Annotated in this window: 94 protein-coding genes and 1 tRNA gene (1 of these 95 running past the window's edge); 43 read left to right on the top strand and 52 right to left on the bottom strand. The window is 50.4% G+C overall.

All coding sequences use genetic code 11. The annotated features are described in order from the left end of the window. From bioA to ABDW72_RS08665, 7 genes are all read right to left on the bottom strand, one after another. Window positions 1–70 carry the 5' portion of an adenosylmethionine--8-amino-7-oxononanoate transaminase gene (gene bioA, locus ABDW72_RS08695; RefSeq protein ID WP_347158153.1) on the bottom strand. Its footprint begins 1,247 nt before the window's first position, so the window shows 70 of its 1,317 coding nt (coding positions 1–70); its start codon is at window positions 68–70; its stop codon lies beyond the left edge, outside the window. A gap of 148 nt (window positions 71–218) precedes the next feature. After that, on the bottom strand, window positions 219–836 hold the full coding sequence (bioD, locus tag ABDW72_RS08690) for a dethiobiotin synthase (protein WP_347158152.1): 618 nt from the start codon (window positions 834–836) through the stop codon (window positions 219–221). Next, a complete protein-coding gene (locus ABDW72_RS08685; protein ID WP_347158151.1) occupies window positions 833–1,948 on the bottom strand; it encodes an aminotransferase class I/II-fold pyridoxal phosphate-dependent enzyme in 1,116 nt (371 codons plus the stop codon). The genes bioD and ABDW72_RS08685 overlap by 4 nt, the downstream gene beginning before the upstream one ends. Before the next feature lie 95 nt (window positions 1,949–2,043). Beyond that, window positions 2,044–3,042 carry a biotin synthase BioB gene (gene bioB / locus ABDW72_RS08680; RefSeq protein ID WP_347158150.1) on the bottom strand — a complete coding sequence of 333 codons (999 nt, stop codon included), beginning with the start codon at window positions 3,040–3,042 and terminating at the stop codon, window positions 2,044–2,046. 1,024 nt (window positions 3,043–4,066) lie between these two features. Beyond that, on the bottom strand, window positions 4,067–5,770 hold the full coding sequence (locus tag ABDW72_RS08675) for a sodium:solute symporter family protein (protein WP_347158149.1): 1,704 nt from the start codon (window positions 5,768–5,770) through the stop codon (window positions 4,067–4,069). After that, a complete protein-coding gene (locus ABDW72_RS08670; protein ID WP_347158148.1) occupies window positions 5,767–5,916 on the bottom strand; it encodes a hypothetical protein in 150 nt (49 codons plus the stop codon). The genes ABDW72_RS08675 and ABDW72_RS08670 overlap by 4 nt, the downstream gene beginning before the upstream one ends. Before the next feature lie 194 nt (window positions 5,917–6,110). Beyond that, a complete protein-coding gene (locus ABDW72_RS08665; protein WP_347158147.1) occupies window positions 6,111–8,639 on the bottom strand; it encodes a PIG-L family deacetylase in 2,529 nt (842 codons plus the stop codon). Between the two features lie 397 nt (window positions 8,640–9,036). On the opposite strand from ABDW72_RS08665, the gene ABDW72_RS08660 reads away from it, so the two are divergent. The 6 genes from ABDW72_RS08660 (at window position 9,037) to ABDW72_RS08635 (ending at window position 12,662) form a co-directional block, all read left to right on the top strand. Next, entirely contained in the window at window positions 9,037–9,732 is a 696-nt protein-coding gene (locus ABDW72_RS08660) for a hypothetical protein (protein ID WP_347158146.1), read from the top strand. A 192-nt stretch (window positions 9,733–9,924) separates the two neighbouring features. Further along, the gene (locus ABDW72_RS08655) at window positions 9,925–10,584 is read left to right on the top strand and encodes a DUF2461 domain-containing protein (RefSeq protein ID WP_347158145.1); all 660 of its coding nucleotides are present in this window, start codon (window positions 9,925–9,927) and stop codon (window positions 10,582–10,584) included. A 44-nt stretch (window positions 10,585–10,628) separates the two neighbouring features. Further along, on the top strand, window positions 10,629–10,970 hold the full coding sequence (locus tag ABDW72_RS08650) for a DUF3221 domain-containing protein (protein WP_347158144.1): 342 nt from the start codon (window positions 10,629–10,631) through the stop codon (window positions 10,968–10,970). A 3-nt stretch (window positions 10,971–10,973) separates the two neighbouring features. Then, a complete protein-coding gene (locus tag ABDW72_RS08645; RefSeq protein WP_347158143.1) occupies window positions 10,974–11,324 on the top strand; it encodes a Rieske (2Fe-2S) protein in 351 nt (116 codons plus the stop codon). Between the two features lie 128 nt (window positions 11,325–11,452). Further along, the gene (locus ABDW72_RS08640) at window positions 11,453–11,965 is read left to right on the top strand and encodes a hypothetical protein (protein WP_347158142.1); all 513 of its coding nucleotides are present in this window, start codon (window positions 11,453–11,455) and stop codon (window positions 11,963–11,965) included. 244 nt (window positions 11,966–12,209) lie between these two features. Continuing rightward, on the top strand, window positions 12,210–12,662 hold the full coding sequence (locus ABDW72_RS08635; protein WP_347158141.1) for a hypothetical protein: 453 nt from the start codon (window positions 12,210–12,212) through the stop codon (window positions 12,660–12,662). Window positions 12,663–12,668: 6 nt separating this feature from the next. On the opposite strand, the gene ABDW72_RS08630 is transcribed toward ABDW72_RS08635, so the two are convergent. Further along, window positions 12,669–12,887, bottom strand: coding sequence for a hypothetical protein (locus ABDW72_RS08630; RefSeq protein ID WP_347158140.1), 219 nt, complete (start codon window positions 12,885–12,887; stop codon window positions 12,669–12,671). 407 nt (window positions 12,888–13,294) lie between these two features. On the opposite strand from ABDW72_RS08630, the gene ABDW72_RS08625 reads away from it, so the two are divergent. The 7 genes from ABDW72_RS08625 (at window position 13,295) to ABDW72_RS08600 (ending at window position 17,680) form a co-directional block, all read left to right on the top strand. After that, window positions 13,295–13,858, top strand: coding sequence for a vitamin K epoxide reductase family protein (locus ABDW72_RS08625; protein ID WP_347158139.1), 564 nt, complete (start codon window positions 13,295–13,297; stop codon window positions 13,856–13,858). Window positions 13,859–13,860: 2 nt separating this feature from the next. After that, window positions 13,861–14,247 carry an SPW repeat protein gene (locus ABDW72_RS08620; RefSeq protein ID WP_347158138.1) on the top strand — a complete coding sequence of 129 codons (387 nt, stop codon included), beginning with the start codon at window positions 13,861–13,863 and terminating at the stop codon, window positions 14,245–14,247. 452 nt (window positions 14,248–14,699) lie between these two features. Next, window positions 14,700–14,951, top strand: coding sequence for a hypothetical protein (locus ABDW72_RS20425; RefSeq protein WP_488168637.1), 252 nt, complete (start codon window positions 14,700–14,702; stop codon window positions 14,949–14,951). Beyond that, the gene (locus ABDW72_RS08615) at window positions 14,836–15,321 is read left to right on the top strand and encodes a hypothetical protein (RefSeq protein WP_347158137.1); all 486 of its coding nucleotides are present in this window, start codon (window positions 14,836–14,838) and stop codon (window positions 15,319–15,321) included. Before ABDW72_RS20425 ends, ABDW72_RS08615 begins: the two co-directional genes overlap by 116 nt. A gap of 314 nt (window positions 15,322–15,635) precedes the next feature. Next, the gene (locus ABDW72_RS08610; RefSeq protein WP_347158136.1) at window positions 15,636–16,289 is read left to right on the top strand and encodes an alpha/beta hydrolase; all 654 of its coding nucleotides are present in this window, start codon (window positions 15,636–15,638) and stop codon (window positions 16,287–16,289) included. After that, window positions 16,286–16,537 (top strand): hypothetical protein, encoded by a 252-nt coding sequence (locus ABDW72_RS08605; RefSeq protein ID WP_347158135.1) that lies wholly within the window; start codon window positions 16,286–16,288, stop codon window positions 16,535–16,537. The genes ABDW72_RS08610 and ABDW72_RS08605 overlap by 4 nt, the downstream gene beginning before the upstream one ends. A gap of 3 nt (window positions 16,538–16,540) precedes the next feature. After that, complete coding sequence (locus ABDW72_RS08600; RefSeq protein WP_347158134.1) at window positions 16,541–17,680, top strand: NAD(P)/FAD-dependent oxidoreductase; 1,140 nt, start codon at window positions 16,541–16,543, stop codon at window positions 17,678–17,680. An 82-nt stretch (window positions 17,681–17,762) separates the two neighbouring features. Here the strand turns inward: ABDW72_RS08600 and ABDW72_RS08595 are convergent, their stop codons facing one another. From ABDW72_RS08595 to thpR, 8 genes are all read right to left on the bottom strand, one after another. Next, entirely contained in the window at window positions 17,763–17,978 is a 216-nt protein-coding gene (locus ABDW72_RS08595; RefSeq protein ID WP_347158133.1) for a hypothetical protein, read from the bottom strand. Between the two features lie 486 nt (window positions 17,979–18,464). Beyond that, entirely contained in the window at window positions 18,465–20,132 is a 1,668-nt protein-coding gene (locus ABDW72_RS08590) for a dipeptidyl-peptidase 3 family protein (RefSeq protein WP_347158132.1), read from the bottom strand. A gap of 668 nt (window positions 20,133–20,800) precedes the next feature. Then, the gene (locus ABDW72_RS08585) at window positions 20,801–21,820 is read right to left on the bottom strand and encodes an MBL fold metallo-hydrolase (protein ID WP_347158131.1); all 1,020 of its coding nucleotides are present in this window, start codon (window positions 21,818–21,820) and stop codon (window positions 20,801–20,803) included. A 157-nt stretch (window positions 21,821–21,977) separates the two neighbouring features. Next, complete coding sequence (locus ABDW72_RS08580; protein WP_347158130.1) at window positions 21,978–22,643, bottom strand: hypothetical protein; 666 nt, start codon at window positions 22,641–22,643, stop codon at window positions 21,978–21,980. Window positions 22,644–22,746: 103 nt separating this feature from the next. Further along, the gene (locus ABDW72_RS08575) at window positions 22,747–24,585 is read right to left on the bottom strand and encodes a M61 family metallopeptidase (protein ID WP_347158129.1); all 1,839 of its coding nucleotides are present in this window, start codon (window positions 24,583–24,585) and stop codon (window positions 22,747–22,749) included. A 648-nt stretch (window positions 24,586–25,233) separates the two neighbouring features. Then, window positions 25,234–25,890: a class I SAM-dependent methyltransferase gene (locus ABDW72_RS08570; protein WP_347158128.1), complete on the bottom strand. Its 657-nt coding sequence runs from the start codon at window positions 25,888–25,890 to the stop codon at window positions 25,234–25,236. Window positions 25,891–25,924: 34 nt separating this feature from the next. Beyond that, window positions 25,925–26,416 (bottom strand): CinA family protein, encoded by a 492-nt coding sequence (locus ABDW72_RS08565; protein ID WP_347158127.1) that lies wholly within the window; start codon window positions 26,414–26,416, stop codon window positions 25,925–25,927. A 61-nt stretch (window positions 26,417–26,477) separates the two neighbouring features. After that, complete coding sequence (gene thpR, locus ABDW72_RS08560) at window positions 26,478–27,023, bottom strand: RNA 2',3'-cyclic phosphodiesterase (protein WP_347158126.1); 546 nt, start codon at window positions 27,021–27,023, stop codon at window positions 26,478–26,480. 76 nt (window positions 27,024–27,099) lie between these two features. Between thpR and ABDW72_RS08555 the strand changes: the two genes are divergently transcribed. Both ABDW72_RS08555 and ABDW72_RS08550 read left to right on the top strand, forming a co-directional pair. After that, a complete protein-coding gene (locus tag ABDW72_RS08555; RefSeq protein ID WP_347158125.1) occupies window positions 27,100–27,819 on the top strand; it encodes a phosphatase PAP2 family protein in 720 nt (239 codons plus the stop codon). Window positions 27,820–27,926: 107 nt separating this feature from the next. Beyond that, window positions 27,927–28,008: transfer RNA gene (locus tag ABDW72_RS08550), tRNA-Leu, on the top strand. Between the two features lie 225 nt (window positions 28,009–28,233). Here the strand turns inward: ABDW72_RS08550 and ABDW72_RS08545 are convergent. The 3 genes from ABDW72_RS08545 to ABDW72_RS08535 are packed head-to-tail and all read right to left on the bottom strand — an operon-like array spanning window position 28,234 to window position 31,268. Then, window positions 28,234–29,871, bottom strand: a complete 1,638-nt coding sequence (locus tag ABDW72_RS08545; protein WP_347158124.1) for a phospholipid carrier-dependent glycosyltransferase — start codon at window positions 29,869–29,871, stop codon at window positions 28,234–28,236. Then, complete coding sequence (locus ABDW72_RS08540) at window positions 29,855–30,535, bottom strand: lipid-A-disaccharide synthase N-terminal domain-containing protein (protein WP_347158123.1); 681 nt, start codon at window positions 30,533–30,535, stop codon at window positions 29,855–29,857. The genes ABDW72_RS08545 and ABDW72_RS08540 overlap by 17 nt, the downstream gene beginning before the upstream one ends. Then, window positions 30,522–31,268: a glycosyltransferase gene (locus ABDW72_RS08535; RefSeq protein WP_347158122.1), complete on the bottom strand. Its 747-nt coding sequence runs from the start codon at window positions 31,266–31,268 to the stop codon at window positions 30,522–30,524. The genes ABDW72_RS08540 and ABDW72_RS08535 overlap by 14 nt, the downstream gene beginning before the upstream one ends. Before the next feature lie 526 nt (window positions 31,269–31,794). On the opposite strand from ABDW72_RS08535, the gene ABDW72_RS08530 reads away from it, so the two are divergent. Next, a complete protein-coding gene (locus tag ABDW72_RS08530; RefSeq protein ID WP_347158121.1) occupies window positions 31,795–32,385 on the top strand; it encodes a histidine phosphatase family protein in 591 nt (196 codons plus the stop codon). 139 nt (window positions 32,386–32,524) lie between these two features. Here ABDW72_RS08530 and ABDW72_RS08525 read toward each other — a convergent pair whose 3' ends face one another. Further along, window positions 32,525–33,058, bottom strand: a complete 534-nt coding sequence (locus ABDW72_RS08525) for a DUF421 domain-containing protein (RefSeq protein WP_347158120.1) — start codon at window positions 33,056–33,058, stop codon at window positions 32,525–32,527. Window positions 33,059–33,064: 6 nt separating this feature from the next. Beyond that, window positions 33,065–34,066 carry an ion channel gene (locus ABDW72_RS08520; protein ID WP_347158119.1) on the bottom strand — a complete coding sequence of 334 codons (1,002 nt, stop codon included), beginning with the start codon at window positions 34,064–34,066 and terminating at the stop codon, window positions 33,065–33,067. 245 nt (window positions 34,067–34,311) lie between these two features. Here ABDW72_RS08520 and ABDW72_RS08515 point away from each other — a divergent pair, with 245 nt between their 5' ends. Beyond that, window positions 34,312–35,595, top strand: a complete 1,284-nt coding sequence (locus ABDW72_RS08515; protein ID WP_347158118.1) for a DUF389 domain-containing protein — start codon at window positions 34,312–34,314, stop codon at window positions 35,593–35,595. Here ABDW72_RS08515 and ABDW72_RS08510 read toward each other — a convergent pair. From ABDW72_RS08510 to ABDW72_RS08470, 9 genes are all read right to left on the bottom strand, one after another. Continuing rightward, window positions 35,587–36,018: an RDD family protein gene (locus tag ABDW72_RS08510; protein ID WP_347158117.1), complete on the bottom strand. Its 432-nt coding sequence runs from the start codon at window positions 36,016–36,018 to the stop codon at window positions 35,587–35,589. The genes ABDW72_RS08515 and ABDW72_RS08510 overlap by 9 nt on opposite strands. 72 nt (window positions 36,019–36,090) lie before the next feature. After that, window positions 36,091–36,588 (bottom strand): methylated-DNA--[protein]-cysteine S-methyltransferase, encoded by a 498-nt coding sequence (locus ABDW72_RS08505; protein ID WP_347158116.1) that lies wholly within the window; start codon window positions 36,586–36,588, stop codon window positions 36,091–36,093. A gap of 113 nt (window positions 36,589–36,701) precedes the next feature. Continuing rightward, window positions 36,702–37,154, bottom strand: coding sequence for an RDD family protein (locus tag ABDW72_RS08500; protein ID WP_347158115.1), 453 nt, complete (start codon window positions 37,152–37,154; stop codon window positions 36,702–36,704). Window positions 37,155–37,269: 115 nt separating this feature from the next. Beyond that, complete coding sequence (locus tag ABDW72_RS08495; RefSeq protein WP_347158114.1) at window positions 37,270–38,265, bottom strand: c-type cytochrome; 996 nt, start codon at window positions 38,263–38,265, stop codon at window positions 37,270–37,272. Between the two features lie 208 nt (window positions 38,266–38,473). After that, window positions 38,474–40,129 carry a M16 family metallopeptidase gene (locus ABDW72_RS08490; protein ID WP_347158113.1) on the bottom strand — a complete coding sequence of 552 codons (1,656 nt, stop codon included), beginning with the start codon at window positions 40,127–40,129 and terminating at the stop codon, window positions 38,474–38,476. 44 nt (window positions 40,130–40,173) lie between these two features. Then, window positions 40,174–41,529: a M16 family metallopeptidase gene (locus ABDW72_RS08485; RefSeq protein ID WP_347158112.1), complete on the bottom strand. Its 1,356-nt coding sequence runs from the start codon at window positions 41,527–41,529 to the stop codon at window positions 40,174–40,176. Between the two features lie 333 nt (window positions 41,530–41,862). After that, window positions 41,863–42,213 (bottom strand): ArsR/SmtB family transcription factor, encoded by a 351-nt coding sequence (locus ABDW72_RS08480; protein WP_347158111.1) that lies wholly within the window; start codon window positions 42,211–42,213, stop codon window positions 41,863–41,865. A 127-nt stretch (window positions 42,214–42,340) separates the two neighbouring features. Then, a complete protein-coding gene (locus tag ABDW72_RS08475) occupies window positions 42,341–42,757 on the bottom strand; it encodes a catalase-related domain-containing protein (RefSeq protein WP_347158110.1) in 417 nt (138 codons plus the stop codon). A 274-nt stretch (window positions 42,758–43,031) separates the two neighbouring features. Then, the gene (locus tag ABDW72_RS08470) at window positions 43,032–44,168 is read right to left on the bottom strand and encodes a BamA/TamA family outer membrane protein (protein WP_347158109.1); all 1,137 of its coding nucleotides are present in this window, start codon (window positions 44,166–44,168) and stop codon (window positions 43,032–43,034) included. A 233-nt stretch (window positions 44,169–44,401) separates the two neighbouring features. Here ABDW72_RS08470 and ABDW72_RS08465 point away from each other — a divergent pair, with 233 nt between their 5' ends. Together ABDW72_RS08465 and ABDW72_RS08460 are read left to right on the top strand one after the other, a co-directional pair. Beyond that, a complete protein-coding gene (locus tag ABDW72_RS08465) occupies window positions 44,402–47,425 on the top strand; it encodes an amidohydrolase family protein (RefSeq protein WP_347158108.1) in 3,024 nt (1,007 codons plus the stop codon). Window positions 47,426–47,570: 145 nt separating this feature from the next. Next, the gene (locus ABDW72_RS08460) at window positions 47,571–48,926 is read left to right on the top strand and encodes an amidohydrolase family protein (RefSeq protein ID WP_347158107.1); all 1,356 of its coding nucleotides are present in this window, start codon (window positions 47,571–47,573) and stop codon (window positions 48,924–48,926) included. 659 nt (window positions 48,927–49,585) lie between these two features. Here the strand turns inward: ABDW72_RS08460 and ABDW72_RS08455 are convergent. Continuing rightward, on the bottom strand, window positions 49,586–51,388 hold the full coding sequence (locus ABDW72_RS08455; RefSeq protein WP_347158106.1) for a M61 family metallopeptidase: 1,803 nt from the start codon (window positions 51,386–51,388) through the stop codon (window positions 49,586–49,588). Window positions 51,389–51,679: 291 nt separating this feature from the next. On the opposite strand from ABDW72_RS08455, the gene ABDW72_RS08450 reads away from it, so the two are divergent. Then, entirely contained in the window at window positions 51,680–52,651 is a 972-nt protein-coding gene (locus ABDW72_RS08450; RefSeq protein WP_347158105.1) for a hypothetical protein, read from the top strand. 124 nt (window positions 52,652–52,775) lie between these two features. Then, complete coding sequence (locus tag ABDW72_RS08445; RefSeq protein ID WP_347158104.1) at window positions 52,776–53,255, top strand: META domain-containing protein; 480 nt, start codon at window positions 52,776–52,778, stop codon at window positions 53,253–53,255. Window positions 53,256–53,382: 127 nt separating this feature from the next. Here the strand turns inward: ABDW72_RS08445 and ABDW72_RS08440 are convergent, their stop codons facing one another. After that, window positions 53,383–53,787: a helix-turn-helix domain-containing protein gene (locus tag ABDW72_RS08440; protein WP_347158103.1), complete on the bottom strand. Its 405-nt coding sequence runs from the start codon at window positions 53,785–53,787 to the stop codon at window positions 53,383–53,385. A gap of 195 nt (window positions 53,788–53,982) precedes the next feature. Beyond that, window positions 53,983–55,569 carry a M28 family peptidase gene (locus ABDW72_RS08435; protein ID WP_347158102.1) on the bottom strand — a complete coding sequence of 529 codons (1,587 nt, stop codon included), beginning with the start codon at window positions 55,567–55,569 and terminating at the stop codon, window positions 53,983–53,985. Between the two features lie 281 nt (window positions 55,570–55,850). Here ABDW72_RS08435 and ABDW72_RS08430 point away from each other — a divergent pair, with 281 nt between their 5' ends. After that, window positions 55,851–56,387 (top strand): YceI family protein, encoded by a 537-nt coding sequence (locus ABDW72_RS08430; RefSeq protein WP_347158101.1) that lies wholly within the window; start codon window positions 55,851–55,853, stop codon window positions 56,385–56,387. A gap of 82 nt (window positions 56,388–56,469) precedes the next feature. After that, entirely contained in the window at window positions 56,470–57,180 is a 711-nt protein-coding gene (locus ABDW72_RS08425; protein WP_347158100.1) for a pirin family protein, read from the top strand. An 18-nt stretch (window positions 57,181–57,198) separates the two neighbouring features. Here the strand turns inward: ABDW72_RS08425 and ABDW72_RS08420 are convergent, their stop codons facing one another. Beyond that, window positions 57,199–58,077 (bottom strand): helix-turn-helix domain-containing protein, encoded by an 879-nt coding sequence (locus ABDW72_RS08420; protein WP_347158099.1) that lies wholly within the window; start codon window positions 58,075–58,077, stop codon window positions 57,199–57,201. A 62-nt stretch (window positions 58,078–58,139) separates the two neighbouring features. Further along, entirely contained in the window at window positions 58,140–58,523 is a 384-nt protein-coding gene (locus tag ABDW72_RS08415) for a DUF983 domain-containing protein (protein ID WP_347158098.1), read from the bottom strand. 207 nt (window positions 58,524–58,730) lie between these two features. Here ABDW72_RS08415 and ABDW72_RS08410 point away from each other — a divergent pair, with 207 nt between their 5' ends. Further along, window positions 58,731–59,741 (top strand): endonuclease/exonuclease/phosphatase family protein, encoded by a 1,011-nt coding sequence (locus ABDW72_RS08410; protein WP_347158097.1) that lies wholly within the window; start codon window positions 58,731–58,733, stop codon window positions 59,739–59,741. Window positions 59,742–59,770: 29 nt separating this feature from the next. Here the strand turns inward: ABDW72_RS08410 and ABDW72_RS08405 are convergent, their stop codons facing one another. Next, entirely contained in the window at window positions 59,771–60,853 is a 1,083-nt protein-coding gene (locus ABDW72_RS08405) for an AI-2E family transporter (protein WP_347158096.1), read from the bottom strand. A 226-nt stretch (window positions 60,854–61,079) separates the two neighbouring features. On the opposite strand from ABDW72_RS08405, the gene ABDW72_RS08400 reads away from it, so the two are divergent. Continuing rightward, the gene (locus ABDW72_RS08400) at window positions 61,080–62,579 is read left to right on the top strand and encodes a gluconokinase (protein WP_347158095.1); all 1,500 of its coding nucleotides are present in this window, start codon (window positions 61,080–61,082) and stop codon (window positions 62,577–62,579) included. Between the two features lie 91 nt (window positions 62,580–62,670). After that, window positions 62,671–63,987, top strand: coding sequence for a gluconate:H+ symporter (locus ABDW72_RS08395; RefSeq protein WP_347158094.1), 1,317 nt, complete (start codon window positions 62,671–62,673; stop codon window positions 63,985–63,987). A 255-nt stretch (window positions 63,988–64,242) separates the two neighbouring features. Here ABDW72_RS08395 and ABDW72_RS08390 read toward each other — a convergent pair whose 3' ends face one another. After that, window positions 64,243–66,198 carry a T9SS type A sorting domain-containing protein gene (locus ABDW72_RS08390; protein WP_347158093.1) on the bottom strand — a complete coding sequence of 652 codons (1,956 nt, stop codon included), beginning with the start codon at window positions 66,196–66,198 and terminating at the stop codon, window positions 64,243–64,245. Window positions 66,199–67,684: 1,486 nt separating this feature from the next. After that, window positions 67,685–67,951, bottom strand: a complete 267-nt coding sequence (locus ABDW72_RS08385; protein WP_347158092.1) for a GNAT family N-acetyltransferase — start codon at window positions 67,949–67,951, stop codon at window positions 67,685–67,687. Between the two features lie 314 nt (window positions 67,952–68,265). On the opposite strand from ABDW72_RS08385, the gene ABDW72_RS08380 reads away from it, so the two are divergent. The 4 genes from ABDW72_RS08380 to ABDW72_RS08365 all read left to right on the top strand — a co-directional run bounded on the left by ABDW72_RS08380 (window position 68,266) and on the right by ABDW72_RS08365 (window position 72,697). Next, window positions 68,266–69,498 (top strand): Bcr/CflA family multidrug efflux MFS transporter, encoded by a 1,233-nt coding sequence (locus ABDW72_RS08380; protein WP_347158091.1) that lies wholly within the window; start codon window positions 68,266–68,268, stop codon window positions 69,496–69,498. Window positions 69,499–70,020: 522 nt separating this feature from the next. Then, entirely contained in the window at window positions 70,021–70,458 is a 438-nt protein-coding gene (locus ABDW72_RS08375; RefSeq protein ID WP_347158090.1) for a hypothetical protein, read from the top strand. Window positions 70,459–70,870: 412 nt separating this feature from the next. Further along, window positions 70,871–71,671: an ATP-grasp fold amidoligase family protein gene (locus tag ABDW72_RS08370; RefSeq protein WP_347158089.1), complete on the top strand. Its 801-nt coding sequence runs from the start codon at window positions 70,871–70,873 to the stop codon at window positions 71,669–71,671. 240 nt (window positions 71,672–71,911) lie between these two features. Continuing rightward, on the top strand, window positions 71,912–72,697 hold the full coding sequence (locus tag ABDW72_RS08365) for an NIPSNAP family protein (RefSeq protein WP_347158088.1): 786 nt from the start codon (window positions 71,912–71,914) through the stop codon (window positions 72,695–72,697). An 84-nt stretch (window positions 72,698–72,781) separates the two neighbouring features. On the opposite strand, the gene ABDW72_RS08360 is transcribed toward ABDW72_RS08365, so the two are convergent. After that, on the bottom strand, window positions 72,782–73,633 hold the full coding sequence (locus tag ABDW72_RS08360; RefSeq protein ID WP_347158087.1) for a sugar phosphate isomerase/epimerase family protein: 852 nt from the start codon (window positions 73,631–73,633) through the stop codon (window positions 72,782–72,784). Between the two features lie 41 nt (window positions 73,634–73,674). Next, the gene (locus ABDW72_RS08355; protein ID WP_347158086.1) at window positions 73,675–75,204 is read right to left on the bottom strand and encodes a TolB family protein; all 1,530 of its coding nucleotides are present in this window, start codon (window positions 75,202–75,204) and stop codon (window positions 73,675–73,677) included. A 680-nt stretch (window positions 75,205–75,884) separates the two neighbouring features. Between ABDW72_RS08355 and ABDW72_RS08350 the strand changes: the two genes are divergently transcribed. Then, window positions 75,885–76,421, top strand: a complete 537-nt coding sequence (locus ABDW72_RS08350; protein ID WP_347158085.1) for a gluconate 2-dehydrogenase subunit 3 family protein — start codon at window positions 75,885–75,887, stop codon at window positions 76,419–76,421. A 4-nt stretch (window positions 76,422–76,425) separates the two neighbouring features. Then, window positions 76,426–78,138, top strand: coding sequence for a GMC oxidoreductase (locus ABDW72_RS08345; protein WP_347158084.1), 1,713 nt, complete (start codon window positions 76,426–76,428; stop codon window positions 78,136–78,138). Between the two features lie 94 nt (window positions 78,139–78,232). Here the strand turns inward: ABDW72_RS08345 and ABDW72_RS08340 are convergent, their stop codons facing one another. From ABDW72_RS08340 to ABDW72_RS08325, 4 genes are all read right to left on the bottom strand, one after another. After that, the gene (locus ABDW72_RS08340) at window positions 78,233–78,481 is read right to left on the bottom strand and encodes a DUF3820 family protein (RefSeq protein ID WP_347158083.1); all 249 of its coding nucleotides are present in this window, start codon (window positions 78,479–78,481) and stop codon (window positions 78,233–78,235) included. Between the two features lie 191 nt (window positions 78,482–78,672). Continuing rightward, window positions 78,673–79,122: a GNAT family N-acetyltransferase gene (locus ABDW72_RS08335; RefSeq protein ID WP_347158082.1), complete on the bottom strand. Its 450-nt coding sequence runs from the start codon at window positions 79,120–79,122 to the stop codon at window positions 78,673–78,675. Between the two features lie 131 nt (window positions 79,123–79,253). Continuing rightward, window positions 79,254–80,225: an aldo/keto reductase gene (locus ABDW72_RS08330; protein WP_347158081.1), complete on the bottom strand. Its 972-nt coding sequence runs from the start codon at window positions 80,223–80,225 to the stop codon at window positions 79,254–79,256. A 163-nt stretch (window positions 80,226–80,388) separates the two neighbouring features. Further along, the gene (locus ABDW72_RS08325; RefSeq protein WP_347158080.1) at window positions 80,389–80,574 is read right to left on the bottom strand and encodes a CsbD family protein; all 186 of its coding nucleotides are present in this window, start codon (window positions 80,572–80,574) and stop codon (window positions 80,389–80,391) included. Window positions 80,575–81,229: 655 nt separating this feature from the next. On the opposite strand from ABDW72_RS08325, the gene ABDW72_RS08320 reads away from it, so the two are divergent. Then, window positions 81,230–83,107, top strand: a complete 1,878-nt coding sequence (locus ABDW72_RS08320) for a CBM35 domain-containing protein (RefSeq protein ID WP_347158079.1) — start codon at window positions 81,230–81,232, stop codon at window positions 83,105–83,107. A gap of 164 nt (window positions 83,108–83,271) precedes the next feature. On the opposite strand, the gene ABDW72_RS08315 is transcribed toward ABDW72_RS08320, so the two are convergent. Both ABDW72_RS08315 and ABDW72_RS08310 read right to left on the bottom strand, forming a co-directional pair. Next, the gene (locus ABDW72_RS08315) at window positions 83,272–84,501 is read right to left on the bottom strand and encodes an MFS transporter (protein ID WP_347158078.1); all 1,230 of its coding nucleotides are present in this window, start codon (window positions 84,499–84,501) and stop codon (window positions 83,272–83,274) included. 299 nt (window positions 84,502–84,800) lie between these two features. Beyond that, the gene (locus tag ABDW72_RS08310) at window positions 84,801–85,295 is read right to left on the bottom strand and encodes a DUF4168 domain-containing protein (protein ID WP_347158077.1); all 495 of its coding nucleotides are present in this window, start codon (window positions 85,293–85,295) and stop codon (window positions 84,801–84,803) included. A gap of 440 nt (window positions 85,296–85,735) precedes the next feature. Between ABDW72_RS08310 and ABDW72_RS08305 the strand changes: the two genes are divergently transcribed. Further along, a complete protein-coding gene (locus tag ABDW72_RS08305; RefSeq protein WP_347158076.1) occupies window positions 85,736–88,282 on the top strand; it encodes a PAS domain S-box protein in 2,547 nt (848 codons plus the stop codon). A 128-nt stretch (window positions 88,283–88,410) separates the two neighbouring features. Here ABDW72_RS08305 and ABDW72_RS08300 read toward each other — a convergent pair whose 3' ends face one another. After that, a complete protein-coding gene (locus tag ABDW72_RS08300; RefSeq protein WP_347158075.1) occupies window positions 88,411–92,226 on the bottom strand; it encodes a T9SS type A sorting domain-containing protein in 3,816 nt (1,271 codons plus the stop codon). 809 nt (window positions 92,227–93,035) lie between these two features. On the opposite strand from ABDW72_RS08300, the gene ABDW72_RS08295 reads away from it, so the two are divergent. Continuing rightward, entirely contained in the window at window positions 93,036–93,950 is a 915-nt protein-coding gene (locus ABDW72_RS08295; protein WP_347158074.1) for a YihY/virulence factor BrkB family protein, read from the top strand. A 214-nt stretch (window positions 93,951–94,164) separates the two neighbouring features. Here ABDW72_RS08295 and ABDW72_RS08290 read toward each other — a convergent pair whose 3' ends face one another. The 5 genes from ABDW72_RS08290 to ABDW72_RS08270 form a co-directional block, all read right to left on the bottom strand. Then, window positions 94,165–96,459, bottom strand: a complete 2,295-nt coding sequence (locus ABDW72_RS08290; protein WP_347158073.1) for a malectin domain-containing carbohydrate-binding protein — start codon at window positions 96,457–96,459, stop codon at window positions 94,165–94,167. 173 nt (window positions 96,460–96,632) lie between these two features. Further along, window positions 96,633–98,774 carry a glucuronyl esterase domain-containing protein gene (locus tag ABDW72_RS08285; RefSeq protein WP_347158072.1) on the bottom strand — a complete coding sequence of 714 codons (2,142 nt, stop codon included), beginning with the start codon at window positions 98,772–98,774 and terminating at the stop codon, window positions 96,633–96,635. A 347-nt stretch (window positions 98,775–99,121) separates the two neighbouring features. Next, a complete protein-coding gene (locus ABDW72_RS08280; protein WP_347158071.1) occupies window positions 99,122–100,468 on the bottom strand; it encodes an alpha-L-fucosidase in 1,347 nt (448 codons plus the stop codon). Between the two features lie 131 nt (window positions 100,469–100,599). Beyond that, window positions 100,600–101,346 carry a LytR/AlgR family response regulator transcription factor gene (locus ABDW72_RS08275; protein ID WP_347158369.1) on the bottom strand — a complete coding sequence of 249 codons (747 nt, stop codon included), beginning with the start codon at window positions 101,344–101,346 and terminating at the stop codon, window positions 100,600–100,602. After that, entirely contained in the window at window positions 101,346–102,407 is a 1,062-nt protein-coding gene (locus ABDW72_RS08270) for a sensor histidine kinase (RefSeq protein ID WP_347158070.1), read from the bottom strand. The genes ABDW72_RS08275 and ABDW72_RS08270 overlap by 1 nt, the downstream gene beginning before the upstream one ends. Window positions 102,408–102,674: 267 nt before the next feature. Between ABDW72_RS08270 and ABDW72_RS08265 the strand changes: the two genes are divergently transcribed. From ABDW72_RS08265 to ABDW72_RS08230, 8 genes are all read left to right on the top strand, one after another. Next, on the top strand, window positions 102,675–105,659 hold the full coding sequence (locus ABDW72_RS08265; RefSeq protein ID WP_347158069.1) for a TonB-dependent receptor: 2,985 nt from the start codon (window positions 102,675–102,677) through the stop codon (window positions 105,657–105,659). Window positions 105,660–105,835: 176 nt separating this feature from the next. Then, entirely contained in the window at window positions 105,836–108,178 is a 2,343-nt protein-coding gene (locus tag ABDW72_RS08260; protein WP_347158068.1) for a glycoside hydrolase family 3 C-terminal domain-containing protein, read from the top strand. A gap of 454 nt (window positions 108,179–108,632) precedes the next feature. Continuing rightward, a complete protein-coding gene (locus ABDW72_RS08255) occupies window positions 108,633–109,808 on the top strand; it encodes a hypothetical protein (protein WP_347158067.1) in 1,176 nt (391 codons plus the stop codon). A gap of 270 nt (window positions 109,809–110,078) precedes the next feature. After that, the gene (locus tag ABDW72_RS08250; protein WP_347158066.1) at window positions 110,079–110,477 is read left to right on the top strand and encodes a (R)-mandelonitrile lyase; all 399 of its coding nucleotides are present in this window, start codon (window positions 110,079–110,081) and stop codon (window positions 110,475–110,477) included. A 167-nt stretch (window positions 110,478–110,644) separates the two neighbouring features. Continuing rightward, a complete protein-coding gene (locus ABDW72_RS08245; RefSeq protein WP_347158065.1) occupies window positions 110,645–111,544 on the top strand; it encodes an alpha/beta hydrolase fold domain-containing protein in 900 nt (299 codons plus the stop codon). 651 nt (window positions 111,545–112,195) lie between these two features. Beyond that, entirely contained in the window at window positions 112,196–112,912 is a 717-nt protein-coding gene (locus tag ABDW72_RS08240; protein ID WP_347158064.1) for a hypothetical protein, read from the top strand. Between the two features lie 605 nt (window positions 112,913–113,517). Next, on the top strand, window positions 113,518–113,910 hold the full coding sequence (locus tag ABDW72_RS08235; protein ID WP_347158063.1) for a YybH family protein: 393 nt from the start codon (window positions 113,518–113,520) through the stop codon (window positions 113,908–113,910). Window positions 113,911–114,375: 465 nt separating this feature from the next. Continuing rightward, window positions 114,376–115,302, top strand: coding sequence for a tyrosine-type recombinase/integrase (locus ABDW72_RS08230; RefSeq protein ID WP_347158062.1), 927 nt, complete (start codon window positions 114,376–114,378; stop codon window positions 115,300–115,302). The last annotated feature ends 41 nt before the right edge of the window (window positions 115,303–115,343 follow it).

Below are 115,343 nucleotides of genomic sequence, written 5' to 3'. Positions count from 1 at the left end.
GCAGGGCGGCGGTTTTCATCTGCGTATAAGGGTGCCAGATGGTGCTTTGGTCGCGTTCGGCTAAATTCATTGTAGAGGATTTAAGACACAGGACATCAGACACAGAAATTGATCAGCTGATGGCAGATGTTCAGCTCATATCCGTTGGCCCGTTCATACTAAAAGGAAATCGTTTTTGTAGAGTTTTGGCTTATAGCTTGTGTCTTTGGGTTGATACTTTATCGCAGGTATTCTTCAAATTCTCTGGCATACGCCGCCACCGTATCTTTGCAGAAATCAGCTTCCTGGCGAATGGAGGGCAGGCGGCGCAGGCCGGTATACTTCACGATAAAATCTTCGGAAGTGACATTTTCTTCGCCGTTAAAGATGATGCCTGCTACCGGAATTTTACGGTAGCGCAATACTTCGGCTGTGAGCAGCGTATGATTTATACTTCCAAGATAGTTGCGGGATACCAGTACCACCTCAAGGCCTAATTGTTGCACCAGGTCCAGCATCAGGAAACGTTTGTTGAGCGGCACCATCAGACCACCGGCACCTTCCACAATCAGGTTATTGCTGGTTTGGGGCAGGTGCATGGCATGCACGTCAATCTCTATGCTTTCGGCAGCTGCAGCGCGATGGGGAGAGGCTGCCATTTTCAGGCGATAAGCTTCCGGGTGAAATACGGAGACAGGGTTAGACACCAGACTCATAACAGTGTCGGTGTCTGTAAAGTCAAGCCCACCTGCCTGCACAGGTTTCCAATAATCGGCCTGAAGGGCTTCGGTGAGTATGGCGGCGGCAACTGTCTTGCCCACGTCCGTACCGATGCCTGTCACAAAATAGCTTTTCATATTCCTTTGGCTATGGCCTTCACGAGGCCCTCAATTTCTTCTGCTGTATTAAATGCGTGCACAATTATCCGCAGGCGCTCCAGGCCTTTCGGCACCGTGGGGCTGAGGACAGGGCGCACGTCAAATCCTTGTTGCTGCACCTGCGCTGCCAGCGCTTTCAGCTTCGCGGTACCGCCTTCTTCCGTAAAAACAGAAAGTATGATACTCTTTTCAGGAGCACAGCGAATGCCTTCTAAGTTATTCAGTTGCTCAAATAAATGGGCTGCGTTGCTTTTTGCCTGTTGCCGTTCCCGGTCTAACTCCGGGAGCAGCCGGTAAACACATTTCAGCGCTAGCAAGGCATGTGTGGGCAGTCCGGTAGTATAAATAAAGGCGCGGCTGTAGTTGATTAGAAAGTCGCGCAGCACTGCTGGCCCCACCACCGCGGCACCATGGCTACCCATTGCTTTGCCATAGGTAACGACCTGTGCAAACACCTGTTTCTCTAACCCTAAGGCTACTGTTAATCCTTCTCCGCTAGGGCCGTAAAGCCCGACAGCATGGGCTTCGTCTACTATTAATGCTGCGTGATGCTCTTCACACAGCTGCGCCAGTTCCTGCAGCGGCGCTGTGTCGCCGTCCATCGAGTAAACCGACTCCACCACCACGTATAACTGTCCGGCCGCATACTTCAGCTTTTGCCGCAGGTCGGCTATGTTGTTGTGCCGGAAGCTGTAGCTTTTCGCAAAGCTCAGCCGCAGGCCGTCCTTCATCGAGGCATGGCTGGCCTCGTCGTAAAAAACGGTGTCGCCGCGCTGGGGCAGGGCCGACAGGAGCCCGACGTTCGCCGTGTACCCGGAGTTAAACAGCAGCGCAGCTTCCATGTGGTGGAACCGGGCTATTGTTTCCTCCAGTTCCTCGAACAAAAGGTGATTACCGGATAATAGCCGGGAGCCCGTGGCACCCAGCGGCAGGTGCGTATAAAGCCCCTCTTCCTGCTGAATGCAGGCCCGCAGGGTTTCGCTGCGAGCCAGGCCGAGGTAATCGTTCGAGCAAAAGTCGATCAGGCCGGCGGTAGTTTTAAGCTGCCGCAGGTTCCCCTGCGCCGCCCGCTCTGCCAGCTTCTGCTCCAACTTATATGATAAGGGTTGGCTTGACAAAGGACAATAGAATAAAGACTGAATGTCGGTTTAGAAAAAGTCTTTTGTCAGGTACTCCTTTGTTTAAATCAGCAAACCGGTTGCTTTTCTTCTTTAAAGGATTTGCGTGGAGTAAGGCCCAGCAGTTGGAACATCGCCTTGTCCTGATCGAAATCCGGGTTTGGCGTAGTCAGGAGTTTTTCGCCGGTGAAGATGGAGTTGGCACCAGCCAGGAAGCACAGCGCTTGCTCGGTCACGTCCATCGCCTCACGGCCCGCCGACAGGCGCACCATCGACTTCGGCATCAGGATACGGGCAGTCGCGATCATACGCACCATTTCCCACACCGATACGCGCGGTTGGTTCTCCAGCGGCGTTCCTTTTACCGGCACCAGTGCATTCACCGGCACCGACTCCGGGTGCTGCGCCATGTTTGATAAGGTATACAGCATGCCGATGCGGTCTTCGTCTGTTTCGCCCAGGCCGATAATGCCGCCGGAGCACACCGAAATACCCGCTTTGCGCACGTTGTCGATGGTATCTAATCTGTCGTCGTAGGTGCGGGTAGTGATGATGCTGGCGTAGTTATCTTCGGAGGTATCCAGGTTGTGGTTGTAGGCATACAAGCCGGCTTCTTTCAGCCGCTCAGCCTGGTACTCGTTTACCATGCCTAGTGTGCAGCATACTTCCAGGCCTAGGTCATTCACGCCTTTCACCATGTCGAGCACCTTGTCGAAGTCGCGGTTGTCGCGTACTTCGCGCCAGGCCGCACCCATGCAGAAACGGGTAGATCCCCCATTCTTCGCCCGCTGTGCCGAGGCCATTACCTGTTCCTGGCTCAGGAGTTTGTGCACATCTACACCCGTGTTATAGCGGGCCGCCTGCGGACAATAAGCGCAATCTTCGGGGCAGCCGCCGGTCTTCACAGAAAGTAAGGTGCAAACTTGTACCTCCCCGGTCGCCTGGTACTGCTTGTGCACATTGGCCGCTTCTACAATCAGCTCCAGCACCGGCTTATAGTAAATTGCTTTTATCTCTTCCAGGCTCCAGTCGTTGCGGAGGCCTTGGTTCAGTCCGTTTAGCATCATGGTACTCGTGTTTAGGTTGCGAAGGTAATTTGAAGATTTAGGAATTAAAAATCAAACCTATGGGTAGGTTTGGTGGATAATTTACTAAGTAACTCAGCAGGTGCGGGTTTTCTGTGGAAAAATTGGTTTGTGAATTTGTGCGGAAATAAAAGTAGCAGGGGAAGGTGGCTTGTTAGGGAAATTTATAGTAAGGGTAATTCTGAACTGCTCCTGTTTACTAGTTGAAGCTGATTTTATGCTGCTTGATGATAGGAATAGGTGTTGATAGGAGTTGGTTTATACTTATGCTGGGTTTGTAGCTTAGTATACTTTGTAGTTTACTTATACTTCCTATTATACTTGATAGCAGTGGTTTATACTTTAGCAGGCAGGCTATACTTGGTAGTGTTGGTTTGCTCCTTGGTTTTATACTTGTCTTGTTTCACTTCTTACTTTAGAGCGCTCTAAGCCCGCGCGGACACGTCCTGGGGGTGCAGGGCCCCCCGATAAGGGCATCGCGCGGTGGCGTGAACCTGCGCTTGCGCGCTGCCCTCCGGGCACCGGAACCCGCCAAGGCGCTCAACCCAAGGACTGGAATTTTTCTCATAGCTCACGTTTATACTTGTGGTCAGGTATAAACTAGTATACTGGTAAGAATACTGGCGCGAGTCTCCAGATTCATGACTAAGAGTGAAGGTGAAGTCTCAAACTTTACTGGCCAGAAGGGACAAAGCAGCACCACGAGCAAAGCTCCTGCTAATCCATACTTCTCTTCCATCTACAGCAGAATACCCTCCTTGAGGGGGTATAGAGGTGTTCCTGATCGGCCATAACTACAAAGCATTCTCCTTAACTAAAGCAATTACAGGCTTCCCTCCTTCGGCAAGCAAGAACGCGAGTTCGAAGCTTACGAGCGTAGCTCTGAGGAGCAGGGGTGGTTGGACCCGGAACTACAAGGCATACACTTGACCAGCAGCAATACCAGCGTTCGCTCCTGAAATCATAAACGACCTTAACGGTGGTACCGAAACAGCAGGTTTAATGTCTACTGGGCTACCAGTTCCTTCTTTTTGCCTAACAGCGCCTGCAGTATAAGCCCGAACAGGATGACGCAGCCGCAGCCGATAACATTGAACCACAGGAAAGCGATTTCAGTGTAGAAGTGACAGTATAGCACGACCAACTCAGCGGCCATGGCAGCCCAGAAAACGGCGTTGCCCCGGATGCGCTTAAAGTAAAAAGCCACCAGGAAAATACCCAGAATGGTACCGTAGAAGATGGAGCCGATAATATTCACCGCCTGGATCAGGTTATCGAGCAGGGAGGCATAAGTAGCGAACAGAATCGCAATTAATCCCCACGCAACTGTAAACAGTTTGGAGGCTCTGAGGTAATGAGTTGCACTGCCGCTTTGTTTGACGGAACGTTTGTAGATATCCACCACCGACGTAGAGGCCAGTGCATTCAGTTCTGATGAAGACGACGACATGGCTGCCGAAAAGATCACAGCCAGCAGCAGCCCCACCAGCCCGGTCGGGAGGTACTTCATGACAAAGGAAATGAAAACATAATCGGTGTCTTTTGTCTCTGCCGCCGGCGTTGCTTTTTTAATGACGCCTTTTACCTCTTCCCGAACTGCTTTGGTGGCCATGGTCAGGGCATCTACTTTGCTTTGGGCTGTGGTGATAGCTGCGTCATTGTCAGCCTTTACTGCCGCCACCAACCCCTGTATGGCTTCCTTTTTTTGTGCATACACGGTGTTATACTTGGTTTCAAGCCCGCGCAGCTCACTTGCGTAAGGTGTGGCGTATACTTTGTTCTTGGCAGCTTCGTTGAAAAATACCGGCGGCTGGTTGAACTGGTAGAACATGAACACCATCACCCCGATGAACAGGATCATGAATTGCATTGGTATCTTCAGCAGGCCATTAAATAACAGCCCCAGCCGGCTCTCGCCAACGGATTTGCCGCCCAGGTAGCGGGCCACCTGGCTTTGGTCGGTGCCGAAGTAGGACAGTGCCAGAAACAAGCCGCCCGTCATGCCGGACCAGAAGTTATAGCGGTCGTCCCAGTCAAAGGAAAAGTCCACGATATTCATTTTGCCCATTTTGCCAGCCACTGCTACGGCATCGCCAAAGCTCACGTTCTGGGGCAGGTAGTGCACCACCATAAAACCGGCTACCAGCATGCCACCCATCATTACGGCCATTTGCTGTTTCTGCGTTACGCTCACCGCCTTGGTACCACCCGATACGGTATAAATAATCACCAGCACGCCAATAACCAGGATCGTCGCCGTCAGGCTCCAGCCTAGCATGGTAGAGAGGATGATGGCTGGTGCGTAAATGGTAATACCAGCAGATAGCCCCCGCTGTACGAGGAAGAGCAGCGCCGCCAGGGTACGCGTCTTCAGATCGAAGCGGTTCTCCAGGAACTCATAAGCGGTAAATACGTTGAGCCGATAAAAAATTGGGATAACGGTGATGGAAATGATCACCATGGCGATCGGTAAGCCAAAGTAAAACTGCACGAAGCGCATGCCATCTTCGTAGGCCTGCCCGGGGGTGGATAGAAAGGTGATGGCGCTGGCCTGCGTGGCCATCACGGACAGGCCGATGGTCCACCATTTCATGCTGTTATCGCCTTTGAGGTAGCCTTCTATGTCGCTGCTGCCGCGGGTTTTCCAGACGCCGTAAATGACAATAAAGCCTAACGTGCCCAGCAGCACAATCCAGTCAAGCAGCTTCATGCGTAAAGCCTGGTGATGAGGTAGAACAAGCCGACCAGAAAAGCCAGGTTGCCCAGCACCAGCCAGTACATACCGGACCAGCTCTTAAAAAAAGGTGGCTTCTCCAGAGGTGCTTCAGTATCAACAGGTGGTGTTTTCTCTTGCATAAGGTGCTTTTATAATGTCTTTCTACCTGATCAGGATTTACAGAATGTTCGGTTTAGCAAGGGAGAACCGCACTTTGCTAAACCTATAGCGGCTTTTTACAACAGTTATACTTCTTTCCGCCGCAATATTTATACTTGCCCTGTACATACTGTAAGGATCTGGCTTTTCCCTTTTATATCAGAAACGTGTTTGTCTACTTAGCTGCTTTGGTGTTCTTGTCATCACTGTTCTTCCCCAGCGAGATCAGGTTGGTAAACAGGCGGTACGCGCCCGGCACACCGGCAGGCAATTCGCGGAAAAAGACATAACCGGTATAGATGTAGTTTCCTTTGCCATAGGGCGCTACCAGCAAGCCGCCATTCAGCGGCGCTTCACCGGGGTCGTTGGACGACAAAACAGGGACGAACTCTTTGCCCCACTCATTCGCGAAATAAGTGCCGCGCTCCTGCACCCATCCTTCAAAATCCTGCTGCGTGATCTTATTTGGAGTATTCAGGACAGGATGATTGGGAGCCAGGAAACGGATGGGCGCTTCTTCTACGGTCACACGATCGCGGGAGATGGTGAGTGGATAGGGAGCAATATTTGGCGTTACCAGCCCATAGTTGTTGTTATACTGCACAATCAGGTTGCCGCCGTTTTTTACATATTCCAGCAGCACAGGCTGCCAGAATTTAAGCCGGTCTACGGTGTTGTAGGCCCGCACGCCCGTAATAATGGCATCATACTGCTGCAGGTTGCTCAGGCGCATGTCCTCGTCGTGCAGCAGCGTTACATGATAGCCGATCTGTTGCAGACTGGCCGGGATCTCATCGCCGGCGCCCATGATATAGCCGATCTGCTGCCCTTGTTTTTTCAGGTCCAGCTTCACGATCTTGGCAGTGGCATCGGGGAATTTTACCTGGGCCGGAATATGGCTGTAGTTGATCTCCTTCAACTCCTGCGCATAGTCTTTCCCGTCTACCGTGGCAATAGCTTTCAGTTCTGCCTCCTGCTGCCCCTGTGGCGGATACACCATAAAGCGCACCTGCTGTTCGGCTCCTTTTTCCTTCAGGTCAAAAGGCACCTTGGCTGGCTCCACGCGCCATCCTTGTGGCAGTTGCAGTTTTACGCTCCCGCTCAAATTCTCTTTTCCGGCTTTTACCACTACTTGCACTGGCTTTGGGTCCTGGCTGGCAAACATGTATACTTTGTCGGATACGTTCACGAATACCGGTGGCATCACCACAAAGGGGCGGTATACTTCGCCAGCCACCGGATCGGTCCGTTTGTATACCACTGGCACGGTCATGGTAAGCGGCTGCCCGGCTATCTGCAGCGCAAAGGTTACCTGAGCGGCTGGTGCGTTCTCCGGCATGCCAACTTCCTGCTGATTTTCGATGGCAAACATACCCAACGTGCCTGGCTTGCGCAGCCAATAAGGTTGCGAGTAGGGCATATTCTGCGGCAAGGTGGCCGATGCGCTAAACTTCAGCGGCTCGTTGGGGGCCAGGTTTTGGTTTAAAGTAGAGTCTTTAGAGGCGAAAGTATAGTTGACGTGCTGCAGCGTAACAGGTATGGCCGAGCGGTTGATGGCTTCTACCTGCAGCTTTACAGGGGCGCCGGGCGCGGCGGCATAGTCGTTTGCTGTTACCTCTAAGTATAGGCCCATTGCCTCCTGCATTACATCTTGCAGCGCGTTCTCTTTCACGCGCTTCCAATAGCTGTCCGGCAGCTTGTCCAGTTCTTTTTTTGCGGCAATCAGCGTAGGCACCACGGCCGCAGGTTCTGTAGGCTTGTACATGTCAATGGCTTTCTGAATCAGCTGTGCTACTTTACTTCCTCCTTTTACGCGGCCCCAGGTGGTGTTCACGCCATCCAGCAGGTTGCTTTCTGCTTTATCGCCTTTCACCAGCTGAAAGTATTCGGTCGCGCTGCCCCGTGAGCCCGTGGAGCCGAAACCCTGGCTTTTATGCATGCTGCGGCTTTCTGCGGCAATCTCGCCATACGACTTTCCTAGCAACGGATTATAACCGCCCACATCTACTTTCAGCAGGTCTTTGCCAAACTTCTCAAACTCTTCCTGGCTCTTAAACGACCACACACCTGTATTCCAGAGCAGGCGCTTAGGCTGCCACACCTCCACATACTTCAGTTGTTCCGGAAAGCGCTTCGGGTCGCCGGCAGCGTCAAACGCTTCTGCTGCAAGTATGGCGGAAGCGGTGTGGTGGCCATGCCCGGCGCGGGAATCGGGTGGAAAACGGGTGATCATCACATCAGGCCGGAACTTGCGGATGGTCCAGACCATGTCGGCCAGCACCTGCTCCCGGTCCCAGATCGTGAAGGTCTCTTCCGGATTTTTGGAAAAGCCGAAGTCGTTGGCACGGGTAAAAAACTGGTGGCCGCCGTCCGTGCGGCGCGCCTGCAGCAGTTCCTGCGTACGGATAATGCCCAGGTCCTCACGTATTTCCGGCCCGATCAGGTTTTGACCGCCATCGCCACGCGTAATGGCCAGGTAGCCTGTATTGTATAGTTTCTCATTACTTAGGTACGCGATCAGGCGCGTATTCTCATCATCCGGGTGTGCGGCCACATACAGCACGGAGCCTAGTACGTTCAGTTTTTCAAGGTCCTGCAGTATTTTGGCTGCAGAGGGTTTGACAGGGGCCTGCGCCTGTAGTTGCGCTACATATAAGCAAGAAAGCAGCAGCAAGGCAAAGCGTCGCAGAGAAGTTATTTTCATTCTGGTTTTCATCTGTTTGTTCAAGGCAGCAGATCAAGCTGCCCTGTAAATCTATAAAATTTAGCTGTGCTATTACAGCTTATCTTTTGCGCTTCTCTAATCCTTTGCTGTAGCCGGGCTAATTGTTAAATCTAGGCGTATGCCTCCCGCGTATGTATGCAGCCAGATGTATGGAACAATTTAGAGTTTTAACATAAAAAAAATTGTATGAAAAATCTATGAAAAACATTGTATTTATATTCAAGATCTTATATGTTTGTAATGCCCGAAGAAATAATTGCTGTTTTTACTGATTAAAGGATAAACTCTAGTATATTTAAGAACAGGACAGGGTAAAGATGCAATTGGCCAGCTTTTTTTAACAGGCACCACTAAATCAGATATATTTTACACTTATATGCCGAACCTGCGAGAAAGCAATATTGAGGACTTTGCGTACGAGTACCTCTACTCTTACTACAGTGCCAGCCACACCACAAAAAACGTCCTTATTGGCAAGGCTGAAAAAACAAAACAAGATGCAACAGCTGATGGCCTGGCGGCATTAAAAACAGCTGGTGGTGATGTATTCATAGCTACCCTGAACACCCGGCATTCGCCTAAACTTGCAGCCCTGCTCACCAAGTATAAAAACCACGGCATTAGCAGGCTGCGCTACGGTACAGCCCTTTTTCTGTTTGCCTTCGCATTGGTAGTCGGGAAAATAACCGGGCACTGGGCATTGTTGTATGTAGTGCCTGTGTTAGTGGCCCTTGTCGGGCTTGCCTGCCATTCACTGCTAGAGGAGCGGTATCTGAAGCGCAAGGTGGAGCAACTGGTAGATGATCTGAAGCGGATTCCGGCGAATGAACAGTGGTTGGGCCTCTCGGTTAGCAGCCTTACCTTCCGCAATAATGCCCTAGCCACTCATCTGCTTAATGTCTGCAAGCGCCGTGGTATTGGCCTTATAACAGTAGGCAAGCGGGCCAAAGTTGTGCAGCTGCACGTGCCCCGTACTATACCTTGCCGTCGTGGTGATTTTCTTTCTTATTATGCAGCTGAAGATCAGATTCGCAAAGCTCTTAACGACAATTCCGTATTGCGGGTGGCTTAACACTTCTGCCGCCACCACTTATAAAAGAAGGCCTCTTGTGTTTGTAACAAGAGGCCTTCTTTTATAGTACTAAACAGACGAACCTATAAACAAACTTATGACACTTATATTATTAATCATTCTGGCCATAATTATAATAGGGGTGATCTTCTGGTTTAAGGCCAAAACACCTAAATAAGTTACCTTCAGCCCATGCACCAGGCGTATGTACTTCGTTTTCTTGAGGACCTGCAGCAGCATAACAGCAAAGCCTGGATGGATGCGCACCGCGATAGATACCTGCAGGCCAAAAGCTATTTTAAAGAACTGGTAGAAGAGCTCCTGGTGCAGCTCAGGACAATTGATCCGGACCTGCACGCTACATCTACAGCCGAGTGTCTATTCCGGATTAATAAAAATGATTTCTCAAAAAAAGGAGAGGCGCCTTACAAGGGGTACTTTGCAGCGGGTATTTCTCCGGGTGGGCGCCATTCGCCTTTGGCAAACTACGTGCTCGTGCTGGAGCCCGGCAACAGGTCCAGGGCAGGAGGGGGCATCCGGAAGCCGACACCAGCTCAGCTAGAGCTGATCCGGCAGGAGATAGATTACAGCCCGGGCGACTTGGAAGCTATACTAGCGGAGCCACAGATGCATGAGCAGTTCGGCGGCTTACAGGGCGTGCAGCAGAAAGCAGCGCCCAGAGGCTATGCCAGGTCACATCCCGCCATCGACCTGCTCCGTTACAAGGGCTACCAGGTGCTTCACTTTTTTGATGATGGGGAAGTACAGCAGCCGGACTTTAGCAGCAGGCTGCTGCCCCTTTACAGGCAGGTGGTGCCGCTGCATACTTTCTTAAACCGTGCCTTAACTTAAAAAACGTGAAACAGACCTCCTCTTGCGTACTGCTGCTAGCCCTTATGCTTGTACTACTTAGCTGCGGGGGCAATGCGCCCGACCACGTCCCCACTACATCACCAGATGTTCGTGGCTATGTTACCAATATAAAACGGACAGCCAGCAATGGCAGTGGTGCTACAGCTGTGGTTCTCTTAGAGTCTTTGGAAGATACAGACACAAAGCACCAGCAGGTAAGTATAAGGATTGATGCGCACACGCTGGTGGAAGACGGGGAAGGAGCTCCCATGCAGATCGAACAGCTGCGGGAAGGCCATGCAGTAGAGGCATGGCTGGAGGACGACCAGCTGAAGTCGGCAGGGCCGGTGCAAGGTACCGCAAAAGCAATACGCATAAAACAATAAAGCATGGCTGATACCTACCACTGGCACCGCGTTTTTACCTCTGAAGCCGAAGCCAAAGCAAGCCTGCCTCTGCGGCAGATGCGGCAGTATGAACTGGATGGGCAGGAAGTATGCCTTGCCCATACTTTTGCCGGTTTCTTTGCTTTAAAGGACGCCTGTCCTCACCTGGGCCACTCGCTGAGCAAAGGCACCACCAATTACCTGAACGAGGTGATTTGCCCCTGGCATAGCTACCGCTATAACCTGGCCAGCGGGCGCGAATGCGACTACCGCAGCCGCTCTGCCGTAACTTATCCGGTAGAAGTGCGCGCAGATGGCCTTTACATCGGGCTACCTGCCAAAGCAGCAGAATAGCCCTTTTTCTTCCGCTCACCCGGCTGCAAGTATAGTACACGAAATACTTAGCTATAGTGATACTGCTTTACTAGCCCGGAACGTATAGTTAGCGCCGGGTAACCATGTTTATATCCGGGTAGGTCTGCATGAAAACTATCCCCAGTGTCTCGCCTTTTTACTACGAGTTTGCCGCACAGGTAAATAGCTGGCCAGCGCGTGTACAACTGCTACGTGCCGCCGGCGATAGTTTCGTAGCGTTTGAAAAGCACGACAGCTGGATCGAGGCGAAGTGGGCCGGGCACATTGTGGCCGATGATGTAGTAACAGCTGCGAAGCTGCTCTTGCAACTGCTGCAGAAGGTGCCCTGCTATGGACTATTGAATGATAAGAGTGAGGTAACCGGCGACTGGCAGGAAGCCAATGATTGGTTAGAGTTTGAGTGGCTGCCTCAGGTGCTTCAGGCTGGCCTGCGGTGTATAGCCCATGTGTATTCCGAAAATATGTTCAGTCGCCTTTCTGCCCGCGACCTGCAGCAGCGGCTCATGCCCAGTCTGCAGATGCAGAACTTCAGCGACCACGCGCATGCGATGTCGTGGCTGCAAAACTGTTTGTCCTGCCGCCTGCAAGATAAGGAGCCCGGGCCTGCCGGCAACTTTTAGCCCTATAAGTGCTTGCATTTGCAAACTGCTCCAGGGCTTATGTTGCTTGATAAGTGGCATCAGCCGCGTGTAGCGGTACGATAATACAGGTTGCCGGCTAAATATAAAAAATACTAAATAATAAATGCTTGCAGCGTTTTAAATGCAGAATTCATCGCTTAGATTTATACCCTGTTCCTTCACTAGGAGTTATCCAGGATGAGACAGTGTAAGTTGATCAACTATAGTATAAAATACCCGTTACATGCGCATAGAGCAGCAAGGTCAAGCATCTTTCGCCTCTGAGGCGGAGCCGCTGGAATTAAAGAACTCGCAAGGAGTTGCATTCCTACACCTCTTCTACAAGCGTGACTTTCTTGTTGCCAGGTGGTTTGGCTATATCACGGCAGAAGATGTGGTACTGGCGGCCAGCGCCTACCTGGACCTTATGCACCAGGCACCCTGCCCGAAACTTCTCAACGATAAAACCGACATCTCCGGCGACTGGCAGGAAGCCAATGACTGGCTGGAGTTTGAATGGCTCCCGGAAGTTGTGGCAGCTGGCCTGAGTTGTATGGCGCATGTTTACTCCTCTAATATGATGAGTCACTTGTCAGAAATAGACTTGTATAAGCGGGCTGCCCCGCAACTACAGCTGGCAAGTTTCACCATCACCGAAGCAGCCGAAGACTGGCTGGAACAATGCCAGCCTGCCTGACGACGACTAGTGAGCAGTGCTGGCAATAACAGCCGGTGCCTCTACAGAGATCTCTACTGTATCAAGCACCACTTCCAGCATGGGCGCTTCTACTGCCTTGTAAGTAGCAGGTGTTACCTGTTGGGCAGCTATGGCTTTGGTGCCGGGCTGTGCTACACGTGTGGTTTCCTGACATACATAACCGAAACCAAATAAGTAAATCGAAAGAATAGCTAAAATTTTCATGGCTTTATTTTTTAGTTGTGAAACATTGTTTGATGATTCAAAGATATTATATAGTACTATGCTTTGCAAGGTACTCTTGTATTAGAAGCTACTGATTTATACCAACAACTCTTTTTTGTCCGTAAAGGGGCTGATTATGTGGACGAACAACCTATAATTTTTTCAGCTATTTTATGGATTCCATCTCTGCTGTGGCTGCTCTGTACCTTTGTGCTTCTGTCGCTACGCTGCGGCAGGGTAGCGGGCACGTGCAAGTATAGGCATGTTTATACTTCCAGCGCAGGTACATAAAAGCCCTCTCACGCTTGGAAAGCGCTTCTTTTGCCGCTGTGCCGGTATGGGTGTAAACACATAGCTGCTGTGCCCGTACTAAACTCCTGTAGTAATTATCAAACAAACCAGACGCAATGAGTAAGGACGAAGAAGGTATACCACCAGGATGGAATTATAACCCTGCTAGTTGGGGACAGCGCCTGCCCATAGTAGGGCTGGCGGTCATCGGATTTGGCATTGCCACCTATCTGTCCCTGTTTCAGCTGCACGTTTTTTCTACTGTTTGGGAGCCATTCTTTGGCAACGGCAGCCACAAAGTGCTTACCTCCGGTGTGGCTAAAGTGCTGCCTATACCTGATGCCGCCCTTGGAGCCCTGGGGTACCTTTCTGATGCGGTATCAGGAGCAGTTGGTGGTCCGAAGCGCTGGCGAACCATGCCTTGGATCGTGATCTTGTTTGGTATGCTGGTGGGGCCACTGGGCATGATCAGCATTACCCTGGTAGTTTTGCAACCGGTTATATACAATGCCTGGTGTACGCTCTGCCTTTGCTCTGCCGCTATTTCAGTGATCATGATCGGCCCGGCAATGGATGAAATGCTAGCCAGCCTGCAATACATGCGGCGCGTAAAAGATGCTGATGTATCGTTGTGGAAAGCCTTTTGGGGCTATAAAAGTGTACAAGGGAAAGTAAACTGATTATGTGGGCACAAATTATTAATGCATTGCTGGGCATCTGGCTCATGGCCGCTCCGGCTATACTTGGTACCGATAAAACCATTGCCAACAACGAGAATATTGTAGGGCCGCTTATCGCTTCCTTTGCTATTATTTCGTGCTGGGAGATTACGCGCGTGGTGCGCTTGTATAACCTGCCGCTGGGCGCCTGGCTATTGCTGGCCCCCTGGGTGCTGGGGTATCATAATACCACCGCCACATTAAACGAAATGGGCGTGGGACTACTGGTGATCATCCTCTGTTTTGTAAAGGGCAAGGTAGAAGGGCAGTATGGCGGCGGCTGGTCATCTATCTGGGGTAAAAATCCCCTGCATGAACAGAAAGCAAGCAGAACTCACAGCAATAAATAAATTCTTGCATCTTAAATTGTAGTCGTTGCTAAACTTGGCACTGCATCTGAAGCAGAGTGGTTACTCTCATCTATAAACACTCTTCCAACCTGCGCTATTACAGCTTAGAAGTTAGGCATTAGCCAGTGAAGCGCGCATAAATCAAGCTTCTAAAGTTCCTTTACCCTCTCCTTACTTTTCTTTACAACTACTTTTGCAAAGCAGCAAAGGCAGCATCGTATTAATGCTGCACTAAGTGCCTCTCCTAATCAATTTTACATATCCACTTCGAGTGCCTTGCGCTGTTATATTCAAATATTAAATTAAAATTATGTTTTTATAAACTTTTCATTAAATTTATAGTAATACAAAAAAATATAAAAATTATTACATGTAATTAGATCATTATGTAACTAAAACTACCCTTTACCTCACAGAAAACGGCTTTGCTTGGTGCAGCCGTACTATATGCAGTGGCATTAACCATTCTGGCTGCTATTGCACTACAGCCTTATGTCAAAATCAGTATATTGGTGCGGGATGCTGTAGCAGTATCTGGTGGCCGTTTTTACTATGTTTTTCTATCCAACCTAGGTATTTTACTGTGGTGTGCTGCGGCTAGCTGTTGCTTATTTAGTGCATTGCTACTTAAAAGCACAAAGTATAAAAAAGAACTTCTTTTTTATACTTTGTGCAGGCCTGTTATCTGCCCTGTTGCTCTTTGATGATTTTTTTCTACTGCACGAAGCCTTTATTCCCCGATACCTAGGTATTAAAGAACATGTAGTGTTAGCTGCTTACCCTATTCTCATCTTATCGTTTCTAGGCTATTTCAGAACAACAATATTGTCTTCTTCTTACCTGGTGTTGCTCTCATCCCTTGGCTTCCTGGGTTTATCGATCTTAGTTGATGTTGTCGCTCCATATGAAAACGAACTTGAATACCTTATTGAAGAGGGATTCAAGTTCCTGGGAATTGCAGGCTGGTGTTATTACTTTGTCCGCACTTGCATGGTTTTGGTAAAAACTGAAGTTCAAGTTATTAAATCTCCAGAGGTAGGTCAGGAGGATGTTGTACTTATGGCAACGGCATAAAGTATCTGCGCTGCTCAAGGCTATAAAAGAGAGCTAGCTGGTGCTAACGCATCGGCTAACTCTCTTTTAATTTGCGCCTGACGAGAAAGGATGTTATTTAGGAGGCTAATCAAGGGGCTGGTACAGGTCTGAGAACCGAATGCTATACTTCTGATTAGTTTTAGATAAGCCGCTTAGAATTTTGCATGATTATGGAATCGCAAGTTGGGGAATACGAAGTACAGTGCCATACTTCCCAGTACTGCGCCAGACGTGTAGTTACTTCTGCAACTTAGTTTTGTCTGATGCTGGTAGTAGCTGCGTATAGGCTACCTATGAGCAAAGTATACTTTATCAGTGGCCTAGGTGCTGACTGGCGCATGTTCCAGTTTCTGAAACTGCCCGACCATTTGCCCAAACAATATGTAGAATGGATAGCGCCACGCCACCTAAACGAACCGCTGCCCGCCTACGTGCAACGCCTGCAGGCGCAGATCACCGACCCGGCGCCCATACTGGTTGGTTTATCCTTCGGCGGCGTGGTAGCGATTGAACTAGCAAAGATTCTGCAGCCGCGCAAGCTTATCCTGATCTCCAGCCTGGCTACCCGCTATGCTTTGCCTGCCTATTACCGGGCCCTAGGCCAAACAAAGTTACACCGTTGGCTGCCGTTCCGACTGATGCAGGCTGGCTATCCGCTGGCTCCTACATTGTTTGGTGCGCACACCAAAGCGGAGAAAAAGCTGTTGAAAGAAGTCATTCTGGATATGGACGAGAAGTTTCTGCGCTGGTCAGTGGGGCAGTTGCTGGCGTGGCCGCAGCAATTTGTGCCACCGGGACTGGTACAGATCCACGGCACCGCCGACCACCTATTGCCGCTGCACGACCGGCCGGACATCATTAAAGTGGCGGGAGGCGAACATTTGATGGTGATGCACCGCGCCGGGGAAATAAGTGCTATCTTGACTAAAATTTTAGCAGACTTATGAGTAAAAGCTTATACCTTATCACTACCGCTGATGGCCGGCAGGTAGACCTTACGCATGCCGTGATTCTGAAAAGCAATAACCTGTACCCGTTCGGGCAGCATAACTACGCCATCTACCAGACGCCAGAAGGCATTTTTGCAAAAGGCCTGAACCGCGGCGAACGCGAGATCATGCTCACGCACTTTGAGCTGCTGGACGAGGCGACAGCCCTCACGTATACGCATCCTTATATCCGCGAAGACGAATAGCTTATGCACCTGAGCTTCTGGGAACGCGATACCTACTTCAGCAACATCGACGTGCTGGTAATTGGCAGCGGCATTGTAGGGCTAAATGCAGCGCTGCACCTGAAAACAAAGCAGCCGCAGCTAAAGGTAATGGTAGCGGAACGGGGATTGCTGCCCACCGGCGGCAGCTCCAAAAATGCCGGTTTCGCCTGCTTCGGCAGCCCTTCTGAATTACTGGAAGACCTGGCACACCATTCTGAAGAGGCCGTATTTAGCTTGGTAGAGCGCCGCTGGAAAGGCTTGCAACGCCTGCGCAAGAACCTGGGCGACGCCACCATCGACTATCATCGCTGGGGCGGTTACGAACTTTTTGAACCACACCAGGAGCCGCTTTATGATGCCTGTATGGAGCGCCTGCCTTACCTGAACAAGCACCTGCAGGCCATTGTGGGCGAAACAGAAGTATACCGCCGCGCCGATGACCAGATCAGTCCGTTTGGCTTTAAGGGAGTACGCCACCTGTTGCAGAGCACTGCAGAAGGACAGGTGGACACCGGCAAAATGATTCTGGCCCTAACGCAGAAAGCGCAGCAGGCAGGCGTGCTGGTGCTCAACGGCTTGGAAGTGCTGGACCTGCAGGAAGAAAGCCAGGGCATAAGCGCAACTACCGCACAAGGTCTAACGATACAAGCCCGGACAGCGTTGGTAGCAACCAATGGCTTTGCGCAAAAGCTACTGCCACAGCTAGCAGTTGTGCCGGCACGGGCGCAAGTGCTCATTACCAAACCTATTTCGGCACTTAAGTTTAAAGGTACTTTTCATTATGATAAGGGCTTTTACTATTTCCGGAACATTGGCAACAGGGTGCTATTCGGGGGCGGCCGCAACCTGGATTTCGCTGCAGAAAGCACGCCGGAACTTGGCCTGACAGAACTGGTACAGCAGAAGTTGGAAGAACTGCTCCGCACCGTTATACTTCCGGATACGCATTTTGAAGTAGAGCACCGCTGGAGCGGTATTATGGGAATGGGGGCGGCCAAAACTACGCTGGTGCAGCCGGTTTCAGCACATATCAGCTGTGCCGTACGCCTTAGCGGCATGGGCGTGGCTATTGGTTCGCTGGTGGGAGAGGAGGGAGCAGAACTGGTGCTGCAGCAACTATAGCTACTGCCCAGCTACGTATAAATCGCAACAAAAAGGCAGGTATTTAGATAACCTGCCTTTTATATTTCTTTTACAAGATGTGTTAGTAAGCTGCAGATGCCCATGTAGATGTTGGTTGGTTAAAAATAGGTGCGAAACGTTTTACGGCTTCTTTTTCAGCGCAGTAAAAGGTCAGGTACTCCTCTTCACCTAATTCCTCCTGCAAGGCAATATGAAACTTTGCTAGTTCAGGGTACAGGCTGTTGCGTAGCTGCCGCTCCTGCGGATTGTCTCTGTTGAAGTCATAAAAGCTTTTCATAGTTAATTCGCTTCTTGGTTAAAATGTTGATTAATAATAGGTTCTGGAATTAAACATACTCTTAATAAAAGCATAATGTTGTTAACATTTTTGCATGCATCCTAATACTGTATCTCGTCTGGCGCTATAACCTCAAAATATAGCAACCTACACCCGGCTAATCTCCATTGTTCCCTAATAAACTTACTCTCAAAATTTTTTTAGCTTATTTCTGGCAGCTTTGAAGAATTTCTAACTCGCTGATAGCTTCATCTTTATACCTGCTTTGTTGTGCTTAACAACTTGCCTGTCAGTGGGCAAGCACGTTGTGTCAGTTGTTGAAGGTTTGAAGAAGACAACTGTTGGTTGCTGTTTATACTTACGTACAATCCGTTGTAGCTAAACCGGTCCGACTGTTTCCGGGATTGATGCGGTGAGGTGCCATGTAAAAGCCCCGGCTGGTTGGGCCGGGGCTTTAGAAATAAGGCTTTTATTATCGTGAGGATGTTACTTTAAGCCAAGCACATCAGCTCCCTGCTCAAATACGATATCAACCGGAATGTTCTTTTCAGACAAGCGGTCCAGGTCTGATTGCAGCTGCGGACTGATCGTGCCTTTCTCAGCCACGAGCTTGCCCACTCCTGCATAATCGCCGTTGCCCTGCAGCGTCAGGATCGTTTCAGAGAGCTTGTTCATGGCTTCACGCATTTTCTGGTAGTTCACGCGGTACTTGCCGGTTTTATCGTCCCGCTCAAACGCACCCTGCTCTTTAAAGAAGTTAAAACGCACCATGTTGGCCTGGCCATGTGCATCGGCAGCGCCAAAGCGTACTGAACGGAAAATGCCCGCCAGAAAAGTGGTATAATAGTCTTCCAGGTCGCCTTCCAGTTCTCCCTTCTCTTTCAGCTGCGTGATCATGTAAAGGCCCAGGATATCGGCTTTGCCTTCTTCCAGCGCTGAGGCATACTCTTTTAACGCCTCGCGAACTGTGCCTTTGTTATTGATGGTGTTTTTGATTCCCAGTCCGTGCGCCACTTCATGAAACATGGTGTTCGCAAAAAAAGCATCAAAGGTCACGTGCTGCTGCTGGTCCTCCACGATCAGTTCGTCTGCAATAGGCTCCATGATTTTGTCGAATTTGGCGCGCATTGCATTCTTTAACTGCAGGCGACGGGTGCCTTTCTTCAGTTGCACCTCCTCATCATTGGGCAGGTTTATCGCGATGGTCTTGCCGCCTGCATTGGCTGCCCCGGCGTAGTATACTACATCATAGGCATTCAGGTCTGCATCAGAACCAGGCGTCTCTTTTTTATACTTCGCCTCTATAGGTAAGCCGCGCTGTAACTCCGGCAGGAAAGCAGCAAAACGAGCCAGCCGCTGGCTCCAGTCCATGTCTTTTACCAGCACATATCCTTCATGCGACGCTTTATAGCCGAAAAGCTGGTCTTCGTACGTTTCTATAGGGCCGATCACAAGGTCCAGGCGGTTGTTCTTCATGTCCATCCAGGCCAGGTCGCTGGGCTGGTAGTTGTCCGTTAGCAGCGCTTCGGCGCGCAGGTTCAGGTACTTCTTCAAGCCGGCGTCCTCGGCCAGATTCGCAGCTTGTTTCAGCAGGTCGGCTGCGCGTTGCACATCGTTTTTGAATTGCACATGGTAAGGCACGGTGATCAATTTACCCTGGGCATCGCGGCGCACAAATGTGTACTGGCTTTTCTTATCCGCCAGGTTGGCCTGCTCAAACTCCTCCTTCGTCATGTTCTCGGGGTAAAAGTTGGCAGCGGCAGGCTTGGGTCCTACTCCTTCGATAAAAGGTTCGTTATCGTTCAGGCGATCCCAGGGGCCGTAGTTGAGCTGCACAAACTTTTTAGCGGCTTCACTGTCGAGCACTGCCAGCAGCGAGTCACTTTTGCCATACGCCTCATACCAGTAGAGCTTGTTCATGATGTCGGAAGCCTGGATAAGGAGCGGCAGCATCTGCTTTTCTTTGTCGCTCAGCTTGCTCATGTCGGTCGTCAGGCGCACACTGGTATACATATCCAGCTTCTGCTGAATGCTATCGTCGGCTTGTACGGCCGTAGCGGCGCTGCTGCTATTTGAATCTTCGGTGGTCTTGCTGGTACAGCTAAAAGCCGCTGCTGCCAGCGCTGAAGCAACGAGTATGTGGCGTGGTTTCATTGTAATTTAAGTGGGTTAGTTTAAGGGATGAAGGTAAGGATTTTTGAGGTGAGGGCAAAGCAGGAGGGAGTAAGGCGATTGCCGGAGCAGTAGTAATTTGTTGTAAAAGAATGCTTTTATACTTGCAGTTCTTTATGCGCTTTTAAATAGTATAGTTTATACTTGGTTGCCCCCCTGCTGGGTGCCCAGTTTTATATTCTGGCTATACTTGGTAGCTGCTGCTTTATACTTTGGCTAGCTGCCTTTCATCCTGTAGAATAACAAGCGGATAGTTTCATCTTTGGCTTTGGCGCGCTCTAAGCCCGCGCGGGCACGTCCTGGGGGTGCAGGGGCCCCCGACAAGGGCACCGCGCTGCTTTCGTTCCCTGCCCTCGTGTCTTGGGCTGCCTCGCTAAAAGCTCGGCACCGGAAACTCTCGAGGCGCTCCACCCAAGGACTGGAATCTTTCTACTAGCTCAAGCTTATACTTATGCTAAAGTATAAATAAGTATACTAGCGCGAATCTCCCGATACGTGACGTAGAGTGAATGTGAAGTCTCCAACTTTACTGGCCTGCAAGGCCAAAGCAATACCACGAGCCAAGCTTCTGCTGTACTATCTATACTTCTCTAAAAGCCGTAACTACAACGCTTATACTTGAGCCAAAGCAACAACTCACCTTCTACAAGCTAGTAGAGCAGGTTGCGCAGGAGCATGGGCGCGCCAATTGTTGGAAGTTGCAGGCCGCGTAGCATACCGGCAGCGGCAATCTGCTCTAGCAGCCGCACAGGTTCGCTGGCAGGCTCATCCGACAGGTCGAAGGTGCCGTAGTGCATCGGGATGAAGGTGCCGCCCTGCAGCAGGTTATACGCCCGCACGGCTTCATGTGGGTTCACGTGGCTTTTACTCATCATAAAGGCCGGTTTGTAGGCACCCACCGGCATAATGCAAATATCCATCGGGCCGAAGAGCTCCTGAATCGCTTCAAAGTGTCCGTCCATGGCAGTATCGCCGGCAAAGTATAAATTCAGCTCGGGCGTTTTCAGCAGAAAGCTGCCCCAGAGTACTTTGTTCATGTCGGTCAGGCCGCGGCGGTGCCAGTGCGAGGCGGGCAGGTAGTATACTTCTACGTTGCCAGGCACCAGGTCAAAGCGCTGGTACCAGCCGGCTTCCTGGTAGGGCAGCTGCGGGCTGATGCCCCGCAGAATCTCGCCAACCCGTAAAGGACCAAGCGCCTTCAGCTGCGGGTTATGCTCGAAAACAGTTCGAATAGAATCCTTGTCCAGGTGGTCGCGGTGGCCGTGCGACAGGAGCAGGAAATCAATCTGCTGCAGCTGCTCCGGCGGACAGGGCAGTTCCACACGCCGTTTCATCATCGGCAGATCGTATAAAACAGGGTCAGTCAGAAACGTAATGCCATTCAGGCGAATAAAGAAGCTGGCATGTCCCAGCCAGACAACCATATCGTCCTTCTCCTGTATAAAATCACAGCCGTGTTTCACCGGCGGGGTATAGTCATCCTGCTTTTTTTCCTGCGCCTGCGGGTTGCTGCGCAACTTCCAGCGCAGCACATTACTAAAATCCGGATTATATACTTCCTCCCCATTGGCGAAGCGGCCATTTACAAGTTTGTTGCCGCGGTAACCGGGCTTAACAGTTTCAAGTCGTTCGTTTTTGATGTGGCGTATGTTCTTGTTCTCCTGTGGCAAAGTCTGTTCTTTTTTCGGGTCTTAGTTGTTTAACACCTTAACGTGGTTTTAGGTTAGCCTAGTGCTGCGCTGCAGCAAAAATAACGAGGGAAGCGAAACATAAAAAAAGCTTCTCCTGGTAAAAAGAGAAGCTTTATACTTGCTGAAAGCGGCGACTTTAATAGCCGAAGCTGCCAGGACCGAAGCTATTGTAGCCCGGGTTATAATACGGACTGGCAAAAGGCGAAGCACCATCCGTATAGCGGATGCCGCCCGTTACCGAAAAGTTCTCAGTTACCTTGTAAGTTGCTTTAAAATCGGCACCCATACGGCCGGGGCTGTAAAGATTAAATGCGCTGCTTTGCGGCATGTTCGAAAAGTCACGCCAGATATTACCGCTCAGAATAAGGCGGTTGCTGGCCAGGTAATCTACCCCGGCACTCATAATATAGTGGCTGCCGCCAGTGTTGCGGTATACTAACGTGTTGCCCTCCGCGGAGTTAAGTGATCTGCTGTAGGGCATCACATTGATGTAGGCCATGCTGGCATTTACCCTGAAGCGGTTACTTACCTGGTAGCGTACTGATGGCTGCAGGTAGGTAGCGCCTCCAAATCCGTTGCTAAAGCTGGCCCCAGCCGAAAGGCCGTAGCTCAGTTTTGGTCCTTCCCAGGCTGGCTTCGGCTTTACAGCTTCTATCGTAGCGGCAGGGGCAAGTACACTTGCAGATGTTGCTGTGGAAGCGGGCACAGGCGTAGCATCCAGTACAGGTTTGCCCGACTGCGCCATAGCGGTGCCGGAGCAAAGCAGGCAAGCGGCGAGGAGCGTTCTAAATATATTTTTCACGTGAGGAGGCTGAAGTATAAATCCTTATACTAAGTTACGGCTATAGTTGTTTAAAAGCAAGTATAGCCGTAACGGTAAAAGTATAGCTGTATTGTTATGTTGGCTATATTGCCTTGGAACCAAGCCAAGCCTGGCGGTACTGCTGCATTTCGGGCGTCAGTTCTTTGCCGATGGTTTCGTAGGGAACGACCTCCAGTGTTGGCACCTCCTGCAGCGTTATAGTAACGGTGCGGGGCTGGCCGAGCCTTTCAAAAGTGAGAGAAACATTGTCGCCCGGTTTGTGCTTGTCCAGCACTTTATGCAGATCTTTTTCGGAACGCAGCTTACGGCCGTCCAGCACCTTAATGATGTCGGTTCTGTCGAGGCCTGCTTTGTAAAGGGCGGAGGTTACCAGTGTGCCCGTTGTAATAGTTGCCCCGTTCTTGCTGAACTCCAGCTCGGATGCGTTCAGGCCCAGGTAAGGCGTTCCGGGTTTGGCTTTGCGGAGCTCTAAGCCTGCTTTGGCCAGCAGTGGCTCGTAAGCCGGCAGTTGTGTGCCATTGATGGTGTTTTGGAAAAAGGAACGGGCGAAAGCCTGGTCACCGGTTACTTCGACCAATGTCTCCTCCAGATCGGCCAGCCGGTAGGCTTTTTCTGTTTTGCCATACTTGCGCCACAGCGCTTGCATGTAGTCGTCGAGGGTTTTGTGGTACTGCTGGCGCAGCGTCATGTCGAGGGCCAGGCCTGTGATGCTGCCATAGATGTAGTAGGAGATAAAGGTATTCTGCCGGTTAACTTCGTCCACGGAGCGGGCGGCATCTACAAACGGTGCCTGCTGGCTCATCTCCACTAAAGTATGATACTGCCGCCCCGGCGAGAGCAACACATAGTTCAGGTCGCCGGCTAAGTTATCAGCGTATGCTTTGGTGTCGAAGAGGCCAGTGCGGGCCATCATCAGGTCACCGTAATAATTGGTAAAGCCCTCGGCCAGCCACAGCGACTCCGACATGTTAGCTTCCTGAAAGCCGAAAGGCTCCAGTGTTTTGGGGCGGATGCGTTCCACGTTCCAGGAGTGGAAGTACTCATGCGCCACCGTATTCAGCAGGGCATCCCTATACTTGTCCAGCGGGCGCGAACTCGGAATCATCGTAGAGTTGCGGTGCTCCATGCCATCACTCACCGCCTGCGGCATATAGCAGGCAATAAACGTGTAGCGGCCAAAGTCATAGTCCGGCAGCTGACCGAATACAGCCTTCTCTTGCTGCACGATCTTTTTCACTTGCGCTACATAATCGTCGAACAATGCTTTGGAGCCCTGGTGATGCATGGCTACCTGTATGGTCTTGGTTTTGCCTTGATCCTGCACCGTCCACTCAGCCAGGTCAAAATCGCTGATCTCGGTGGGACTGTCCATCAGGTACTGAAAGTTAGGTGCGTAGTAGGTGTTGCCCTGCTCCGGTTTCAGTTGGGTGGCCACTTTCCAGTTTTTGCCTTGTGGGATGTTGAAGGTCACATAAGCTGGAGCCGCCTCAAAGCCTTTGGCATACATAAGGGTAGCCGGCATGTTGAGGTGCGCGTGTGTTTCGTCGATTCCGGCATACGTTCCATCGGCATGGTCGCCGAACAGCGTATAACTCAGCTTTACGGTGCCGTGGTGCCCAATTACATCCCACTCGTTGGTGGTAGGGCGATACACGGGCAATTCATGGCCCTGTGCATCCGTAACCTTCACGTGGTACACGTTTTTGGCAAACTCATGGATGGCGTAGCGGCCGGGAGAGGTGCGCGGCATCAGCACTTTAAGCGTGTCGGTTGGTACGTTATCGAACGTAACCTGCACCTCCGCCTCGTGGTGCACATAATTTGGAAATGCCAGCTGGTATTGTACTTTTCGCTGGGCGAGCACCGGCTGCGCCACCAGCCCGAACGCAAGCGCCAGCAGGCTATAAACAGTATTGTTCATGCAGATAGGGTAGATGTTTGCACTTTAACATCTAAATATAGGGATTGCAACGCTGGAGAGCAAAACAGAGCACGTATAAGTTGCGAATGCTGTGCCGCAGTGCCGGTTCCAACCACTCCTGCTCTTCCTTGCATACGGAAAGGAGTCGGCTATAGGAGAAAGAGAAGTATACGAGCTATACTATACGCTTTGCTTCTTAGTGCTGCTTTGGCCTTGCAGGCCAGTAAAGTCAGAGACTTCCTTTTCATCTCAAGTCACTGATCTGGATATTTGTGCCAGCATTCTTATCAGTACACTTATTTATACTTGAGCATAAGTATAAGCTTGAGCTATTTGAAAGGATTCCAGTCTTTGGGTGGAGCGCCTCGAGAGTTTCCGGTGCCCGCAGGGCAGCGCGCCAGCGCAGGTACACGCCACCGTGCAATGCCCTTGTCGGGGGCCCCTGCACCCCAGAACGTGCCCTCGCGGGCTTAGAGCGCACCAAAGCTAAAGATGCAACAAGACAAGTATAAAACTGAGGATGAACGGCTGCTAGCAAGGATAGGCCGCCTGCAAAAGTATAAACCTCATCTTCCAAGTATAACTGAAGCTAAACAGCAACTGGCATGTTTAATCGAGCATTCATCACATTATAGCAAAAGAAGCGCACTACTTTTCCTTTACAAATACTTTCCCCTGGATCATGCCACCATAAAACGGCTGATGGTGTACCTCCTGCAACTGAAGGGCGTGAAAGTGCTGTCCGTAGTCCGGCAGCTTTCTGGCTTTGACGCCGCTCAGCATACCAAAGAACGCATACATCCCGAAAATCAGCACCCGCTGCCACCAGGGTGGCGATTGTTGCACAGGCCAGAAATCAGCAAACAGCCAGACGCCGCCGGGTTGCAGATGAGCCTCCAGCACCTGCATCAGTTGGCGCAGGCGTAGCGGCGGGAAAAGGTCCAGCAGGAACGGCGTGAAAACAACCTCAAAGCGCTCATGCGGCAGCAGGCTTTGCTCCGTGCCCAGGCGGAATGTAACCGTGCTGCTGTGTGGCAGCGGGTATTGATGATACCGCTTTTTTGCCAGCTGCAGCATGGCCGGAGCAGCATCTACATATAAAATGGAAAGCTGCTTTGGGGTGTGCAGGAGCTGCTCCAGCAGCCAGCCACTGCCCCCGCCAATAACCAGCACCCGGGCAGAAGCAGGCACATAGGGCAGCAACGCCAATTGTGCCTGCTCCTGCGCAGAGCCATACACCAGCCGGGCCAGGCGGTCGTAAAAAAACGCTACACGATCAAAACCGCTGTCAGGTAAGTGGGGCAAAGTATAAACTTAAGTGGTGCGGCAAAGATACGTGTTAGCGGCTGTAATGCTGGTCCAGCACCCCGCGAAGTTTCTGGTACACATATTCTGTTACCTGCTTGCGCAGGCTTTCAGAATTGCCGGTAAACACCTCGCGGAATTCCTCAGCTTTTCCATCATACAATATCGAAACAAACATGGTGCCCACCGGCTTTTCTGGTGTTTCGGAGCCGCCCTCCCCCGCAAGACCAGTGGTAGCAACGTTGATTTTGGCGTTAAGCGATTTCTTCAGGCCCATCACCATTTCATTTGTTACCTGCTGCGATTCGGCTGTATAAAGGTCCAGTGTTTCCTGTTTTACGCCAAGCAGCTTTTTCTTGGCTTCCGGCTGATACACCACAATACTCCCTAATAATACATCGTTGCTGCCTTTAGCTTTTACAAATTCTGAGGCAAGCATGCCCGCAGTACAGCTCTCGGCAAAGGCAAGCGTAAGCCCCTTGTCCCGCAGGTCGATGACGAGCTGGTTAAGTTCACTCTGATTCATAGTATGCTGTTTGATAACGGGTGCGTCGGGAGCCTTTTTACTGAATATCGCGTTCTGAAGTTTAGCTAAAAGCATAAGATTGTAGCACTGAATACACCGGGTGAGGCGAGGCAAGCTCCGACTTCCATAGCCCGACGGCCGTAACGGACAGCTCTACAGGTGCATCTGGGTACACCGGCGGCAGTGCCAGAGGCTTGAGTGTATCTTTACGGAAGCGGGCCATTGTGATGTGCGGGATAGCTTTTTGCTGCTTTACGGGTTCTGGTGCCAGCGCTTCGGCTAACTGGTGGCTCAGCAGTTCAAAAGCCTCATTGCGCTGAAAGCGGGCCCACACCAGGCGGGGTGCTTTGGAATTTGGCCCCGTTTCCAGACAATTGAGCGTTAAGGTAAAGGGCCGTTGTTGCTGCACTACCTGGCCTATGTGTTCCTGTATGCTGGGCAACTGCGCCAGCGGCACATTCCCGATAAAGTAGAGGGTCAGGTGAAGATTCTGCTCCGGCATAAACCGGATATTTGGGTGCTGAAAAGATTGCTGCAATGCCAGGAGCTGAGCTTTCACAGCGGGTGGTATCATGGCTGCTGCAAACAACCTAATGCTGTCTTTCATAGTTGTAGTAGTTAGTTTATACAGGAGCGCGTGTCAGCAAATGCGCTGGGAATAATGTTAAACGGATTTAAGAGAGATGATTCGCAATTTTCATAAAAAATTAGCGGCTGAGTTCGCCCTCTTTACAGTAGAGCTGCTTTTTGTGCTGGGGCTGTTCCTGGCCTGTATCATTGGCTTTTTATACATCGGGGTCGAGATACTTCAGGGAGATCAACTGCCTATAGACGCAGAAGCGTTTGCGTTAGCCCGAAGCATGGGCAGCCCCGCCATGAACAACTTTATCGAAGGAGTTACTTTCTTTGCTTCGCAGCAGTTTATCACACCGGCGGCCTTGCTGCTGATCGCCTACTTCTTGTTCATCCGCAAGCACCGGTGGCATTCGTTGCGGGTGCCGGTGGTGGCACTGGGCAGCATCAGCCTCAACCTGGTGCTGAAGCAGTTCTTCGACAGGCCAAGGCCCTTGAGCCCTTTGGTACACGCATCCGGATTGAGTTTTCCGAGCGGGCATTCTATGATCGCGGCTTCCTTTTATGGTTTGATCATTTACCTGGTCTGGAAAAATGTAAAGCCGCCGTTGCTGCGCTATGGATTAGTGGTGCTGCTGGCAATTTTTATTTTGCTGATCGGGTTCAGCCGCATTTACTTGCGGGTACATTATGCTACCGACGTGCTGGCGGGCTTTTCGGCTGGCTTTCTGTGGGTTATCGTTGGCCTTTGGGCGCTACGCCGGCTCGAAAAGTTTTCGAAGAAAGAAATTACACCCGTGCTGCAGGAGGAAACAGATAAAAATGCGTAAAATTTTTCAGGCAGGTATTGCAGTTTAAAATTCATCTGCTACCTTTGCAATCCCAACAAACAACACGGGTTAAGGGTTTTTGGGACAATACTAAGTAAGTACGTTTCGCGCACGTGGCGAAACTGGTAGACGTGCAGGTCTCAGAAGCCTGTGCCTTCGGGTGTGGGAGTTCGAATCTCCCCGTGCGCACTACTTGAGTACAAAGAGCCAGTCTTCGGACTGGCTCTTTTGCTTTATACACTGCCTGAACCGACATTCAGGAACACACCTCCTTTACCTCCATACTTATACTTTCCATACTTGGCGCAGCATACGCTTGCAGTACTACTCGCATGCTGGTATTGCAGGAGAAGGAATGGCAATGGGTATAAAGCAAAGCGCCGGTTCAGCTAGACCGGCGCTTTGCTTTATACTTTAATAGTAGATGACCCATTTACCTACCTGTTGCTGGTGCTTAAAGTAGGCTTTTATCCAGACGCTTTTATCCGGCAGGTCTCCTTTTACAAGCAGGGCAGTATTTTGTTGTAACAGTTGTTTCAGCCGCGCAACATCTTCCGGCCTGTCCAGTTCCAACAGGTTCTGTCGCCACGCATCGCTGCTTTCAAATTGCGTTTCACGGTCCAGGTTGTGGTCTTCGTCATGTATGGTGATGATGTTATGCCTTCGTTCAAAGGCCAGCGAGGGTAGCAGTTTATCATACACGATTACTTGTTTGCCGCGCAAGGGCTGCTGCTGCAAGGCGCTGGCAATATGAGCGCTGCTGTTGATTAGGCCGGGGTTAGCGCCCATTACGTGGGTGGAGTAAGGTATGAGCAGTAGGCAAAACACCAGGGCGCCTCCCAAAAGCTGCCATAGTTTGTCTTGCTCTGATCGCCAGAGCAGCCATAGCCCTACCAGCATAGCTACTGGAAAAATAAGCGCCCACATCGGCACAGCCACTCCTACCGGGAGCAGGGGGCCTGCTGCCAACGCAATAGCCAATACAGCCAGGTACAGGAAGGAACCCGCCACTGCCTTGCGTAACGACGGTTCAGGTAATGCCTGCAGCAGCCAGGCAGTGAGCAGGGCTTGCCCGGCAAACAGCGGCAGAATGTAGAGCACGAGCTTGGAACTGGAAAAGGAAAAGAATAGCAGCGGTACCACAATCCAGAGGAGAAACAGGCGCTTTTGTTCACGGGGTAGTGTCCGAAGCTTTTTCAGGTTGCCAAGCAGGATGGCCGCCCAAGGCAAACTCAGCGCGGGAGCCAGCACCAGGTAAAACCACCAGGGCTTAGCGCGGCCAAACGTCTCGGGATTGGCGTAGCGCTCCACCGTATGTTTAAAGATGAAGTATTGAATAAAACGCGGGTCATACTGCATCAGGTACAAATACCAGGAGAGGCCCAGAACTAAGAACAGCAGCAACGCCAACAGATGGTGCCCCCACCTAACAGGGTGTTGAATGGGAAAATCAATAGCAGGTCTGTAGCCGATAACTAACAGTAGCGGGAAGATAAGGCCTACCGGTCCTTTGGTTAAAAAGGCAAGAGCCATAGCAATGTAAAACAAGTATAACCATGCTGGTTGGCGTTGCCATTTATACTTTACCCAACCGTAAATGGCGAGTAGCTCGAAGGTAGTCAGGAAGGAATCGGTGGTGAGGTTACGGCTCGATAGCAGCACAACGGGCATCGTGATAAAAACGATCATCGCCATGAGCGCTGTACGGTTGTTCCGGAACAGCTGCTGCCCGAGCAGGTATACCAGCCAAGCCTGCGCTATCAGCGACAGTTGCATGAAAAAGCGGGCGCCAAATTCGTTCACGCCGAAAATGCCCATGCCCCACGCCGAAATAATGTAAGTAGCCGGTGGTTTGTGGTAGTGCAGGATGCCCAGCAGGCGCGGGTGCAGCCAGTCGCCGGAAGCCAGCATTTCACGGCTGATCTCGGCATAGCGTGCCTCGCTTGTTTCAATTACGCCCCAACCGCCCAGGTTATAGAGCAGGGTGGCTAGTAGCGCCAGCAAAAGAAACAGCACCGTGCGGGTGCCGTTCAGGTTAAGGGTTTTCCACATACGTATTCTGCGCTGATGAGGAGGGTTGTTGTGCCGCTTTGTTCTCCCGCATACCAATGATAAAGTTACGGCTATAGGCAACCACTCCAAAGATCTGCCCCAGGAAAAGCACCGGGTCCAGACGAAAGATGGCGTATGAAATGATCATCAGGCTGCCCACCAGGCTAATGATCCAAAAGCCATTTGGAATAACGGACTCCTTAAGGCGCTCCGAATACCACCACTGATACACAAAGCGAAGGGTGAACACCACCTGACCCAAGCCGCCCCAGGCAATCAGCACGCCGGATATTTTGTTATGCTCCAGTATGTAGCTAAAGCTATATTGATCGCTCCATAGCAGCCAGGCAGCCGCCATAAATGGGAACAGCAGAGCGCCCCACCGGATAGGTGCCGGCAGGTCGTCCCACACGTTTTTTAGCTTAATATTGCGGATATAGATGAAGTAGGAGATCGCCTGCCCCCCAATAATTACAAGATCGTTGCGCAGGGCCCCATACACCATCAGCAGGATGGAGGCTACCAGGCTGGTTGTCCAGAAGGAAGCCGGCGAGAGTACTTTGCCAGCCCGCTCCGACGAGATCCACTGGAGCAGAATGCGGGCTGAAAACAACAGCTGCGCCAGCAGGCCAACACCATAAATCAGAAACTCAGATATGTCCATTGGTTACAGGCTGGTTCTCGAAGTGCTCGGCAATACCGTAGTTGATATAGCGTTTGCGCATCCACCGGAAGGCAAACGTATCATTTAACGGACCCCACAGGCGGTTGAACAGGTGGTATTTGGAGTAGCCGGCAAAACGCTCAAAATGCTGCACCGGGATCTGCTTCACTCTGCCCCCCTGCAATTGTACCAGCGCCCCCAGAAAACGGTGCATGCCATCAAAAAACGGAATACGCTTGGCATAAGCCGCATCAATGATTTTGAGCGGGCAGCCAGTATCCAGAATGCCATCGTTGATCATGCGGCGCCGGAACCCATTGGCTATTTTAGACGACATTTTCTTTACAAACGTGTCTTTGCGCTTGGCCCGGATGCCGTTCACCATAGCATACTCCCCCAGGTAGGGAAAAAATAGCAGAAAATCGAGTGGTGAAGTTTGTAGATCGGAGTCGATGTAGCCGATGTGGGTGGTATCAGCAACGTCGATGCCGGCTTTCACAGCCGTGCTCAGGCCATGGTTGCGGTCCAGAGAAATGTAGCTGTAGCCAGGCTTGCTGTGGCAGATCTCCCGAATCTGGGGCAGGCTGTTATCGGTTGAGCCGTCGTTCACAAAAAGTACGTTAGTGGGCACCGGCGACTCCGCCAGAAAAGCGTCCATTGCCTCGCAGAAGCGTGTCAGGCAGCCTTCTTCGTTATAAACAGGAACAATGACCGTCAGAGTAGGAGAGCTCATGAATATACGCTTTCTTAAATTATACTATCTTTCTTAAATCGCAGGGCAAAAGTAAGCTAACATTTCACAGGAAATGCAGTGAAAGCTTTATTTCTTTTAGGCCGCCGCGATCAATCAGACAAACAGGTACAGCAGCAGTTCCGTTCAGTTTCCTGGTGTCACGTCCGGCTGTTCGCTTTACCGGCTGTTCTCTGTAGACTATACTTTATACTTGGGCCTATGCCGCCCCAGAGGGTATAGGTATGACCGGCTGCCGGTAAAAGTAGCTGTCATTCCGCTTTAGGTTATGCGCTTAACAGGCGGAGTGTCTTTTTAGGTGAGCGGCTTGCAAGCTGCTTCCGGACATACAGGTGCATAAGTGGCGTAATAATATAAATCTTGCTATATTGCTCCGCAAGTTGGATTTTGCTTCGCTGTTACATCATACAAATGTTGTCGGCAGCTCATGCTTTTCAGGCAAAGAGCAACTCCTGATGCCTATGCATTACCTGATCGATTTTTCCTAAACTCAACCAACGTCACCTTTATGAAAATACGTTTACTATTACAGCTCTGGCTGCTGCTGCTGATCTTTGGGTTCTCGGCGTGCCGTAGCGCCTCTTCCGATAACAAGGGAGCCATGGCTGTGGCCGATCCGCTGTCTGCAGAGGAACGGAATGCGCAGCCTACTACCATTTTCCTAGTGCGGCATGCCGAGAAGGATATTTCGGACCCCACCAACGATGATCCGGGGCTAACGCCGGCAGGTGAGGCCAGGGCTGAAGCGCTGCGCGCTGAACTCGAAGGACAACAACTGGCGGCGCTCTACGCAACCAAGTATACCCGCACCAGGCAAACGCTGCAACCCCTGGCGGCTGCGCACCAACTTGAGATAACAACGTATGTAGCCTATGATTTTAGCGGTCTTAAAACACGCGTCCTGCAGGACCACAAAGGCAAAACCGTGGTAGTAGCCGGCCACTCCAACACGCTGTTGCCGATCTTAAAAGCATTTGGAGCAAAAACAGACGTGGCCTTTATTTCAGAGCAGCAGTATGATTACCTGTTTAAAGTAACGGTAGCACCCGATGGCACCGCAACCGTAGAAACCGAGCACTACGGGGCAGCCGCCCAATGATTGCCATTGAGGCAAAAGTCAAATAAACGAAGTATAACAGCTGTGCAGGGGCAGCCTGCACAGCTTCATTTTGAAGTTTTATACTTGTTTGGGCCAGATTTACTGCGGCCATACTTGCTACGGTGTAGCTGAGGTAAGCTCAGGTTGCCTGGTTTGGCTGCACGCTTTGCCAGGTGCTAGTGCCGGTCTGCTTCGATTTTTTAATAACAGATAAACTGCCGCTTGTCTCCAATATAATCGCTTCGACTTGGTCCAGGTTGTCCAGCTTTTTTGCTCTGGCAGCTGATAGCATCTCTGCTTTCCGCACGCGCTGTTTCTTCATCTCCTTCTCTAAAAAGCGGCCTTGATAGTATAGCAGAGTAGGTTCACCGGTTACAAACCGTGAGAATTTTTTGGAGCGGGTCTCCAGCCAGCTGATGCTATACTGCAGGCTTATGAGCAGCGCAAAGGTAACCAGCGCCTCTGCCAGCGATACATGCTTTGCTGTAAGGATGCGGCCAAAAGCAGAACCCATGGCTACGGTTACTATAAAGTCGAAGGCATTCATGCTCAGCAGCGTTCGTTTGCCCGACACCCGAAGGAGCAGCACAATACCCCCATACGTAAGCGTGCCGACCACCACAATGCGCAGCAAAGGCTCATATCCATTCCAGAAGAAAGCTATTTTGTCCATGCCTGCTTATGCTTTGATGGGTGGCCAGTACCAGGCGCCATTCTGTACCATGCCATACAGTACCTTTCGCTTGTCTTTCAAAGTATCGAATTTTTGCCTGAAAACGGCTTCCTCTACAGTCGGCACTCCTTTTTTCTGAAGTTTTGAGAGATCCGGTAAGGGAGGCGCCTCATCCGATGGGTTGATAAAAGCACCCTGAAGCGTATCCATAAAACCCTGCGACGAACTTAAAGCGCCTTTGAGTATAGTTTCAGACGGATGATATTTTTCAGGTACGCCATACTTGATGAGGAGCAGCGCTTCCTCCAGAATAGCAAGAGCCATGGCATTCGCCTTTTTTGCAGTGGCGGCGTGGTAGTAGTGCAGAATAGGGTAGGCCATGTGCTGCTCAGACAGGCTGGCAAGCGATGCTGAGAGCGAGTTGAGTTGTAGCTCTATCGCGCCAAAGTCGTTTCCGGTCCATTGGGCGGTTACAAACTCCTCAGGGCTTTTCCCGATGCTGGTTACCTGGCTGGCAAAAGCGCGTTTAGCTACTACGGCGGCGAGCACCTGTAGCACGTAGGTAACAGAAAGCGTTACCATCCCCATGCCCCCAAAAGCTACCAGTGAACTGGCAAGCATCCAACCTTGCGAGGGAGGAACAAAATCGCCGTTTCCTACTGAAAACATCACATAGGTCACATACCAGATGTGACCGATAAAGTCCGGATACGCTTTGGTGGTTGGGTTCTGGATGGAGTGAGGGTCTGCCTGAAAGATCAGTGACCAGCCCAGGATGATCAGGATGATCCAAGAAGACACCGTAAGGATGAGAATAACAGGACCGGAGAGGCTCAGGTAGTGATGGTTCTTTTTCCCGATTATGCCGCGCAGCAGCTTCCAGATACCGGTTGTAAGGCGGCCGGTTATAGGGGCAGAATTTCCATCTACCCAAATGGTTGTCCAGAGTCCTTCTATAAAAGCCCAGGTAGTAATAATGATCCCGCAGATCAGATAAAAGTAGTTCATATAGCGTATCAAAATAAAGCCAGCAACTGGCGCAACAAGGTTGCTGCTAAAGATTTGCCTAAAGCTGCAGCTGCGCAGAAGTTTAGCAGGAAGCTTTTAGTAAAGTGTTTTCCTCATGTATTTACCAGTTCTTACAAGCGAAGGTTACTCACCCCAGTGCGAAGCCATGCTGAAATACCCGAGCATTTGCTGCTGCATGAACATTTAAGGGCTGGGCACCCGTAGAAAGGGTAAACAGCAAAACTATGCGGCAGTTAATTATAAAAGTTTCTAAAGGAAAAGGAAAGGACGTACTAGAGCAAGCGCAGGAGCACCACGGAAAAAACCTGAGTTTACAGGAAGCAGATACAGGAGACCTGGTCATTGTATACCTGAACAACAACGAAGTCAGTAAATTTATTGACAGTATTACGCATTTGGATGCAGTAGAAATTAGCCTTGTGCCCCGGGGAGTGATTACGATGTACCCACCTGCAGGGCAGGCGCCGGAGCAGGTGACGGACGTAACCTATCGCAGCCCGATCGAAATTTTTCTGGGTGGCCTGCAAAGCGTTGGCTCTAAAACAGGGCTGCTCATCTACTCCGTTGCTGGGGCTATACTAGTGTGGATCGGCCTGTATACCGGCACCAGCTTTTTGCTGGTAGCGGCCATGCTGGTAGCCCCGTTTGCTGGTCCGGCCATGAATGCTGCTCTGGCTGCTGCGGCCGGTAAAATGGAACTGCTGAAGCAAAACCTGCTGCGGTACCTGATGGCCATCGGCACGGCTGTTTTTGTTACGTTTCTGCTTTCCTTTATTGTTGGTCAGCAGCATGCCACACCCATGATGGTGACCGTGAGCCAGATCTCACAGGTATCAGTTTTGCTGCCCTTAGTGGCGGGTATAGCGGGTGGCATCAACCTAATTCAGTCGGAGCGGGCGGGGTTGGTATCCGGCGCTGCGGTGGGCATGCTGGTCGCTGCCTCGCTGGCACCCCCAACCGGACTGATCGGTATGGCGCTGAACTTCGGAAACTGGCAGCTGATCCGGAGCGGCATCTTTCTGCTAATTATTCAGTTGGCTGTAATACAGATATCAGCGGCGCTGGTATTCCGGTATATGGGCAAGATAACGATATCAGGCGTGCGCTTTGCTGGCGGAAAGGAATATGTGTTCAGGCTATCGATGTTTGTGTCGGGCCTGCTGGTGGCCGGGCTGTTATACTGGCAATTCTCGAGCCAACCGGGCTTGCAGAAGGCCAGCCTGAACACGCAGATCACAGAGGTAATGCATACGGCACTTAGTGAGATGAAAGATGTGGAAACGATAGAGTTGAACGCCCGCTTTACCCGGGGTACACTGGCCGACCTGAACCCTGTAATCTGCGAGTTATACCTCTATAACAGGAATGATTCGCTTACGGATGAGCAGGTAAAAAAGCGTGTTAGCGAACTCCTGTACAAACGCATCAAAGCAAAAAACTGGAATGCCGATCCGATGTTCGATATCACGGTCCTCGATTACGAGGGAAACAGATCTACTTTACCGTAGTGTTACCTGCGCATGGGCCAGTTTGTCGTGCGGCAGGCGTCGGTAAGGCAGGCTGGCCCCGGTTATGCCACGCACCAGCAGCACCAGCAGCGATAACGGTTTGGTAAAATAGCGGATGCTGGCATTATAAAAGGAAAGGCGCTTTCCCGAATGGCTTGTTACCTGCAGCCCCAGCAGGTGTTTGCCCAGCGTAGCCTGCCCCGCACACGATTCGGTGCCGGCAAAGTATACCCATCCGATCAACACATCCAACAAACGTTCCGGCTTCAGGAGCAAGGCTGTTTCGTCGCTGCTGATGGTATAATATTCGATGATCACTAAAATCAAAAAGAGCAAAAGTACATCTATCAGTAGCGCAATCAGGCGGGTGCCCAGGTCAGATAACGATAGTCCTTTGCTTTTTTCAGAGTATAAAGCCTGCATAAAAGGGTACGAGTATAAGGGAGCTTGCCTATACTTGTATTTTTAAAAGGAAGTTATAAACGGCGTAAAATTTTATGAGAAAAGCGACAGCTGTTGTTTTGGCTGCAGCACGCCTTCGTGCAGCAAGAGCCATTCTTTGCGCCAAAGACCGCCGGCATAGCCCGTCAGGCTGCCATTGCTGCCGATAACCCGATGGCAGGGCACCAGAATGCAAAGCGGGTTTTTACCGTTTGCCGCTCCCACAGCCCTAATAGCTTTTTCGCTGGAAACTGCTCTGGCTACGGCCAGGTAAGAGCGCGTTTTTCCGAAAGGAATTTGTTGCAGATTATCCCACACCTGTTGCTGAAAAGCCGTACCCACTGGTGCCAGTGGTAGGTCAAACTGGTGGCGGGTGCCGCTGAAGTATTCCTCTAATTGATGTATACACTTGTGCAGCAGTGTAGGAAGGTTGGCATCTGCCTGGCCGGGCCGGTCGCAGAAGGTGACAGCCTGTATTGCCTCAGCGGTGCCCGTGATGCGCAGGTACCCAATGGGGGAGTGATGATATGTGATGTAAGTAGCGGCACTCATGTAAGTAAAAGTAGGCGTTTAAGCGCTTTTATGCAATACCTGTTGCCGCATAGATATCGGCTGCTGCTATACTTGTTTTCAAGTGGCTGGTAACACATGCAGCAGCAAGAGCATTAGTGTTTATAGACCAGGGTGCCGGCCAGTTTATCATGCAGTGCCTGCCGGCGCTCAGTATAAGCAGCCATCACGTAGCCCAGCAACAGAATAAGCCCCGACAGCAGTTTTGCAAAAAAGCGCCCGGTAGCGCGCAGGAAGCTGATGCGGTTGCCTGCTTCATCTGTTACAAAAATGCCCATTAGTTGCTTGCCCGGTGTAGCCTGGTAGCGCGAACTCTCGAAACTGGCATAGTATAGCCAGCCCACAATTATATTTACCAATTGCCCATATAACTGGCTGCTATAGTCGTCAGGGGCAGGCATTAGAGGGATGTGGAAGATGGCAAAAAGCAGCAGGGTGCTGACACTGATCAGAAAGCTATCAAGGATCAGGGCAACAAACCGCGTCCAGAAGCCTGCAAAAGGATGAGGGGTTACGGAATTATCCGCATCCTGGAAGGATGAATCCATAAAAAAGCTGGTATAAAGCCCGATGATACAACATCTGGGGCAGAAGTACAATAAAAAAGCTACCTGAACGCCTTCAGGTAGCTTCTGTTTAAGTAGGTTGTAGGATGCAGCAGCCTTAAGAAGCAGCAGGGGCTGTATCAGGACCCGGTGTAAACTTCACCACTTTATTTTTTTCTGGTTTAAGGCTGTGCAGGTACTTGTAAATAGCGCGGAGGTCGCCTGCTTCCATGCCGCCATACATACTCCAGGGCATGAGCGTATTAAAGCCTTTTGGATCTACTTTGGGCGTATTGGCCGGATCGGTGAAGGACTTGAAGCGACTTACAAAAGCAGTCTCCGTCCAGTTGCCGATACCGGTTTCCTTATCAGGAGTGAGGTTGGCTGTGCGAAGTGTAGCTCCGTTTGGAAAGTGGAACTCGTTGCCTCCAGCCATGTACGCTCCCTTGTCGCCGGCTGTGTGGCAGTCGCTGCAGCCAGCTATTGTTACCAGGTATTTGCCTAGTGCTACTGAATCTTTCAGCACCGGCTCGGCAGCAAGCGTGGGGATGTTGCTGGGCATCGTACGTAAAAACAGGCTGACCGGGAAGTCCGGATCAGATGCCGGCACTTTGTTCTTGATTGGGCTTAACGTGCGGATATAAGCAACAATGGCATACGCATCTTCCTGCGACATTTGGCTGTAAGCTTTGTAAGGCATCATTGGGAACAGCGGATCACCGTTTCTGCTCACCCCGGAAGTGATGGCGCGGTAAACCTCACCATCTGTCCAAGCGCCTATACCAGACTCTTTGTCGCTGGTGATGTTTCTGGCGTAAAAAGTGCCGGGAAAGCCCAGCGAATGGTCGAACTTATCACCTCCTTTACCCATGGTTCCGGGCAGCGGCGGCGCTGTCAAACGCGACCAGTCGCGGGTAGAATGGCAATCAATACAAACAGCCACATGGTTAGCCAGGTATTCCCCGCGCTTTACCAGAATGGGTGTTTTAGCGATGGTGATCACCGGCGCCGCATCCACGTTCGGGAAAGCGTACTGCAGGTAAAGGACACCGGCTGCGACAGCGCCTACCAGCACCACCAGCACATAGCCTACAATTTTAGCTGCTTTTTTCATCGAAGTTCACGATATAAGATGTTGGAATGATGCTGGAAAGTTAAATAAAGATAATTGGGTAATATTAATAAATAGTATAACTAAATCAAACAGTAATATGCCCCATATTCTATTCTTTTTTAGCCGGAAGATGGCTGGAATTGGTAAATAGAGATAAAAAAGCCGCAGAGTTTTTCTGCGGCTTTTTTATCTGGTAATCAGCAGGTTGTTATTGAAACATATTCTTGCTGTCAATGATCTTCACGTCCTGCACATTCAGCTTATAAGAGGCAATCTCCGCATCTTCGGCGAGCACCTCCTGCGGCAGTCCTTCTTTCACCAGGTTAGAGTAGCTCATAGGTGAAGGCGTGTTGTTCAACAGTGATGCTTTTAAAGGCGCTGCTTCGCTGTCATCAGTTACAATGGTGACGAACATGTTCTGCGTGTCCCAGTATTTCTTCACGGCTTTGTTCACCTCCTCTACTGTCAGGTTAGCTAGCAACTGATCCATTTCTTTGATGTAATCCTGGCGGCCGTAAAAGCGGGAGTCCATCAGAAAACCCAGCTGTTTCTCCTCTGTCTGCACATACAGTTTCATGTAAGAGCGCAGGAACTTACGGGTCAGCTCAAAGTCCTCCTGGCTCATGCCGTTGTTGATGAGCTTATCTACCTCACGAAGGGCCAGTCGCAAAGCAAAGTGCGCATGCCCGATATTTATATCACTCAGCTCGCTGTACTGCTTTTTTAACCCTTCGCCAATCTGCACCGGCCTGATCCAAAGGGCAAAGTAGTTGGAGGTGCGGGGCACACCCGGATTCGGCAACTGGTAGCTGCCGCCGTTGTCATACCACTCAATGTAAGAGTAGTCGCCGTAGTTCATGGAGCGCGTCGTACGAATCTTGTCGTAGAGCTTGCCGTAGCTTTTGCGGTGCTCACCCAGGTAGGAGTTGGCCACCATCAGGGCAGCAAAGTCATCGGCAGAACGCGTTACGGGCATGGGAGAGCCGGTAAAGATGGCGGAGCCCAGGGCATTGTCTTTCTGGATAATCTCTACCTGCACGCCGTTTGGCTTGTTTGGTGCGCCTGCCACAGGTATGTTTGGTGTTACCTCTGATAGCTGCGCCATATCCGCCTGCAGCTTACGCATAAACTCAGGGCTATAATTGCCGGCAACCCCGATCATCAGGTTATTGCGTGTAAAAAAGTTGTGCCAGTGGGCCTTCACATCCTCCAGCGTAATATTTTTTACGCTAGCCGATTTCCCCTCCACCACATGCTGGTAATTGGTGCCGCGGAACAGCAAATCTTCGAGTGCTTTCTTGCTATACTCCTCGTCTGACGAGGCCCGGATCACCTGGTCAACATAGTTCTGTTGGTTGGCCAGCACGCGCTTAAAATCTTCCTCGGCAAAAGCGGGTGTTAGCAGTAGGCCGTGCACAATCGGGTAGAAATCAGTTAGCTTTTCGGCTGGTACCTCAAAGGTAAAGGTAGTTACTTCTTTGTCTACGTTGGCGTAATAGTTGGCCGCCCACGGAAAGATCTTGTCCTTTATCTGGGAAACGGTCATATCCTGTGTGCCGCTCTCCGTTATCATCTCGGCCGTAGTATAAGTCAGGCCTTCCTTGCCTTCCGGGTCCGATAGCGAGCCGTTTTTGAACATCAACTTGATGATCACTTTGTTTGATTGCGGGTTCGGCAGTTCCACAATTTTGCCAGGTCCAAAGGCAAGGTTAGCATCGTAAGGTACGCCTGCCGGAGGGGGCGTGGCTCGTGCCGTGGTATCAGCTACGGTTTCGTCGGTAGTTTGCCGGGATGCCTGCGGTTGCTGGGCACAGGAAACGATGGCAAACGCGACCGGCAGTATATAAGCAGCTATTCTTTTCATTTTATGATCTTCAGGTATAAATTTATACTTTGTTTCAGGATGGCTTATTTAACCGGCGAAGCGTCGGTAGGAGCGATGGTGCCCACTGTCAGCGTTTCGGTTTTGAAGTACTTTTTAGCAACGGCCATCAGGTCTTGTGCTGTGATAGTGTCGTACACTCCATAAATATTATTCAGCGACTCCGGGTTACCGGAAAGCCAGATGAAACGGCCGAGTGCATTGGCAATTGCATCGGGGCTGTCCATATTCATAGCAAAGGAATACTTGATGCGCGACTTGGTGTCTTCGATCTTCTGGGCATCCATCGGCTTGGTTTTGGCATCGTTCAGCGCCTTCATCAGCTCATCTTTCACATACTGCATATCCTTGGCATCCAGCAGCGAGGCCGACACAGCAATCAGGTTCGGGTCGCGGGAGAACTGCGGACCGCCGGCTATAAAGCGGGCTTTCTGCTCATCCACCACCAGCTTGCGGTACAGGTCAGAGTTCTCGGCAAACAGGATGGTGGTAAGTATGCTCAGCGCCGGCAGGTCTTTGTCTTTGTCAGAGAAAGCTGGTCCTTTGAAGTTGAGGCTCAGGTATGGCGGAAAATTTTCCTGCTTCACATGGGCAAAGCGGGTTTTGGTTTGCTTCGGCTCCGTTGGAATGTTGGCCTTGTAGTTGCCATGCTCCCACATGCCAAAGTATGCCTTTGCCAGCTTGTTCACCTGCTCCGGCGTTACATCGCCCACCACCAGTATGGTCGCATACTCGGGGCGGTAAAAGCGGTCGAAAAAGGTGAGAGAGTAGTCGTACTGGTTGGGCATATCCACCACATCATCAAAAAAGCCCATTGTGGTGTGCGCATACGTATGCTTGGTAAACGCTGTGCTGACAACTTTCTCATACAGTTGCTGGTAAGGGCTGGCGGAGTTCTTGGTATACTCGCCTTTCACGGCGCCAGCCTCCGTTTTAAAATCGTGCTCGCTATACTTCAGGTGCTGAAAACGATCCGCCTCAATCTCAAACATCTTGTCTAGCATATCGGCGTTGCCGGTCATGTAGAACATCGTGCGGTCGAGGGAAGTATTGGCGTTGGCCGAAGCGCCCATCGCTTTCATAATGTCGCCATAGGCTTCTTTGGAGTACTTATCGGTGCCCCGAAACATCATGTGCTCAAAAAAGTGGGCGAAACCGGTTTTGCCTTTCTCTACTTCTTCGCGCGAGCCGGCCCGCACCACAATGTAAAAAGAGGCCAGGCCGGGGCTGTTATACGGTACTGTCACCACATTTAGGCCGTTGTCGAGTTTTGTTTGATAAATGGGATTGGGAAGAATCTTCTTACCCGGGCTGTTCTGCGCCACACCTGTTGTAATGGCCAGCGCCAGTAGCAACAGCAAGGCTACAAATCTGTTTTTCATGAATCTGATTTAGTTGTTTAGATACTTGTACCCCCACGGCACTTAGCACAAAGTATAAATATAAGCATAAATGCTTTTAGGGACCAATTCTGCCTACCCTGCCTAGCCGATTCTCGACAAAGCAGCCGTTTCCATCGCCGAATTAAAGTAAAAGAGATGGAGGAAAATAGCCAGTGCCATGTATACGAAACGCCGGGCAGTGCTGCCGCTGCAGGAGACAACGGCAGCCGTTCAGGTAGGATGACTTACAGTATGTGTCTCCTCAGAGCGTCACTGGTAATAGGTAAGTATAGGTTCTTTGTGTTCTGCTGGGGCAGTTTGCCTGAAATTTGGCTATAAGATTCTGCTGCTGTTTATGTAGCTGATCAGGTCCGGAACAGCGGCATCAATCAGGAAGTAGTACACGTTCTTGCCTTCCCGTTGGGTGCCAACCACGCCTTTATCGCGCATGTTGGTCAGGTGGTGCGACAGCAGCGACTGCTCGATCTGAAGTGCATCCTGGAGGGTGCTAACGGTGAGGCGTTCCTGCTGCTGTAAAAGATCGATAATGCTGATGCGTACCGGGTGTGCAATACACTTCAGCACATAAGCGGCTTTTTCAAGCTTCTTTCGGTCTATGCGTACTTTTAGCGGGCTCATGTTATCCTCCTCTTTCCGTCTTAGTATACATGAACGTTTTTTCATGTATACTACTAGCAGTACAATTTTTAGATGGCCGTAGTTCCCCGCCTGTAGGTGCCGGAAGCGCAAAAAACAGCGCCGGTAACTTACTGGCGCTGTTTCAGCGGTTAAAAGAAGGAAGAATTGAACGCTAGTTCAGGGAAATTGCTGCGGCATGCTGGCTAATATCTATGCCCAAACCTTGTGCTATACGCAGGCCAAGCGAAATGTCGGCACGGAAGAAGTGGCACAATTGGCGGTTGATGATCTCGGCACGTTTCGGACCGTTGATGCCGCTCATGGCGTTCACGATGTTCTGGATGGTGGCAGTTTTCTGTTCCGGCGTCACCAGGCGGAACAGGTTGCCGGGCTGGGTGTAGTGGTCGTTCTCGCCTGCATCGTTGCGGTCGAACCAATCGGCCAGCACGCTTTCTCCCAGCTTCTCGTGCAGAATGTAGTCCTGCAGCAGGATTGGGCCGCGCGGACCAGCAGTCTGGCTGTTTTCGTGTTCGTAGTATGGTCTGCCCGACGCAGTGGTCAGGCGGGTGTTCTTTTCGTGGTCGCTCATGGTGCGGTACGTTTGAAAGCTATTGAATTCCTGTTTCAAAAGTACCGGGCCGCGGTTTATCAATCGAATTGAGAGTATTTATGGCTTTATAGGTGTGTTCTCTGATGTGCCATAAAGTATAAGTATAGCAGAAGCTTAGGAGCAGTTAAATGTTTCTCCCTGTGGCGCAAGTGTCCGCTCATGCTTACTAGATCCAGGTAGGATACAGAGTATGGCCAAGCTCGAACAGGCCGCAACTTTTGCCTTCAGAGAACAGCAAAGTAGGAGTGCAATACTAAAACGCTTCGCCAATTACCACATAAAAGTTAGAGCCCTGGCTGCCGTAGCCCAGGTCGAAACGCAGGTTCAGCTTTTGCTCAGCATTCAGGGCATAGCGCAGCCCGGAGCCGATGGAGTATTTGAGGGTGCTGAAATGTACATCTGAGGTCTTGTGGAACACATCGCCTACACCCGCAAAAGCAGCCAGTCCCAACCTGCGGTAGAGCGGGAAGCGGTATTCTACTTGCGTGCCGGCAAAGTTATCGTCCAGAAAGCGGTTGCGGGCATAGCCACGCAGGATCTTATCGCCCCCGGCGGCAGAAAGGCGCATGATGGGCACCTGCCCTTTGTTCAGGTTCATGACCGTGTTGAACGCCAGCACCCGAGCCGGACGCAGCGTCACAAACTTGCTGAAATTCAGGTTCAGGCTCTGGTAGTTGAACTCGCCGCCCAGTGCTTTGCCAAAGCCGTAAGCCGAAGCTTCAAACAACATGCCGCTGCTGGCAAAGGCCGTATTGTCGCGGGTATCTACCAAAAACACCACGCCCAGCCCGCTGTTTGTGCCTCCTTTGTAGCCGGCGATGTGCTGTGTTTGCAGAATGCTTTCACGGCCTTCGCTGATCGAGTCGAGCTGCAGGTGGTAATAGTGCGTGAGCTGGTAGTCAAGCCCCAGAAAGGTATGGCCGCCCAGGTTCTTCAGCCCTGCTAATTTCGCACCCACCAGCGAGTACGTATACTTGCCTTCATCAGCATCCGGGGTATGGTTGCCAAGACCATAAAAGCGGTCCGTATACTTGCGGTGGCGCAATTCGCCGCGAAGCAAAAACCTTTCTTCGCGGGTAAACAAATTCCACTCTAGCTCCTGATCCATTTGCTTGTTCAATGTATAATCTGCCAGCACGCGGGCCGTAGAGAGCCGGGTGTAAGTGGAGTCGGTCTTGCTCCTGAGCCGGAGGTAGCCAATAGCAGCGGCGCCAAAGCCCAGCCGGGTATCAGGCGTATAGTAAAGGACAGGTATAGGTATAATCCCTTTTATGTTTCCCGATGTGGCCGAGAGCGAATCAGAAGAGAAAGTCATAGCAGCTGCATGGGTATCAGGTGCACCCAATAACAACCAACCGCCAAGCAGGACCAGGAGTACGACTTTTTTCATAGAAGTTTGGATTGGTGGTTACTTGTTTTAAACTTTAAGTGTCTGTAGATCATTAGAATACTATTAAAATAGATGACATTTTACAACGAAATATAAGTGCTTATTCTTTCAGAAACTATGCTTTGGCTAGGGAGGGCTAAAAATGTGCTATGGCGTTGGCTTATCTGCCTGGCGATGCTTACATTTGGTTAGTATAAACTAAGCTAATCAACCTTATTCACTAATCTTTACAGATGAAGAAAGTCCTTACCATTGCAGCTTTTCTCGCACTAGGGGCGGGGGGCGTAATGGCGCAGAACACCTTTCCGCGCAACGGCGTGTATGATGAGCGCTCCGGCCTGGTCGCCTTCACTAACGCCACCATTCATACCGACTATAAAACCACTATCCCGAACGCCACGCTCCTGATCCGCAATGGCCAGGTAGAGGCCGTGGGCACTGGCCTGAAAATCCCGGCGGGCGCGGTAGTGATCGACGCCAAAGGCAAGCACATTTACCCCGGCCTGGTGGACATGTTCAGCACCTATGGCTTGCCCGAGGTAAAAGAGCCGGCCAGGAGCTGGGACAGCGCTCCGCAAATGGAGTCGGACAAAGAAGGTGCCTATAGCTGGAACCAGGCTATCCGGCCGGAGACCAATGCCGTGGAGCTATTCAAAGTAGACCCGAAGGCGGCGGAAGAACTGCGCAAGCTGGGCTTTGGTACCGTGCTGGCGGTGTACCGCGACGGCATCGCTCGCGGCACGGCCACACTGGTAACACTGGCTGACGAGCGCGAGAACAAGGTGGTGGTGCTCGACAAAGCCGCCAACGCTCTCTCCTTTGACAAAGGTTCCTCGACGCAGGATTACCCGAGCTCGCTGATGGGCGCCGTGGCGCTGCTGCGCCAGACCTACCTGGATGCGCAGTGGAATGCCAACAACCCGACCAAGGAGCAAAACATCTCCCTTAAAGCTTTTGCCGAGGACAACAAGTACCCGCAGATTTTTGAGGCCGATAACAAAATGAACGTGGTGCGCGCCGATAAGGTGGGCGATGAGTTCGGCAAACAGTACATCATCAAAGGCAACGGCGACGAGTACCAGATGCTGCAGGAGGTGAAAGCCACCAATGCCCCGCTCATCCTTACGGTAAATTACCCGGATGCCTACAACGTGGAAGATCCTTATGATGCGCGCCGCGTGTCTTACGCCGATATGAAGCACTGGGAAATGGCCCCGGTCAATGCGGCCATGCTGCAAAAGGCAGGCGTTACCTTTGCTTTCTCCGCTGCTGACCTGAAGGACAAGAAGAACTTTTTGCCCAACGTGCGCAAAGCTATCCAGTATGGCCTGCCGGAGCAGGAAGCGCTCAAAGCCCTCACCGCCACCCCAGCCCAGCTGCTGCACGCCGACAATAAGATCGGCAGCCTGGACAAAGGCAAGCTGGCTAACTTCATCATCACCTCCGGTAACCTGTTTGCCGAAGATAACCTGATCCTGGAGAACTGGGTGCAGGGCCATCAGTATAAAATTACCGAAGCGCCAACCGACTACCGGGGCGTGTATACATTAAAAGTAGGCAACGAGCCCGAGCGCAAACTGCTGATTGCTGGTATGGCCGAAAAGCCGGAGCTGAAGGTGATCGCCCAGGATACTGTGAAAGGCAAGATCAGCTTTAACAACAACCTGGTGACGCTCTCTTTTGACAAGAGCAAGAAAGACAAAGAATCTATCCGCCTGAGTGGCTGGCTGGCCGAGAAGAACATGCAGGGCGAAGGCCAGTTGCCGGATGCTTCTACCGTGAAATGGACCGCCACCTTCTCGCAGGCCATGACAGAGAAAGCGAAAAAAGACAGCGCCAAAACCACCGAGCCGGTGCAGATCGGGCAGCTCATCTACCCCTTTGCCGCCTATGGCCAAACAGGGCTGCCGAAGCAGGAAACGGTGCTGATCAAAAACGCCACTGTCTGGACAAATGAAAAAGAAGGAAAGCTGGAGCATGCCGACGTGCTCATCCAGAATGGCAAGATTGCGCAGGTAGGCAAGAACCTGAATGCGAAGGATGCTAAAGTGATCGACGGCACAGGCAAACACCTCACGCCCGGCATTATCGACGAGCACTCGCACATTGCTTTGGACGACGTGAACGAAGGCACCCAAGCCGTGACGGCGGAAGTGCGTATGTCGGATGTGCTCAACTCCGAGGACGTGAACATTTACCGCCAGCTGGCCGGTGGCGTCACCACAGCACAGCTGTTGCATGGCTCTGCCAACCCCATCGGTGGCCAGTCGGCCCTGGTCAAAATGCGCTGGGGTAAAAGCCCGCAGCAAATGCTGGTGGAGAATGCCGACGGCTATATCAAGTTTGCGCTGGGCGAGAACGTGAAGCAGTCGAACTGGGGCAGCAAGCAAACGGTGCGCTTCCCGCAGTCGCGCATGGGTGTGGAGCAGGTATACGTGGACGCCTTTACCCGTGCCAAAGAGTATGAGCAGGCCTGGAAGGACTATAACAACCTGTCCAAGCGCCAGCAGGCCAAAACCACCGCGCCCCGCCGCGACCTGGAGCTGGAGACGCTGGTAGAGATCCTCAACAAGAAGCGCTTCATCACCTGCCATTCTTACGTGCAGTCCGAGATCAACATGATGATGAAGGTGGGCGACGAGATGGGCTTTAAGGTGAACACCTTCACCCACATCCTCGAAGGCTACAAAGTGGCTGATAAGATGGCGGCCCGTGGTATTGGTGCCGGTACTTTCTCGGACTGGTGGGCCTATAAAATGGAGGTGAAAGACGCTATCCCTTACAACGCCAACATCCTGAGCGAGCAGGGCGTGGTGACCGCCATCAACTCCGACGATGCCGAGATGGCCCGCCGCCTGAACCAGGAAGCGGCCAAGAGCGTGAAGTATGGCGGCATGAGCGAGGAGGATGCCCTGAAACTGGTGACCCTGAACCCCGCCAAACTGCTGCACCTGGACAACCGCATGGGCAGCATCAAGCCGGGCAAAGACGCCGACCTGGTGCTGTGGACCAACCACCCGCTTTCTGTCTATGCCAAGCCGGAGAAGACCTTCGTGGACGGCATCGCCTACTACGATCTGCAGCGCGACGAGCAGCTGCGCGAAAACATGGAGAAAGAGCGCATGCGCCTGGTGCAGAAAATGCTCAACGAGAAAGCCGGAGGCGCCAAAACGCAGCAGCCCGTGAGCAAAAAAGTGCACGTGGTGGACTGCGACGAAGTGGAGCAGACCCAGGAGGAATCATATCTGGCTTATTAATTTGATTGTTAATTGTTAAATGGCTGGATTGTTATATTGTTTATTTGGGGAGCAAGCAACGCTGGAAGATTTTAACTCCCAATGTAGAGCAACGGATAAATAATAATCGACAACCAGCAATCAACAATAAAAGACTTCGAGGAAAATGAAAATCAATAAAAGATACATTGGCGCACTAGTGGCTCTGATGCTGAGTGTTCCGGCCATGGCGCAGGTGCCCGCCCCGGCTCCCAAGCAAAGCAAACCGATCCTGCTGAAAGGCGCGACCCTGCACGTGGGTAACGGTACGGTGATTGAGAACGCCGCCGTGGGTTTTGACAACGGCAAGATCACCTATGCAGGTCCGCAGAGCGGCGCCAGCCTGAGCGGCTACGAGGTAGTGGACGTAACCGGGCAGCACATTTACCCGGGCCTGATCCAGCCGAACTCCGGTTTGGGTTTGAACGAGGTGGAAAGCGTGCGCGCCACCATTGACTGGCGCGAGGTAGGGGAGTTTAACCCGAACGTGCGCTCGGTGGTCGCCTACAACACCGACTCCGACATCATCCCGACCATCCGCACCAACGGCGTGCTGATGACGCAGCTCACCCCGATCGGCGGTACCATCTCCGGCTCCTCCTCCGTGGTGCAGTTGGACGCTTGGAACTGGGAGGACGCCATTGTGAAAGCCGACGAGGGGATACACCTCAACTGGCCGCGTATGCTCATGCCCACCGGCAATGCGGAACGCGACAAGCGCCTGGCCAAAATGCAGGAGCAGCGCGACCAGACGCTGACGGAGCTGACCACGATGCTGCGCGACGCCGCGGTTTACAAAGCGGGCCAGCACGACGCGGAGAACCTGAAACTGGCGGCGCTGGCGGGCTTGTTCGACGGCTCCAAAACGCTGTACCTGCACGCCAACTATGCCAAGGAGATCCTGGAGGGCATTAACTTCGCCAAGCAGGCAGGCGTGAAGAAGATTGTGCTGGTAGGTGGTGGCGATGCCCTGGCCGTGGCCGATTTCCTGAAGCAAATTAACATCCCGGTGATCTACTCCGGCGTGCACGCCCTGCCCTCGCGCGACGAGGAGGACGTGGACATGCCCTACAAGATGCCATACCTGCTGCAGAAGGCCGGGCTGCTGGTGGCCCTGGACTATGACCTGAGCATCCACGGCACCCGCAACCTGCCGTTCATCGCCGGCACCGCCGCCGCCTATGGCCTGGACAAAGAGCAGGCGCTGGCCGACGTGACACTGAACACCGCCAAAATCCTGGGCATCGACAAGCAGGCCGGTTCGGTGGAAGTAGGTAAAGACGCCACGCTGGTGGTGTCAAAAGGTGATTTGCTGGACATGCGCACCAACGACGTGACCGAAGCCTTTATCCAGGGCCGCAAGCTGGACCTGAACAACAAGCAGAAGTACCTCTACCACAAGTTTGAAGACAAGTATAAAGCGCAGAAAAATGCCGCGCCTGCTGCAGCATCTAAAACGGCTGCCACTTCTGCTGGCAATTAAGCTACAGTTGTCAGAGCACTGAAAGCTGCTGGTTCAGAAATGGATCAGCAGTTTTTTGTTTATGTTCTTTTCTGTTGCAGCATTATACCTGGTCATACTTATCTGCTGATTACTCTTCTCCTTTAGTTTTATTCAGGTTATACTTGGTAGGGGCTGTTTTATACTTTAGCTAACAACTTATCCTTGCTTGCTGCTGTTTTTTACAGTTCCGGGTCCAACTACCCCTGCCCCTCAGAGCTACCGTTCGCAAGCTTCAAACTCGCGTTCTCGCTTGTCTAAGGCGGGGGGCTTTACATACTACGGGTTCTTTCTTCCTTGTTTTCTCTTTCCTGCCATCTTGAAAGATTATTGGTTGAAGGCTTATTAGCCTCAACTATAAAGCTTCTATCTCAACTTAAGCAAAGGCTGGATTCCCCTCGCGGAGGGGTTAGGAAGTGGGTTCAGAAATAGCCACAGCTACAAAGCCAACACTTCTCCAAAGTTACTACACCCCTGCCCCTCCTTGGATAAGGAGGGGCAGGGGTGGTTGGACTTGGCACTGCACAAACGGACACCCTTAACACCTTTCTTAGGAAATAGTAGCCTGTTGTAAAAAGAAAACCCCTGACCAAAGGCCAGGGGGCTCAGTAAGGATATGATTAAACAAACAACTTTCTTGCTTACATGTTTCGCAGCCAGCTCGCGCGGAGCGCCAGTTGCTGTGGCGTCGCCTGCGGATCAGGGGTGAAAACATGTTTCTGTTCTTCTTCGCGTTGCAGCACGGTCGTAATCACCTGCTTTTGTTCGCCGTTGCGCAACACGGTATACTTGATTTTGTCGCCGGGTTTGGCTGCTGCTAATTTCTTCAGTTCCTGCTGTGCATTCTGCAGTGTAACGGGTACGCCGTCTTTCGCTACCAAACGATCCTGGTTTTGTAGTCCACCTTGGGAAATCTCATCATCCACCTGCACAAAGGTGATAGCACCATCTCCTGTCACGGTAAAGTCGTAGCCCAGGAAAGGCTTTTGCACGCCAGATTTTACCAGCGGCTGGTAGTTGATGCCCAGTTTATTATAGTACTCGGCAATGGGCAGCGGCTCGGCGCCTTTCACGTAGCGGTTAAAAAAGTCGCCGATCTCGGGGTAAGTTTTGGCCGTGAAGATGTCGAAGAACTCATTCTCCGGAAACGCTTTTTTCGGGCCATACTCTTTAGAGAGTTCATTGATCACCTCGCGCAGGCCACGCTTGCCACCAGATAGTTCCAGCAAACGGATGTCGAGGAGGGCAGCAGTTAAAGCACCACGGTTGTAGATGTTGCCGTACTGTTTCTGCCCTTCGGGGGTATAGGAGGTCAGGGCCAGCTTCTGCAGGCTGTAGTTTGGGTCCATGCGGTCGTTGTAGTACAGCTTGGCCTGCAAGTCGGCGAGGTAGGTGGGCAGGTCGATGAGATTGTTGCGCAGTTGCATCATGTCGGAGGCCCACTCCGTTGTGCCCTCATACAGCCACAGGTGCTGCGATGGAGTCGGCGTTACAAAGTTGAATTGCTCGATGATCTCGCTGTGGATGTTAAGCGGGGTGATCACATGGAAGAACTCGTGTGAGGCGACATCCGAAATATGATGCGCGAACTCCGGCGTTAAGGGTTTCTCGCGAAATACGTACTCCGAACTATAGGAGTGCTCCCAGGCGCCCATCTCCTGGTCTTCGAAATGATACAGGAACGTATAACGGTTTACCGGAAAATCCACCACAAACTTGTTCGCGGCCTCCAGCATATCCGTCATGTTCGCCATCAGGTCCTTAGACTTGATTTCTCCGGTTTTGGAATAAGTATAAATATCAACGGTGGTGCCTTTGAACTTGCTTTCAGCTTTGGTTAGCGTGCCGGCAAGTATAGGCGAGTCTACCACTTTATCGTAGTTCTCAGCTACGTAGTAACCTTTGTCGTCCTGCTGCAGCGCGGTGCCTACCAGCCAATTCTGCGGGTACTCCAGCTTTACGCGCAGCGGGGTAGCCTGCAGTCCTTTCAGGTAACCGAACACGCCTTGCCCATTGATGAGCGCATGGTCCTGCTCCAGCGAGGTGCCGCACATCAGGTATACTTTATTTTTATCTACTTCGGTGTCCCAGGTCTCGGCAATACGGTAGCTGATCTTACGGACTTTTTCCGGCTTGCTCAGCTGCCACTGATTGGTGCTGATCTGCTTTGTTTCCAGCTCGCGCCCTTTTTTGTCGTAGGCTTTAAACTCACGCACGTAACGGCCAATGTCCATGGTCTGGTAGGTACCTGGCGCGGTGGCGGCAAACTGAAACACATCGTTTTCTTTTTTCAGCCCTTTTACATCGAGCGTTACTTTAAACTGATCATCGGCCCTGTCGTTCAGGTTTACCAGGTACGTCAGTTCAGGCCCTTTGCTAGCTTCAGCGGCAGGAGAAAGGGAAAGCAGCGCACATAAACCTAAGGCTGCGGACAGGATTTTCATAGATTGGAACGGCTTATCAAATTTCCGGCAAAGTATGAAACAGTGTCACTTTTCGCTAATGAAATAGATGAACACCCCAAACATCTCGACGGAAACGGGAAATCTGAAAAAGACAGTGCTTTCTATGCGGCTCCTTGGTACAGTGTTGCGGCTGTACTGCGGTAAAAGTGCGTCTTGATGAGCTTGTAACGGGCTGCTGCCAGCAGATGTGTCAACGCGGCGGGCTTATCTTCGTTTATACCTATAGTGAGTATAAAACTTATAGTGAGTATAAAACTTAAAAACAGAACTATGGAAAGAGACGACCGATATTACAGAAACGAAAGCTACAGAAGAGACAATACCAATCGCCAGCAAGGCAGAGAGGGAAATGCCGGAGAGCATTTGTCGAACTATCAGAGCCGCTATCAGAATCACGGCAACTACTACGGCATGCCCGATACCAATCATGAGTATGAGGATGTGCGAACTACGCGCGGCGCAGTGTTTGGCAACAGTACACCCGGGCCGATGCAACGCACCAGCAGGAACGAGGCCGACCAGTATGGCCCCAGCAGCAACAGCCAGCATAACGACAACAGTTCAGGCCGTTGGGATGACCAGCGCAGCTCTTATCGCTCCCAGGGAGACAGCAACTATAACTCCGGTTCTTCCTCGTATGGTAACCAGGGCACGTCCCGCCATCAGAACCGCGACAACCATTACCGCTACGGCGACCCGAACCCGTACATGGGCGGCTATGAGCAAACGCGCGGCACCGGTTGGGAGCGCGACAGTTCCGGCGCTTACCGGGGCAGCTTCAGCACTGGCAACAGGAACAATGACAATTCTTACGACCGCCAGGACAACAGCTACCAGAGCGGTGGCCGTGGCCGGCGTTATAGCGACTATGGCCGCGACGAGCAACGCAGCTATAACCCCGGTAGTGTAGATGCCTACAACGACCGCTCAGACTTTGGCTATAGCCGCTCTGATAACGACTTCGGAAGACGCCAGTACCGCGACAACAGTTTCTATAACAGCAATAGGAACAACGACGAGCTGCAGCGCGGCGAAATACGCGATTCCGGAAGCAGCAACCGCGATGACAACTATGCCACTGGCCTTTATTCTTCCAACCGCTCGTACGTGAGTGATCATGATGATAACAACCGTGATTTCTCACATGGCAGTAGCAAAGTTGGGCGGCGACATGCTTCAGGGCCAAACTATAACTACGAATCCCCGATTAGTGGCCAGACAAAGAGCGGCAGCTTGCGTTAAGCCGTAAGTAAAATACAAAAGCCCGCAGCACTTGCTGCGGGCTTTTAATTTGCGTTGCCCATTTTTTGCCTTTCATACAAGTATAAGCAGCGTATACAGGCACTTATTTATACATCGAAATTTTATGTCAACACCAAAATTCTTGCTTGCCATTGGGGTACTAATGGCACTTTTAATTGCTTCCTGCACCGTAAAACCTAAAAACCTGGCTTCGGAAGTTTATACTTTCAAAGATGCTTACTGGATGCTGATGTCAGTAGAAGGGCAGAGCCCGCAGGCACCCAACAATACCAAAACTGCCTACATCCGTTTTGAAGAAAATGACAATGATGTACACGGCTTTACCGGCTGCAATAAGTTTTCGGGTAAGTATGAGGCTGATCCGGAGCGGAGTAAACTGACGATGAACAGTTTGTCGGCCACAGAAGTAGCGTGCCCTAATGCTGATACGGAGAACAAACTCATGCAGGTACTGCAAAACGTAGACTCCTACCGCATCTCTGATAACATACTCACCCTTTATGTAGGCAATAAAGCTGTTGCCACATTTATGACCGGCACAGAACGCAGCATCGACAACGAAGTAAAGGATGAACTGCACTAGGCACCTTCTGAACTTTTGCCTCAACGCCGGTATAGCTGGCACCTATACTTTTCCTGATCTGAGCAATACGCCGCAAGGTTTTACAGTGGCAGTAAGGCCGGTGAGCAACAGGTTCGGGAGGTATATTTTAGTGTGATGTTTTCAGCAACAGCTCGTTGAATTTCTCTAGCAGGGCAATGTACTTGCGCTGCAGGGTGAGTAGTTCCGTTTCGCATTCTTTCATGCTGTTCGGCTTCTGAATTTCTGCCGGCTCTGTATCAAAAGGCAGCAGCAGGTTATTGTTCTGAGGCGTTTGAGGTGTCTTTACCTCTTTCTTTACAGTTTTACTCAAATGCGGGAATTCTTGTGAGAAGTCGTGGTGAATTACCTCCCCAATACGCAGGATAAAACTATACGGAATAGTAGTTTCCTTGAACTTGTTGTACAAGGTTTTGCGGCTTACTCCCAGCTTCTCGGCTACTACGCCAATTGCCACGCCACTTGCCTTAATGGCCTCTTTTATGATCTCTCCTCTGTGTACGGATCCTTTCATGTTGCTTCAGCACGTCATCAATCTGTGTAAATCAGGTTTGCTTTACAAAAATAGGTAATTAGGATGTATCTTGTGTGTAGGTGTGCTGATTTTATACACATAAGTGTAAGTGTAGTTTTGGTTGTAGCTGCTGATACAAGTATAAGCTATTGAGAAGTAGCAATTTACCTGCATGAGATAGCCTGTTGCCCAAAGCTATTTTGAGAAAACATCGCCTTTGTTCCAGGTAGGCCGCTCCGGCTGCTGCGCCACCAGGTACCCGATCAGGAAGTTGAGTTGCGCATACTTCTTACCCGCATTAAAGTCGAAAAGGCCCTTTATGTCGTCCTGCGGTTTGTGGTAGTAGGTCGCACGCCATTCCTTCACCAATGCGTCCAGGTTGTTCCGGCCATCAGCTGTTTTGTTGCCATACTTGATGTGGAGCGCCGGAATGCCCTGTTTGATAAAGCTGTACTGGTCGCTGCGCACAAAACGGTTCTGCTCCGGCTCGGGGTCGGCTTCGATATCCAGCCCAAGGTAACCGGCCGCCTGTTGCACCTGCTCTGCCAGCGAAGAGTGGTCGGCACCTAGTGGCACTACCGACAGGAGCGGGGCAATGATGGTGGGCATATCTGTATTGATATCGGCCACTATGTTGTGCAGCGGCACGGTTGGGTGGCTGTTAAAGTAAGCTGATCCCAGCAGGCCCATTTCTTCGCCGGTCACCAGCAGCAACAATATGGAACGCTTTGGCTTTTGCTTCAGGCTGGTATAGGCTTTCGCAATCTCCAGCAGGCTGGCTACGCCCGAGGCATTATCATGGGCTCCGTTGTAAATAGAGTCGCCGTTTACGGGTTTGCCGATGCCCAGGTGATCCAGATGGGCGCTATGCACCACGTACTCCTGCTGTAGCTGCGGGTCAGCGCCTTCAATCTTCCCGACAAGGTTATAGCTTTCGATATCCGTGTAGCGGGAGTGATACGTGGCACTTAGCGTTACAGGAAGCGGTATAGATGCCGGAACACCGCTTTTGAGCGAAGCAGTAACTTTATCCAACTCCAGGCCTGCCTGGCGGAGGTATTGCACAAAAACTTCGTTCGTAACCATGGCCAGCAGTTTTACCTGCGCAGAAGTATAATACCCCGAAACAGCCACTTCGCCTGCTGGCGTCAGCACACTGTAAATGCCGTGCTCCAGGTCAGGCAGACCAACTCCTGGATTGGTGCTCCCGACCAGAACACCCACTGCCCCATGCGCCGCAGCTGTTTTTAGAATGGTCAGCATATCTTTGCTGGATGCGGCAAGCGAAGAGGAGAAACTTGCCGGGGCACCGCGCATCACCAGTACAATTTTGCCTTTCGCATCCAGCCTTTCGTAATCATCATAGCCCAGTTCCGGCGCACTGATGCCATAGCCGGCAAATACCAGCGGCGCCTCTACCGTTACCTGCGCTTCGGCCGGGTTGGGCAGTATGATAAACTCCTGTCCATACGTCAGAGTGCTGCTGTCTTTACTGCGCAGGGTAGCATTGTTGTCGGTGATGGCCTTGCGCAGCTTTACGGTTTGCAGGTAAGTATTGTCTTCGCCGGCAGGCTGCACACCCAGTTTCCGGAACTGTTTTGCCACATAGTTTACCGCCAGCTGGTAGCCTGGTGTACCCGGCTGGCGCCCCTGCAGCTTGTCGTCAGCCAAGTATTGAATGTGCGCTTTCAAGTCGGGTGCTTCTATTTTTTTCAAGGCTTTGGCGACCTGTTTGTTCCCCTGGAGCGCCTGTGGCAGGGCATGTTGCGCTAGCAGTATCATACTTAGGAGAAGTAGCAGTGGAGTTATTTTCATGTATAAATAAGTGGCGTAAACTATTTTAGAAAAAACAAGGCCTAATATACGTGTTTAGCGCCTTACCACAGCCATACTACAACTCTAGTGCAGTTAATTTATAGCTGTGCGAAACTATTTAGGAGGGAATCGTACATATATGTACGTACATTAATTTATTTCTCCGGTTTTCTTCCGATACTTTCGTCAGCAGCACAGCTACGGCGGCTGAAAATCTTTTATCTATCACAAACAAAATTCATAATCTTATGGCTAACACAAAATGGAAAATTGACCCGACCCACAGTGAGGTTCAGTTCAAGGTAAAGCACCTGATGATCACGACCGTAACTGGCTATTTTCAGAAGTTTGACCTGGAAGTGGAAACAGAGGGCGACGACTTTGATACTGCTTCTAACATTGTTTTCACAGCCGACATCGACTCGATCAACACCAACAATGAGCAGCGCGATACGCACCTGAAGTCGCCGGATTTTTTTGACGCGCAGAACCATGACAAACTCAAGTTTGTAGGCAAGAGCTACGAAAAAACAGGTGACGACGAGGGCAAGCTGCACGGGGAACTGACCATCCGCGAAACAACCAAGCCGATAACGGTGAACGTGGAGTTCGGTGGCATTGTGGTAGACCCATACGGCCAGACAAAGGCTGGCTTCACGGTAAGCGGCAAGATCAACCGGAAAGATTTTGGCCTTACCTGGGATGCTGTGACAGAAGCCGGAAGTGTGGTGGTGAGCAACGAAGTGAAGCTGCAAGCTGAGATACAACTGGTTAAACAGGGCTAGAGCGATCCAAATACAAGAGCCAGCTGCTAAGGCAAAACAGCTGGCTCTTTTTATATATACTTTTCAGTAGAAAGAAATCGCCATGAAATCAAAACTTTTTAAAGCCGATGAACGCGGACTGAAAGACATTGGCTGGCTGCAAAGCCACCTGACCTTCAGCTTTTCGGGGCACTACGACCCGGAGCGGGCAGGATTTGGCTTGCTGCGCGTGTTTAACGATGACTTTGTGGCGCCAGAAAATGGGTTTGGCCTGCACGCGCACATGAACATGGAGATTATTTCGGTAATGCTGGCCGGCAGTATGAACCACAAAGATACTATGGGCTACACCGAGGTGGTGACCAAAGACTGGGTGCAGATCATGAGTGCTGGCAGCGGTATCCGCCATGAAGAACACAATGTAGGCAGTGAGGAAGTTAACTTTCTGCAGCTCTGGATCGAGCCGAAGCTACAGAATATTACACCCCGTTACCAGCGCCGCTACTTCCCTGAGGCGCAGCGAAAAAATAAACTGGTAACCATCGTGAGCAACGAAGAAGGGCAGGGGCACTGCTGGATCAATCAGAATGCCAAACTGTCGTTGGGGTACTTTGACGCCGGGCAGCAAGTGGCGTATACCTTAAACCCGACGAACAAATGCGTCTTTGTTTTTGTGATTGACGGCCAGCTGCAGGTAAATGAAATTCCGTTGCCTCAGCGCGATGGGCTGGGACTTTGGGAAACGAACCAAATAATGATTAACTGCACCTCAGAGAGTCGGTTTATACTTATTGAAGCTCCGATCAACCACTAAAAGCAAGTATAGGCTACGTTACTTATTGGCTGCCCTGAACTGTTCCGGCGTTTGCCCGATGTGCTTTTTGAAGAACCGCGAAAAGTAGGAGTTGTCGAAATAACCCAGTTCAGCGGCTACCTGCGAAACAGTCAGGTGCGAATGAACCAGGAGCCTGCGTGCTTCCAACAATACCCTGTCCTGTACCAGTTCGGTGATGGTTTTGCCCATGATGCGCTTGCCCGTGTCGTTTAGCTGCTTGGCGGTGAGGTGCAGCTTTTCAGCATAAAACGAAACGGGTTTGTGCTCGCGGTAGTGCTGATCTACCAAACTTTCCAGATCGTGCCACTGCGCCAACCCGGTTAAAATGATGCCGTTCGTGGTGTTTTGTGCCTGGTACTGCCGCATCAGCAAAATCAGCAGAATATCCAGGTAATCCCGAAGCATATCATTCTTTTGCGCCAACTGTCCTGCGTGCTCCTGTTCTATACTTTGGATAATTCCGATCAACTGCATTTGTTCAGCCGCCGCTACTTCTAAGTATGGCCGGTGCAGCAAAGCACTGAAAAAAGGAAAGCTGTATAGTTTTTTGTGCGGATGCCCTAACGCATAAAACTCCTGCGAAAAGAACATAATATACCCCTCTGTGTCGGTGGAAAGCTGCCAATGGTGTACTTGCCCCGGGCTGAGAAAAAAGACCGTATTGGGCCTTACCGGATAAGAGACAAAGTCAATGGTGTGTGTGCCGGAGCCGTTGGTAAGCAGCAGCAGGATAAAAAAGTTGTGCTTGTGCGGCCGCTGTATAAACTGGTGCGCCTGCAGGTGATCAGAAAATCGATTAAAGTAAAAGTACTGGCCGTGTGGGTCTTGCCTGTTAAAGTCCTGGATTCGGAATATGGGAAGATGCTTGTCGGGCATGCGCTACTTGCTGTTGAGGAGCTAAGTTACGCATTCGCTTTTTAACGACAAGTGTGGAAAGGCTAGTGTACCGGCGGCCCTTTATACCCGATAAAGAAGTTTATCCAGATGGCCCTGGAGAGCCTGAAAATTGGTGGCGTTAGCAGGAGTAGCACAACCGTCAGCGACACAATAAAAGCTGTCATTGTTACTTCATCCATGATCAGGTCCAGCAACAGCCACATGCCTAATACAATAGCCGTTGTGATGCCGTAGCTCACAAACATGGCGCCATAATAATAGCCTGGTTCCGGCTCATACGTTTGCCCGCAAACGTCGCAGTGTTCCTTCATGTCCGCGAATTTACTGGGACTATACAAAGTGCCTTTCGGAAATAAATCACCTTCGTGGCACCGCGGACATTTCATGTTCACGACACTATACAACCTGCTCTCTTTCCAGCTCATCTTATACTTGTGTTAGGTATACTATACTGCAAAAGTAAGTCATAGGGATGGGTTTTTATGGGATAAAGCAGACAGAGTATAGGACAAATTATTTGTTCCTGCTCCTGCTTCGAAAACATAAAAGCGGCCGTTTTGCGTAAGACCCACAACAGGGAGCAGGCACAGGTATACTGCTTTAATCAACTGCTAACCCTCTAACCATAAAGTATGATCCGAAAAATACTAGTTTACCTGTTTGTTACAGCTGCGACACTCTGTATCCTGATAACGATGGCATCGCTGTTGTATAACACACAGCTATGGTTCCTGAAAGTGCTCGACTTCCCGAGGGAGCAGACGCTGCTGGCCTGCTTCATTTGCCTGTTAGGTTTCGTGGCGCTGAACCGGCGCTGGTCTGGTGCGGCCATCCTGTTGGTGGTTGGCCTTGTAACAGCGACAGCGCTCCAGGCTTACATCATACTTCCCTATACATCCTTCTGGCCAAAGGCCGCTCCTTCAGCAACAGTATCAGGGCCAGCAGCTAGAGCCCATTCATTTAGCCTGATGATTTCAAATGTATGGATGAAGAACCGGAATGCAGCCGGGTTGCTGCACCTGGTGGAAAAGACGGACCCAGATATCGTGCTGGCCATGGAAACAAACCAGTGGTGGGCCAACCAACTGGCGCCCCTGAAAAAGCGCTATCCCTATACTATTCTTTACCCACTGCCGAATACCTATGGCATGATGCTCTACTCTAAGCTGCCCCTGCGGGCCAGCCATATCCGTATCCTGCAGCAGGACTCGGTACCCACCTTTGATACGGAGGTGCAGCTGCCTGATGGCCGGCGGTTTAAGTTATATGCCGTGCATCCGGTGCCGCCTGTTCCCAGCCCCTACCCGGACAATGTAGGCGAGCAGGAGCATAAAGAAGTTACCTTGCTGAAAGTGGGGGAGATAGTAGCCCGCGATACACTGCCCACCGTCGTTGCAGGTGATTTCAACGATGTGGCCTGGTCGAATACCTCCAGGCTCTTTGGGCAAACAAGTAAGCTGCACGATGTGCGGATTGGAAGAGGATTTTACAACACCTTCAATGCGCTCTCTTTCTTCAAACGCTGGCCACTGGATCAGATCTATGCCGCCGCTCCTTTTCAGGTGCAGGAGTTGGAAAGGTTGCCCAAGTATGGCTCCGATCATTTCCCGATGTACGTAAAGTTGGTGCTGCCACAGCGTTAGTGTCACGATAGCCGTGCTGCCGTTGCGCTTTATTCCACTTTTACCTGCTGATCGCCCAGCACATCCCGCACGTAAAGCAGCTTAACAAGCACAATGACCACAGCTATAATAGGCGTGGCTAGTATAAGCCCCAGTATACCGGAGAAAACCGCCAGCAGCAGTTGCCCGGTGATTACGAGGGCGGGCGGAATAGCGATCATTTTCCGCTGCACCATCGGGGTGAGCAGGTTGCTTTCCACAGCCTGAATACCAATGTAAAGGAGAACCACATACAGCGCCTGATCCGGGCCCTGCAGCAGCGCGATCAGCACGGCGGGAGCCAGCGCCAGGATAGGACCGAAGTTCGGAATAAAGGATAACAAGCCAGCAATAACGCCCAGCGCCATTGCCATCGGAACACCCAGCAGCAGCAAGCCCACTACTGTTAATATGCCTACCACCGCCATCGAAAACAGCTTGCCAAGTATCCATTTATAGAGGGTCGAACCGAGCTTATCCAGCACATGACGGGCCTCGGCACGGTGCGGAATGGGGAAGAGCATCACAATGCCGGTCCGGTACATTTCGGGTCCGGCGGTGAGAAAAATAGCGACAAAAATAATGATGTAGAGGTTCGCTAGTACACCGAAAGTAGTCGAAAGGATACCCAGGCTTTTCTGCATCCAGCCATCGTTCCTGCTCAGAAAACTGGAGGGAGTAGGCACTTCATCCACCAGTTTCTGCCCCCATGTATACTCGGTCAGCTGCGATTTAAACCTGTCGATGGCCTGGGGCAACTGGTTGCTCAGGCTGTTGATCTGCTCTGATACCTGGGGCGCCAGCCACCACCACGCCAGCACACTTATTCCGAGTACGCCTACAATTACTATGGCCATCGACAACTTGTGCGACATACCGCTATGGCGGCTCAGGGCACCTGCCGTACCTCTGAAGAATACTGCAATCAGCACGCTGGCAAAAAGCAGCAGCAGCACACTGTTAAAGGTGTAGTAAAAAAGGGCCAGCACCAACAGGCCTCCAATTACAATCCCAAATGCTTTTAGTACTTTGTGCGAGAACGTGTCCTTTTCAGGAGGTTTGCCGGAGTTTGTAGCGTGTAAAGTGTCTGTCATAGGATAGTGTTTGTGATAAAGTATGTCCTGAGGCAAAAGGCAACTGATGGCCGCTATAAATTTTTTTGTGGGCACCTCACTAAAATATACTCTAATACCTGCCTGAAAGTTAGCGGGCGGTGCCGTGGGATTACTACATCTGGCGGCTGTTCCGGCAAAAGCGCACAGGTAAGTATAACTAAACAAAGCCGGAATCACGTAGGTACAACCAAACTGAAATGCAGACATGAAGCAGCAAGCCATTATAGGCATTGATATCGGCACAACCAGCACCAAAGCCGTCGCATTTGGAGTTGGCCATGCCGAGGTGCTCTGCCAACACGACGTCGGGTATGGCATCAGCAGTCCTAAGGCGGGGTATGCCGAGCAGAACCCCGAGGAGGTTTTTCAGGCCGTGCTCACCACCCTGAAAAACGTGGCCGGGCAGTTACAGCAGGCAGGCCATACGTTGGCAGGCGTTAGTTTCAGCAGCGCCATGCACAGTCTGATCGCCATGAATGCTGCCGGCAAAGCACTAATCAATTGCCTCATCTGGGCCGATACCCGTAGCAAAGCTTACGCCGACAGCCTTAAAAACAGCACCCTGGGCCACACAATATACCTCGAAACAGGTACCCCACTACACCCCATGTCGCCTTTGCCTAAGTTGTGCTGGCTGCGGGAGCATGAGCCGGAGGTTTTCCGCCAAACCTACAAGTTTATAGGGATCAAGGAGTTTGTCCTGTTTCGCCTCTTTGGCGTATATAAAACCGATTATTCCATTGCCTCAGCTACCGGCCTGTTCAATATTTTTACGCTGCAGTGGCACACCGAAGCGCTTCAGGTAGCCGGCATTACACCTGCCTTACTGCCCGAACCTGTGCCGCCGACCTATACGTTCAGCAAGTTGCTGCCTGAGTATGCCGCGCTGCTGCAGATTGCCGATACAGTGCCTTTCGTGATCGGGGCCAGTGATGGCTGCCTGGCTAACCTGGGCTCCGGTGCGCTGCGGCCAGGCGATGCGGTGGTGACCATTGGTACCAGCGGGGCTGTGCGCGTACTGGCCGGCCATCCGGCTACCGATGATCAGGAACGCATTTTCAGTTACATCCTTTCGCCCGGATACTTTGTGCTGGGAGGAGCCATGAACAATGGCGGTGTGGTGCTGAACTGGTTTCGGGATAATTTCTACGAGTTTGAAACAGCGCAGGAAGCAGACAGCTATGAGGTGCTTTGCCGGAAAGCTGCTGCCATCCCTGCCGGTGCTGATGGGCTGCTGTTTTTGCCTTACCTGCTGGGCGAGCGGGCGCCTGTGTGGGATGCATCAGCCCGCGCCTCTTTTATCGGCGTACACTATACCCATACCCGCGACCACTTCTTGCGAGCACTGCTGGAAGGGGTGATTTTTGGTGTGTACAGCGTGGGGCAGGCGCTGGAGCAAACAGTAGGCCCTGTTTCCGCGATCTATGCCAACGGCGGCTTTTCGCGCTGCCCTACCTGGGTACAGATGCTGGCGGATGTGTTTAACAAAGAGGTGCACCTTTCGAACACGGCGGAGGGTTCTGCCCTGGGGGCTGCCATCATGGGCATGTATGCACTCGGCATGATACAGCAGCTGGAAGATGCGGCACACCTGACGACTACCCGCCAGACGTTCATACCCCGCCCCGACATCCACCAGGTATACCAGCAGAGCTATGCCCGCTACGAAACGCTGTACGCTAAGTTAAAAGACCTGTACAGTTAAAACAACACAGTACAGCCTTGGGGAGATGCTCTATATAGGAATCGGCCGATAGATTTTTTATCTTGAGTTCAAACCATACCTCGAATTGCCCATGTCGCTGCTTATTGTTGTGCTCGGAGTTCTTACCCTGCTGCTGCTGATTCTTGTTTTTAAGCTGAATGCTTTTATTGCGCTGGTGCTGGTAGCACTGGGAGTCGGGGTGGCCGAAGGAATGCCGGTGCTGCAGGCGCTGGCTTCGGTGCAAAAAGGCATCAGTGATACGCTCGGCTCCCTGACGCTCATACTTGGGTTTGGAGCGATGTTGGGCAACCTGGTATCGGAGAGCGGTGCGGCGCAACGCATTACGTATGGGTTGATCAAGCGTTTTGGCATTGGCAACCTGCAGTGGGCCATGGTGCTGACGGGCTTTGTGGTGGGGCTGCCGATGTTCTATAATGCCGGTTTCGTGATTCTGATTCCGCTGGTGTTTGCTGTAGCCGCCTCTGCCCGGCTGCCGCTCCTGTATGTGGGCGTACCCATGGCGGCGGCTTTGTCAGTAACGCATGGTTTTCTGCCGCCGCACCCGGGGCCTACTGCCATCGCTGTCATGTTTCACGCCGATATAACGCGTACCCTGCTGTATGGCCTTGCCCTGGCGGTGCCGACCATTATTGTAGCCGGACCGCTGTTCAGCCGCACACTCCTCAAGTATAAAACCGATCCACCTGAAAACCTGTTTCAGGTACGGCAGTTTACCGAAGATGAAATGCCCGGCTATGGCATCAGCATGTTTACGGCGCTCGTACCCATTGCCCTGATGACGCTCGCGGCAGTGCTCTCCCTGCTGCTGCCGGCAGGTGCCGGCCTCCGGCAGCTCTTCGATTTTATAGGGGACCCGGTTATTGCGTTGCTGCTGGGAGTGCTGGTGGCTATATATACGCTGGGTATAAGAAGGGGCAGACCGGTAGCCGACGTAATGAAAGTGATGACAGACGCTATTGCCGGCATTGCTATGATCCTGTTCATCATAGGCGCTGGTGGTGCCCTGAAGCAGGTGTTGGTTGACTCCGGCGTAGGAAACGACATTACGGCCTTGTTGAATGGCACCAATCTCTCGCCTTTGTTTCTGGGCTGGCTGATCACGGCGCTGCTGCGCGTAAGCCTGGGCTCTGCTACAGTTTCTGCCATTACCGGCGCTGGTATTGTGCTGCCCCTGCTGGGTAGTTCCGGCGTAAGCCCCGACCTGATGGTGCTGTCGATCGGCGCCGGCAGCCTGATGTTTTCGCATGTAAATGATCCCGGTTTCTGGATGTTCAAAGAGTACTTTGGGCTATCGGTACCACAAACCCTTGCCACCTGGTCTATCATGGAAACCATTGTATCTGTGATGGGGCTGCTTGGCGTCCTGTTGCTGCAGTATTTAGTATAGCAGCAACAGAACCGTAGTATTTTCCCTTTGCGGCTCCTTTAAATAGCAGGTTAATAGCTTCCTTTCTGTTGCCTGCTGGCGTAGGGTAGGGCGTAAAGATTATACTTCGCTTGAAAATCAGGTAGTGCTTGCTGTAGCCATGCGCAGGAGTGTTGGAAGGCACGACGCGCGTAAGCACCAGGCAAAAGCAAAACGGGCAGCATAACTGCCGCCCGTTTTTATACTTGTGTTTGCTGGTTTATACTTGTCTGAAGCTTACTGTCTTGTCATCTTAAAAGTATACTTGGTGCTCTGGTCTGTTACGTACAGCAGGTAAACGCCGGGCTCACTGGCAGCTGTCATGTCTACTGAAAGTATAGGCTCATTCTCCTGTAAAGTTACCTGCTGTTCGTGCAGCACCTTGCCCATGGCGTTTGCTACCGTTACCTGCACCAGCCGCTGCTGGCCACCAGCTACCTGCACTGCTACCTGGCTGGTAAAAGGGTTCGGGTAAGCCATCGCTTTGGTGGTCACTGCCTCTACCGTAACAGATTTTACAGTGGAATACGTCGTTTTACCATCCAGGTCTATTTGCGCGAGGCGGTAGTAGCGGGTACCGGCAACAGTAGCTGCTTTGTCCAGGTAGCTATAGTGCTGGGCAGTAGCAGTCGTAATGGCAGCGCTAACTACAAAGCCAATGCTGCGGAAGGTTTTGCCGTCTCCGGACACCTGCACTTCAAAACCGCTGTTGTTCTTTTCGGAAGCCGTCATCCAGGTGAGGTATACGCCCTGCGCTTGGCGGGCTGCTTTAAACCAGGCCAGTTCTACCGGCAGCGGGGCCATGACATTGCTGATGGTATACATGCCAAACTTCTGGGGATTATCAACTTTGAAAGCATAATCTGTGCTTGTCGTAATTGCTTTTGTGGGCTTTTCAACTGTCACATTATCTGTGCTGCGGTAAATGTCGTAATTAGCTGCGGTAGTACCTGCGTCGAGCTGGTAAGCCGGGAAGCTCATTTCAATAGCGGTGGTGAGCCCGTCAGCCGGCACATTGGGGTCGGTCGTGCTGATATAGTATAGCCTTGGCACGCTGTTATTCCCATTGATAGAGCTAACAAAGGGTTTACCCGTTACTCTTTTGAGCACCACATCCTGTATGCTGACAGTACTCGCCAAAATACGTAAGCCGATGTTCCCAAAAAGCTCAGGTGAGCCCTGCACCAGGGTGCGGGTAGTTTGCAGGTTACCTGTTACATTAGCAGTGCTTGTCTCAGCTGTGGCCGTGGCGTATGTTGCAGTTTTACCCAAAAAAAGGGTATACGCATCACTGGTAGTAAGCACCGCATTATCTACCCGCAGGGTGCCATCCACTACAATATTGCTTGCCAGAGCAGTAGCACCAACCGATACTGTCAGGTCGTTGAAGTTACCTGTTCCGGTAGCGGTAATCGTTTTGTTCGTGCCATTAAGAGTAACAACAGAAGTGCCGGCGCTAAAAGTACCGGTATTAACCCAGTTACCGGAGATGGTGTAACTTCCGTTTGAGCCGTTAAAAGAGTTGCTATTGGTAAAGTTGCCGGTTACCGTATAAGTGCCGCTGAGGCCATTAAAGGTGCCGCTGTTAGTTAAGTTACCTTTGACGCTATACGTGCCAGCCAGGCCGTTGAACGTGCCGGTGCTGCCGTTTGTAAAACCTCCCGCTACTGTTAACTGGTTGGCTGCTGTGGCAGCGGTCGCATTCAGAGTGCCGTTGTTGGTCACACTACCGGCAATAGTATGGGTGAGGTTGGCTGTTCCGGAAGCTGCAAACGTAGCGCCTGCATTTACCTGCAGGTTGCCGCCTATGCTCAGGTTAGTGGAGGCAGTTTTAGCGCCGGCTCCGGCAAGTGTCAGGTTATTGTAGGAAACGGGTGCGATAGCCTGCGCAGCGGTGCCGTTGTAAACAACTGTGCCGGTACCAGGTGTAAAAGTGTTCGTATTAGTAAATGCACTACCTAGCTGAATTGTACTACTTGCTGCAGTAATGGTGCCGGAGTTGGTAACATTGCCGGTGAAAGTATGGGTGCCAGAACCGGCAGAAAACGTCCCGGCATTTGTTAAAGTGCCTCCTGCTTTAATGGTACTTGTTTGGGCATTGATTGCGCCGTTATTGATGATACTTGAAAAAGTATATGTACCTGCACCTGCAAATATAGTTCCTGCATTGGTAAGTAACCCTGTTGCCGACAAACTGCTTATACCAGCAACTGGAGCTGTTATAGATGCTCCAGCATCGATGTTAGTAGTGCCAGCAATAGTATGTGCGTAAGCTCCTGTGGTAAAATTAGCAGTGCCTGTAACAGTAAGATTGCCATTTATAGTTAGACCTGTTGTAGCTGTTTTTGCGCCGCTTCCACTTAAAGTAATATGATGATGTGGTACGGCAAGAATGTTTTGAGCAACACCGGAATAAGTTACTGTACTTCCGCTTTGTAATGTTGTTGTTCCGTTATTTGATGTAGCTCCTTTTAAGTATAAATTTCCACCATTTTCTATAGTTAGAGTGCCGTAATACGTGCCGCCAGTTCCTGTAGCCTGCGTTGTGTAAAAGTCTCTTTCTACCTGCAAAGTACTCCCGGAGCCTACTGTTACTGTATTATAAACAGCTCTTTTTTGTAGTGCTGCATCTACGTAGGCTTCTATTGTCAAGTCTCTTTTAACCTTAACGCTTCCGGAGTTTCTGATGGTCAGCGTACCTATGGTATATGTTGGCGCTCCAGCGTTTTGATTACCAGTATATGTTCTATTGCTACCAAGTAGCAAATCTTCGCTTACCTCTAGTGAAGCTACGGAAGCTGTACTTTTTTTAATAACTGAGATGTTAGAAGAATAGGAATTATTATTAAAGGCAGAGCTAAGAACTGATAAGGATTTACAGAATTGTGCACCCTCATCTATCGTGACTGTAAAAGCTCCTTTTATAACCACAATATCGTTTACTCCCGGATAATTAATGCCAACTGCAGGAGTTGCAGTTGCTGCGTATCCCCATGTAGCAGGAGAGGTCCAGTTACCAGTTGCTTGCGCTGTGAAAGTGGTTTGTCCAAAGCTATTCCAACTAAGTAGCAGAAATAGTAGAAAGAATGACAGTCCTACCTGGATTCTAGTATGTTTAACCACAGGAACAGGGGTGAGGAATGCATTGGGTGCTTTCATAAGAGATGTTAAGGGATGATTCATTGTACTATATTGTTTTAGGGATAGCTTTAGTAGTGTAGTGCTTGATCTGGTAGTATTTAAAAGGCAATAGGTGTCTTGCACAATAGTTTTATGCTATTGTATTTAAATGCTGTGCTACACTGGGCAAGGCACTATTCCCTGAAAATAAGGCAATAGAGAGCCTTGGCACTAAGTTGTAGCACGCGTATGTGGTTGCAATATTTTAAGGGGGATTAGCTGTTGTTTGTTGTCTGCTTTACAATTATATAAGTATAATGTAATATTAATAAATAGCGGCAGAACTAACCAAATTATTTTGTTATTTTATTTAAATAAATAGAAGGTAAGCGAGATGTGAAGTAAAAAAATAGCAAAATAGTACTGCAATTAAATGATAAGCTAAAGGCTTTAAATAGCTTTACAGAGGCTTTATTTATAAAATTAAACACACAGAATAAGGTATAAACCTGAAAAAGTTGTCCTATTATTTTGGGACTTCTTTTCGGTTAATTTTTACTCAGGGCTGCTGCGGGTGTGCCTGGAGGTAGCGGGCAACAACCGGGCAAGATGCTTTTACCTTCAGCCCCTGTTCATGCGCATAGGCCAAGCCGGCTTCGATCAGTTTTGTAGCAATGCCTTTTCCGCGTGCAACTGCCGGTACAAACGTATGCGTGAAGTTGATCTCGCCTGCTGCTGGCAGAGCATAAGCCAGTTCGGCGTCTTCTTCCCCTAACTTAAGAGTAAACTGTTGGTACTGCTCCTCGTGTATGATCTTATTTTCCATAGCAACTCAGTTATTTTTCGGCCATTGTTTTAAACTTCCTGCATTACTTCTGCAAACATCTCTGGCGGGTAAGCCCGTAGTACTTTCTGCACCATACTTAGGTATAGTGGCCGGTATTTGAAAGCAGTTAGCTGCCTGCACCAAAGTAAACAGGAAAGTATACGCCATCATATACGTAAATGCTGCAACAGATACTCCCATTCTACACTGCCTGCGTATACTAGCGGCTGAGGCAGGTGCATTTTGCGTCTGCCTCAGCCGTTGCCTTACGTAAGTACAGGTGATTCTTATACCTTTGCATCTTTTAAAACTACATGTCGCGTAAAGAATATATTACCATCATACTCATACTGGGAGCCCTTGCTACGATCAGCCCCTTTTCCATTGATATGTACCTGCCGGGTTTCCCAGCCATTGCCAAAGACCTGCATACCACCATCGACCAGGTGCAGCTGTCTTTAACCAGTTACCTGATCGGTATTTCAGTTGGTCAGCTGCTGTATGGCCCCCTACTCGATAGGTTTGGGCGTAAGACGCCGCTTGCTATCGGCTTGGTCGTTTACCTGATCACCTCTGTGGGCTGTGCCATGACGCGCTCGGCGGACGAATTGATGTTCATGCGTTTTCTGCAGGCGATTGGCGGGTGTGCCGGTATGGTGGCTTCGCAGGCGTTGGTGCGCGACCTGTTTCCTGTAAACAAAACAGCACAAGCTTTTTCATTGCTCACTCTTGTGATCGCTGTTTCCCCGATGGTGGCTCCGACCGTGGGCGGTTATGTTACGGCTGCTTTCGGCTGGCATTCTATCTTTATCACTCTGGCAGCTATCACAGCTCTTATTCTGCTAGGCGTATTTTTTGTGTTACCCGAAGGTAAAAGTGCAGATGCCACTATTTCGCTGCGACCAAAGCCAGTGCTCACCAACTTCCTGTCTGTGCTAAAACAGCCGCAGTTCCTGATTTATGCGCTGGTGGGGGGCATCGCGACGGCTGCTCCTTTTGCTTACATTGCCGGCTCACCGGATGTTTTTATGAACATTTACCGGGTAAGTGAACAGGAGTATGGCTGGATCTTTGCGTTTCTGGCCTTTGCCATGATTGGCTCTACCCAGTTGAACCACATCCTGTTAAAGCGATTCAAAAGCGAGCAGATCGTAGGTGTTACCTTAATTTACCAGACAATTGTGGGGGTGCTGCTGGTAGTGGGGAGTTGGTACGGCTGGTATGGCAAGTATAGCCTTATTATGCTGCTGTTCGTGTTTCTGACAGGGCAGGGGCTCACAAACCCAAATGCCTCTGCGCTCTCTCTGGCGCCATTCACTAAGCACGCGGGCAGTGCCTCTGCTTTAATGGGTAGCTTCCGGATGGCCATGGGCGGCATTGTTTCTGCTGCCGTGAGCATTCTGCATAACAATACCGTGTTGCCGATGGTGGCGGTGATGGCGCTCTGCGCAATAACAGGGCTCATTATCCTGACGATAGGAAATTCCACAGTGCGCCACAAAGCGAACAAGCGTGCTATCGAAGATGATACTTCTGTGCTTATTTAATTGCGACAATATTTTCTGGAGGTGCCAGGCAGCTTTACGCTGCTCCGGTACGGGCGCGGTTAAGATTGCGGGAGCACTTTGCTACAAGATTTATTCAAAAAGCAGTACTATAAATTGCTGCGGCTCAGCGAGCCGCCATTCTGTTGTTTTTACCGCTATTTTATTGAAAAACAAGGTGAAGCTAACAGTTTAAATGGTGAACAATCGGTAATTTTTAACAGGCTTTTAACCGGCAGACAGCTACTTTGAAGAAATTTATGCTATTAGCTGTAACTTTTTATTCAGAAAATCATATACATGGTTCAAACTGCTTTCTAGAACATCATAGCTGTACAAGCAGGCAGAACAAAATGAAGCCTGTTTCGCCTGTTGCTCGTAAAAGAAAGCGCAGGTATATGCATTTTTATTCCGATCAGGCGCGGCCGGTTAGAGTGCTGCGTATAAAAATTTTGCCGTTAAAGATGATCGGAACAAAGCAGGAATGCCAGTTAACTTTAAACAAACAAAACAATCCTTTTTAATATGAAAAACGCTAAATTACTTACCTTACTGTTGGTGGCTATTGTTTTTAACCTGTCGTCCTGTAAAGATGATGAGGAAGATCCAACCCCTATTTCGATCAACCAAAGTTATCTTACTGCCAAGACTTGGAAGATATCCGACATACTGTTTGACGGAGATACCGTAACGACAGACCCGGAAGTTGCTACGATAAGAAGCACCAAGATTAAGTTTAACAACAATGGTACTTATTCACAGCAAACAACAAGCAGCACTGAGAATGGTACCTGGAAGTTTTCACAAAATGAAACCCACCTGCTCTATGGCCCCTCTGCCTCTGAGCTGCAGGATTATGAGATAATGGAGCTAAAAGACGGTTCATTTAAAGGAAAGTCTACCTACACCTACCAGGATTCTGACCCAATAGAGGTACAGGTCGATATGGTACACGCTGAGTAGGTAGCTCTGTATAAAACACCAAAGCCCCGGGAGATCGGGGCTTTGGTGTTTTTGCAGGTTTATACGCCAGGTGCTACGTTATAAAAGAATGAAAGAATTGCCGGAGTAGAACAACATTTAACCATGTTAGAGGTTGCTGTGCAGGTCCGGAAAAATTCCGGAGGAGTATTGTGAAGAAGATTTGCTACCGCTATTCTGAGAAAAAGGACGCCTGAATAACCAATCCGTAACAGACTGCCATGCGTATGTGCCGGCAAAAGCCGCTGGCAACACAAGGTTTCAATTTAAAATACGACACTCTTTGCTATAACAGGGTATGATGTTAAAAGCAGTTTTCAAGAAAAAAATTAAACGAATGCTCCGCAGTATTGGGGTAAGGGTGAACAGGCGAGGCTCAGAATTTGGAAGGCGTATGCAATACCGGCACGAGATATTCTGGGAAGCGAAGAATGCGGAAGAGGTGCGTAACACACCTATGAAAGCTGCCGACCCGCTGGAGAAATGGAAAGATGTGGAGAATTGGCAACGGAAGCTAAGTAATAAGTATAATGCCCGTGAGTTTGCCCATAAGCATGGCTGTAAAGTGCCGGAACTCTACTGGAAAGGGCGAAACTGCCGTCAGATAGATTTCAGCAAACTGCCGGCGCATTATGTTATCCGCCCTACCATTGGGCATTCCTGTAATTGTGTCTTCCTGATGGATAACACGATGAACCTGATGGATCATCGCAACTACACGCCTGAAGAGATTGTGAGCTTCCTGGAAAAAGTAGTGCAGGAGAACCCCCTGATTGAGTTTTTGGTAGAGGAATTTATCCGGACGGAAGAGGGGGAATACAGGATTCCGAATGACTATAAGTTTTATATGTTCAACGGGCAGCTCGCCTTTGTGCAGGTAATCAACAGGATGAGTTCGCATGAAGGCTTTACAAGCTTTTATGATCCGAAATGGGAGCAACTTCGGAATATAAACACAATTTATGGAGAAGCGGCCCACCAAGATAGGCCCGAATGCTATGACGAGATGTATGCGTGTGCTGTAAAATTGAGCAAGTCCTATGAGATCTTTGTGCGGATAGATTTCTATGCAACGGATAAAGGGGCTGTTTTTGGCGAATTTACCCCAACACCGGGGCTAGGAGCAGCCTTTACCCCATTTGGCGATAAACTGCTGATGTCGTACTGGGATAACTATTGTACAGACCTGATCTAAAGCAGTAGCCCTGCGGCGTAGTCCCGCAAAAAGGCCGGTCGGCAAGTGTAAAATGAAGTACAAGTATAAAAATGTAGTATAAACAGGACTGTAACAGAGGCAAGCACCTGTTTTTTCATTAAAAGTTGGGCAGCTGCCAGAGGTTTAGTCCGACTATTTTGTTAGTTTAGACGTAGTAAAACCTTTCTTCAATTCAATAAACTGGCAATGATGCACATAAACTTTAGAAAATTACACCTGTTGAGCCTTTGTCTTCTGGTGCTTTGTCTGGTAAATTTTAAGCCGGCCTCTGCTGCTGCACCAAAAGCGAGTACTCCGTTGTTTGCGCTTAAAGTATATCACCTAAGCAGCGCCAGCCAGGAGGAGCGGCTGGACCAATACCTGAAGCAGGCCTACCTGCCCGCGCTGCACCGCGCAGGCATTAACAAAGTAGGCGTATTTAAGCCCGTTGTAGATACCACCGCTGCCACCAGCTCCCTAGAGCAGCTCGTGTATGTGTTTGTCCCTTTCAACTCACAAGATCAATTCTTCAAGCTGGATGAGACACTTGCAAAAGACAAGCAGTACCAGACAGCCGGGAAAGATTTTCTGGCGGCAGCCCAGGATAAAGCAGCTTACAACCGCTACGAAACAATTTTGCTGGGGGCCTTCTCGGGCATGCCGGAGGTGCATGTGCCTAAACTCTCCTCAGCACCAGGCGAACGGATCTATGAGCTGCGCAGCTATGAATCGCCTACGGATGAACGGCACGAGAACAAAGTGTCGGAGTTTAATGTGGGCGAAATCAAGCTTTTCAATCGTCTGGGCTTCAATGCTGTTTTCTACGCCGATGTGCTGGCAGGCAGCAAAATGCCAAACCTGATGTACATGACGTCCTTTGAGAACAGGGCAGCACGCGAAGCACATTGGAAAACATTTAATGATGATCCGGAGTGGAAGCAACTGAATGGCCAGCCTAGGTATGCTAAAAATGTCTCGCATGCAGATATTATCCTGCTGCACAACACCGACTATTCAGATATTTAGCAGCGCAAAAGTATACCTAACAAAAAAGCCGGACCTGTACAAAGTAGGTCCGGCTTTTTTGTTTGTAAACGGAGAAAGCAGCTGTTATTTGAGGCTTAATTTCTGCAGGTAATTGTAGTCATACTTCATGGCGTCCATTGCAGCGCCACTATACTCTTCCTGTTCTACAAAGTAGTACTTCATCTTCGACTTATCTGCATTCTGCAGCATCTTCTTAATGGCGATGTCTCCTTTGCCAAACTCGGTGCTATGCTTCTTCGCCTTGCTCATATCCTTAAGGTGCCACAGCGGGAAGCGGCCGGGATATTTGTCAAAATAGACAATCGGATCGTAACCGGAGAGCACCAGCCAGCCAATGTCCATTTCCATCTTTACCAGATCCGGGTCAGTATTCTCGATCAGTACGTCATATAATACTTGGCCATTATCCTTTTCAAACTCGTAGTCGTGGTTATGATAACCGAACTGAAGACCCGCCTTTTTGCAATCTTCGGCAGCACGGTTAAACACCTCGGCCGCATGCTGGTAATTGGCTATTGTTTGCCCTTTAGAAGGCATGGAAGAGCAAACCAGGTACTCCTGTCCGGTTTCAGCAGCATTGTCTACCGTGCGTTGCCAGTCGTCACTAATGTGCACATGGCCGCTTCGGAGTGTCATGCCTAAATCCTGCGTGAGCTTTTTAATTTCTTTTGGCTCCAGGCCATAGTAGGCTCCTTTCTCGCTCATAGCCGACTCAAGTTCTTTGTAGCCTATTTTCGCCAACTGCTTCAGGGTGCCGGTTGCATCGGCAAGCATATTCTCGCGCACGCTGTATAGCTGCAGACCTACATCCTGCAAGTTTGCGGGCCGGGTGGCAGCCTTTGCCAAGCCGGGGAGGAAAAGTGCGCCCAGTGCCATGTAGCCGGAGCTTTTCAGAAAATCACGTCTTGTTGTCATGTGTTTTAGTTAAAGGTGAGGCAAGTGGGTGATGAAACGCGTTATTCAGCCTGCGCTGCGGCAAAAACCGAATTGCTGATAAAAGCGACCTTCTGGCCGTCCGGCGACCACGATGGCGTGTTGATGGTGCCCTGGCCGCCGTATACGTAGGCAATTACCTTTGGCTCGCCGCCGCTGATCGGCATCATGCGCAGGTATACGTGCTTGTAAAACGGGTGATCTCCGGCATCTACTTCATCTTTCAGGAAGGAAATAAACACGATCCACTTGCCATCAGGCGAAATATGCGGAAACCAGTCGTGAAATTCGCCGTTGGTAACTGCTTTCTGTTCAGTGCCATCTGCTTTCATACGCCAGATCTGCATGGTGCCGGTGCGGTTAGAGTTGAAGTAAATATACTTGCCATCGGGAGTATATTCTGGTCCATCGTCCAGCCCTTTGGCAGTAGTCAGCCGTACCTCTTTGCCGCCTTTGGCCGGCACCCGGTAAATGTCGAACTCGTTGTTGCGCTGTCCGGTAAAGACCAGGCTTTTGCCATCCGGCGACCAGCCATGTAGGTAAGAGGGACCTTTGGGTGTAATCTGCGTCGGGCTTCCGCCTGTTACCGGCACAGTATAGATGATGGAGCCGCCCAGTTTCTCCACACCACTGCTCAGGCCCAGCATCTTGCCGCCGAAGGAAAGCACATGGTCGTTGTTATTATTGGTAACAGTGCCGGTGTTAAGCTGCGTAGGCTGGCGTGTATCCAGGTCGAAGGTATACATCAGGCCGTCGCTGTTATAGATCAGGCTCTTGCCGTCCGGCGTCCAGTTAGGCGCCTGCAGTGATTTGGGCGAAGTATAAACGATTTCACGGTTGCCGGTATGCACATCCAGCAGTTCGATGTTGCTGCCCAGGTATTCTTTGTAGGGTACCAGGCCTTGGTGGGCGGGCACCGTAATCCGCACATCCTGGAAGGCCCCTTTCTCCAGCACATCCTTGTTGTGGGAGCCTACAAACAAGCCCACGTATACGTCATCGCCCAGGTTCAGGTCGGTTACCTGCTCGGTTACGAAGGGCTGGCCGAATTTAGCCACGCGCATAGTATAGGTGTTGCCTTTGCGCTCCAGCTGGATCACGTCGGCACCCGAAAGCTTGGATTTGATCTCTTTGGTGCTGTCGCCTTTTGCTTCGCGGTATTGGAGGGAGGTCAGCCCGTCGCCATGTACCACGGCGTTCACGTGAGGTGAGTTGCCGTCCAGTGTGGAGCGTACCATCCAGCCTACTTTGCGGTGCGGGTCCACGCCCTTATCCAGCAGTTTGGCACGGGTATAAAGTATAAAATCGCCTTTCATGCGCTTCCAGAGGTAATGGAATTCGTCATGATCGAACCAAATGTTATAGCCTGAACCAGCAAGCGTATACTGGTGGGTGGCAGGGTCGTAGGTGGCAGAACCGGGTTTCAGCACGTTTCCCACATCACTGCTTTTTTCAAAAATGCCAATGGTGTGCTGCTGGGCCAATGCCGGCAACCAGGCGAAGGCCAGCAAACCTGCGCATAGCAGGCCGATGATCCACTTTGTTGTTCTCATAAATAACATGTTTTTAGTATGCACTTTCATTAGTGCGTCCTGGTTGCTTTTAATCAGGCGCAGCGGGTACGGTACAGATTTAATAGGATAATCTAAGTAAATAATTCTAAAAAGAAAACTGGGTGATGCTTAAACTGCTCAATACCAGGCCAGGCTATACTTGTTTTGACATGAATCACTGGAACTGATCTGTAGGTTGCTACTCAGGTACTGTAAGTATAATCAAAGCCTGGAGTGCCTGGCGCTCATACTTCCGGACGGGTTCATTTGTCCGGATGGTCCGTAAGCCGGGTGTTATACGCGGAGTAGCGGCCGGAAAGTTGCTTTAACAGCTATGCGGTTGCGGCAGAATCACCTGCATGCTTAAAATACGACGCTCTTATCTGTGGTAAAGGCCATTAAATGCAGATTTTGCCTGCAGCAGTTGAACCAGGAAGCAGCATTTTAGGTTGAACACGTAGCGTTGGCATGGAACGAAAGAAAGGCTAAAAGCTTCGCTTAGGTTGCGTATGGCAACAATGCAGAAGAGGGAGACCGATGAAGTGCTTACCCGTGCATTTGTATCTCTTTAAAAAAGTTTGTAATATGTTGGACGAATGCCTGCTGCCGGATACGACGAATTATGAACCATCACCTGCCTTGGCAGCCAACAAAACAAGAAGTATAAGTTTAGCTGAATTATGAATAGACGAATTGTGCTCAGGAATATGGCCGTGGCCATTACCGGCTTAGTTGCGCTACCAGCCTGTGACCTGACCAGTAAAAAAGCCGCTGCACAAGCCGGCGGTCCTGCACTAACGCTGCGCCAGGAGGAACTCCTGGGCGATGTAGTAGATACCATTATCCCCAAAACGGATACGCCTGGTGCGAAAGAACTGGATGTACACCACTTTGTGCAGCGAATGGTGGCCGACTGCTACGATAAAGAGACGCAGGCAAATCTGAAAGATGGTCTGAATACGGTAGAGGCCATGGCCCGCAAGAAGTATGAAAAATCGTTTCGGGCATGTAGCAGCGCCGAACGTACCAAACTGCTGGAGCAACTGGAGTCGTCTAACAAAGAAGAGCAGAAGCAGTTCTACTCGCTGGTAAAAGAGCTCACCGTACGCGGGTATATGAACAGCGAGTACGTGATGACCAACCTTGTAAAATACGAAATGATACCGGGCCATTATTATGGTAGTGTACCGGTAAAAAAATCAAAAACCCTTTCCTGATAGTATGGCAAATCTTGCAACAGACGCAGCTAAAAACATGACCTATGATGCCATTGTGATAGGATCGGGCATCAGCGGAGGCTGGGCAGCAAAAGAACTCACCGGGCACGGCTTAAAAACGCTGGTGCTGGAGCGCGGAAGGGATGTAAAGCACATCAAAGATTATCCTACCACCAACCTGAACCCCTGGGAGTTTCCGCACCGCGGCAAACTGACGTATGAGGTGGCGCAGGCAAACCCGATCATCAGCAAGTGTTACGCTTTTTACGAGGGCACTGAGCACTTTTTTGTGAAGGATGCCGAGCACCCCTATGTGCAGGAGAAGCCGTTCGACTGGATACGCGGCTACCAGGTAGGCGGAAAATCGCTGATGTGGGCCCGCCAGACGCAGCGCTGGAGCGACTTTGATTTTGAAGGCCCTGCCCGCGACGGCTTTGTTGTAGACTGGCCTATCCGCTATAAAGATATCGCGCCCTGGTACAGCTATGTAGAAAAGTTTGCCGGCATCTCTGGTAACAAAGACGGCCTGCCCAACCTGCCTGATGGCGAGTTTCTGCCACCTCACGAGATGAACGATGTGGAGAAATACTTTCAGGCAAAAGTAGGCAGCAAGTATAACGACCGGCATATCATTATGGGCCGTGCCGCGCACATCACCAAACCGCAACCCATTCACCTGGAGCAGGGTAGGGCACAATGCCAGCACCGCACCATTTGCGAACGGGGCTGTCCGTTTGGCGGCTACTTCAGCAGCAATTCCTCTACCATTCCCTGGGCTGCCCGCACAGGCAACATGACCCTGCGCCCCGATTCGGTGGTGCACTCTATTATTTATGATGAGGAGAAGGGTAAAGCTACTGGTGTGCGTGTGGTTGATGCGCATACTAAGGAAATGATGGAGTTTTATGCCCGCATCATCTTTGTGAATGCAGCGGCGCTGAACACCAATCTGGTGCTGTTGAACTCCACCTCTAACCGCTTCCCGAATGGTTTGGGCAACGACAGTGGGCTGTTGGGCAAGTATGTGGCTTTCCATAACTACCGGGCTCACATTTCGGCGGAGCATGATGGCCACCTGGACACCACTACGGACGGACGCCGCCCCAACAGCCCGTATATTCCGCGCTTCCGCAACTTGCATACGCAGGAAACGGATTTTCTGCGGGGGTATGCGGCCGGCTTTAGTGCCTACCGTTCATCAGGTTCAAAAAGCGATGGAATGGGCACCAGCCTGAAAGATAGCTTACTGAATCCTTCGTTGGGTGGATGGCGCGTGGGCTCCCATATGATGGGAGAGACGATTCCGAAGGAAACGAACTATGTGGCGCTCAGCAAAACGCAGAAAGATGACTTTGGCATACCACAACTCAGCGTCTCTATTGATTACGACGACAACGATGAGAAGATGATCAAGGATTATTTTGAGCAGATGACGGAGATGTTTACCTATGCCGGCTTCAAAAATATCCAGACAAACGATTCGAAACAGGCGCCGGGACTGGATATACATGAGATGGGCGGCGTGCGCATGGGCAAAGATCCCAAGACATCCCTGCTCAATGAGTGGAACCAGCTGCATGCCTGCAAGAACGTGTTTGTCACCGATGGTGCCTGCATGACTTCTACTTCCACGCAAAACCCTTCGCTCACCTACATGGCCTTAACTGCCCGTGCGGTAGACTATGCCGTAAAAGAGATGAAGAAGCAGAATATCTGATTACCTGACTAAAGCAAAGGAAAAGCTCCTGTCCTGCCATTTTGCTATCATTGCGAACGGCAGGACAGGAGCTTTTTTCGGTTTTATGTAGTAGCTAGCGGTACCGCTTCTGATTCATCCGCTTCAGCGGCTCCAGCAGGTACATTAGCCCATTGGTTTTGATTTCGTAGAGCGTGGCCAGCTGCATACCCAACTTTCCCGGCGGGAAGCCCTCGCGCTGAAACCACTCCAGGTACGACACCGGCAGATCACAAAGTATAGTATCTTTATACTTGCCAAAAGGCATCTTCATAGTTACCAGTTCGGTAAGTATAGCTGGGTTTGGTTGAGGAAGATCTGACATAAATAATGTTTAGTAAGAATATGTTGCAAGCATTTATACTTCGCCTGCAGGCCGTAAAGCTGCATTTATACAGATGTTCTGAGATAGCGAAAGTAGTATACATCCTGGCGTCCTTGCGATAAGATAAAACGCAGGGCTCACACAGAAAGCGGTAAGGCCGCTGAAAGAATACTTTGCTTCCGCACTGAAGGCTATTCTTTGGTCATTTCGATGTGGTCGATGCCATCTTCATCGTATACTTCGCCGGATTGTACAAAGCCAAATAACTCATAAAAGCCTTTGGCATAGAGTTGTGCGCCGATTTTGATCGGGCCGCTGCCGTATTGCCGGTAGCATTCTGCTATGGCATCGTCTACTAACACTTTTCCTGCCCCAGTGCCGCGTACGGACGGAGCAGTCACGATGCGGCCGATGGACATGGCATCGGCATAAGATAAGCCCGGCGGTACCAGACGGGCTACAGCTACCAACTCCTCGCCGCTATACAGTAATAAATGCTGGCACTGCTGGTCTTTGTTGTCCATGTCCAGGAACACGCAGTTTTGCTCTACTACAAATACTTCGCTCCGCAGGCGCAGCACCTCATATAGCTCCTGTGGGGTGAGGGCATCAAACGCCTTGCATATCTTTTTAAACTTCATGTATACTTCCGCTCTTCGCTTTTTAAGGAGGCTCTAGTTACTAAAAAGAACCTAAAGAATTACCTTCCAAAAACAAAAAAGCCTTTGATGCGATGATCAAAGGCTTTTTGCTGCAGGAACAAGGTATACTGTTATTGTGACCACTCAGTCGGTTCGCGGTCCCAGCGGTGTTGCTTTAATTCTTCCAGCAGGTCTTTCGGCAAGCCTTTTCCGTCGCTGGCGCCCAGGTTAGAAGCTACGTGGTTGGCTTTGCGCATGCCGGGTATGGTCGTGCCGACGTTGGGGTTGCTCAGGATAAAACGCAGAGCCATTTCTGCCATCGTCATGCCTTCAGGTACCAGCGGCTTCAGGCGGTTGGCATGGTCTACGCTGGAGTTCAGGTTTTCGGGCACAAAGTAGGTGCTGCGCCAGTCGTCTTCCGGAAAAGTAGAGTCTTTGGTCAGGTTGCCTGTTAAAGTACCTTCATCAAACGGCACGCGTGCGATAATGCCTACGTCCAGCTTTTCGCAGAGGGGAAACAGTTCGTCTTCCGGCGCCTGGTCAAAAATATTATAGATCACCTGCACGGCGCTGATGTGGCCGGTACGCAACGTGTTGAGCACGTTTTCAGGCTCCCAGCGGTTCACGCTCACCCCCATGTGCTGTATTTTGCCGTCAGCTTTCAGTTGTTCCACGGCCCGTTGCCACTCTTCGTTGTCTGCCCAGCTGTCTTCCCACACATGAAACTGCTGCAGGTCGATGGTTTCCACGCCCAGGTTTTTCAAGCTTTTCTCCGTATACTCAATGATGTGAGCTGCCGGAAAACAGTCTTCCAGCTTATACTCCGGCCGGGAGGGCCATTTCATGTTCTTCGGCGGAATTTTAGTGGCAAAGTACAGGCGCTTTTCAGCATGCCGCTTCAGTAGGCGGCCCAGAATCTGCTCACTTAGGCCGGCGCCATAACCCCAGGCCGTATCAAAAAAGTTGCAACCGCCTTCTACGGCTATGTCCAGCGAGCGGTCCGATTGCTCCATGTCAGAGCCCGTCCAGCCGGCCATGCCCCACATGCCATACCCCACCTCGCTCACTTGCCAGCCAGTACGTCCAAATCTTCTATATTCCATATGTTATTGTTTGATGTATGATAAGTAAATATAACAAATTTGATAATAGGCTCCTGCTGCCGGGCTGATAAATCAACACTCCTTAAGTATACGTGGCAGGGAAGCACTACAAAAAAGTCCGGCTAAAAGCCGGACTTCAGGGTATTTTATATACAAGGCAGTATTACAAGCTTCTCAGCCATTGTACCACTTCATCGCGTGTTTTGCCTGTCTTTTGCTGCAGGCGGCCATACAATTCGTCGTCCTTACCTTCTTCGTAGCGCAGGTCATCATCCGAAAGGTCGCCATAGGCTTGCTTCACCTTTCCTTTGATCTCATTCCATCGGCCTTTTAATTCTAGTTTATCCATAGTAAAAACTTTTAGTGTTTCAGATTTAAACGCTTGTAACACGGCAAGGGTTGTACCAGGTAATAGCAAGAGGTTACTTGCCTGTATGGCAAAAATATAGTATATTGATAGCCAGTTGGTTGTTGTTTATTTTGAAGCGGAAAGGAAGGTGTGGGAGAAAGCCATTTCAATAAGTTTTGCTACGCACCCGGGCTGATAACCAAGGCGTTCAAATGGCCCTCATGTGCAGCAGAAACAGGTATAAAAAAGAAAGCGCAGGCCGCGATTGCCTATAAATGAAGAACAAACGTAGAAGTGAATTACCACTTGATGAGAATAGAAGAAATACCATAGAATAAGAAACAACATAAAAAGACAAGATCGTCCGGGAGCATACTTTTACCTTTGCAAGTATAATGCTACGCGCGGAATGCCCTTTCCGTTCATGAGGCAGAGCGGGTGAGCGCACCACGTATAAATTATCCCTAGAGCCTATCGGATGGGTTTACAGCAGAGGAGGCTGCGGCAAACCCAATTGAAATGTGGCTGTAGGGAAGCGAGTAGCCGGACTCCTGCAAAAGTGGTGCTCTGAATACGTGCAGAGCAGGTCTTTGACATACGATGAAAACATCATTTCAGTACTTTATAACAACGACTAATTCAAACCTTAAGCTTTATGAAAAAAAGTTTATTCACTGATCAATACGCTGCTTTTAAGGCGTGCCTCCTATTCCTGTTCTTATGCTGCCTGCTTGCTCCTTCCGTGCTCTTTGCGCAGTCCGGTAAAGTTCTCTTCAGAGATGATTTTAACCAGGGCTTTCTGGGAGATGAGTGGCAGGCCTATCGTTCCTGGTCGGCGGGGGATGGAAGCGCCCATAACAGGGTGGACGGTATCGGTGGAACACTGCTTACAAAACGCGCACTGGATGCTCCTGCCTATGTAATAGAGACGGCGGCGAAAGGCTTTACAAACAGCTATTGGCGTGAGTTTCGCCTGATCTTCGGGCAGGTAGACCTGAACAGTGATAGCGCTTATGTGGTAACCTATACCCCAAACTCCGGCGGCCGCCTTACCCTGGCGCGTGCCACAGACAATATCTTGTATCCGGAAGTGTTGGATGAGGTGGTGCTGCATCCTGATCTGAAACCCAACAAATGGTACAAGTTTAGAATTGCCCGCTACGAGAGCGGCCTTATTCAGGTATACCTTGACAAAGGTAATGGCAACGGCTACGGCAAAACCCCTCTTCTAGAAGCCATCGACTCCACATATTCTAAACTGGGGCATTTTGGCTGGCGCGAAGATACCCAGACATCCCCCGAAGATTTTTACGTGGACTGGATTGAGGTCCGCACCCCCAATGAAGCAAAACCACCGGTTGAAGAGAAACCTGAAGCGGATGATATGATCACACAGGTATCAGCAAGCAGCGGGGCTACGTACGACGTAGCTAAGTTAAAAGCCGGCATAAAAGTATTTACCGACCGCGACTACACCGTTACTTCCGTGCCGGATTATTTGCAGGGTGCTTCTTTTATCCAGACTGCCAACAACGATAAAAGTGCTTCGGACACTGATTTCCTGACGATGTTCCTTAAAAAGGATGCCATCGTATATGTTGCTTACGACCCAAGAGGTAAAGAACTGCCAAACTGGCTTCAGGACTGGACGAAGACAGGCGATGTAATCCATACTACAGATCCGGGCTCCAGCTACTATGAAGTATACAGCAAGTCGCTCGGGTATGGAGAGTTGTATCCGCAAGCGTTTGTACTTGGCGGAAACCTGGCAAAGCCTGCTGTCGGTTCAGAGATGAATTATATGGTGATAGCGATAGAGAAACCTGCCGCTGTAAAGCTGGAGGCTGAAGATGCTACCCTAAGCGGTGCTGTAGTTGCTACCGACCACGTAGGGTACAGTGGCACCGGCTTTGTTGATTTCATCAATCCCCTGGATGATTATATTGAGTGGAACGTAAACGTAACCGTTGCGGGAGCTTACAGCCTGGGAATTAGTTTTTCAAACGGAAGGGAACCCCAACGGCCGCTGGAGTTGGCTGTAGATGGCAAACAAGCAGTTGTTTATCCTTTTGAGACTACTTATAGCTGGGAGAGCTGGGCTTATTATAACGGCCCTGTCGTATACCTGACGAAAGGCGCACACACCATCAGAGCAACTGCCAAAGGATTCAGTGGCCCTAACGTGGACTACCTGACGCTGAACTATACGGCTACTACTGCACCAGCCATTAACGCAGTTGCTGCGCTCGATGCAAAGCGCATCAACCAGGTAGAAAATGCTGCGCGTGCTTTTGCTTATCCCAATCCGTTCCAGGCAGCAACTACCATCTCTTACACTTTGCAGGAAAGAGGACGCGTATACCTGGCTGTGTATAACAGCAAAGGTCAGAAAGTAGAGGTGTTGGTGAATAAAGTACAGGAGGCAGGAACTTACGATGTTACCTACTCAACGGCAGCGCTTCAGAATGGCCTGTACATTTACCAGCTGAACGCAGGCGGTAAAAGAGGTTCGGGCAAACTGCTGAAGCAGTAAAAAACTGTGGCGTAGCCGCAACAATCCCTTAAAAGCCAGTGCCCCGCTGCTGCTTTTCTTAAGAAAGGCAGCAGCGGGGCACTGGCTTTTGTAGTTAACAGGAATAATCTTTACTGCTACGTTGGTGCCACATCTGCAGCACTGCAACAGCTTAACGCTTGGTGCTAAGAAGCGGTCACTGTTTGGCTGACCTCCATCCGGATTTGCGAAAAGATTCCGGCACTAATCGTTAACAGACCGGCACCCAGCAATACCGCGCTCACACCAAACATGTCGCTGAACAGTCCGGCTGCAACGGCTCCTCCTACATACCCAAAATCTCGCCAGAACCGGAAGATGCCCAGGCTCTGCGACCGCTGGCTGGGATGTGTATTGTCTGCCACCACTGCATTAAAGATAGGGTACACCATGGCCGTACCTGCTCCTACGGCAGCCAGCGTGAGCAGCATGGCCGTGTAGGAATCTGCAAAAAACAAGGCGGCTACGGCCGTGCCCTGCACCAGCATGCCTATACTTAATAGGTGCTTTTTAGAGAGCGTATCACCCAGCTTGCCGGTAAACAACTGCCCAATGCCCCAAACAGCCGGGTACACGCCAGCCAAAAAGCCAATCTGCACCAGCGAGTAGCCTTTGGAGGCCAGCACCACGGGCAGCAGTCCCCACAGAATGCCGTCGTTAACTTTGGTGAAAAAGCCGTTCAGACTTACAGGGCCCAGGTTAATGTGGCGCCAGGTTGTATCGCGCCATACATTGGGCAGCAACGGGATTTTACTTTGCACAGTTGCTGCCTGCACATGCACATGCGTATCGCGCAAAAAGAATAGCACAAAAATTACGCCCGTAACTGAAAAGGCGATGCCCGGCAAAAATGCATATGTAATCTGCCCTGTCGCTGAAGCTATGTACCCAGCCAGAAACGAAGCAAGCCCTACGGCCACATAGCCTGAGAACTCGTTAACTCCCATTGCAAAGCCCCGCTGCTTTTCTCCCACTAAGTCCAGCGTCATCACCACACTTGATGTCCAGGCGATACCCTGGTTGAAACCCAGCAGCAGGTTGGCCGCAATCACCCACCACCAGCTGGAGGCGTAAAACAGAAGCCACGGCACCGGCAGGGCCAGCAGCCAGCCTGCCAGCAGCAACTGCTTGCGCGAGAAACGCACCGAAAGCTGCCCCATCAGCATATTAGCGACCGACTTTGCCAGGCCGAAGGCCACAATAAACGAGAGCACCGCTGTATTGCGGTTCAGGTGAAAGATGGTTTCTGCGAACTTGGGAATAACCGCGCGCTCCAGGCCAACCATTGCTCCTACAAAACCGGTAATGAGCATCAGCAGCCAGAACTGTCCGGCGTTTTGTTTCAGGCCAATGATAGATGATCCGTGTTGTGTCATATTTATACTATAAAGTAAACTGCCGCGCCAAACTTAAACTGCAAGCATAAGTATAGCAGCAGGTTATGGCCTTGCAAAAGTAACAGTAAAAGCTTAGAGTGTCGGGCTGAATGGGGAAAAGTATCTGTACTGCCTGCCTGTCAGCAGGGGAGCTGCCAGTAAGCAGGTAAAACAACAGGGTTTCAGATAGCAGTAAGCCATAATTAGAAGCGCCTGCTACTGGCGGCACTTCTGATTATGGCTTACTGCACTACTCCTTTTCAGCACCAGAAAAAGTGCTGCAGGAGTGAGCTAAAATGTTATTGCTTCGACATAAGGGCAGCGACTTTGGCTTTAACAGCGGGGTCGTTTTCGAAGGCATTCAGCATGGCTTCATACTTTTCTACCGTCAGTCCTTCTGCTTTAATTGCTTCGTCAACTTTAGTTTTGGTGACAGGCTGCACTTTGATTACGGCTTGTGCGGCATTGCTGAAAGCAGCTATTTCTTCCGGATCTTTGGCGACTTCGTCCAGCTTTTTCTGCTGGTGTGCCTGTGCCAGTTCATTAAACCGTTCGGGGGTGAGATTTTGCTCCTTAATGGCAGCGACCATGTCCTCACGGCCTTTCTTCTGAATCTCAGTCGCCTTTAGGTTTGCATTAATAAATTGTTGCAGGTCGGCATCAGAGAATTTTTGTGAGGTTTGCGCTTTCTGGGTTGCCGGCGTAGTAGCCTGCTGCGCAAAAGCGGCTTGGCCAAAACACAAAGAACCCATTAGCAATGCGGCTGCAATAGTCCCTTTCTTTAGTAGTACCATAGGTGGTTTAGAATTGGGTTAAAAAATTATTTTAAGGCAGGCTTACCTGCTGCAAACAGGTAGGCAGCTTGCAAGTAAGCTGCCTACCTGTTTAACGGCAAAAATACGGATAAAGTCGAACCTGCTGCTTTATTTTAGCTGAGTGCCTGCTGTTTGGCTTATTCCAGGTGCTTCAACAAAGTCTCACGGCACTAGATTGCCAGAGCTAAAATTTTGCACAGGTTTAAGGTATGATTTAAATAAAAAGCCAATTTTGATGGTATGCATTTTATTTATTAACTAACAACTGACTGATGCGCTGTAGAAGCTAAAACCAAGGAATCTAGCACTTACATACACATTAATAAGTATGCTGAAGCGGTAATATTTGATGAGCTGATAAATGCTAAGTATAACAGCATATATAAATTAAGAAAGATAACTCCCTTTGTAGAAATTGCATGGAAACTGGTAACCAGGTAAACGTTTTGGAAAAAGTAATGCAGTACGCTCCTGATATAATCTGCGGTTTAGACGGAGAGGGTTGTTTTGTAAGTATAAGTAATGCTTGCCAGGATATTTTAGGGTATAGCAGTGAAGAGTTGATTGGGCAGCGCTTTACTACGTTTGTGCGCCCCCAGGATCGTTCCGGTACGTTGCTGCACCTGCAGCAGTTAAAAAAGAGTGCCGGTAGTATACTTTTCGAGAACAGCTGCCTGCACAAGCACAGACGGGAAGTGCTGCTGCAATGGTCTGCTTCCTGGTCAAGCGAAGCCGCTGCTTTCTTCTGCATCGGTCGAGCTATCTCTAATCAGAAGATGGCATGGGAAAAACTACGGGAAGTAAATGAACTGCACCAGGCCCTGATTGACAACGGCTTTGATATGCTGGGCCTGCTTGACGAAGAAGCCAAATTTCAGTATAGCGGAGGCGCCGTTGCCAGAAAGCTGGGCTATAGCCCCGAACAGCTCATGGGTAAATGTGCTTTCCAGTTTGTGCATACTGAAGATGTCGCCAAGGCAAAACATTCTTTTAAGCAGCTTGTACATAGCAGCCAACATTTGAGCCTGTCGGAATACCGCTTCAGAGCAGCTGATGGGCAGTGGCGCTGGCTGGAAACCACCGCAAGCAATCAGCTGCAGAACCCTTATATCAAAGCTTTTGTGCTCAGCTCCCGTGATGTAACGGAGCGCATTCTGGCACGGCAAAGGTTGCAGGAAAGTGAGCAGCGTTTTAAATCTTTGTTCGAGAATAACCCGGATATGGTGCTTTTTGAGGATTCGGAAGGCATTATTAAGGATGTGAACCCGGTGGTGCTTCGTTATTTCGGAATGGAGAAGGAGCACATACTTGGTTGTATGCTGGCAGACCTTTTGCCGCAGAATGCTGCGGCCATTTGTGAAGCCAAACGCCGGGAAGCGCTGGCCGGACAGCAGGTACGGTTTGATCTGGAGATAAACTTTAGCCAGATCGGCCGCCGGGTGTTCTACATTATTAAAATACCGGTAACCGGAGCAGATGCCCGGACGGGGGTGTATACCATCGTGCGGGATGTCACTGCTATTGTGGATTCGCATAACACCATTAAAGAGCAGGCGCGGAAGCTGAACACGATCTTTGAAAGTATAACAGAGGCATTCTTTACACTGGATAAAGCATGGAACCTGACCTATGTGAATCAGGAGTTTGAGCGGCTGCTGCAAGTGGACCGGCACCAGGTATTGGATCAGAACATCTGCCACATCCTGCCGTCAGAGGCAAACGGCGTATTTTACCAACAGTTCAGGCAAGCGCTGGATACGGGCAAAGCTGTTAGTTTTGAAGCGTACTTCCGGGCACTGGATAGGTGGCTGGATGTGAAAGCCTTTCCTTCTAACGACGGCCTTTCGGTTTATTTCAGCGACGTGACAGAGAAAGTTCAGGCAAAAAAAGAACTCGAAACACTTTCGCTGGTTGCCAGCAAAACCACCAACGGCGTTATTATTACAGATGTGGACCGCCGCATAGAATGGGTGAACGAAGGTTTTACAAAACTGACAGGATATAGCCTGGCAGAAGGACTGGGAAAACGGCCTTCGGAGCTGTTGCATACTGGTCAAACAGATAGCAGGGCGTTTGAGCAAGTGAAGGACCGGATGATAAAAGGTGAAGCGGTAACGTTCGACATTCTGAACTTTACCAAAAGTGGCGAGGAAGTATGGCTCTCCGTTCAGGTAAACCCTATTTACGATGCGCAGGGCAACTTGTGCCGGTATGTAACCGCACAAACGGATATCACCGCTCTGAAAAAATCAGAGCTGGAACTGGCGCAATTGGCAAAGGACCTATACCGGCAGAACGGCGATCTGCAGCAGTTTACGTACATCGTGTCGCACAACCTGCGCGCGCCTGTGGCCAATGCTTTGGGCTTAACAGAGCTGCTGACAAAGGCAGCGAAAGATTCGGAGCTGTTCGATAGATCACTGGCTAACCTCAGGAAAAGTATTGTCAGCCTCGACAATGTGCTGAAAGACATGAGCATGATCCTGTCTATCCGGGATAATAAAGACACGATCGGGAAGGAGAAAGTAGATGTGGCGCTTGTTTGCAGTCAGGCGATCGCCAGTTTGCAGGAGTCGCTTGAAGGTTGTGGCGGGCAGGCAACAGTATTGATCGAAGAGAATACCTGGGTGCGGGGCAACAAGGCGTACTTCTACAGTATCTTCTATAACCTGTTATCTAATGCGATCAAGTATAGATCTGCTTCGCGGGCTTTGCAGGTAACGATCCAGTGCCTGAGCAATACAAACGGAGGCATGCTCATAACCTTTACCGATAACGGGTCAGGGTTCGATATGGTCAAAGCGGGAGATCATATATTTAAGCTTTACAAGCGGTTTCATTCACACTCTGATGGAAGAGGCATTGGCCTATACCTTGTGAAAACGCACATAGAAGCTATGGGCGGTCGCATTGAAGTAAGCAGCAGCATTGATGCAGGCACCCGGTTCCTGATCTACCTGAATTAATACTTACCGATTGATCTTCGGAAGTGATAACAAAACAGCCCCTGCTTTTTAGGCAGAGGCTGTTTTGTTGTTTCAGTTTATGCTTTGCCGTTTATACTTGCCGCACAGCAAGTATAAACGGCAAAGCATTACTCTTTAATCAGTTTGGTCTGAACCGTGCCGGATGCTGCCTCTGCCTGGATCACATACATGCCCGAAGACAGCAAGCTGGCAACAGGCAGTTCTGTCGTAGCAAAGCCCTGCGCATCGGTGCGCAATGTTTTTGCTAGTACCACCTGGCCAAGCGCATTGTGTACCGTAAGGGTAACCGGCTCTTTGCTGCCGAAACGCTCCAACTCAATATAGATCTTACTGCCCGCAGTGTTTGGGTTAGGGAAAACCAGCAGGTGCGGACCTTTGCCATCAAGGATAGCTGCTTTTGTGGTAGCTAACGTGTTGCTAATTTCAGTCGAATCGCTGGCTGCCGCTGCAACAACTAGTGAAGCCGCTGCCTCTTCATACACTATGCCTCTTCCGTTCAAAGCGACGCCAATTACCTGGTCCTGCTTTTTTTTATGGCTTACCACCTGCAGCATTGCTTTTTTGTTGCCTTTGGTAGTAGGATTAAAGGCAACATTAAACGTGATGGAGCTGTTTTTTCGAATTTTAATCGGCTTGTTAGGTTTGGCGTTTGGTGCCCCCTTCATTCTGAACTCTTTAGCATCTGCCCCCACGATCTCAATATCCTGTACACTCAGGGTGCCGTTGCCGGTGTTTGCTATGGTGACGGTATAATTGGTGACTTCAGAATCTTTGGCTCCCACTACTTCGGTTGCTGCAATCTGCTGCGGAAAGGCCGTGGCAAAACCTTCGGTGTTGGAGGCGTCGCTTACACGCAGTAAAGTAATCTGGGAAGTTCTGGTTGTATTATTATTCCAGTTATACTCGCTTACGTACAGGTTGCCGGTCGTCACATCTTCCACCAAATCAAGCGGGTTAATGAAGCCCGACATGCCGACCAGGCCGCTGGTACCGGCGCCCGTCTGCGAATGAGTGATGTTGTAGATCTTGTCGTCGCTGCTGGCCGATGTTACCGTAGGGCTTTTCACCATAGAACCTGGCTCAAGCACAATAATATCTCCACCACCACTAAAGCGACACACCAGCAGTTTGCCTTTCAGAGCACCATTAAACGCATCGCTTTTATACTCGAGTGCGCCGTTAGGTGATTTGTTGAGCTCAAAGTTAAAAGCAGCACCGCGGTAGTCTTTATCCGCCTGCAGCGTTGTCGGATAAAGTGGGTTATCAGCATAGCCTCTATTTACCACATACTGGCCCCGCATAGGGTTGGGGTGGCCGAAATAGCCGACAGGCTTCAACGGGTTTATGCGGAACAACCAGTCATTCTGCACCTGCACGCCAGTGGTTGCCGGCACCGTGGGGCCGTTGTAAAACGTGCCATCCGGCCGGCGTGTGCCCGCTACAGAGGCTGGCGTGTTGCCTCCTGCTGCTGATCCGTTTGCGGGTACGTACAACTGGCCGTTGGTATGCCACACCAGGTCGTAGCCGTTTCGTATACCTGAGGCATAAATGGTGAGGGGCGCACTGGAGCCATACGGGTTGTAGCTATTGTCTGACATGCGCATGGAAGTGGCAGGCGCATTCTTGATCACGTTCAGATCGGTCGTCGTTTTCACATGCAAAGGCAGGGTAACGGTGCTGAGTTTCTTCATGTCCACGCGCAGCACTGTTCCCGAAAGCAGGCTTTCGTTGCGTTGCCAGGTGCCGTCGTAGCTGCCCATCGAGCTGTTGCTGCCCTGCACAAAGTATAAGGCTCCGTCAGGCCCAAAAGCCAGGCTGTTCACCATGTGATCTTTGGCGGAGCGGGGTAATTCAGTAATCAGAAGTTGCTCCTTCTCCAGGTTGGCACCGCTTAGCCGGGATATCTTTCCATCAAACTCGGGCGCAGAATCCAGGCCGGAGGAGCAGTGGGAAACATACGCAATCAGGTTGGTAGCCGTGGAAGCTGGATCGAACGTGAGGCCTACAGCAGAGCGGGGGCCATACTTCTGGACAAGGATGGAAATAACTTGCTGACCACTGAGGGTACCATCGGCATGATTTATTGTATAGCGCTCCAGGGTGCCATCCAGCCGCAGCGCATAAAACTTGCCATCGGGGCCAATAACCAGCGAAGTATACTTCTTGTTCAGGGTGCCTGCCATTGGTACTTTGGAGAATTCCACTGCCAGCGGTTGCTCGCCGGATTCAATAACAGCGCCGGTGGTAAAGGTGGCCGCATACGGAATAAAGGCAGCGCCGCTATAAGATTTGACGCCATCCGTAACCATAAACTTATAGGTTGTATTAGGCTCGAGTGCGAAAGTGGGCGAAAAGCTGATGGCATCGCCGCCGCCGGTACCCTGCACCACACCTAATACTTCCGTGGTAGTGGTGCCCAATTTTAACAGCTTCACGGTAGAACTGGTAATAGTGGCGTTGTCGACCCCTCCTTTGTAGCCCGCCACCTCCGGCACATACAGGTTATTGGCCGCAATGCTGGAGGTGTTAACACTCACATTTGTGGCTTTATCAGCTGGCGTGGAGGAAATAACATAGGGGCGCGGAGCCGAAACTGTTACCTGCACCAGCATTGTTCCGGTGCTGAAGCCTGGTGCCGCGGCAGAAACGGTTGCTTTGTAAGTACCCAGCGGCAAACTTCTGGCGGCGGTATAGTCGAACGTTACATTTGGCTCACTTCCGTAGTGTGTGGCATCGAAATGCAGCCAGCCGCTGCCCCCGGCACTATAAGTAGCCGATAAATTATACTGGACGCTCGTCTGCTTAGCCGAGTTGCCCAGTTCTGCCGAAAACGTCTTGGTCGTGGTGCTGGCGTTGTCAATGCTCAGGTACTGCGCGTTGGCAGACCAGTATGTATAAGGGCCGCTTGACACTGGAACGATACGGGCGGAATTGATCTTGGTATTGGTGCCACCATCTGCGTTAATTGTGAGTAGGCCGTCGGTAACCGTAACCCGCACCGTAGCGCTTTTAAAACGGGTTAAGCTACCTGTTGCGCCGGAGGGAACAAAGTTAGTAATGGCTCTGACGCCCTCTACGTTGATGCTGTGGCTCTCCGGATTCGGGTATACGCCGGCATCTCCGGCAGAAACTGTAACATCATAGATGCCATTAACCACCTTTGCCTCCCAAAAACCTTCTTCTTTGGTGCCATTGAAAGTACTGATCACATCATTGGCCTGCATGTGCAGCAAGGTGGCAAGCAACACATCAGCAGGCACTCCGCGGTTGCGGCCGTTGCCAGGTGTGGTGCCACCTACCGACAGGTCCAGGGGGCTGCCATCAGAACGTTTTTTCCAGCCATAGGTCAGGGCAGATCCCGAGCGGAGGCCGAACGGCTGGCCATAGTCCTTCACCCAACCTGTTGGAGGCGTGGTGGTAGGGTCCTGAAAGTTAACTTTTATCTCTTGTGCTATTTCGGACTTATCAACTACGGTAAAGGAGATACGGTAGGGCGTTCCCGCTGTGCCGGTCCCTTTCGAAGCCGAATAAGGTATTGCCTCTAAGGTATAAGTGCCAACAGCGGGTTTCCAGGCATTATAATTTCCTTTAATGTCTCCGAAAAGCGCATAGGGCGCACCATTCTCGATAACTGCCTTGGCCAAGGTGCCGCTCAGGGCAAATGACACACTCCCCACTGTAGCAGGATTTGTGTTCGCACGGATATTCAAGTTCCGGGTAGGTAGTTCGGCCAGATTTAAGGTGCTGCCAGTGTTCAGAAGCTGAATGTCTTTGTTCGTATCCGCATTTATCAGCGTGAAACTGACGACCTGTTGTGTGGCAAAAGCAGGTTTAGCTACATTGGAGGATGAGCTTTCGGGCATACTTCCTTCGCGCCATCCGGCAGAAATGGACCATGCGGTTGCATGTAAACTACTTACCATGTAAATACATAGTAGTAGAAGCCAGGTAAGCTTTGCTGGGGTGGGGGTGCGCAGTATACTGGGGAAATGGTAAGTTTTTTTCATTAGGTTTAAATTGTGTTGGCAGTACTACAGGTAGGGGCGCCCTTCACTACATAAATTTAGGTAGGCCGGGCAATCAGGCATGAATAGAAGGTAATGAGGTACACTCATCCCTTATAAGAAGGGCAAACAGAAAAGCTGTGTTATAGAGACACGGTATAGAGAGACCAGCGAACCATAGCTGTTCTCCGGGTTATGGGAGCCCCAGTATTTACTGGTAGAATAAGAAAGTATAGCTTACATCATTAAGCGCTTGGGTTAATCAGTTAAAGAAGAAATCGACTTCACTGTTCTATCGCTTATTGGGTATCAGCGTACCGGTGCCAGCGTATGCAGGCGGTTGTTTTGTTCTAAACTTTTACGAGAAAAGCTTAAAATAATTTACTTCATTAGTGATTTATTACTATACAGAACGACTGATATGCACTGATAAATGGTTAGCTTGTTGTATAGCTTGATGAAAGGCCAACTATAACTGGTGAGTGGAAATTGCCTGCTTATTTGCAGCAATTGGTATACTTAGAGTAGCGCAAATCGCCCTGTAGAAAGCCGGTAAGGTATAAGCAAGGCCTGCGGCTTTTTGGCCATAGCTTGAAGAACTTTGTAGCGGTAGTTCTGGAGGTCTTGGCGTGTTTGCGTTAGAACCTGCAAGCAGGTAACTTAGCCCGTAGCTGTCCGTTTAGCAAGCAAGACAGGCAGCCGGACAGCGGTTGCGATTCTGCTACTAAATGAAGCACATCAAACACTTTTTCAGCAACAGCTGGCACATCATCAAGGCTGCTGCAGCAAACTTCCGAAATGGCGAACCGATTGTGTATAGCGCAGCTATTGCGTTCTTTACAATCTTCTCTTTGCCTGCCATCTTAATTGTACTCACTCAGATCGGTTCAGCCTTCTTTGCCAGGCAACAAGTAAGAGGCCAGATTATCAGCGAAGTAGGTAACCTGATCAGCGCCAGGGCTGGGGCGCAGGTAAGTACGCTGCTGGAGAACCTGATGCAGGTGCCTTCAGGTTTCTGGGGGGTGCTGATCAGCGTTATAGTGGTGATCCAAAGTGCCTCGATCAGCTTCTTTATCATGCAGAAAGCACTCAATGCGGTGTGGCACATCAAAGTGAAACCAGGCATCGGCTTTAAGAAGCTGCTGCGCCGCCGGCTCTCAGCACTGGCTATGGTAGGTGGCCTGGGGCTGTTGCTTATACTTAGTTTGCTGCTGAATACTGCCATAGCCATGTACCGGGAGCAACTGCTTAATTTGTTCGAGGAATTCTTTACACCCGCTATCCGTACCATCAATACCCTGTTTTACCTGCTGGTGGTGCTGATTTTTTTTACGTCGGTGCACAAGGTGCTGCCCGATGCCAAGGTGCACTGGAAAGATGCCCTAGCCGGTGGGATCATCACTTCCATCCTTTTTTTGATAGGCAAGCAGCTGATTAATTATTTGTTGAGCAGTGTGAAGATCGTAGGTATTTATGCGACGGCCGGATCTTTTGTAGTAGTGCTGTTATGGGTATTCTACTCCTCCGTTATCCTGCTGCTGGGGGCAGAGGTCACCCGGGCGTACGCCAACCATTATGGTCGCTTTGTAAAGCCAACTGCCATTGCTTACAAGTATGAGGAAGTAAGTAGCAAAGAAGCATAGACTAGAACAATACAAAGGCACCGTCTTGAAAAGCTTTACGTATTAGCCAGGTACTGTCATACCCACTAAAAACGCTCGACAACTCAGAACCTCACTTTGAATTTATACTTGGTATACACAGCTAAGGTACTTCCCCAACCCAGCGTTTCAGGATTGGGGAAGTGCTGGGAATGCTTCTTCTGTAGCGGTAAGGTCGCTTCAGTACTATTAAACGTTACCGCAGGAGCAACCTGCCCTTTGCTTCTCCAGATGGAGCAGTGGCGCGTAAGATGTAAAGCCCTTTTGGAGGCAGTGTTCCTTTTAAAGTTGTCCGGGCGGTGCCGTCTTCATCCGTAACTACCTGTGTCGTATAGGCCAGCCGCCCGACCACATCATATAACTGGATGCTTACGGTCTCGTGGCCGTTAAAATGCTCGATTATCAGATGAACCTCGTTTCCGTGCCCCGGATTTGGATAACCCTGCACCAGACGTCCTCCGTTCTCCAACTCCGGCGAAATGCCGGTAACGCTTGCACTGGCACTGTCCTGGAACAGCTCCAGGCCTGCCAGGGCCACGCGGTTAGCAGTAGGAGTGAACCTGATATTCATCGTGCCATCCGTCACCTTTACTTCGAAATCTTTGACCAGCGCTGTTCTGTACCCTGCTTCTTTGTAGATGTCGAAGTTGGCGAGTTGCAGCTGATCTTCTATAACAACGCTGAATATCCGTTCTGCCACTGCATGCCAGTAGTTTTCTACAAAATGCATGCGCACGCGGTAGGTGCCTTTTGCTACCGGAATCTCGTAGCGCGTTTCCGCCAGGTCGGTCGCCGCTGATAAGTATGTTTGATACAGCACATCGTCATCGGTGGCAGCAATGGGTGTGGTTACCATTTGTTTGTCCAGCTTGATAGAGCCTTTCCGATACGATTTATCGGCCTCCCATACTTTGCCGTTAATGGTGACAGCCACATCAGCCGCACCTTTGATGCGTTTTACCGCTACCACTGTCGAGTCTGCATCCCGGCCAATGCCGTACAAGGGTATGCGCAGGGGAGTGTCGGAGGTGTTGTAGTGCACCAGTAGAACCGCATTCTTCAGGCCCCTGCTTTTAGGTGTGAACGTAACAGGGATGCTGGTCGTAGCCTGTACGGCCAGCGTGGCCGCAGCTGGTGCCGCAGCGGCAAACTCCTGCTGGTTGGGGCCGGTCACTTCTATACTTCTGATCTGGATGGCCGGATCGCTCTCGCCCCCGGCGTAAGTTTTGCCCTGGTTCGTCAGGCTAACCGTTAACCTGCTGCTGTTCTTTGCCTGTACCTCTTTAAAGCTTAGGGCCGACGGAGCCGCTGTAAGTTCAGAAAAATGCGCTGTGCCCTCCTCGGGCCGCACGTTGCTGACAAAGTATACATTGTCCTGGTAGTCGTAGTTAGTATATTGCGTGCCAAGGTAATCGGTGCCCACGATGTATGCATTAGGAATAATGTTGCCATCCGCATCTATGGCCTTCCAGATGCGCATGCCAATCTTATTCTGATCGTTCTTATTCCTGTCGGAGTAGGCGCTGCCTACCCGGAAACCGAACGCTTTGGAAGGTTTGAAGTGCCCCTGCGCAAGGGCTGTATTGGAGCCTTTTATCCGGGGAAGCAGCGACTGCGCATCCAGGCCGTTGTGGGTAAATAAGGTAGTATAGCTAGAAGACCCTTTATCGTACCACCGGAACGTTTCGGTTTCGGTGCAGCAGTTATGGTACGCGCTCATTTGCGTAACTTCTACCGGCAGGCTCTCATCCGCCCGCACAAAATAAGACGAGAGCACCTCATCCGAATTTGGAACAATCGTTTCTCCATCTACAGAACCGTCATCATGGTTGTAACCGGTCCGGGTCTTAAAGCCGAACGCCTGGATGATCTCCTGCGCCCAGGGCTCCCGCACATCTTCTCCCTGCTTCTGCCATACGCCGTGCAGGTATACTTTCTTTTCGGGATTCTGTTTGTCGTTGGTGGTAATGGTCAGGGTGTTATGGAGTACCTTCACACGGTCTGCCTGGTCTTTTGCCGTAAAGACCAGCGTCAGCACCACGTTACCCCCGGCTTTCAGGGTAAGTGGCAGCGCAGCGGCAGCCGCGAAGTCTTTCCCGTTCAACTGAATCTTCCAGGTGCCGGCATCAGACAAAGACAGGTTCGTGATCGTAAGGGTGCCTGTGCCCTTGTTGCTGATCCGGAGCTTTACTTCATCATGGTTACGGTTGTAGGCTGTGCCATCGCGGTGCCAGGGCTCCTGCACCTTAGAGAAGGCCAGGTGATCCGGCGCCGGAAATCCGTCCAGGTTCTCCACGACAAGATACGGAACATCTTCAGCCGTCTGCCGCAAGCTTGCCAGGCTTTGATCAGCCGTTTCGCCCCAAACTTTGCCAGTCGTAGGCGCCTTTAAAGGAGCAGCCTGCGCCTGCAAACAGACCAGGCAAAAAGCAAGCTGCAAAAGCCCTGTTGCGGACAATGTTTTTATAAAGGGGTAAAAATTTCTTTTCATGGGATGCGCATTATACGCTAGTATACTACCAACAAGTATAGGAGTTACGCATAAACAGCCCGGTATGATTTGTCGGGGCAGGTAGCAGGGCAGTAATAGTTGAGCCTTAACTACTTATTGTAATGGCTGGAACGGCAATGGTTTGCTACTTTATACTTGTTTACCGGCCTGCTTTATTGCTTTACCAGCTTATAGCGTGTGATCTTATCGCCTTCTTGCACTTGTAACACGTACACTCCGGCACAAAGTGTTTTGCCCAGGCTAAGCACCTGGTTCGGAGCCACCGCCGGCAGCCATAAGACTGTACGGCCGAAGATATCGTACAGGGCTACTGAACAGAAACCTGTAACGCTAGCGGGCAACAGGAGTGTAAACTGTTCTTTGAATGGGTTTGGGTAGCAATTGACGCGCTGGTCAGCCATCGCCCTGCTACTGATAGTTGCCTGCACGGCCGCAGTGCTGTTTACTACTTTAAAGTGCACCGTTAGCGGCGTACCTGCCGTGCCTGTGGCACTGGCTGCCGTGTAGGGGGTACCCGTTAAGGTATAACTGCCTACTGCAGGCACCCAGGCATAGTAATCGCCGTTGTTATCGCCAAAAAGCGCGTAAGGAGCACCATTTTCGATAACAGTTCTGGCCTTGGTGCCACTCAGCGCAAACCTGACACTCCCTACTTTTGCCGGATTCGTAGCTGCTTGTATGTTCAGCTTGGTGGTAGGCAGGGTAGCTAGATTCAGCACATCGCCTTCGCGCAGGGGCTTGATAACCGTATTCGTATTGGCATTTATCAGATTGAAGCCGGTTACCTGCTGCTCTGTGAGGCTTACAAAAGTAGCCGTTAACGTAATATTGCTTTTTATGGTGATCGTTAGCGGGTTAGTACTACTTATTACGCTGCCGCTCCAACCGCTGAAGGTATAGCCGGCAGTGGGAGTGGCCGTGAGCGTTACGCTGGAGCCACTGGCATAGTTTACCTGCTGCGGGCTCTGGCTGGCAGTACCGCTGCCATTGGTAGCTACCTGAAGGCTGTATAGCTTAAATTGCTTCTGCGCAAAAGCAATGTGTTGCTGCCAGTCGTATAGGGTAATGTCATGCTTGCCGCTCCGGATGTGGTAGCGGACGCTTTCGCCTATCGGTTGCTCAACCGCTGGCATCTGGCTGGTACCTACACCGGTAAGGTTAAACAGCTTGTAAACGGGCGTTGCATTCCATGCACTCAGAAACTCCCCCTTCGGGTCTGACCACAGGTCTTCTGCGGCGCTACAGACATATAGCGGGCGGGGAGCGATCAAACTTAATAATTGATGCTGGTCTACAAGAAGGTTTTGAGGCTGGTTGTTATATGTTTTATAAGCCGGGCTGAACCAGTGCGGGAACTTTTGGTTGATAGCGGTTATGGTTTCGCCAAAATTACGCCGCGCTAATGCCGCACCCCCTTCGCCCGATTCGTTGGAAACCACCAGTGCAAAGCGGGTGTCGTTGGCGCCGGCCCAAAGGGCAGCTTTGCCCAAGCGCGAGTGGCCCGTAACAGCTACCTGTGCCGCATTTATAGCTGGTTCTGTTTCGATGTAATCCATCATCCGGCTCAGTCCCCAGGCCCAGGTCCCAATTGCCGCCCAGTTGCTGCTGGTAATGCCCAGACTGCTTTGTAGCGTGGTGCGGACGCCCGTTTTCCAGCCGTCGCTATAGTCCGGCTCCAGATCGCCGTAGTACGCTGTAACTAGAGCAAATCCTTGTTTTAGCAGTTCCTCCACAGGCCAGCGGCTGGCCTGTATGCCTCTCGAGCTCTCTGTTGCTTTATGATCTGTAATGCCATACGTGCTGTTATTCATCACCCACCGCGACGTGATCGTAATACCTGGATCGGTGCTGACGCACTGGTTGCCGTAGAAGTTAAGCCCGGCAAAGGCCGGTACCGGTCCTGCTACATTGTTAGGCAAGTAGAGGAGAACCTCCATACTTGGGGCATCTGCAGCAGCCGAGAAAAAGATGGTAACCTGCTTGCGTGTCGCCAGGCCGTTTAGTGCAGAACGATCTACGCTGTTCACCCTGAAATGCATGCCAGCTGGTTTTCCCGGATACTGCCCGTAAACGTTGTCTTTAAACAGTTTCAAGGTGCGTGGCCGCCCCTGTTCCGTCCATTGCAGGCTTGTCGTTATGCTTTGCCCGTCGGGCAGGAGCAGCGGGTCCGGCAAGGTATAGGTTCCAACTTTGCTTTCGTCATAATTGATGGTCTGCCCCTGTGTAGGGGGGCAGTATAAAAGTGATAAGGCACCTGCTAACCCTACAAGTATATACCTGGTATAAAACAACATAAAACAGCGATAAACTTAGTGTGTCGATCCGAAAAGCCCGCACAGAAAAAAGAGCTTACGGAGAAGCCCCAGGGGAGGTCGTTTGCTTAGTGCCAGCCAGCTAAGCTGCCTTACTAGGTATAAAGCCGGCTGCATGCATTGCCATACCGGGCAAAGTAATGCCAGATAGGTTTTAATGCCCTAATTAATAGGATAGAAGTATAAAAGAACCGAAAAGTATAATGCTGAATATACTATAAAATTATATTTTGGTTGCAAGCAACAGGACAAAAGAAGGACAAAATGAATTGCAACAGCCCTAAATGCCGTGCTATAGCAATTACAAAGTAGAGCAAGCGGCAGGCCCTTTAGCGGGTGCTGATCTGAATAATCGTGTCATAAGGATCATATACCGTGTCTTTCAGGTAAACCACTAGTCCGTCTGTGCGTTGTTTGTAAGCCAGCTTGGCTCCTTTATTTAGCAGGGCAACTTTGGCTATTTTCTCGTGCATACCCGGAATCAGGATCTCAGACTGCGCCGGTTTCTGTAATACATGCGCGAAGATCGTTTTATCCTTCATCGTCAGCACGCCCCAATCCTGTGGAGTCATCAGGTTGCCTCTGGTACCATAAATGCTGCTACCGTTCTTTTGCATCCACTGCCCTACCTGTGCTAAGGTATCGGCAAACTCCTCCTGAATTTTGCCGTTTGGCATTGGGCCAACATTTAAAAGGAAGTTAGCGTTTTTGCCGGCTGCATTTACCAGGTAATGGATGATCTGCTTCACGCTCTTATAGTTGTTGTCCTTGATGTTAAAGCCCCAACTGTTGTTTATCGTCTCGCAGGTCTCCAAAGGCAGGTTGCCGATTTTAGAGGTGGCGCTGAAGCCTGATTTGTTTTGCCCGGGAAGGTCGCGCTCAAACATCTGGAAGTCTTCGCCTGGTATGGGTGCCAGGTGATGGTTGTTGCCTACCAGAATCTTGGGATTTAGCTGATGGATCAACGTATAGAGTTCATCATAATGCCAGTTCACGTCCGGTCTTTCCCAGTTACCATCGAACCAGATGCCCCGGATGTTGGGATAATTGGTGATCAGTTCGGTGAGTTGGGTTTTCATAAAGGTGATGTAACTGTTCCAGTCAGTATCTGCCGGCGCGCCGTTCACAATGGGTTTGCCAAAGCCATAATCCGGTCTTCCCCAGTCCAGCAGGGAGTAGTACAGGTTCAGGCCAATGCCCTCATTGGCACATTCTTCTGCCAGTTCCTTGATCGGATCGCGGTGAAAGGGAGTGGCATCTACGATGTTGTAGGGAGAGGCTTTGGTCCTGAACATACTAAAGCCATCATGGTGTCGGGAGGTGATGGTGATATACTTCATGCCGGCGTTTTTGGCCAGTTGCACCCATTCTTTGGCGTTAAACTCCTGTGGGTTGAAGAAGGTCGCCAGCTTTTTGTAATTATCATATGGGATTTTTTCTTCATGCATCACCCATTCGCCATCGCCCAGAATGCTGTAAATGCCCCAATGAATAAATAGCCCGAACTTCATGTCCTGCAGCTTCTCCCGCTGGGCCAGGTTTTCAGGTGAGGGCGTGTAGCTGGCAAGATAGCCGGGATGCGTTTGCGCCATACTTAGCGTAAGCATGAAGGAAAGGAGGAGTGTGAAAAAGCCCAGTTTCATAGAGTTGATGTCCGTTTCAGGTTTGTTGATCACAGCTTTTACACTTCCTGTTTTAACTATAGAAGTGGGGGATAAAGCAAGAGCTAAGATAAATATTTTTATTGATACGGGGGCGGAAGCAGCGATGTGCTGCAACTAACCGGCGCGTCAGCGTGCGCCTACGCCTATACCCAGCGGTTCAGGAATTGGTTGAAGGGCTCTTTGTATTGGTCGCTCACGGCAATGTAGGTATCACCGATCTGTACCTTGTTCTTCGAAACGGCAGCGATTTTATCCAGGGCCACTATAAAAGAGCGGTGGATGCGCATAAATCGTTTGGCCGGCAGCTTCTCTTCCAGTGCTTTCAGGCTGGTCAGCGACAGGATGGGTTTCGAATTGCCCGTCAGGTGCACCTTCACATAATCCTTCAGGCCTTCTATATACGAGATATCGCTGAAGGAAATCCGCACCAACTGGTATTCCACTTTCAAAAACAAAAACTCCTCCTCGGGTTCAGCCGCCGGAGCAGGCAGCGCAGCAGGTGCCGGTTTCTGCATCAACTCCGCATAAGCCTGGGCCTTGGTAGCAGCCTTTAAAAAATCTGCATAGTTAAAAGGCTTCACCAGGTAATCGAGCGCATCTACTTTATACCCCTCCAGCGCATACTGGCTGAAAGCTGTGGTAAAGATGATCCGGGGACCTATCCCATACTCTCCTTTATCGAGCACGCGTGCCAGTTCTATTCCACTCAGGTCCGGCATCTGAATGTCCAGGAAAACCAGGTCGATGGGTTGCTGGTGCAGCCCCTGCAAGGCTTCTACGGCGCTGGCATAACGGCCTGATAGCCGCAGGAAAGGTGTCTGTTCGATAAAGGAGGCGATCATTCCCAGGGCAAGGGGTTCATCGTCTACGGCGATGCAGTTCAGCGTTATCATACGTTCAGGGTTAAGTGCACGCGGTATTCGTTTTCGGGCGTGTTGTCTGTTACCTGCAAAGTATAGGCTCCGGGGTACAGCAGGTCCAACCGCCTGCGGGTGTTTGCCAGCCCAATGCCGCTGCTTTCCTCCAGCACCACTCTTTTCTCCGGCAGCACGGTGTTGCGCACCTCCAGGTGCAGCGTGTGGTTCTGCTGACACAGAGCAATGTAAATGCTGCTGGGCAGCAGGGCACTCACCCCATGTTTAAACGCGTTCTCCACATACGGCAGAAAAAGCATGGGTGCCACAGGCACGTCCCGTAACTGGTCCGGCTTGTCGAACGTAACGTTCACTTTCTCTGTCAGCCGCAACTTCATTAGGTTGATGTAGTCCTGCAGAAACTCAACTTCTTTGCTGAGCAGGGTTGTGCCCGACTGCGTTTCATACAGCACGTACCGCATCATCCGCGACAAGGTATGGAGGGCTTCCCGCGCCGTATCCACGTTGAGCATGGTCAGGGCGTAGATGCTGTGGAGCGTGTTAAAGAAGAAATGCGGGTTGATCTGGGCCTTTAGGAGCGACAGTTCTGAGATCGTCTTTTGCTGTTCCAGAAGCTGCCGGATCTCGGTGTCTTTCTGCCACTTCTTTACTGTTGTTATGCTGGTACTGATGCCCACCACAAACAGCGTGGCCAACACCATCACAGGGTTTATGTAGGGCCAATCATCATGTCCTTTGGATGTCTCTCCGGGGTTAAAGGCCCGGTGCATCAGCACAGGCAGGTTCAGCCAGTAATCAACAAGGCTGCTGGCCAGCAACACCGCCATTACCCCACCAAATACAGCGGCGATATAGGCGCCCAGCTTATTTTCGAACAAAAGCCGGGGCACAAGCAGCTGTGTATTCAGGTAAAACACGCCGATCCATAAAAGGAAAACAATGCCTTGTTTTACCCAGAACTGGCGGGGCAACTGTATGTCCCAGGCCAGGGGCTGGCACAGCAGCAGGAGCAGCCCCAGCAGAACCAGCAGCTGAATCAGGAAATATCCGTGCCTGTTTATGAAGGTGTTCGCCATGGTAAGGGTGAATGTAACATGAAATAAAACAAACATAACGATCTTCTGCTATGAATGCCCTTTTGATCTGCCATTTAGCTGGATTTACCGACTGTTCACCGCAATTTCATCTATGGCTTTACTGCCAGCTGGCAGAGGTATGCGTCAAAAGAAACCATCGGCTGCCAGGTACCATTCGTCGGTGTTTGGCAGGAGCCAATCTATTGTGTTTTTATATATGGCGGCGATAAAGTTGCTTTGTTGAGTATTGAAGCAAAAATTGATGTCATGAATAGAATCTTAACCTTAATTGTATTAGCCGGCTGCTTTCAGGCAGCGGCAGCTCAGACACCAGCAGGTGGAGGGGGCTTGTTAGCCTCCACACAAAGTATAGGCGCTGCTGTTCCGAATGCAAGTGGCCGCATTGCAGGCACTGTGGTGGACGCAGCCACACAACAGCCGGTTCCATACGCCACCATCGCGTTGGTAAACCCCACTACCAGCAAACCGATAGATGGCACCATGGCCGACGAAAAGGGAAAGTTCTCCCTGGAGAAAGTGGCTGAAGGTACCTATAGAGTGGCCGTTTCCTTTATCGGCTACGAGACAAAAACGATCGACATTGCGGTAACAGACAAGCAGTCTTCTATCGATTTAGGAAAGATAACGATAAACGGAACGGCGCAGGCGCTGCAGGAAGTAAAGATCGAAGGCCAGCGCGCCATGATCGAGGAGAAAGTGGACCGCACCGTGTACAATGCCGAGAACGATGAATCGAATAAAGGCGGGGATGCGGCTGATGTGCTGCGCAAAGTACCGATGCTCTCAGTAGACCTGGACGGTAACGTATCGATGCGCGGCAGCCAGAACATCAAAGTACTGATCAACAACCGCCCCTCTACCATCACGGCCGGTAGCGTGTCTGATGCGCTGAAGCAAATTCCGGCCGATATGATCAAGTCGGTGGAGGTGATTACCAGCCCATCTGCCAAGTATGATGCGGAGGGCTCGGCCGGTATCATCAACATCGTCACGAAAAAGAATACACTGCAAGGCGGCACGCTGAGTATCGACACGGGCATTGGCCTGCGCGGCACCAACCTGGGCCTGAACGGCAGCTACCGCGTAGGTAAAATGGGCTTCTCGCTGGGCGGCTTTGGCCGTGCCGGCTACAACACGCCCGGCAGTTTTGAAAACGTGCAGACCACCAATACCGACGGGGAGCAGAACGTGGTTCGGCAGTCGGCAGACACGCACAACAACATGATGTTCGGCCGCTATACGTTTGGCTGGGACTATGACATCAACGAGAAGAACTATATGAATGCGTCGGTGCAGTATGGCATGCGTAACTTCCAAAACTACCAGGACCCGCTGCTTACACAACGCTTTCAGAACAACGCTTTGATCAGCAGCACCCTGCGCGATGTACAGTCAAAGGACAACTCCGGCACCGTGGACGTGAACCTCAACTATACGCATACGTTCAAGCCACAGCAGGAATTCAGCATCCTGACGCAGTATAGCCGAAATAACCGCACCAACAACTTCCTCAACGAGATCTTCAACACCGAAGAGACAAGTATAGACAGCAGGCTGAAGAACATTAACGAGAGCTTCAACCAAGAGTCTACCATTCAGCTGGACTATGCCAACCCGATCGGGAAGAACCAAATGGTAGAAGTAGGCGCCAAACAGATCATGCGCCAGGTAACCAGCGACTACGAAACCTTTACGGCCGATGGCAGCGGGCCCTTTGTTAAAGAGGCGAATACCAACCTGAGCAACGTCTTTAACTATAACCAGAACATCTCGGCCGGCTACCTGTCTTATACCCTTACCACGGCAAATAATTATAGTATGAAAGCCGGTGCCCGCTACGAGTATACGACCATCAATGCTGATTTTGAGAATAGCGACAATGCGGTAAGTATTCCGTCGTATGGCGTGCTGGTACCAAGTATAAACCTGTCTAAAAGGCTGAAAGATGGCAACACCGTAAAGCTGGCGTATAACCGCCGCATCCAACGGCCATCGCTGGAGTACCTGAACCCGAACGTGCAGAACCCAAACCCGGTGCAGCGAACGGTCGGCAACCCCGAACTGGACCCGGAATATACCAACAACTATGAACTGTCGTACAGCACCTATTTCAAAACCACATCCCTGAACTTTTCGACATTCGTGCGTACGACCAACAACTCCATACAGGCCGTGCGGGAGCAGGCGGAAGATGGCGTGCTGGAAACTTCCTACTTTAACATTGGGCAGGAGCAGGCGTACGGTGGCAGCGTGTTCGGCAGCATCAACCTGAGCAACAAACTGACGCTGAACGGCGGTACTGATGTATACTATGCGGTGCTGAACAACAACGTAGACGACCCGACCCAATCGGCCAGCAACAGTGGTTTTGTGTATAATATCCGCGCCATGGGCAACTATAACTTAGGGAAAGGCTGGGGCATCCAGGGCTTCGGTTTCTACCGGGGTCGCCAGGTGCAGCTACAAGGCTACCGGGGTGGTTTTGGCATCTATAGCCTGAACCTGAAAAAAGACTTCAACGAGAAGCGGGGCAGCATTGGCTTTGGTGCCGAGAACTTTCTGACACCGACAATAAAGATGCGGAGCGAGCTTAACGCAGCCAATTTCAGCCAGGCAAGCACCAACATCATGCACAACCTGAACTTCAAAATAAACTTCAGCTACCGCATCGGCAAGCTGACGTCGGATGCGCCGCGCCGAAGAACGAAATCTGTGAACAACGATGACCTGAAGGGCGGCAGCGAAAGCGGCGCAACGGGTGCAGCTGCTAATACAGGTGCAGGTATGCCGCAAAGCAGTGGCGCTATGCCGGGAGCTGCCCCACAAGGCGCAAGGCCAGGTGCGGCTCCGAACAGAGCACCTGCTACAGGAACTACACCCGGCCAACAGCCTACAGTACAGAAGCCGGCAGATGTACCAGCAACTACCACTGACGCTGCACAACCTGCCACCACCAACAGCCTGACCGGCCGCTGGCAGGGCAAAATGGGAGAGCGGGAGTTAACCCTGGACCTGGTAGCCGACAGCACAACGTTAACTGGTACGGTACAGACGCCGATGGGGCAGCTACCTGTTACGAATGGCGTGATCGCCGGCAACACGTTCTCCTTTAACCTGGTATTTAACGGAAATACGGTGCCTTATAAAGGAAGTATCGCCGGAGACCAGCTGCTGTTAACGGCTGATTTTATGGGCCGGCAAGTAGAAGGAACGCTGGTACGGATGCCCTAAGTTTAAGCAGCTAAAACGGTTCCGGAGCTCAGTTGCGGACTGCCCGTAAGCGCCTGATCGTACAGAAAAGTGTTACGTATAAGGTGCTTTACAGCTCCCGCCTGCCACCGGAAAGGTGATACTGCCGTCGGTACACCGGATGTCCTGAAATTTGAAAGATACCAAACGAAAACTGCATGAAATACACAACGTTAGCAGTCCTGCTGTTGCTGCCATTATTTAGCTTCGCACAGGGGCAAAAAAAGACGGCTCCTCAGTTAGGCAAAGCCCCGATCCAGGATGTAGTTGCCGCCCTGACACTGGAAGAAAAGGCGAAACTGGTGGTAGGAAACGGGTTTAGCATGCCCGGCGTAACGCCTCAAGGGCCAGTAATCGGCGAAACAAAAGACAAAGTGCCCGGTGCTGCCGGAACAACATTCGCTGTGCCGCGCCTGGGCATCCCATCCATGGTGCTGGCTGATGGCCCGGCAGGTGTGCGGATACTGCCAGTGCGGGGGAACGATACGACCAAAACATATTATGCCACGGCCTGGCCTGTAGGTACTTTACTGGCCTCGTCGTGGGATACGGTGCTGGTGCAGCAGGTAGGCAAAGCCTTTGGCAACGAAGTGCTGGAGTATGGCATCGATATCGTGCTGGCCCCGGCGCTGAATATCCACCGCAACCCGCTGGGCGGCCGAAACTTTGAGTACTTCTCCGAAGATCCGGTGATTGCGGGTAACATGGCGGCGGCTATCGTGAACGGCATCGAGGCGAACGGCGTAGGTACTTCCATCAAGCACTTTGCTGCCAACAACCAGGAAACCAACCGCAACACCCTCAACACCATCGCAAGCGAGCGTGCCCTGCGCGAGATTTACTTGAAAGGCTTTGAAATAGCCGTCAAAAAGTCGCAGCCATGGACGGTGATGAGCTCCTATAACTTCATCAACGGCACGTATACATCGGAGTCATACGACCTGCTCACAACGCTGCTACGGAAGGAGTGGGGCTTTAAAGGGTTTGTGATGACGGACTGGTTTGGCGGCAAAGATCCGGTTGCCCAGATGAAGGCGGGCAATGACCTGCTGATGCCCGGCACGGCTGAACAGACAGCCAAGATCATTGCAGCCGTAAAAAGCGGTGAGCTGGATGAGAAAGTGCTCGATATGAACATCACCAAAATCCTGCAGGTGGTGGTGCAGTCGCCAGCTTTTAAAGGGTATGCGTTCACCAATAAGCCGGACCTGAAAAAGCATGCCGCCTTGTCGCGGATGGCTGCCGCCGAAGGCATGGTGCTCCTGAAGAACGAGGGCGAAACGCTGCCCTTCCGGAATGTTAAAAAGATCGCCCTTTTTGGAAATACTTCTTATGATATTATTTCAGGCGGAACCGGCAGTGGCGATGTGAACGAAGCCTATACCATATCGCTGGAGCAGGGCCTGAAGAATGCCGGCTATACCATAGATGAGGCCTTTAAAACTGCTTATACAACCTACATTGAGGAAGCCAAAGCAAAGCGGCCGAAGCCGAGAGGCTTTTTTGACAACCCCGAACCCATTGCCGAACGGGTTGTAGACGATGCGATACTTGCCAAGCAGGCTGATAACGCGGAGGCAGCCATCATTACCATTGGCAGAAATTCCGGGGAAGGCAGCGACCGCAAAGTAGAAAACGACTTCACCTTAACTGAAAAAGAGCGGGACCTGATCAAAAGGGTGTCGGATGCTTTTCATGTGAAGCATAAAAAAGTTGCTGTCGTGCTGAACATTGGCGGCGTGATGGAGGTGATGAGTTGGAGAAACCAGCCCGATGCTATTCTGCTGGCCTGGCAACCCGGCCTGGAAGCTGGCAATGCCATTGCCGATGTGCTGAGCGGCAAAGTAAACCCGTCCGGTAAGCTGGCTACCACGTTTCCGGTGGCGTACACTGATGTGCCGTCTGCCAAAAGCTTTCCCGGCAAGGAGTTTCCGGAGAAAACTACGCAGGGCTCTTTTGGGATGAAGCTGACGCCGGGCGAAGTAACCTATGACGAGGGCATCTACGTGGGTTACCGCTATTACAATACTTTTAACGTGAAGCCGGCCTATCCTTTTGGCTATGGCTTGTCGTATACCAATTTCTCCTTCAGCGATCTGAAGCTAAGCGCCCCTGATTTTGACGGCAAACTGACGGCAACGCTTACAGTGAAGAACACGGGAAAAGTGGCGGGTAAAGAGGTGGTGCAGGTATACCTGACAGCACCCAAGGGCCAGCTGGACAAGCCTGAACTGGAGCTGAAGCACTTCGCTAAGACAAAGCTCCTGAAACCCGGTGAAGCGCAGACGTTCACGTTCACGATCTTGCCGGAAGACCTGACCTCGTTTGATACGGCCACTGAGTCGTGGGTGGCCGATGCTGGCGAGTACGTGGTAAAAGCCGGAAACTCCTCCCAACAGCTCCAGCAAACCGCCTCCTTCAGACTGCCGAAGCAGTTGGTTACAGAAAAGGTACACCAGGTTTTAGCGCCTCAGACTGAAATCAGTGAGCTGAAAAAATAAGCAGCTATCATGCATTATCCAAGTATAAAAGCAAAGGGACCGGCCACAAAGCTGGTCCCTTTGCTTTTATACTTGGAGGTGCCTTGTCCGGGAGCGTTGCTGGTCAGGCTGCTTTGGCGTGGTTAGCAGTAAGTATCACAAGTATAAGTATAACCTGCCATATCGGCTACCGGGGCTCAATCATACTATTTGAAGTATAAAGTGGCTTTGTTTTTAAGTGCTTTAAAGGCCGCTACAAACCCTTTATTTTAAAAAAAGCCACAATTAGATGAAAGCTGGAACTCAGAGAGGTGGAAAATAGTTAGGGTATTTTCATATTATATTGTACATTAAGCGTATAAGGGGCACTGCTGTTCTCTTAAGTCATCTTTCTCTAATATGTTTATATTGTAATATTATAATATATACTGTTCATTTTTTATTTTTTCTCACTCTTAACAACTTAAAATCATTTATGAAAAGACTCAAACTCTTTACGGCACTCGTTGCTGTTGCAATGCTATCGCTAACAAGCTGCGATACTGAAGTTGAGAAGGCAGCTACACCACTTGCAGCAACGCAGTCGTCGCAACTCTCCACCAGCTTAAGCAGCAAGATCAAGGCCTCACGTGCTGCTTTTCCTGAAGGCCTGAAAGAAAAGCTGACAGAACGGTCTGCCCTGTTACTCGAAACAGACCCGCAGTACCGTGCACTGGTCCAAAGTGCGCTTGCCGTTGAGCCAACACCTTGTGACGATAACACCCCCATGAACGTATGGCTGGACAAGCAGCTGGCCGACTGGAATGCTGAAATCATTGGTTACGTGCTGGATTTTGATATGCTGAATCTGCCAACCTACGATGCGTTGGTATTTGAGAATAGCTCTCAGAACCAGTATTATGGTGTAAATGGTGAGTATACGCATCAGGTGACTAAAACTTTCAAGGACCTGCAGCGCTTCTGGAACATTCAGTCAGACGACATTGTGCTTGCTGCCATGCACGGAAGTATGATGCTTAACCGTGACAAAGTAATCCGTACCTATGTAGCGGCATATGGCCTATCTCCTGCGCAGGCTGCGAGCCTGGCGGATATCGTCACTATGCTGACCGAACAGGTGCCACAGTACAGAGATGGCAACCATCCTATCTTCACGTTCAATGCCTTTGCGCAGCGCGGCTTCGACTTCGGTCCGTATGGCGTTATCCCGGATAAAATCATCATGGGAGACGGCATCATGGAAGCGTTTGGTGCTATCGGCTATGGCGACATCGCGCCACAGGCCATACTGGCCCACGAATTTGGCCACCACATTCAGTACCAGCTAAACCTGTTCGGAACTACCCGTGGCCCGGAAGCTACCCGCAGAACTGAGCTGATGGCAGATGCTTTCTCTGCCTACTATCTCTCTCATGCCCGCGGCGCTTCTATGCAGTGGAAAAGAGTACAGCGCTTCTTGCAGGTGTTCGTAAACATCGGTGATTGCGGCTTTACAAGTGCAGGCCACCATGGCACCCCAACACAGCGTATGGCTGCGGCAGAGTGGGGCTACACTGTAGCAAACAATGCGCAGAAGCAAGGCCACATCCTGACAGCACAGGAGTTTGCCAGCCTTTTTGAAGCGGAGTTACCCCGCCTGGTAAAACTTTAATAGCTATCATAATAAAAGGTATAGGTGTAAACACTTGCCTTTAAAACCAACAGGGGCCACTGCTTAGCAGTGGCCCCTGTTGGTTTTAAACTTGTATGCTATTCTAGCGCAAACGGACGCTTGTGCTGCTACTGCCGGGTTTAGTAATTCGCTTGCTGTGTTGCAGGATAAACGAGCCTGCTAGCCTTCCCCAGGCAGTTGGATCTGGAAATATGGTGATTCACTTTGGAATAGCGTAAAAAGCAAAAGATATATTTAAAGGTGTATACTATGGAAATTATTAGAAATGGTGCACAGGCATCTGTTAAAGGACCGGAAGACTGGTTTACGGGGGCGGTGAGAATAGACCCTTTATTTTCAAAAAAGGAAACCACAAAGGCAGCAGGAGCACTGGTAACTTTTGAACCGGGTGCCCGAACAGCCTGGCACACCCATCCTGCCGGACAAACGCTGATCATTACGTCGGGCTTGAGTTGGGTACAGCGTGAAGGCGGACCGGTAGAGGAAGTAAACCCCGGAGATGTGGTTTGGTTTGCTCCGGATGAAAAACACTGGCATGGCGCCAGTCCGGAAAAGGCCATGAGCCATATTGCCATACATGAAGAAGTGAATGGCCAAGTAGTGACCTGGATGGAAAAGGTGAATGAATCTGATTACACAAGATCTTAAGCAGTCGGGCAGGCATATGGAATTAGAACTGCTAAAGTATATATTTTAAATAACCCGCTATTTGCGGCAATGATAAAGGCTTTCTCCAACGATGTTTTCTACTTATATTATAAGCCCGTAAAATCATCAAAAATATTTAGCTTCGTTATATCCTATACTTCCATAAAATGATAAAAATTCGCCTGCTTTTTCTCTTGTTAGCTTTGCAAGCCTCAAAGTTTGCTTTTGGCCAATCGTTTAATCGGGTTATCGCTCTTTTCCCGGAAGGAACTGTTCTGCGTGCTAATATCCCTTGCAACAGCGATACCCTAGAAAAGCACCTGTTAGATATTTACCTGCCCCCGAATGCTAAAAAGAATGTTCCGCTGGTAGTTTTTATTCATGGCGGTGGTTGGCTAGTCAACGATAAATACGCTGACATCAACTATATGAAAAATACGGTAGCTGCAATCATTAAAAGCGGTTTTGCCATAGCTTCGATAGATTACCGCTTTGCGTCGCAGGCAAGTTTTCCTGCGCAAATTCAGGATTGCAACAAGGCGGTTTCTTACCTATATGATAATGCGGAGAAATATGGACTTGATAAAAAACGGTTCGCTTTGATGGGTTTCTCAGCAGGAGGTCATCTGGCTTCTCTGCAGGGGCTGTCAAACAACAACAATGTAGCGGCTTTCTTTATGCCCAACTCGTCCCAAAAGTTCTCTTTTAAAGCCGTTGTAGATTTTTATGGGCCGTCAGAATTAACTTCTTTGAATAATAGTGAGGACCCCAAGTCATCCGAAGCTATTTTATTGGGAGCACCGCCCATAGTCCGGCCGGATTTAGCCAAAATAGCAAGCCCTGTCACCTATGTCGATAAAAATGATCCACCTTTTTTGATCATACATGGTGAAAAAGATGACATGGTCCCGTATAGGCAGTCAAAACTGCTGAGCGCCTGGCTGACGGTTACAGGAGTTGAGAATGAACTGATTATTGTGCCGAACGCCCCGCACTATGGTGATATGTTCGATGTGGATGCAGTACGAACGAAAGTGATTGGGTTTCTGGAAAAGCATCTGAAGTAATTTGGACTCTTTTGTGTCTTTAGCGGTTTTTCTTGACGAGCATCAATAAAATATCAAACAGGCGTTTACTCGCTTGCCTAGTCACAAATTAAAAGATGAAGAATGGACGAATACAAATCTTAAGTTCTTAGTTGAGCACCTGATTGTATTCGTCCCGGATAAACACGTCTATCCAGTACACCTCCGAAAAGCTTACAAAGTACAACCTATCCTAGTCCCCGAATTTATACTTCCTGCTCTTGCCTAGTGTAGGGTTTTAGCCTTCCCATACTTTGTTGCAGGACTTTATGTTCGGGGCTAGAAGATATAACCTGAAGGAATACAACATAGCAATATAAAATAGCGCAAGTGTCCGCTTGTTCCGCTACTGCCGGGGCTACAGGCGAAGAAGTTTGCTTTCTGTAATGCGGGGCAGGCGGGTTGTTTTACTACTGCGAGGTATAGGCGGACGCTTGCGCAAAAGGGGAGGATTTAAGTATAGTGGATATATTTATTCAATCTTAAATAAATGTAGATGCTATTATATATAATTATATTTGATTATCAACCGATAACAGAGCAACTACTGAACATGTCAATGGCGAACAACCACACAAAGGAAACAAACAGTACACAAAGCAAACAGAAGAAAATGAAGTTTGTGGCATAATTATGCCAATTTCTGAGAGTGATAATACTTATACTAAAGAACATTGGATTGAAGTTAAATCAATTTTAGATGAGTCGATTAGCGCTGCTGGCTTCATTCCAAAAATAGTAAGTGACGCTGATGAAATAAGCCTTATTCACAATAAGATAGTTTCAAATATCTATAACAATCCAATAGTTATATGTGATGTTAGTTCAAAAAATGCTAACGTTATGTTTGAGCTAGGTCTTCGATTAGCTTTCGATAAGGCTACAATTATTATAAAGGACGAATTGACAGATTACAGTTTTGATACAAGCGTAATTGAACATTTGGCATATCCACATAACTTACGCTATGCTTCTATAAATAATTTTAAGGCAAAGCTGACAGATAAAATTAAGGCAACATACAATGCCTCCCTAAAACCGGATTATTCTACATTTCTAAAAAGCTTTGTACAGTATAAACCGACACTAGACGTCAAGAAGATAGGGTCACAAGAATATGTTCTGAAGCGGCTAGAGGATATTAGCAAGCAGATAACAGAATTAGAGTTAAGAAACTCTAAAAGAGAGTTTCTTAACTCTTCAACTAGCTATTCTTCATTTAAAAAATATTATAATGAGCGTACCACTCTTAGTAAAGAATTAGTACTAGAGGAATTCCAGGATTCATTGCTGAAATTTTTACCTGCTCATAATGTTGCTGAGTTCTCTGAACAGAAGTTTTTAATGTAGTTTCTACAATATCTTTTAGATAGTAATATAAACTTATTTAGGAGTATAAGCTTTTCTGAGCTAAATAAAATAGCTGCCCCTATACTAAAGAATCATTTTGCCTTAAAGGATAGTTAGCATTCCATAGATAAAGGCTGCTGACTTCGCTTTTTTCTGATAGATAAGCAAGCAAGGTTATTTTGCTGATGTTAGGCACTAATCAAGTACTATCCCGGCCAATATTCGTGCAAGCATCTGCTTGTGGCCAATTTACTTTATATCCTGTTCATGCTTTAATTTTTGAGCCTAGAAAGGTGATTTTGCTGATGGGAAAAGACGCTTAAGACAGAAGCGACTTACTTGTTAAATCCTACTATTAGCATATACTTTTAAGTAGCTTGCTTATATAATTTATATGTATAGTTATAAATTATGAATTTTACATTAAATTCAATTAGAAAATTCGATTCTTGCTGTCACTAACTCCTAAGTAATAGTTGGTGTGTCCCTATCTGCCTGCAATACGTGCGCATAAGCCATGAATGGCTCCGTTTGATGCCCGAACATTATAGCAGCTTTAGCTTTGGTTCAAAGGTTTATACTTAGTGTTTAATTCATTTATACTTATGGAAACGCTTACAATTGACATTGGCGCTGAAATCAGGGCAATGAACGATAAGTTTGTAACAGCATTTAAAAAGGGTGATGCCAAGAATGTTGCCAACCTCTATACCGAAGATGGTATGTTACTCCCAACCGGTAGCGATATAGTAAGAGGGCGAAAGGGCATACAGCACTTCTGGCAGGCAATAATGGACATGGGAGTAAAGCAAGTAAAACTAGAAACAGTAGAGGCAGAGTATCAGGGCAATACAGGCATTGAATTAGGGAAGTATACCATCATAGTCGAAAATGAGCAGATACTAGATCGTGGTAAGTACATTGTGATTTGGAAAAGGGAAGATGGCCAATTGAAACTTCAGAAAGATATCTGGAACAGCAATTTACCAACTCAGTAAACCAAAAACGCCCTACAACTGAAAAGCTGCAGGGCGTTTATACTTTAACCGTACCTTGGGCCGAACTTACTAAGGTTTTTAATACACGTTTACGCTTCAAAATATGTGTTTTCTGTCTCTATATGCACTTGTTTATACATTTTAATTAATGTAAACAATTTTTATATGATATTTTGCCACCTAATATGCCACCACGTTTTTTAATAGATCGTCATTCATTTCGAGGGAAGCAATAAAGTTGATCTTTATAGCAAAAGCTATATTTTACATAACATGTGTTATTGGAAAACCTACTCTATGTTTTCCTGCTGCGATGTTTTCGATATTCTCTCTCAAATCACCACATTTTTCCCAGATCAGAAAGTTACTCTAGATTGCTAAGTTGTTGCTATTTTGCGGCCTCACCTAAGTCATGGCTCATACTTCCATTGCTTACATCATGGCACATTCAACAACAGGCGGCCGATGAAACAGCTGCCGCTCTACAACCCAAACTTCCTGGAGCTCCAGGCATCCTTCACTGACTGGCTCCTGGTGCTGGGCTACTCTGATAGCACCCTAAAATACGCACCCTTGCATCTGCGCGAGTTTCTATATTTCCTGGAGAACCAGCAAGTCGACAAGATCCGGCAGGTCAAGCGGGATCAGGTGAAGGCCTTTTTCTCTTATCTATCCGAAAGGGCCAACCAGCGTGACGGGGGCAGGCTGTCGATGGCTTACGTGGCCAAGCACTGGCAGGCGGTGCGGCTGCTGGACCGCTACCTGCGAGAGACAGGGGAGTGGGGGCTTCCATTGCCTAAAGGCTCCGTGCAGCCGCACCGCAAGATACAGCCTGTGCTGACACAGGACGAGGTGCAGCTGCTCTTTAACGCTGGCGCTGATGACATGCTCGGAATCCGCGACCGCGCCGCCCTGGCGCTTTTCTACGGCTGCGGGCTGCGGCGCTCAGAAGGCTTGGGCCTGGACGTAGGGGACGTGCTGCTGGAGAAGGGGCTGGTGTATGTGCGCAAAGGAAAGAACTACAAAGAGCGCTACGTGCCTATGAGCGCAGGCGTGATCCGGCACGTGCGACGTTACCTGGAAGATGCAAGGCCTGAGATACTGGACACTTGCCCCTACCGGGGCAGGCGCGATAAAAGGGCCTTGCTCCTGAGTGCTCGCGGCACCCGGGTGAACGACCGCACGATCACCCTGCGGTTTCGATCCCTACAGGCTGATGCCGGGAACCTAGGGCTTTCACAGAAGCGCGTTAACCTGCATAGCTTCCGGCACGCCATTGCCACCCATCTGCTGGAACGCGGCATGGGGCTCACGCGCATCGCCCGCTTCCTGGGCCACACCAAGCTGGAGTCTACTCAGATCTACACGCACCTTTTGGATGGAGCGGTTTAAGGAGCATCTGCAGCAGGAGAAGGGGCTGAGCCCGGTGAGCG

The organism is Pontibacter chitinilyticus (genome assembly GCF_039748935.1).
GTDB classification, from domain to species: Bacteria; Bacteroidota; Bacteroidia; order Cytophagales; family Hymenobacteraceae; genus Pontibacter; species Pontibacter chitinilyticus.
The sequence above is the reverse complement of the archived record's forward strand: the minus strand, read 5'-3'. Positions and strand labels throughout refer to the sequence as shown.

Bases quoted from the DNA above. Each gene is read 5' to 3' on its own strand.
- bioD (WP_347158152.1), bottom strand. From the start codon at position 836: ATGAAAAGCTATTTTGTGACAGGCATCGGTACGGACGTGGGCAAGACA.
- bioB (WP_347158150.1), bottom strand. From the start codon at position 3,042: ATGATGCTAAACGGACTGAACCAAGGCCTCCGCAACGACTGGAGCCTG.
- ABDW72_RS08675 (WP_347158149.1), bottom strand. From the start codon at position 5,770: ATGAAGCTGCTTGACTGGATTGTGCTGCTGGGCACGTTAGGCTTTATT.
- ABDW72_RS08670 (WP_347158148.1), bottom strand. From the start codon at position 5,916: ATGCAAGAGAAAACACCACCTGTTGATACTGAAGCACCTCTGGAGAAG.
- ABDW72_RS08665 (WP_347158147.1), bottom strand. From the start codon at position 8,639: ATGAAAATAACTTCTCTGCGACGCTTTGCCTTGCTGCTGCTTTCTTGC.
- ABDW72_RS08660 (WP_347158146.1), top strand. From the start codon at position 9,037: ATGCCGAACCTGCGAGAAAGCAATATTGAGGACTTTGCGTACGAGTAC.
- ABDW72_RS08655 (WP_347158145.1), top strand. From the start codon at position 9,925: ATGCACCAGGCGTATGTACTTCGTTTTCTTGAGGACCTGCAGCAGCAT.
- ABDW72_RS08650 (WP_347158144.1), top strand. From the start codon at position 10,629: ATGCTTGTACTACTTAGCTGCGGGGGCAATGCGCCCGACCACGTCCCC.
- ABDW72_RS08645 (WP_347158143.1), top strand. From the start codon at position 10,974: ATGGCTGATACCTACCACTGGCACCGCGTTTTTACCTCTGAAGCCGAA.
- ABDW72_RS08640 (WP_347158142.1), top strand. From the start codon at position 11,453: ATGAAAACTATCCCCAGTGTCTCGCCTTTTTACTACGAGTTTGCCGCA.
- ABDW72_RS08635 (WP_347158141.1), top strand. From the start codon at position 12,210: ATGCGCATAGAGCAGCAAGGTCAAGCATCTTTCGCCTCTGAGGCGGAG.
- ABDW72_RS08630 (WP_347158140.1), bottom strand. From the start codon at position 12,887: ATGAAAATTTTAGCTATTCTTTCGATTTACTTATTTGGTTTCGGTTAT.
- ABDW72_RS08625 (WP_347158139.1), top strand. From the start codon at position 13,295: ATGAGTAAGGACGAAGAAGGTATACCACCAGGATGGAATTATAACCCT.
- ABDW72_RS08620 (WP_347158138.1), top strand. From the start codon at position 13,861: ATGTGGGCACAAATTATTAATGCATTGCTGGGCATCTGGCTCATGGCC.
- ABDW72_RS08610 (WP_347158136.1), top strand. From the start codon at position 15,636: ATGAGCAAAGTATACTTTATCAGTGGCCTAGGTGCTGACTGGCGCATG.
- ABDW72_RS08605 (WP_347158135.1), top strand. From the start codon at position 16,286: ATGAGTAAAAGCTTATACCTTATCACTACCGCTGATGGCCGGCAGGTA.
- ABDW72_RS08600 (WP_347158134.1), top strand. From the start codon at position 16,541: ATGCACCTGAGCTTCTGGGAACGCGATACCTACTTCAGCAACATCGAC.
- ABDW72_RS08595 (WP_347158133.1), bottom strand. From the start codon at position 17,978: ATGAAAAGCTTTTATGACTTCAACAGAGACAATCCGCAGGAGCGGCAG.
- ABDW72_RS08590 (WP_347158132.1), bottom strand. From the start codon at position 20,132: ATGAAACCACGCCACATACTCGTTGCTTCAGCGCTGGCAGCAGCGGCT.
- ABDW72_RS08575 (WP_347158129.1), bottom strand. From the start codon at position 24,585: ATGAACAATACTGTTTATAGCCTGCTGGCGCTTGCGTTCGGGCTGGTG.
- ABDW72_RS08565 (WP_347158127.1), bottom strand. From the start codon at position 26,416: ATGAATCAGAGTGAACTTAACCAGCTCGTCATCGACCTGCGGGACAAG.
- thpR (WP_347158126.1), bottom strand. From the start codon at position 27,023: ATGAAAGACAGCATTAGGTTGTTTGCAGCAGCCATGATACCACCCGCT.
- ABDW72_RS08555 (WP_347158125.1), top strand. From the start codon at position 27,100: ATGATTCGCAATTTTCATAAAAAATTAGCGGCTGAGTTCGCCCTCTTT.
- ABDW72_RS08545 (WP_347158124.1), bottom strand. From the start codon at position 29,871: ATGTGGAAAACCCTTAACCTGAACGGCACCCGCACGGTGCTGTTTCTT.
- ABDW72_RS08540 (WP_347158123.1), bottom strand. From the start codon at position 30,535: ATGGACATATCTGAGTTTCTGATTTATGGTGTTGGCCTGCTGGCGCAG.
- ABDW72_RS08535 (WP_347158122.1), bottom strand. From the start codon at position 31,268: ATGAGCTCTCCTACTCTGACGGTCATTGTTCCTGTTTATAACGAAGAA.
- ABDW72_RS08530 (WP_347158121.1), top strand. From the start codon at position 31,795: ATGAAAATACGTTTACTATTACAGCTCTGGCTGCTGCTGCTGATCTTT.
- ABDW72_RS08525 (WP_347158120.1), bottom strand. From the start codon at position 33,058: ATGGACAAAATAGCTTTCTTCTGGAATGGATATGAGCCTTTGCTGCGC.
- ABDW72_RS08520 (WP_347158119.1), bottom strand. From the start codon at position 34,066: ATGAACTACTTTTATCTGATCTGCGGGATCATTATTACTACCTGGGCT.
- ABDW72_RS08515 (WP_347158118.1), top strand. From the start codon at position 34,312: ATGCGGCAGTTAATTATAAAAGTTTCTAAAGGAAAAGGAAAGGACGTA.
- ABDW72_RS08510 (WP_347158117.1), bottom strand. From the start codon at position 36,018: ATGCAGGCTTTATACTCTGAAAAAAGCAAAGGACTATCGTTATCTGAC.
- ABDW72_RS08505 (WP_347158116.1), bottom strand. From the start codon at position 36,588: ATGAGTGCCGCTACTTACATCACATATCATCACTCCCCCATTGGGTAC.
- ABDW72_RS08500 (WP_347158115.1), bottom strand. From the start codon at position 37,154: ATGGATTCATCCTTCCAGGATGCGGATAATTCCGTAACCCCTCATCCT.
- ABDW72_RS08495 (WP_347158114.1), bottom strand. From the start codon at position 38,265: ATGAAAAAAGCAGCTAAAATTGTAGGCTATGTGCTGGTGGTGCTGGTA.
- ABDW72_RS08490 (WP_347158113.1), bottom strand. From the start codon at position 40,129: ATGAAAAGAATAGCTGCTTATATACTGCCGGTCGCGTTTGCCATCGTT.
- ABDW72_RS08485 (WP_347158112.1), bottom strand. From the start codon at position 41,529: ATGAAAAACAGATTTGTAGCCTTGCTGTTGCTACTGGCGCTGGCCATT.
- ABDW72_RS08480 (WP_347158111.1), bottom strand. From the start codon at position 42,213: ATGAAAAAACGTTCATGTATACTAAGACGGAAAGAGGAGGATAACATG.
- ABDW72_RS08475 (WP_347158110.1), bottom strand. From the start codon at position 42,757: ATGAGCGACCACGAAAAGAACACCCGCCTGACCACTGCGTCGGGCAGA.
- ABDW72_RS08470 (WP_347158109.1), bottom strand. From the start codon at position 44,168: ATGAAAAAAGTCGTACTCCTGGTCCTGCTTGGCGGTTGGTTGTTATTG.
- ABDW72_RS08465 (WP_347158108.1), top strand. From the start codon at position 44,402: ATGAAGAAAGTCCTTACCATTGCAGCTTTTCTCGCACTAGGGGCGGGG.
- ABDW72_RS08460 (WP_347158107.1), top strand. From the start codon at position 47,571: ATGAAAATCAATAAAAGATACATTGGCGCACTAGTGGCTCTGATGCTG.
- ABDW72_RS08455 (WP_347158106.1), bottom strand. From the start codon at position 51,388: ATGAAAATCCTGTCCGCAGCCTTAGGTTTATGTGCGCTGCTTTCCCTT.
- ABDW72_RS08450 (WP_347158105.1), top strand. From the start codon at position 51,680: ATGGAAAGAGACGACCGATATTACAGAAACGAAAGCTACAGAAGAGAC.
- ABDW72_RS08445 (WP_347158104.1), top strand. From the start codon at position 52,776: ATGTCAACACCAAAATTCTTGCTTGCCATTGGGGTACTAATGGCACTT.
- ABDW72_RS08440 (WP_347158103.1), bottom strand. From the start codon at position 53,787: ATGAAAGGATCCGTACACAGAGGAGAGATCATAAAAGAGGCCATTAAG.
- ABDW72_RS08435 (WP_347158102.1), bottom strand. From the start codon at position 55,569: ATGATACTGCTAGCGCAACATGCCCTGCCACAGGCGCTCCAGGGGAAC.
- ABDW72_RS08430 (WP_347158101.1), top strand. From the start codon at position 55,851: ATGGCTAACACAAAATGGAAAATTGACCCGACCCACAGTGAGGTTCAG.
- ABDW72_RS08425 (WP_347158100.1), top strand. From the start codon at position 56,470: ATGAAATCAAAACTTTTTAAAGCCGATGAACGCGGACTGAAAGACATT.
- ABDW72_RS08420 (WP_347158099.1), bottom strand. From the start codon at position 58,077: ATGCCCGACAAGCATCTTCCCATATTCCGAATCCAGGACTTTAACAGG.
- ABDW72_RS08415 (WP_347158098.1), bottom strand. From the start codon at position 58,523: ATGAGCTGGAAAGAGAGCAGGTTGTATAGTGTCGTGAACATGAAATGT.
- ABDW72_RS08410 (WP_347158097.1), top strand. From the start codon at position 58,731: ATGATCCGAAAAATACTAGTTTACCTGTTTGTTACAGCTGCGACACTC.
- ABDW72_RS08405 (WP_347158096.1), bottom strand. From the start codon at position 60,853: ATGACAGACACTTTACACGCTACAAACTCCGGCAAACCTCCTGAAAAG.
- ABDW72_RS08400 (WP_347158095.1), top strand. From the start codon at position 61,080: ATGAAGCAGCAAGCCATTATAGGCATTGATATCGGCACAACCAGCACC.
- ABDW72_RS08395 (WP_347158094.1), top strand. From the start codon at position 62,671: ATGTCGCTGCTTATTGTTGTGCTCGGAGTTCTTACCCTGCTGCTGCTG.
- ABDW72_RS08385 (WP_347158092.1), bottom strand. From the start codon at position 67,951: ATGGAAAATAAGATCATACACGAGGAGCAGTACCAACAGTTTACTCTT.
- ABDW72_RS08380 (WP_347158091.1), top strand. From the start codon at position 68,266: ATGTCGCGTAAAGAATATATTACCATCATACTCATACTGGGAGCCCTT.
- ABDW72_RS08375 (WP_347158090.1), top strand. From the start codon at position 70,021: ATGAAAAACGCTAAATTACTTACCTTACTGTTGGTGGCTATTGTTTTT.
- ABDW72_RS08370 (WP_347158089.1), top strand. From the start codon at position 70,871: ATGCAATACCGGCACGAGATATTCTGGGAAGCGAAGAATGCGGAAGAG.
- ABDW72_RS08360 (WP_347158087.1), bottom strand. From the start codon at position 73,633: ATGACAACAAGACGTGATTTTCTGAAAAGCTCCGGCTACATGGCACTG.
- ABDW72_RS08355 (WP_347158086.1), bottom strand. From the start codon at position 75,204: ATGAGAACAACAAAGTGGATCATCGGCCTGCTATGCGCAGGTTTGCTG.
- ABDW72_RS08350 (WP_347158085.1), top strand. From the start codon at position 75,885: ATGAATAGACGAATTGTGCTCAGGAATATGGCCGTGGCCATTACCGGC.
- ABDW72_RS08345 (WP_347158084.1), top strand. From the start codon at position 76,426: ATGGCAAATCTTGCAACAGACGCAGCTAAAAACATGACCTATGATGCC.
- ABDW72_RS08340 (WP_347158083.1), bottom strand. From the start codon at position 78,481: ATGTCAGATCTTCCTCAACCAAACCCAGCTATACTTACCGAACTGGTA.
- ABDW72_RS08335 (WP_347158082.1), bottom strand. From the start codon at position 79,122: ATGAAGTTTAAAAAGATATGCAAGGCGTTTGATGCCCTCACCCCACAG.
- ABDW72_RS08330 (WP_347158081.1), bottom strand. From the start codon at position 80,225: ATGGAATATAGAAGATTTGGACGTACTGGCTGGCAAGTGAGCGAGGTG.
- ABDW72_RS08325 (WP_347158080.1), bottom strand. From the start codon at position 80,574: ATGGATAAACTAGAATTAAAAGGCCGATGGAATGAGATCAAAGGAAAG.
- ABDW72_RS08320 (WP_347158079.1), top strand. From the start codon at position 81,230: ATGAAAAAAAGTTTATTCACTGATCAATACGCTGCTTTTAAGGCGTGC.
- ABDW72_RS08315 (WP_347158078.1), bottom strand. From the start codon at position 84,501: ATGACACAACACGGATCATCTATCATTGGCCTGAAACAAAACGCCGGA.
- ABDW72_RS08310 (WP_347158077.1), bottom strand. From the start codon at position 85,295: ATGGTACTACTAAAGAAAGGGACTATTGCAGCCGCATTGCTAATGGGT.
- ABDW72_RS08305 (WP_347158076.1), top strand. From the start codon at position 85,736: ATGGAAACTGGTAACCAGGTAAACGTTTTGGAAAAAGTAATGCAGTAC.
- ABDW72_RS08300 (WP_347158075.1), bottom strand. From the start codon at position 92,226: ATGGTAAGTAGTTTACATGCAACCGCATGGTCCATTTCTGCCGGATGG.
- ABDW72_RS08295 (WP_347158074.1), top strand. From the start codon at position 93,036: ATGAAGCACATCAAACACTTTTTCAGCAACAGCTGGCACATCATCAAG.
- ABDW72_RS08290 (WP_347158073.1), bottom strand. From the start codon at position 96,459: ATGAAAAGAAATTTTTACCCCTTTATAAAAACATTGTCCGCAACAGGG.
- ABDW72_RS08285 (WP_347158072.1), bottom strand. From the start codon at position 98,774: ATGTTGTTTTATACCAGGTATATACTTGTAGGGTTAGCAGGTGCCTTA.
- ABDW72_RS08270 (WP_347158070.1), bottom strand. From the start codon at position 102,407: ATGGCGAACACCTTCATAAACAGGCACGGATATTTCCTGATTCAGCTG.
- ABDW72_RS08265 (WP_347158069.1), top strand. From the start codon at position 102,675: ATGAATAGAATCTTAACCTTAATTGTATTAGCCGGCTGCTTTCAGGCA.
- ABDW72_RS08260 (WP_347158068.1), top strand. From the start codon at position 105,836: ATGAAATACACAACGTTAGCAGTCCTGCTGTTGCTGCCATTATTTAGC.
- ABDW72_RS08255 (WP_347158067.1), top strand. From the start codon at position 108,633: ATGAAAAGACTCAAACTCTTTACGGCACTCGTTGCTGTTGCAATGCTA.
- ABDW72_RS08250 (WP_347158066.1), top strand. From the start codon at position 110,079: ATGGAAATTATTAGAAATGGTGCACAGGCATCTGTTAAAGGACCGGAA.
- ABDW72_RS08245 (WP_347158065.1), top strand. From the start codon at position 110,645: ATGATAAAAATTCGCCTGCTTTTTCTCTTGTTAGCTTTGCAAGCCTCA.
- ABDW72_RS08240 (WP_347158064.1), top strand. From the start codon at position 112,196: ATGCCAATTTCTGAGAGTGATAATACTTATACTAAAGAACATTGGATT.
- ABDW72_RS08235 (WP_347158063.1), top strand. From the start codon at position 113,518: ATGGAAACGCTTACAATTGACATTGGCGCTGAAATCAGGGCAATGAAC.
- ABDW72_RS08230 (WP_347158062.1), top strand. From the start codon at position 114,376: ATGAAACAGCTGCCGCTCTACAACCCAAACTTCCTGGAGCTCCAGGCA.